We start from the raw sequence: 115,343 nt of genomic DNA, 5'->3' as shown, positions 1-115,343 counted from the left end.
ATATAGAAGCTGGTATTGTTCTTAACTTCAGCCCAGCTTATCCAATGACAGAAAACGATACACAAGCAGCATTATTAGCCGATCAATATCACAATCAGTGGTATATCAAAGCAGTTTTAGAAGGTCAGTATCCGGCGCTTTTAAATAGCCTCAGTAGTGAAGTGCAACCCCATATAGCTGCTAATGATATGGCGATAATAAGTCAAAAAATCGACTTTATTGGCGTTAATTACTATACCCGCATACACTACAAAAACACTGATGATAACTGGTTTGCCGAAGCACAAATCAACAACATAGCTGTGACTGACATGGGCTGGGAAGTCTATCCACAAGGTTTAACTGAGTTGTTAGTATCATTAAATGAGCTATACCAACTACCTAAAGTTTATGTAACTGAAAATGGTGCGGCCATGGCAGATACACTACGAGATGGCCAAGTACTCGATACAGAGCGCGTTAGTTATTATCATACCCACCTCAATGCAGTGCATGACGCAGTTGAGCAAGGGGTTGATATACAAGGCTATTTTGCATGGAGCTTAATGGATAACTTTGAATGGGCATACGGCTATGAAAAACGCTTTGGTCTCGTTTATGTTGATTATGAAAACCAGCAACGCATACTAAAAGAGAGCGCAATACAATATCGCGCATTGCTCACACAGCGCAAAAAATAATAACAACATGAGTGCCAATTATGCTAACTAGAAAAGAAAAAATAGCCTATGGCTTAGGTGATACTGCAAGTAACATCATTTTTCAAACCGTGATGCTATTTTTAACTTTTTTCTATACCGATATATTTGGTATTTCTCCGGCCATCGTTGGTACTCTGTTCCTAGTGGTGCGAGTTATTGATGCAATCACAGATCCGTTAATGGGGGCGCTCACCGATGCAACCCGAACCAAATATGGTAGTTATCGGCCTTACCTATTGTGGCTCGCGATCCCGTTTGGGCTGGTTAGTGTAATTACTTTTACCACACCAGATTTAAACGCGACAGGAAAAGTCATCTACGCGTTTGTCACCTATACGCTATTAATGCTGGTTTATACCGCAATTAATATTCCTTATTCAGCTTTGGGTGGAGTACTAAGTCGCGATCCGAGTGAACGCGTATCCATTCAATCTTATCGTTTTGTATTTGGTATGCTCGGTGGCTTACTCGTCAGTGCTTGCACATTGCCATTAGTAAGCTGGTTTGGTAAAGGCGATAATGCTCTTGGCTATCAGCTTACTATGATACTGATGAGCTGTTTCGGTGTGATATTATTTTTGACCTGCTTTCGCTTTACTAAAGAACGCGTGGTTGCACCACAGCAACAAACCCTTAGCCTCAAAGCACAAATGGCAACGTTGTGGCAAAACGGTCCTTTTAAAATACTCTGTGGTGCTGCCATTATGCTGCTCACGAGTATGGTGCTGCGTACGACTTTAGCAATTTATTACGTAAAATATGTTCTTGGTGAAGCCGACTTAGTTACGCAATTTGTTACCTTGGGAATGATCGGTAATATCCTTGGCTGCGCCTGCGCACAACCACTGAGTAAACGGGTTGATAAAAAAGCAGCATATATATATCTCCAATACATCTCTGCGGCCATAAGCTGTTTTGCATTTTTCTTATCTGACGACCAATTAGTGCTCGCGTTTGCAGTCTATTTTTTATGGTGTTTTTTCACCCAAATGGCAACTCCATTGTTATGGGCAAAAATGGCAGATGCAATTGACTACGGACAATGGCAAAATGGCCATCGGCTAACTGGCTTGGTCTATGCAAGCGTGGTGTTCTTTATTAAACTAGGCCTTGCACTGGGCGGAGCTATTGCTGGTTGGTTACTGGCTTACTATGGCTATCAGGCTAACACTGAGCTTAATGAAGCAACTAAAGCCGGTATTTTAACCTCGTTTACACTGTTTCCTGCAATTGGTAGTGTACTTGTCGCGTTGATCATGAAAAGGTATATTCTTGATAATAATACCTTAGAGAAAATAAACGCTGATTTAGCCCAAAGAAGTAGTACTTAACAAGGAATATCATGGCGACCATTTATGAGGTGTCAAAACTTGCTGGGGTCTCATTAGCGACCGTTTCAAGGGTAATGAATAATAATACTAATGTCAGTGATGCAACGCGAAAAAAGGTAACCGTTGCGATGACACAGCTTGGTTACCGGCCTAATTCCATTGCACAATCTCTCGCATCTAACTGTTCAAATAGTGTTGGTTTATTAGTTTCCGAACTACAAGGCCCTTTCTATGGCCCAATGATGAGCGGCATTGAGACCGCTTTTCGTAAACAAAGCAAGCATGTGATCATTGCTGCAGGTCACAGTGACGAAGAACGTGAACAACAAGCAATCGAGTTTTTAATTAGTCGTAATTGTGATGGCTTAATTTTGCATGTTGAAGCAATTAGTGATGACTACTTAATAGAGTTGAGCAAAGGGAAAACTCCTTTTGTACTGATCAACCGATACATTCGCGAACTAGCATCGCGCTGCATTATTTTAAATAACGTAAAAGGCGGTTATTTAGCGGCTAAACACGTATTAGAGCAAGGCCATACGAATATCGCTTATATCAGCGGCCCACTGTGGAAACAAGATGCTCAAGATCGCCTTGCAGGGCACAAACAAGCTCTAGCAGAGCACAACATTAGTTTTAATGAGCAATTACTATATCAAGGTGATTTTATGGAAGACAGCGGCACTGCAGGCTTTCAGCATTTATATAACGGTAATTCAAAATTTACAGCGCTAATTTGTGCCAATGATGAAATGGCAACCGGCGCTATGGCCAGTGCTCGTGAGTCATCATTAATCTTGCCTGAGCAACTTTCTATTATGGGCTACGATAACGTATTTTTTACCCGTCATGTGTATCCACCACTTAGTACCGTCAATTACCCAATCAACGAAATGGGCCAAATGGCTGCTAACTGGATTTTAAGTGAGGTGTATAAAAAAACCACCCCAGCTTTACAAACTCTTTTTGAACCTGAATTAGTGGTGCGTCAATCAATTATTACTAACCCTCAATAAGTTGGGTTAGTAATGCTAAATTAATCGGTTTAAGTAATACTTGCTCTATCTCAAGGAGTTCAATTTGCTTCGGATCTGGCTGTATACCACTGACGATTACTCGCTTTAGATCTGGATAATACTGCTTTGTATAACGAGCTAAATCCAAGCCACTGCCATCAGGCAAATGCATATCTAATAACACTTTATCAAATTGAGAGTCATTTTTTAGAATTGCTAAAGTATGCTCATAACTAGTTGCAACAACGGTTTCAACCCCTAAACTTTCCAGTAATAACTGGGTGATTTGCGCCGCATCTGCATCATCTTCAACCAATAAAAAACGCGCACAACTTTTTACTCGCGCTGGTTGCGCTAATTTATCAACGGGCTTATTAGCCGCCATAGAGTAATTAGTTAAGCACTGATAAAGTAAGCTTGAATCAACAGGTTTGCCTATCACATCGTTAAAACCCAGCGCCAATAACTCGCTATGTATACCTTTCATCGTGGCAGCAGTAAGCGCTATTACCGCCCCCTTAAAACCCATTTTTCTAAGTTCAATCGTGGTTTCTTTGCCCCCCATCACCGGCATATGAATATCTAAAAATATAATGTCGTACGGATCACCTTGCTGTTGTGCTTTAGTTACTTTATCAAGTGCTTGCTTACCGTGTTCAGCATAATCAACCTTTGCACCAGCAGAAGAAATCATATACCCAACTAACACCCGTAAATCTCGTAAATCATCCACCACCAATACTCGGCCACTGACTTTACAGGGGGCCATTTTTTGCTGCATATTAGGTGTCAAATCGAGCTTTAATACACTGCGCTCTACATATTGAATATTGCCCGGATACACTGAAATAGTAAATTCAGATCCATGACCGATAGCAGACTCTAATGTGATCCCGCCCTGCATACGACTCAACAATTCAGAGCAAATAGCTAAACCTAACCCCGCGCCGCCAACTGAGCGCGATTCTACATCGGCTATTTGTTCAAATGGTTTGAATATAAGTGCTTGTTTCTCAGGGGCAATACCCATTCCAGAATCTTTAATACTAAAAAACAGCATTTCACGGCCATCAATAACTTTTGTCCATGCGTGAACAATGATATCGCCTTGCTCGGTGAACTTAATCGCATTATTGATGATATTAATTAAAATTTGCCGAAACCGTGTCGCATCAATACTAATTACAAGGGGCAAAGGTTGTAATGACTCAAAACGCAGCGACAGCCCTTTATCCAGCGCAGATACTCGCATTAAGGTAAACACATCAGCCATTAAACTATCAAGGTTGACATCACTGCAGCTGAGCTCCAGTTTATCGGCAGCTATTTTTGATAAATCGAGAACATCATTTAACAAGCTAAGTAGATGCTTACCATTACGATAAATAACCCCTAACTCATTATTGGCATGATTGTTAAATTCACTTTGCATAAGCAACTCTGTATAGCCCAAGATTGACGATAACGGAGTGCGTAGCTCATGGCTTAAATGTGCTAAAAAGCGGTCTTTAGAACGATTTTCGGCTTCTGCTTTGAGTCGTTCAAGGCGTTCATCTTCAACATCGCGTCGGGCTAATGCGTAGCGAATAGAGCGGGCAAAGCGACTTGAACTCATTTCACTTTTTACGAGGTAATCAACTGCTCCGGCATCCAAAGCGGCTAAATCAAGGGCGTCGTTTGATTGCCCTGTGAGCATAATGATAGGGCCATTAAAACCATTTTCTACAGCTTGCTTTAAAACTGCTAAGCCGTCTGAAGCCCCTAAGCGGTAATCAAGCAGGCAAATATCGTGCTGATTTTTACTAAGTACCTTAACTGCCTGCTTGGGATCACTGATCCACTCTATATCAAATGTATGCGAACTCAGCTGCTCTAGATAATCACAGGTTAAAATATAATCATCTTCATCGTCTTCAACAAGTAACAGTCTGGTTGCCTTATCTAACATAGCGTCTCCAGTTTTTTATTTAGTCATTAAACGTACTAGGTAACTCTACAAACTCCACCCAGTACTTACCTAACGTTTTCATTAGTTCAACTAAGCCATCAAACGTAACTGGTTTAGTAATGTATGAAGCCGCGCCTAAATCGTAACCCTTAACCATGTCTTCCTCTTGCTTAGACGTGGTTAAAATAACTACAGGAATACCTTTTAAGTTTGAATTGCCTTTAATCGCTTGCAACGCTTCGCGTCCATCCATGCGTGGCATATTCAAATCCAATAAAATCAACCCAGGTCGTGGCGATGAGTTTTTGTCTTCAAACTTACCTTTACGCTCTAGGTACTCCAAAAGCTCCACACCATCTTCAACAAAGTATAACTCGTTTAATACACGGCTTTCAGCGAGTGCGTCTTGCGTTAATAAACGATCATCTTCATCATCATCTGCCATTAAAATGGTGATTGGCTTTACTTTAGAAAATGGCATTTAAGCCTCTCCTTGCAATGTGAAAAGCTCGCTTTCCACAGGTAGTTTTATGATGAAGGTTGCTCCCTCACCGGTTTCACTTTGTGCCGCTATCGTACCGCCGTGACGCTCTACAATACGTCGGCACACGGATAAACCAATCCCCGTGCCTTTATATTGCGAACGCCCATGCAGACGTTGAAACGGAACAAAAATTTTGTCGGTATATTCTGGCGCAAAACCAATACCGTTATCTTTCACTGTAATGATTTGCCATTCCAGCTCTGTATTATAATCATCATTAAATTCAGTCTGATGCTGATACTCAATAGTGATAATTGGTGCCACATCTGGACGTCTAAATTTCACCGCATTTGAAATCAAATTCAAAAATAGCTGCTGCATTTGGCTCAGATCTGCTTGTATTACTGGCATTTCGCCCACGTTGACCTGCGCATTTGACTCTTTAATCGCAATTTCTAAATCGCTTAGCACATCATCAAGTACTTGCTTTAAATCCGTATCGGCAAAGTCTTTACCACGTGTTGTCACTCGCGAAAACTCTAACAAGTCATTAATTAAATTAGACATTCTTTGCGCTGCATTTTTCATACGCGCGATATAATCAACACCTTTTTCACCCAATTCGTCTTTAAACATGGTTTCTAAGCGATCACTAAATGCTTGAATTTTGCGCAGTGGCTCTTGCAAATCATGACTCGCTACAAAGGCAAACTCTTCAAGCTCACGGTTACTGCGACTTAGTTCATCAGAGTACAAGGTCAGCTCTTGTGTACGCTCGGTCACTTTACTAGCCAGTGTTTCGTTTTGATATTCAAGTTCCTGCTGATATTTTGCCGCTGTATGTAAGTTAATACGCGTGAGCATAAACATACCAAGGATCAATAAAGCACTGGTTACGGCAGTAATTGCAAAAGTGAGTTTGGCTTCTTTTTTAATTTGCCCTAACTTTCGAAACTGCACAGCTTTAAAAGCAGACTCCGCATCTTGAATTTCATCAGCGAGCTCTCTAATTTGCTCGTAAAGCTTACGGCCTTGATGCGTCTCTAGTAAATAATGGGCACGGCGTTCTTTATCTGCTAACGCTAAATCAACGGTTCTGGTTAATACCGCAACTTTATCATCAACCAGAAATAGTAAACGTGCTACTTTATCTGCTTGGCCTGCAATTTCAGTACGTAAATTTTTAACCAGTGTAGCTTGTGAGTTGAGCTGCATAATAGCGTCGTTGTAGGGTGCTAAATAATCTTTATCGCCCGTTAATAAGTAACCACGTTGTCCTGATTCTGCCTGCACAATTGAAAGATGAAGCTTCTCAATTGCGGTGTTTAACATATTAGTATCATCTAAACGCTGTTGGGTTTGAGTCAGGCTTTGAATGGTATTCATTGCCAAAATCGCATTCCCCACCACAATACACAGCAGCACCGCGATAAAACTGGCCCAGGTTACCTTGACCTTACCTTGTTGCTTTTGCAGCTTCATTTATAATCCTTTTATATTATCTTATTCAACGACGCCGAGATTCGATATTTGTTCCAAGCTGTCACTGCATTGCTGACAATTACTTATTATTTTATCAAGTGCTGCCAATGCTTTTTCTTTTGGCATATCATTTTCTAGCACTAATTTGATCAATTCTGCATTCATCGATATACGATTCAGTGGTCCGCGTGCATCATGAATCAACTTATTGATTTTATCGTTATTAGCCATGCTACCCCTTTGTTGATTACTTGAGTTTAATTTAGCTATATTCGCCAATGCCACCATAGGCATTTAGACGGTTGTATAAAGTTTTAGTACTTATACCTAGCATTTGTGCTGCAAGCGTTTTATTGCCTTGTACTTTATCCAACGTAGCGTGGATCAGCTCTTTTTCAACTTCTTCAATAGTTTGCCCTGCAGTCACTTGATTTGCTTGAGTTTGCTTATTCACTCGTGAAAATGGTGACTCTAAGTTATCTGGCAAAGTAATCGCTTTACCTTTTGGATCACTCATAATAAAAGCACGGTGAATACCGTGGCGCAGTTCTCGAACATTACCTGGCCAATCATAGCTTTCAAGTAACTTTAATTGTGCCGTCTGCCATTGAAAGTCGGTATTATTTTCTTCATTTAATTGATTTAAAAAAGCATTGGCTAATAAGGCAATATCTTCTTTTCTTTCACGCAGTGGTGGAATATCAATAGGAAATACCGCTAACCGAAAGTAGATATCTTCACGAATAACATTATTTTGCGCTAAATCTTCTAATGAGCGGTTAGTCGCAGAAATAACTCGGCAATCTACCGCACTTTCTTTACTGCCACCTACTCGGGTTACTTTTTTAGTTTCTAACACTCGCAATAGATTAGGCTGCATATCTATTGGCATTTCAGTCACTTCGTCTAGAAATAATGTTCCGCCGGTTGCTTGTTCAAACACCCCATCTTTACGGGCAATAGCGCCAGTAAAAGCCCCTTTCTCATGGCCAAATAATTCGCTACCAATAAGTTCTTTCGATAACGCACCGCAGTTAGTAGCCACCAAAGGTCCTGTACATGCGCTAGCATTATGAATCGCTTGTGCGACAACTTCTTTACCAGCACCACTTTCACCCATTAACATTACGTTGGCGTTGGTGTTAGCAACGCGCTCAATCATGGTATACAAATGCTGCATTTGCGGCGATTCACCTATTAAGGTGCCAAAATGCTTTTTAATACTTGGCTCGGCTTTTTTCTTAGCCGTGGTTTTTTTAGGGTTGAGAAGGCGCTCAATATCTTCGCGCTGCAAGGGCTTAACTAGATGACCAACGTTAGGCTCACACATTTCAGCCAACTTACCTTTGACTGAAGGATGACCTGAAATAAGGGTTATTTTTGGTTTTTGACCAATACTTTTAAGGTGCTCAACCAAGTGTAAACCACTTCCATCAGGCAGCATAAAGTCTAACAATACATGGTCAAAGGTATTATTTACAAACCACTGCTCAGCCTCTGCTAAATTAGCAGCAGTATTAATGTTATGTCCTAAAAACTCTACGATATGACAAACGACATCACTAAACTCGCTATCATCATCAACTAACAGTATGTTTAACATGATAAATCCCTATGCTTGTTATCATTGCCCAGCCTAACATCTTAACTGCCTTATTCTACAAAATCGATGCTTAACTGAAAATTTACGCTGTCTAAATAGATTTAGATCTTTTTTGAGATATAATTTTTAAATTAAATTTTAAGGAACATTCTGATGCGCTTACTTAAAAGCACCGTTCATCCCAGTGTGAGTGCCAGCGAACCACGTCAATTTACTCGCCTAACGAGCCGTGCTATTGCCTTAAAAGGCACTGATATTTTATTAATGTACACTGCCCGCTATGAAGATTTCAGCTTGCCTGGCGGCGGCATTGATGAAGGTGAAAGCATAGAGCAAGGATTAATCCGCGAGCTACAAGAAGAAACTGGCGCACAAAACATCAAAGTACTCGGTGAGTTTGGCCTTTATGAAGAATACCGCCCTTGGTATAAAGATGATTATGCAGTGATCCATATAAAGTCTTACTGCTATTTTTGTAGTATCGATGAGCAATTAGGGCAAGCCCAACTAGAACATTATGAGCAACAAAATGGCATGGTTGCTAAATGGGTTAATATTTATGATGCCATTGCTCATAATGAGCGAACGCTGACAACCAGTGAAAAACAAGGGCTATCAATCATTCGCGAAACCTATTTACTAAAAGAGATTGCCAAACATATTACTAATTATTGATAACTATCACGCAGTAATAAGTTAGGGCTTTGATTCAATTTAAACCAATCACTTTTTCATAAGTAAATAGGTGATATCTTCTGCCGACATACCTACACGAGGGACATGCTTTTGGCCACACCAAAGTGGTGAAAAATCATCGTGCCCTGCTTTTTCAGCGCTTGCTCTAAGTGCCGTTATCGCGGTACTGGCATGAGGGAATTCAGGCACACCTATAGCCAAAGCGCCTAACTCATCCATTACACGATTTTGAATGCCTCGTGCCGCCCGACCAGAAAATAACGTAGTAAGCGCAGTATTATCCGTTTTCTGATTTAAAATTGCTTGCTTATGAAGCGCTGAAGTTTGTGCCTCGCAACATAATAAGTAAGCACTCCCGACTTGCACAGCGGCTGCACCTAAAGCTTGCATTTGCTCTACATCATCAGCGGTTGCAATACCGCCTGCGGCAACAATAGGTAAAGAAAGACGTGCCACACAGTTTTGAACTAATTGCACAGTTGATTGCTGCAGACTTAAATCCATTGATAAAAAATGCCCTCGATGGCCTCCTGCTTCTAAACCCTGCGCAATAATAGCATCAGCGCCATTTTCACTCAGCCAAATAGCTTCATCTAAAGTGGTAGCGGTTGAAATCACTTTAGTGCCCCAGCTTTTGATTTGCGCCATAATCGTTTGCTCAGGTAAACCAAAGTGAAAACTTACCACCGCGGGTTTATAAGGGGCAATAATATCAACAACCGATTGACTAATAGGTTGACGAGAAGCCCCTGCAGGTAAACTTTCAGCATCAATACCATACTCATCAAAATAAGGCGCTAGCAAATTATGCCATTGCTGCTTTTGTTGGCTGGTGTAATCACCGACCGTATGACAAAAAAAGTTAAGGTTATAGGGATTACTGGTCGCTTGAGTCAGTTTATCAAGCTCGCTCACTAACTGTTGTTTTGAGAGCATTGCACAGGGTAATGATCCTAAACCACCTGCGTTACTCACCGCAGCAGCTAAACGAAAATCTTGCACACCCGCCATCGGCGCTTGAATAAGCGCTAAATGCGTATTAAAAAAAGATAACGCCACAACATACTCCTTGTAACTTTTTCAGCCACCAGAACTTTTTACCGATACAAAAATAATAGCTGAGTAAAAATAATAATGAAAAAATTAAAAGCTGTTTTATAGCAACAACTTAAAATAATTAAATAGTTTAGCGCAGAGTTGGCGTTAGCTTTGCACTCCTTTACTCAATATTATTTGTAAGGAGATGAAAATGACTAACACAGTAACGACAATTAATCCTGCCACTGAACAAACTATTGCAGACTATACATTGCTTAACCTAGAGCAAGCAAAAAATGAGATAGATAAAAGTCATGAGGCTTTCTTAGAGTGGCGCCATATTTCATTGACCGATCGTGCTAAGTATTTAAACAAACTTGCACATGTATTCGAGCAACAAAAAGAGTCACTAGCAACATTGATGACTCAAGAAATGGGCAAATTATACAATCAAGGTCTACAAGAAGTAGAGCTTTGTGCAGCTATATGTCGTTACAGCGCCGAACATGGCCAAACGATATTAGCGGATGAAGAACGCCCTATGGAAAACGGTCGCGCTATAATTACATATCAACCGACAGGTGTGTTACTAGGCATACAACCTTGGAACTTTCCTCTCTACCAAGTAATTCGTTATGCCGTGACTAACATTATGGCTGGTAATACGGCAGTACTTAAACATGCTAGTAACGTGTTTGGTATGGCTGAAAAAATTGAAGAAATGTTCTCCGATGCAGGTTTCCCTAGTCATGTATTTAAAAATTTACTGATTGACGGTAAAACAGCCAGCGAGCTTATTAGCCATAAAGCAATCCGTGGTGTTACCTTTACTGGCAGTGATGGCACTGGTAAAAAAGTGGCTGAGCAAGCAGGTAAACACGTGAAGAAGACTGTCCTAGAGCTTGGTAGTAACGACGCTTACTTAGTACTTGATGATGCAGATTTAGAGCTGGCAATTAAAACCTGCCTGCAAGGACGGATGATCAATAATGGTCAGACTTGTGTATCTGCAAAACGTTTTGTGGTTGTTGAAGCCTTATACGATGAGTTTAAAAAAGGCATAACAGAGCAATTTAACGCCTTAATAGTTGGCGATCCTATGGATGAAAACACCGATCTTGGCCCAATGGCACGCGAGGATTTAAGAGACAAAATTCATAAACAAGTAATGCAATCAGTTGAGGCTGGTGCGTCTATTGTGACTGGTGGCGAAATACCTAAGCAAACGGGTTATTTCTATCCAGCCACATTACTTGAGAATCTCTCTCCCGGCATGCCGGCCTATGACGATGAATTATTTGGCCCAGTCGCTTCACTTATCAAAGCCAAAGATAACGAAGATGCGATGCGCATTGCCAACGACTCTCGCTATGGTCTAGGTGGCGGCATACTTTGTAAAGATGAAAAGAAAGCCATTGAGCTTGCTAAAAAGCATTTTGATACCGGTATGGTTAACATAAATGGTTATGGGCTGGCCCAGCCAAACTTACCATTTGGTGGTGTTAAAGACAGTGGTTATGGTCGTGAGCACGGCGGTTTTGGTATGAGAGAGTTTGTTAATATTAAAGCGATTATGATTAATAGCTAACTACTCCTAATAAAAAATACTCTAAAGGGCCTTAATTGGCCCTTTTTTTATGACTAAATAAGTTAAGTGTACAATAACGGTTATTAGCTATATTTTACTTACTTCATCATTAAAGGTAGGCACTTCTCGGCTAGAAGTATTCTCCATTTGCAATTCATTAACCGCCTTTTGAATATCCATGTCGTCATCTAGTTGCTGGTTACTATTATCAGGCTTATGCACTAACTCAGTTAAAAGAGCAAAATGATCCGAGCCATATTTTTCTAGCCTTTTTATACGTTTAACAGTAAAGCCATGGCTATGGAATAAGTGGTCAAGCGGCCAGCGCATAAAGAAATACCCAGCATGAAAGGTATTAAAAAAACCTCGGCCTTTGCGTGGGTCTAAAAAGTCACTGATTTCCATAAATAAACGGGTACTTCTTGACCAAGCAACGTCATTTAAATCGCCAGCAACAATTGTTGGACGTTTGTTGTTCTTTAAAGCCTTAGCAAGCAAAATAAGTTCGGTATCTCGTGGCCTAGAGGTATCTTCTTCAGTAGGACTTGGAGGAGCAGGATGAATAAAATGACCTTGTACTTCAAGACCTTCTACAGTCTCAAATAGAACGTGAATTGAGGGAATATCGTTTTCTACAAGCTCACATACTTGTTGTTTTTTTATCTTATATTTACTGTATAAATGCATGCCGTAGCGATTATCTTTCGGGCAAAATATTTTGTATGGATAATCTTCTTCAATGGCTGCAAGTTGCTGTTGCCATTTAGTATCTGACTCAAGCGTAATAAGTAAATCTGGCTGGTGTTCATGGACTAAATCTATTAAGTCTTGGTAGCGAGTGTTCGACATCAACACATTAGCCGACATAATACGAATACTATGCCCACTGCCTGCGGGACTTTGCGCCACTTCTTTTTTAGCAAGCCAAGTATAAGGATATATCCATTTACCTTGAATAAGCAAAATTACAGTTGCCATGATTAGCGACGATACAACCAAAGGCGATAGTCCACTTAATGCAAAATAAACACCTAAAAGCAACCCAGCCAATGCAAGATAAAAAACCTGTAAACGAACAAAGTCGCAACTACGAATTAAATAATGCTGGCTGAAAGACATAGGTAAAAGTGTCACAACTAATAACACACTTAATATACTTACCAGCACAATTAGCATTCAATAATCCTTTATTAATAACGACTTAAAATTGACAAAATTTCGCGAGTATCATGCACCATATGAATGATGGTATCGTCTATTTCAATCGTAATACGACCATCACGGTCTATCGGTTTTACTACTCGACCATGGCGATAGATATCGTAATCTAATCTGTCACCTTTGTGGTACTTTTTTTGCCAACCAGGAGGCAATTGACCACCATTATCAACTTTTTTTTGTAATCCTGGCGGTAAACTCCCTTTACCTTTATTTTTGTCTTTGTCATGGTTATCATTTTTTGCAAAAGCTGCGCCGCTGCAAAGTACTAAGCCAAGCAAAGCAGTAGATAGAAGTGCTTTCATATTTTACTCCCTATTTAGTTCATTTAAAGAATAGCAATAATTCATGAACTCGTTATGAAGTAAATTAAATAACCCTACATCAAGTTGTGACTTGGTAAAAATTTAGTGACGAGTAACAATAGAGAGAATCTCTCGAGTGTCATGCACTAAATGAATTAGCTGATCATCAACTTCCAGTAAAATTATCCCCTTTCGGTCATGACGCTCAACAACTCGACCACGGCGGTAAATATCTCTATCAAGGCGATCGCCGCGATGATATTTTTTATACCAACCCGGCGGTAAGCCATGCCCGTAGCCTACTTTCTTGTATAAACCCGGCGGCAACTTTTTATAATCTGCTGACTTATGGTGTTTTTTATAATATTTTTTATGGTACTTTTTACTGTGCTTTTTATGCTCATGGCGATGTTCATAACGATCATGTTCGCGCTCGTGCTTAGCATTTGCTGCAAACGGTAATAGGCTCAAACCAAGTACAGCCAAAGACAGGGGGATTAATTTATTCATAGCTACTTCCTAGCATAATCTGTGTGAATAATTAAAGCCTAACAAGTCAGCCTGAATGAAAGATGAAATGAATTGTAAACTTTGTAAAGGTAGTGAGTGCTTACAGTTTTGTGTTTTAACAAACAATTAGTTAGCTATATTAAAGAGAATAAATAATAAAAACTGGCTGACAGCTCACAACATATTCGTATATTATTAACTCACTTACCTTACTGGAGTTTGCGCATTAATGAATAACTAACACCTGTTGAAATTCGTTTTATTTTTTGAATTTACAGGGTTAGTGGGCGCAAAATTCGTCATATATCTTGCTATCGACTTAACGATACCTAGTTAATTTTAATTGCTTTGCGCGCCATGCCCTGAACACTCCAGAGGCATTATGCATACATTACACATCCACAATTTAAGCTATCAACACCCTGATGGCCAAACTCAATTTAAACAACTTAGTTTTTCAATAAATGAAAAGCTCACCGCGATCATTGGTGCTAATGGCAGCGGTAAATCAATATTGTTGAGTATATTGGCAAACCAACAACAACCTAGTACGGGACATGTTGAATTTAGTGGTACTCGCGTGCTTATTTCACAACAACAATTAAGTGAGCAGCACCTTCAAACATCGTCATCCACAATTGCACAACTATTAGGAGTTGATAAAAAGTTAGCCGCCCTTAATCGTATTGAACAAGGAAGCTGCCATGAAGCTGACTTTAACCTAATCAATGATGATTGGTTATGCGAGCAATATTACAAACAACAACTTTTAGCCCTTGCTATTGATACCTCATTAAACCAGCCAATTAAGCATTTAAGCGGCGGTCAACAGCGGCGTTTAATGCTATTTTGCGCGTTGCAAACAAAGCCTGATTTACTGATTTTAGATGAGCCAAGTAACCATTTAGACCAATCAGCAAAGCAATGGCTAATTGACCAATTACATGCGTTTAAAGGGCAAGTAATTGTAGTAAGTCATGACCGCCAATTACTTAATCAATGCGATGCTATTATTGAGCTCAGCAGCCAAGGTGTTCATTATGAAACGGGTAACTATCAGCATTTTAGCCAACAGAAATCGCTGCAACAAACTGCGCTTACAAAGCAAATTAATAATCTTGACAAGGAGCGACAAAAACACCTTCAGCAAACCCAGCTTAATCGTGAAAAAGCCCAACAAAGAGCAGCACAAGGTAATAAAAAACGTAACACCACCAGCCAACCAAAAGTGATGTTAGACTTTAAGAAAAACAGTGCCCAAGCAAGTAAAGGCGCTTCTGAGCGGCTAGCCTCAGCCAAACGCAAAGCCCTAACCGAAAAACGCCAAACACTTCAACAGCAGTTACCAAATAGTAAAGCTAAAACAGTAAAGTTTACGCAACCGACTAGCAATAAACGCCTACTATTTATTGAAAAACTTACTTTGCCATTTTCAAGCGCTAATAAAGCAATCACCCTGCAAATTTTTAGTGGTGATAAGTTACACCTAAAAGGAGCCAATGGCAGCGGTAAGTCAACATTACTCCGGATGATTAATGACTCGGCAAATTCACCAGTATCAACAGCGCTTCAATTAAATAGTAAAGTGCTTTATATCGATCAACACAGCTCTTTTTTAGGAGCAACAGACACTTTATGTAATGCATTAGAAAAACACTGTCAGCTAAAACAACAAACAGTACGCCATTTGCTTGCGAATATTGGCTTTAAGGGAGAGAATATTTATCGGCCAATTAGTCAATTAAGCGGCGGCGAGAAAATGCAATTAGCCATGCTTATAGCGGCGCAAAATGCGCAGCACTATTTATTGTTACTCGATGAACCCGATAACCACTTAGACTTGGCTAACAAGCAATATCTTGCGCAAAATCTGGCTGATTTTACTGGCAGCTTTATATTGGTGAGCCACGATGAGGAGTTTATTAAGCAATCTAATGTACTAACTAACATTATCTTAAAATAGCACAGTGAGAACTTTTTCATCGTTCAAGGTTCAAACTCATCGGATCACTTAATTATAAAAAGGAATAATATGAAAACTCTAAAATTGGTTTTGGTGATTGTAATTACTTCGTTAGCTGGCTGCAGCACTATGCTCAGCCAAAATGCGAATCAAAAAACGCGCTCAAGTAGCTTGGTGGATTTTCTATACCCTGATGAACAAAGTCGCCAAGCCCATCAACCAAGCGTGCCAACACTCAACTTACCTGCCACTGTAGGTATTGCATTTATTCCTAACCAATATGACTCTGGCATTCGCAGTAACGACGAAATCGCCTTGCTTGAGAAAGTAAAAAAACAGTTTATGCAATATGACTACATTGACCGTATTGAAGTTATTCCTAGTAGTTATTTAAAAGGAGGTCAAGGATTTACCACTCTTGAGCAAGTATCTAGATTATATGACGTTGATATTATTGCGCTGGTATCATATGACCAAGTATCACAAACTCTCGAAAATAATGCTGCATTCTTATATTTAACAATTGTGGGGTTATACGTTATTCCTGGCAACGAAAACACCGTACAAACTTTTGTTGATACAGCTGTTTTCGATGTGAAAAGTAGAAAAATGCTGTTTCGAGCTCCGGGAATTAACAAAGTAGAGCAACGCAGTACAGCCATCGGTATTGATGAAACCTTAAACGAGCAGTCGCAAGGCAGCTTTAGCTTAGCTGTTGATGACATGATCACAAACTTAGATGCTGAACTTGGTTCATTTAAAACCCGTGTCAAAGAAGACAAAATAGCCAATGTTAATCATAAAGACGGCAGCAGTGGTGGCAGTTTATATTTCTTATTAATGTTACTAACTGCTATGTTAATTTTAAAACAACACGAGCAAATAACTAAACAGCTCTACATTAAACTAACAAGCGTTTATCGCTAAAGCTTTAGAATTCCTAAAAAAGGTTATATCCTGCCCTTTTGAAATATCTTAGATAAAGGGCTTTCATGCTTTCTCGATTATTATCTCTGGCGCTGATCACACCTACAGCCTTTAATTCTTTCGCCGCGCAAAACGACATTGAACGCATTACCACTACAGCATCTCGTGCTGAGGTACGCGCCGATCCTCTTCCTTTAGTAATAAGCAGCATCACTAAAGCACAGTTAGATTTAATCGCACCGACCCATATCGAGCAAGTGTTAAAGCAAGTTGCAGGTGCCAATGTGCAACATGGTAACGGTCAAGAATATTTGCCCGCACTGCGCTCTCCGGTGCTTTCTGGCGCTGGCGCCTGTGGCGGTATTTTAACAGCCGAAGATGGCATCCCCCTGCGTGCGGCAGGCTTTTGCAATATTAACGAATTGTTTGAAGCGCACACCGAAATGGCGCAGCGTATTGAAGTTTTAAAAGGCCCAGGCTCTGCCCTTTACGGCTCAAATGCTGTGCATGGCGTAATTAATGTGATCACCCCTGATACCACTTCTGATGAACATTTGCTCGGCGTTGATTTAGGCTCTTACGGTTACAACCGATTCAAACTGCGCAGCGGAAAAGATTTAGGCAATCAAGGATTTGGTATCAATGCCAGTATCACTCGCGATACCGGATACCGTGATGATGAAAGCGTAGACCAAGAAAAGCTCAATCTGCGCCATCGCTATACAAGTGATGATCTATCCGTCACAACAGGATTGAGCTATACCCACTTAGATCAAAAAACTGCCGGATTTATTGAAGGCTTTGAAAGCTATAAAAACGATGAAATAGCCCAGCAAAACTTTGATCCTGATGCATTTAGAAAAGCCCGCTCATTTCGGCTTTGGTCAAAAACACAATGGCAAACAGCAAAAGATACGCTAACCATTACCCCGTATGTGCGCAATCAAAGTATGACCTTCTTTAAGCATTTTTTACCGGGCACACCGCTTGAAGAAAACAGCCAAAATGGCGTTGGCGTGCAATCACTTTGGCAGCATGCGTATTCAAACGAATTAACTGTTAATTTAGGGCTAGACAGCGAATACACCCGTGCAGATTTTTTGCAATATCAAGACGAGCCAACTCAAGGTTCAGCATTTTTAGTAGCAACTGTGCCACAAGGTAAGCATTACGATTACGATGTAAATAGTACGCTTATCGCGCCTTTTATTAGCCTTGATTGGCAATGGCAGCAACTCGCTATCAGTTTAGGCGCACGCTTTGAGCAGCTTGATTACCACTACACCAATAATATGCTGGCTGGTCGCACTGACGAGAATGGCAGCGAATGTGGATTTGGCGGTTGTCGTTACTCGCGCCCGCCAAGTAGTAAGAATACCTTTACCAATACATCACCTAAACTTGGCCTGAGTTATCAATTAAGTGCTGATAATTATTTATATGCAAACCTATCTCGCGGTTACCGTGCGCCGCAAGCGGCTGAACTTTATCAGCTACAGCGCGAACAACAAGTGGCTGATCTCGAATCTGAAACAGCAGACAATCTAGAAGTGGGCCTCAAAGGGCAATACCAACAACTGCACTATGTGGTCTCTGCGTATGCGATGAATAAACAAAACGTGATCTTTCGCGACAGTGACTTTTTTACCATTAATGATGGCCAAACTCAGCACCGAGGTATTGAACTTGAGCTTGATTATCAACTTACTCAGTCGATTCAACTTGCCCTAGCAGCAAGCCATGCGGTGCACACCTACGACTATAACCAAGTTTTATCTGGAGTAAACATTAACGGTAACGACATAGACACAGCACCGCGTAATATCGCCAACCTACAAGCTAACTGGCAAGTCACCAATAACACCTTAATTGCTATTGAGTGGCATCATGTCAGTGACTATTTCACCGATCCTGAAAACCAACACAGTTACGCAGGCCATGACTTACTAAATTTACGCGCTGCATGGCAACTGACTAAACAATTGAAACTAACCGCGCGCATTAACAATCTATTTGATACCGCCTATGCAGAGCGTGCCGACTACACCAGCTTTACTGGCGACCGTTATTTTCCTGGGCGAGGGCGTAATATAATGTTCTCAGCAAGTTATTCTTGGTAAATATTGAATTAAGTGATTTCTGCTATTACTCAAACTTTTTCTTTTTATCATGGCGATATGATTTTGAGTTGTAAGTTGCAGTCATCACTTTATCAACTCCAGCTAAAATCGACTCTTTTAAACCACTTAAGAGCAAGACTTCTTGTGACCTTGAAACATACTCTATAACCCCTTGAGCTAACGATTCAACAATCTCTTGCGCATTCCTAATTACGATATGACCTTGATTAGCCAGCTTAATTAAGTGCTCACAGTCTGGAAACTCTTTGCTCTTACAAATATTAAGTGCCATTTTATTATTGATGGTTGGATAAATTAATGTATGAGTAATATCAAAAGGTGGAGAAACAATAATATTGCTCATATCTGGTGTGTACTGCAGCGCAAAATTTTTAAGATGGGCGTCACCGTTACCAATTAAACAACTGAAAACGATGTACTTATACATTTTTTCAACTTCGAGCATATTATTCGTGTACAAATAGGTTGCTTTCAGTAAGGTTTCGTAACTTCCTCGATATTTTTCATCGGGATCTGAAGAGCGCTTCATCAAAGTTGTAAAGTCTTCATAACCTAGCAACTGAGTGCCACTTTCACCACGATCAAAGCGTTCAATCACAAATGTTTCAAGGTTATCAGATAAATACGTATTTGGCGGTGCTAGACCGCAATATTTAGCTGCTTGCATGCACACATATTCATTAACAGTAAGCAGCTCAAACTCTTCATCAAATGATTTTACGATCAGATCTTTTTGATGAACTGTTCGCTCAACACTTGGAATACTTACTTTGGGTTGCATTCCTGACAAGGTATTCCTGAGATAGTATTTTTCTAATAACTGCGGAAATAAAGGCTGTGCATGCGAGTACGTAAGAATATCGTTAAGTGACACGCTATCAACTTGCGGTAATTTAAAGTCACCTTGGTAAGATAACATGCCAATACCATCACTTCCTTGCAAAGCTAATAAGTACATGTCGTTAACTTTGGCGTAACGAGCAAGCCTTTGTGCAATGTATCTACGGTTATGCCCTTCAGGCAAATTTTGCGCAAAAATAGGGTGTAATGCGCCAGAACGGTAACTATCATCCATGCCTTTTTCAGTCATAGTTAATGATAGATTAAACTCATTTTGCGTTTGCTTATAATCGTGTATTGCATCATGAGTTAGCACGCCCAGCTCTTTGTCATCTATGCACACTGTTAACTTTTGTACTTTTTCAGGTAGGTTAAAAGCCATCACTAGCTATCCTCACTAAAAAGCTCGTTTACTTCATCCCAACGAGGTAACCGTGATTTAGACGAAGCCCTAGGTACTACTGCTAACTCATAATCTAAATAATGAGCATAACGCTCAAGGATATCCAATGATCCTGTAAATTTACCGTTTTCAATTTCAGATAGTGTGCTTTTATTAATGTTCGTCAATTTTTGCACTTCTCGTTGTGTTAGTTGTTTTTCTTTTCGCGCCTGAGCAAGCGCTTTTCCTATTTCTATTCTATTCATCGCAGCCACCAAAAATCGCCATATAGCGAACATGGTAGTATAAAACAAAAAATATAGCTATATAGCGAACATAACTAGATTACCTTTTACTGTAATAACTGTTTATATTGCTCAGTTAAGTGCACCTTGAGTTCTGGGTGCGCTACTAATAACTCAGCCAGCTGAGCTTTAGCGGCGATTGTTTCGCCATCAGTAAGTAGTTTATCTATATGCTTAAATTTATTAGCTACCTCTGCGGTGATCACTTCAAGCTCTAATAAGACTTCGCTTTTAGCGGTCATGATTTGCGGCTCAAATTGCCGTCCTGCCATGTAAGATTGTGTACTGCGTTGAAGCCTTTGAGTTTGCTTTAATTGCTCTAGCTGCTTTTGTTTTAGCACTTCGTTTTGCATCATTTCAGGCGAGGCTGCAGGTGCTAAAGCAGTCTGTTCATCGGCTAAAATTTGTAGCTCATTCATTGCCTCTGACGGCTTAAGATACTGAGTAGTATTTTGCATATATAAAACCGCGACTAACACCAGTGATGCCGCAGTCGATAATTGTCCATACCAAGTTTGATAAAAGCGCTTAGGTTTGTGAATCGGGGTTACGTTATTATCTGCAACCTCATCAGCTGCATGTTGTAATATTTGCTCATCAAGTTGTAAGCTTGGTTGCTCCGTTGCACCACGTTTATAAAGTGAAGCAATATCATGATCGGTTAACTTATCGCTCATTGTTAGTCTCCATTTTATACTTGATACATTGCTTTAGCTTGGCTTGCGCGTAACGAATGCGGCTTTTGATATTTTCAGTTGTTTCCACCACTAATTCGGCAATTTCTTTGAGGGTAAAATCAGCTTCGTGTTTAAGTACAAACGCCTCTTTTTGCTCACGTGGCAATTGCGCTAGGCACACTTTTAACTGCGCTGCTTGCTGAGCCTGCTCGAGCTTTTCAGCATCTGGTCGACTGTTATGATCAGCAAATTCGGCAATTTCAATGTCTTGATTATCACCGTCTAGCCATTTGTTTTGCGTACCAGTGCGGCGGTAATGATCAATCAATTCATTGTGCGCAATACGATACAACCAAGTGGTAAACTTAGCGCTCACTTGATACTGTGAGCGCGCTTTTATCAGCTTATTCCAGACTTCTTGATAAAGCTCTTCAGCCACTTGCGGGTTTGCGCACTGGCGTAAAAAATAACGATATAAGCTATTTTTATGGCGTAGGTACAGCTGGGTAAAAGCCTGTACATCACCTTGTCCATAACTCAACATTAATTGCTCATCAGCTAGTTCTGTCATAACATCCTTTACTTAAATCATACCAATCGTGTTAAGTTATTAGTCATTTATAGCGACATATAAATAGAGTGATAACAAGGCATAAACTTTGACATATAGTTGTTCTATTTGAGAAATTTATAACACAGTTAGCGCTTTATTTAGCGCGCTAGAATGACTAAATATTTAAGTTGATTGGTATCACAGTGCCGCAGCATTATTAACGAGTTGCACAAACTCACTACGATAGCCAAATGTGTCTATGCCTTTGTTAGCGGTTGCCAATTTAGCGCAATCTTCATACTGCCAGTCTCCGATATATTTTGCACCTTTTAATAACTGCGCAAAACCAGCCACTGCGGCGGCAAATTTAAAGTCTTGGCTGGCTTGCGATAAAGGCAGCTCACCTTTAGGTGTTGCAACAGCTTGAGTGATCAACTTACTTTGCTCAGCGTCAGGCTGTTTATAACGCACTTTTACAAAGGCGAGTTCATTGCTGGTAGCCAGTTTTTTGTCTTCTTTAGATTGGTAACGCAGCTCATCAATTTGTTTACGATCTGAGTTGGCTAAGGTTATTTCATACAGCGCAGTCACGCTATGCCCTACCCCTAACTCTGCGGCATCGACCTTATCGTTATTAAAATCTTCATTAGCGAGTACGCGATTTTGATAACCAATTAAACGATATTCAGCCACCTGCTGTGGATTGAATTCCACTTGAACTTTTACGTCTTTGGCAATAATTTGCATGGTACTGCTGAGTTCATCGACCAGTACTTTGCGTGCTTCGTTTATGTTATCTATGTAAGCATGCTGGCCGTTACCTATATTCGCCAGTTGCTCCATTAGGCCATCATTATAATTACCTTGGCCAAATCCCAAAGTAGTTAAGGCAATCCCCGTCTTGCGCTTAGATGCCACCAGCTCTGTGAGTTTATCGATTGATTGGGTGCCCACATTAAAGTCGCCATCAGTGGCTAGAATCACCCGATTAATACCTCCTTTTTTAAAATTTTCGGCCGCAATTTGATAAGCCAGTTCAATACCTTGCTCGCCATTAGTTGAGCCGCCTGCTGCCAGTTTATCTAACGCGGCGCTGATAGTTTGTTGATCATTGCCTTTCGTTGCTGGCAAAACCACGCCTGCGGCACCGGCATACACGACAATGGCAACTGAATCATTTTCATCTAATTGTTTAGTTAACATGGTTAAACTGGTTTTTAATAAGGGTAACTTATTTGGTGCATTCATAGAGCCAGATACATCCAGTAAAAACACTAAATTCGCTGCCTTTAAATCGGCTTTTTCAATCTCAAAACCTTTAATGCCAATTTTTAACAGTTGCCGATGCTCATTCCAAGGAGCTGTTGCCATCTCGGTATGAACATTAAAAGGTGTAGCTATGCTATTGGGTGCACTGTAATCGTAGTCAAAATAATTAATAAAAGCTTCTTCACGCACTGCGTCATTAGGTGGTAATTTCCCCATATTGAGCATACGCCGAGTATTGCTGTAACTGCCCGTATCAACATCAATTGAAAAGGTTGAAACCGGTTCAGTACCAACTTGTTTTACTGGGTTTTGCTGGGATTTTAAATAATTTTCACGATCTTGCTCTGACACTACGACTACATCATCAATTGGAGTCCGTGGCATCGGCTGTAGCTGTAATTCAGAGCGCGGCATAGCAACGCTTTCATGCATCATTCCTTGTGGCATTGCCGTATATCTTACGGCATGTTGCATCTGTATTTTTTGAGCTTGCAGCTCCAATTGCTGCTCATCGGTTTGATTAATTGGCGCCGCGTTGTTTACTTGGCTTTGTTGTTTATCAACCTCATGTGGCGCACTTTGCTCACAGCCAGTTAAGCTAACTATCACCGCAAGGCTCAACATAGTTAAACGTAAATTAACCTGCTGGGCATTAGTAATCTTGTTATTCATAAAGTCACCTTGTTATCTATTAAATTCGTAATTAGTAAGGTTATTAACGGATGACTATAAAAAGTGGGGTTAATTATTTTTAAAATACCCTGCTGAACAAGGAATTGTTAAGAATAAGTTATTCAAATTTAAAGAGTAATCAGCTGGCAATTTAATATCAACGTCAGTTGCGTTGGGGTATAATTACGCTACCTGCCATCTACTTGGTGACTTTAGTTTTGTATTCAACTCCAATTAAACGGACTTTATTTTCCACTGCGATTTTAATTTTAGGCATTATTTTTATTGCCGCTAACTTACGCGCCCCCGTTACAGGGCTTGCTCCTGTGCTTGAGCAAATAATTTTGACCTTTAACTTAAGCCCTTCGCAAGCCGGTATGCTCACAACACTGCCGTTAATTGCCTTTGCTTTAGCCAGCCCGATGGCGGCAAGTCTTGCTAAAAAACAAGGCTTAGAAATATCACTGTTTATTGCGCTTATTCTGATTGGTTTGGGCTTGGCTTCGCGGCTAATTGACTCTATGCCAATGCTTTACTTAGGTACAGCAGTCATTGGCATCGGTATCGCAATTGGTAACGTACTGTTACCGAGCTTAATTAAACGCGACTTCCCACATAAAGTGGCAGTGATGACCTCTACTTACGTACTAGCAATGGGAATTTTTGGTGGTAGTTATGCCGCGCTTATTATTCCGCTGGCTGAATATAAAAGTATCGGCTGGCAATTAGCCCTTGCTTGTTATGGCTTACTTACCCTAGTGAGTATTGTTATTTGGCTACCACAGTTAAAACTTCATACTAAGCCAACAAAAGATCTACTGGCGAGTGTCAACACCAACAAAGTATGGCACGAGGCGCTTGCGTGGCAGATTACCTTACTGCTGGGATTAAATTCATTTTTTACCTATATTATGATTAGTTGGTTGCCGAGCATTTTGCTTGAAGGTGGCCATACAGCTCAGCATGCGGGTGCGCTACAAGGTGCCTTTCAAGTAGCGTCTGCAGTGCCTGGCATTATCTTAATACCACTGCTGGCAAAGCTTAAAGATCAACGTATTTTAACCAGCTTGTTAGCACTAATAGCCGCAACATGCTCACTTGGGCTGCTCTATTTACCTGAGTTTGCCTCTTTGTGGGCAGTCACCTTAGGATTTTGCTCAGGCGCCTGCTTTATTTTAGGTTTATCGTTTATTAGCTTACGTACTCATGACACCCGTCAGGCTACATCACTTTCAGGCATGGCACAGTGCTTGGGCTATTTACTTGCCGCCTCTGGGCCGATTATCGCAGGCTCATTACATAGCTACTTTGGCAATTGGACAACCACCTTATGGTTATGTGCTTTTGCGAGTGCATTGTGCGCCGTATTTGGTTATTTAGGTGGACGTAATATCACCATGAGAAGTGACAGCAATACCTAACTACATGCCTAAATAAATGCATTGCTTAAACGCAATGCATTTATATCTTTAAGAGGAGGACGACCGAAAAATCGGGTGTACTCTCGGCTAAATTGTGAGGCGCTTTCATAGCCCACTTGCAAAGCAGCCGTATTCGCATCAAGGCGCTGATTCAGCATTAATTGCCTCGCCTCTTGTAAACGTAAATTCTTGATATATTGCAAAGGGCTGAGTTTAGTCACTTCTCGAAAGTGCTGGCGAAACGTTGATTCACTCATATGCGCCTCAGCAGCTAAGTCAACTATCGAAAAATCATCTTTATAATTTTGTTTTAACCAATATAAAATTTTAGCTATTTTTTGACTAGCGGATCCTGCGGTTACTATTTGCCTTAATTGATAACTATGTGGGCTTTGTAATAACCGAAAAACAATCTCCTCTTGGATTAAAGGGGCTAGTTGCAAAAGCAGCTTAGGCTCGTTTAATAATTTAATCAGCCTATTTATAGCATCTAAAAGGCCCTCATCAGCATCGACTACCGACATAGCGCATTGACGAGCTACACAATCTTGAGATGAAAAATCCATATTAGCAACTGCTTGACCTAAAACTTTACTGTCGATACATAAGTGCAACCCTAAAAAAGGGCGTTGTATAGACGCTGAAGTAATATGGCTTACAACTGGCACATCAACAGAGGCAACTAATGTTTGTCCTTCTGCATAATCATAAATATCTTCGCCCAAGGTAACACGCTTGCCACCTTGCACAGTTATGCCTAAACCAAGCCCATAAACACATGGCATAGGCTCAGACACATTGCTGCGACGTACTAATTTAAGCGCATCTATCTGAGTGTTAAAAATACCATCGTGTGTAGCAATTGCTAACACGGATTCGGTTAAGGTCTGTTTACTAGTCATCGCGTTTTAATTTGATCTCATCATACTTTAATCAAAGCTTAGCACTAAGCACACTCATAAATATTAAAAACAATCACTATCTGTTGTTTTAGGCAAAAAACACATTGGTTTTAACAAACACATTTAGCCATTATCAGTAATAATAAATATTCGCTCAGGCATATTAATGCGCTGACAGGTTATCACTATAAAAACCCAAATAATTCACTTCTCTACGCACTATTTTAAACAGCAAATTAAGCAGCCTAAGGTAAAGCTTACCTACTGCGATATTTTTGCTTTTTAACAATTTAATTTTTAAAGAGACATTATGCTTAAAGTAAATAACCACACAAAATACCCGTTTGTTGCAGCTATTGCCGCACTTGCAGCAATGGGGGAGTTATATCGTCTAAAAAACTTGTTGAACGAAGCCTTAGATAAAGGACATACCATTGATGAGCTTAATAGTGCATTTTCTTATATGGTTACCTACATTGGTGCCCCTCGGGCGTTAAATAGCCTAAACGTGCTAAAACAAATATGTTTGCAAAGACAGCCAAATCGTACAGCATTGGTTGAGCAAGAAATTGAACACCTATCCACGACTAAAATAAACAGCGCCCAAAGCAGGCTTTCTCATCACTGTTACTTGGCAATAAAGCTGGGGGCATTGGCAGTGGAAGATAATTTTCAAGCTCTGCTTCAAGCCCATTTAGTTACATGTCTTGATTCGCAATTTGAAGCAGCACACATAAATGCCGTGATCAATTCACTGGCTATTAAAGCAGATATAAACGTAGCAATGCGCGCTAATTTATCTTTTGCAAAATTGTTAGAGCGCGCATAGTAGTAATATACATTACGAAATTAGACGCTTAAGGCACAGTATCAAAGCCAGTTATAGTGTTTAGCTCTTTTAACCAAGATGGGCTTGAACGACACCAAATTTGTGCTTTAGGAATAAGTTGCTCACGCTGCTCAATAGCCCCAATACGTAGGCCATAAATTTTATCGCCATCACCGACTGACGTTGCATACAAAGAGGTGCCGCAATTGCCACAAAATCCCTGTGCACGCTTATTACCACTTTCGGCTGTTTTTATATATTCTTTCGGCGCAGCTGCAGTAAACGTAACCGCGTTAGGATGTGATATAACCACAGTTCGAAATGGGGAACTTGCGATAATTTGGCAATCAGTACAATGACAATTTATTACTTTATTTTCATCAACTTCAGCATGGTAAGTAACCTCACCACAATGACAACGTCCGGTAATTTGCATTTAAGATCCCTACATAGAATTTTAACTAACTAAAGTGGTATCACTTTACGCCAACTTCCCTTGTATTTTCAACAAACGTTTAGGTCATTAACGGTTTTTATACTGGGTTTTACAGTGGCTGCGCATAATAGCGGGATTGCGTAATTTTAAATGTTTTGTTGTACGGCCAGCATGGCGCTTGCGCCAGACTTTAAACGAACCCGATGAGATATTGTCGCGCATAAAACTAACTAACTGGGAATGATTTAAACCATAAAGGTTTTCAATGGCTTCAAATGGCGTGCGATCTTCCCATGCCATCTCGATAATTCTAGACACTTGGCTACTATCAAACATAACAGACTCTTTTACAAAATATCTTTATACCCGACATAGCAAGAATACGATCAATCTGTAATTTCAACTCGCCATGGTGGATTCAGCCGATTACACCCCGCCCAATAAAGTTTAATTTTATTGTCTGATGGGTCTTTTAACACAGCTTCTCGCCATAAATAACGCTGCTCGGTGATCACTGATTCAAACTCAAAGCCCTTAGCTTTTAAGGAGGCGACCCACTTTTCTAGTTCTGCGCTTTCAAAATATATAACCGCGCCATTACTAAACACATCATCGGTTAATAATAAAGAAAATGTAGCTTTATTAGGGCACTCAAAGCGTGAATAATGATCCATTTTTACAATTTGTGTAAAGCCCATGGCCAGGTAAAATTGATTTGCTTTTTCGATGTCACAGACGGGTAAAGTGATTTGATTAAGGTTCATAGTCGTTACCTAAATATTGAGTTAGATAACGACTTTAAAACCTTAACTTAACTTGAGGTCAATTAGTAATTGGTATCTTGATATTAAGAAGCTTGATAGCGATTTGCTTGTTTGATACTAGCAAAATCGTTAAAGCGAACACCGTGTTTTTTCATTACCTCAAGCACTTTCTTGCTGATCATTTGGCGTAAATAAAACGGTTGATTCGGCACAAAGTGATGAATTGTATGGGTATGGCCAAAGTTAAAACAAAACAAGTTAAACGGTGCAAACAAGCGACTCGTTATAACATGCGTTTGCTCCAGCATGTTATTAACGCCGCCATAGTAATGCATTGATGAAGTCACAAAATTTAATGAGCTTGAACGTACAATATTAGGCACAATCAACACCACCATTAAAAACTCAAACACCGCCATAGTGTCCAGCAACAACGCCGGCGAATTAGCCGCAAGTGGGGTAAATAAATCAACTAAATGGAACACAATTACGCTGTATAAAATAGCAAAGTACGCTGTGGTAACCGGAAACCCTGCGTTAAATACCTTAAAAAAGCTAAACCCTTTGATTTCTTTACTAAAACGTTTAGCGTTAATTAACAAGCCGAGTAAGCCATCAACAATTACCAACGCCCGTAACAATGGCTTTTTAATGCCATTACCCACTAAGCGCTCTTCTAAGTCTTGCTCAGTACCCGACACTTTATGATGATGTAAATGCATTTTACGGCGATACCATGGGCTAATAGTATTTGGGCGCATTAGCCACACTGTTAGCATCATAAAGTTATGTAGAAAAGGCTGGTTACTAAAGTACTGTTTATGGATCAGGTCGTGTTCAAGCTCGTGGGAAATTGACGCTGCAATGGCTGCTAAAATAATACACAGCCACGCAGGGATAATAGCGAAGTAATAAAGTGCACCAACCCCAATTAACGCACTGAGTGATAATAATAAAATAGCCATCCCGATAGTATTCTGATGGGCTAATAACGGGTGCTTTTGACGAAGCTTAGCTTCTTCAGCTTTAATCGCCTTAACAATGGCTTGAATATTTTCCTTGGCACTTAACGTGGTCATAAATAGCAACTGATAATCAAAGTTGCGCAAATGATACCCGAATAAATAAAAAGCTGCTAGAGCAACGAGCAACGAGCAACGAGCAACGAAAAAATAAAAGTGCCGTTAATTTAAGTCAAGCATGTTTTTTTAATATAACTACAATTGGTTAAGTTAGCCGTAGCTAAATCGACTTAAATTAAAATAGCAGTCTTTTGACCTGTAAGAATTATTATGGCGACAGAGTGTCATGAACGGACGTTGCCGATCCTAATTGCTTGTTATTAGCATTTTAATTCTGGGATCCTGTTATATAAAGCTTCTCTTACTCTATCTTCTAGTTCAAACGCTTCAGCTTCCCACGGTTGATATTTAGAGCATGAGTAATTTGAATCACTAGCTGACAAGTTGGGATAGCTTTTGCCTTTTCAGAGACTATAACCTTCGCATGGTTCCGTCGGCAGGTCTTTCTTTTTGACTTTTATAATAAAATGCAAGATGTAAGACCTGATGCTGTTTTTCTTCGATATGGCGCGCGGGTTTGCAGTCTCAGCCCAAATTGTTGGGCGAACATAATCGACTTGTTAGAGTTTTTTTGCCAACTTATTATGAATTGCACTGTATGACGTCTCTAGTCTTTTTAAATGCTTACTGACATTTTTCCATTCCCAAACTAAAAAAGACCCAAACTCTGGATAAGTATCCTGCCACTCTTTTGCTTCCTTTTTATCTCTTGCATGAAGCGAAAACAACACGAAGTAATCTCCTTCAATAAAAATATTGAAATTGATTGTGCCCCAGCCATCTGCTGTATATCTATAGGTAGCACCATCACACTTATCTGGAACCAAATCATGTTTCTCAATGTAAACCTCCCCACCAGTGTCAGAGTAGTGGAGAGTCAAGTTGATATCTTTACACCTAAAGTCATTCTCAGATAGTTTGAAATTAGCATATTCATTCAAATCCTTCCGATTAGAAAAAATTTGTATTTCTTTATCGAAATCTGAATAAGCTTCGTAAATAAGAACATCATCTTCAAAGATAAGATTAAGAACCTTTAGTAGTTCTGAAATTGGAATTCCGTTTACAAGAGACATACAGAAAACTCTAACGAGGCTGTAGAATAACTCGTTTTTAATTTATTTTTATTGATGCATTAACCATAGCCCAGTTGCTATTTTGATTCAATCGACAACTGGCTTTCACGTAAAATATAAAAGACGATTTGCTGCTGTTTTAATTGGCGTTTTGGAAGGTCTGACAAGTGTTTGAGTGTCTTATTTTAGGCGGTAAGTGCCTAGCCTTATCAGTACATCTTGATTACAGGATATGAACCGCCCACTGCACTTACTGTAAATAATAAGCGCATATGGGTGATGTTGAAAGAGCTCAGGCTACCCGATTAGTGTAAGCTACATTTGCAACAAGAACTTACGTAAATCACGCTCTTGTCTCATTATGTGTAAAATAAAAATCTTATCATTGTCTATTTTGTAAAATATACGACAAGGATTAACTATCACTTCACGGTAATTCAGATTTGATAGTTCAATCGGTGTTTTCCCTGATTCAGGGAACTCTTCAAGGCGTTCAACTTTAGCAAAAATTTTCGCCACCAACTTTTTAGCTGACAGCAAGTTACTCAATGCAATATATTCAGCGATATCGTTTAGATCTTCCAGAGCAGGATTTGTCCAGATTATTTCAGCCATTTATTCATTTTCTCTTTAGCTTCAATATTAGACATAGTTTCTCCTCTACTTATTGCCTGCTCGCCTTTAGCTAACGCCTCAAGGATTTGCATACGTTTTTGCATGAATTCGAAGTCATCAACATCAACAAGATACGCTGACGGTTGCCCATGTTCGGTGATTAATACGGGCTCTTTAGTTAAATGCAGTTCAGATAATATTTTCGTCGCTTGGCGTTTCAATGTTGTTACTAACTCTACTCTCATAATAACCTCCACAAAAATGTATCACTATAGTAGCACTGAGTAAGCAATTTAGGAAACACGCCTAACGAGCATGTAGATTAAAATTAAACTAAACTAGACTGACATATTCGATTGAGGAAACCAGCCCTCTTGAGTAGTGCCATGATGAAGTTAACCGATGAATGTCTCGGCTCTGGCATACTGCTTCGCTCTACCTTCTAAATCCATTTGGTCGTAGTGCCCCAGCGACCCCAAAAGGATATGGGAAAAACCTGGCTGCGATGAGATCGCAATAATCTATTACTGCGTAACACGCCTATATGTGTTTGCCGTAAGCAACTTGCTTAACAGCCATATCGACAGACGAAGTAAACGAATTTGTTTATTGATTTAAAATTGACCGTCCATTTATAAAAACGGTCAGAAAGAATACTAGTGCCTATTGACAGAGTTAAGGCTCATATGTGTTATATGCTCTATCTGGAAAAGAAAACATATTCACCTGACTCTATTGGTGGCCCTTGCCAACCCCAATCAACTTTTATTTTATCGTTGATAATACTTGGATTGTCTCTTTCAAATTTTAAACGACAAAGATACTTAAACCATACAGATTGAATTGAACCACCCTTATCACGATTGCTAAAATAAGAAAGCATTTCCTTCAAATTAAGTGCTCTGAAGCGCTGACACTCTTCTACAAATAGCTTTTGACCTTTGGTTTCAGGATTAATCTGATTTGACGCAAGAGCGCTTAACCATGCTCCATATTTATTAATAATTTCAAGCTCGGCAAGTGTAAACACCTCTGTTTTACATTGCATGCTATACGGCTTATTAATTAATGCACGATGCTCCTTTGAATATGAGACCTTCTCATATTTTTTCGGAGAACGAGTTTCACTTGATTCACAATTGCTAGCCTGTAGCTGATCAGGTTTGTTTTCTTTCCTCTGAATAAGAAAAAAGAAAGCAATAACGACTACAAGTCCAATTATCAATGTGACTTCTATATTCATATCGAAACTCTAAGGCTATCGTGCCAACGTCCGCATAGTGGGCTAAAAATTGTTGGCTATAATTAGCGACGAAGGAGCAAAAAACCAACAATTTTTTGTCCCTGTTAATGCGTTTGTTAGGGCTTCACTACTCGTTATAGGCATTGAAAGTCTCGATGAGCTTACTTGAAAGAAGGTATTTTTCATGCATGATTAGCTTAATAGCAAGCTCATTACCTTCTAGCCTCATTTTATTTTGAAGGTTTTCAAGTTTAACGAAACGACTCACTGTTTCATTTTCCACGAGCGCAAATACTTTCGCCGGAAGCCTCGACTCATTAACCGAAGTAATAATGGAGTTGTCGGGGTAAAAGTAAATTTCAGAAACTTCATGTTCAGAAGGAGTAACACACTTGAATGAGCCATCAGGAAGCTTTATGACAACATGACCCGTAAGTTTAAGGACTATCTTCCCAAGTTGAGAAAATGACCAACCAAATTGGATATCACCGCTGTTTGTCTCTAAGAATTTTAGAACGTTGTTGTAGCACTCAACCTTCTTACTACCACTGAACGGCTCAATAGAAACTCGCTCAACCGTTGATATACCAAGTGAATTCAAGAATTCATAAGGCAAATCTTTTGGTATCAAATAATCCACAAAACCCTCCTTGCAGCCCTAACAATTTTATAGTGCGCGAAGGGCGGATCTTTCTACTCCGACCACACTCACATTAATACATTACACAGTTTTAACAAATTAGCTAAGGTATTACTATCACTAAGTTTTCTATTATCTTTAAGCAAAGCTAAATGAAACAATATACGCGCGCCGCTCATATCCTTGAATATGTGCGCAAACAACAGTTTGAGCACTTAATTAGCTATTATATTTAGTCAATTTCAATGTCTGGCTATCACTCTTAGCCGAACTTCGTCAAAGTGGCAATAGCGTTAAGTCAAACAGAAAGTAGCAAAATTAAAAAAGGGAGACTGAATCTCCCTTTTTTAAATTTTTATTCGCTGTTATTTTTTCGGCAAACGCATTCTTGCAACCGTATTATCAGATAAAACATAATGGTGGAATAAGGCGGCGGCTGCATGTAATCCAATCAAGTAATAACCAACTTCCCCTGCGGTTTCATGCAGCTCTTTGATGGTTTTAGCCAAGTCTAAATCTTTACTGGCCAATGGCGGCAGCTCTAGACCAAAAAACGGAATTGGTTTGCCTGCCGTGCTCAAAATTAACCATCCAGCAATAGGCATAGCAAACATGAAACCATACAAAATAACATGCACTAGTTTGGCGAGGTTATTTTGCCACTTAGCTGGTTCTGGTTTTATATCAGGAGCCGAGCCACCCACTACGCGAGCAATTAGCCTAACGCTTACTAAAGCTAAAACCGATAAACCAAGCATAAAATGCCACATTTTAAAGGCATCTCGGGTTGTAGTCCCTTTGTCGAATAATTCGCGCAGTTCAATGCTTGCGTAAACAGCTACAATCAATATGAACATAAGCCAATGCAAAGCAATGGAGAGCGTATTGTAATGAGTTGTCGTGTTTTTTAAATTCATAATGCCTCTCGAAAAATGAAATTATACCAATCGTGTTAAGTTACTGACCATTTATAGCGACAGATAAATACAGTAATAACAAGGCATAAATTTTGACATGTAGTTGTTCTACTTGAAAAATTATAACGCAGTTAGCGCTTTATTTAGCTCGCTAGAATGGTTAAATATTTAAGTCGATCGGTGTTACATGGCTACTCATCAACCTACCTCTTATGTTTTGAGAGCTTGAAGAGGTAACCTCTACCCTTGTACGTATTAAATACTCCACATACAGTAACCTATCGTTACTAAGTATTTAGTGATCTAAAACATAAAATTTGTATTTCAAAAATCATGTTTAAATATGTTTGGTTAAGCGTAAACAGTAAAACTTAAAATAAACTTAAGTGATTGGCATAACAAAATAACAACCGTTGGTTACCTTTCGATAAGTATTTGCTAGTTAAACTAATAATTGAAAAGAAATTGAATTTACAACGTTTTTTACACTGTGGCTTTTGAATCAAACAATGCCAGTTCGAATCATGGCCAGCTTTTCAATACCGTGATCGGGCGTCCATCTTTTAAACTCAACAAAGTCATGCTTTTTATATAACTTAATAGCGGGCTCGTTAACTACTGCGGTTTCAACTATCGCTGTTGATGCTGTTTCAATAAAGTTAGTTAACGCATAGCGGATTAACTTATCGGCGATGCCTTTTCTAAAATGCTTTGGGTCAACCGTTAAGCTATTAATTTCTAATCGCTCATTGATAATTACCAGTTCAATAACCCCTGCAAGCTGAGTATCGTCATAAAATCCATAAAAAAGCGTTTGCGAATTGTGTATATCATTAACAGTGCGCGATAAAGGCGGAAAATTCTGCGTACCTATTAATTCAGCTTCTATTTTATAAGAGCGTTGAAAGGTGGTGTAAATTTGCTTTGCGACTGCCTCATTTGCATTATCTAACTTTGCAATCATTGACTGAAATCCCTGTTGTAGCATTTTTAGTTGTATAGATTGCAGATAATAACATTCAGTCCGTACCATATTTATAATTATTATTAACTTTTCAACGTGCCAAATTTTATAAAGTGTTTTTAAAAGAGCTAGTTGAAGGAGCTGATTTAAGCCTTTTACTCAATCAGTCCCTCCTAAACTACACACTTTACTGTTGTGATCCTTGTACACCGTAAATTGCAGGGCGCTTTAGCTGGGCACTTAAAGGTAAATAACACGCCAGTGCGCCAAGGCTAATTACAAACAATAAAGTCATGAATAACATACCAAGCTGCATAATTTGCGGTACTCCATCCGCAATCAGTTGTAGTGGTTGTTGTAAAGCCAGCAATAACGCAATACTGAGTATTATACCCGTTACGATTGCGCTGCCATTTTGCTTAAATACTAACAAAAACAATGCCAGTGGCTTTGCGCCAACACACAAATGAATACCAATTTCAGCACGCCTTAATAACACTGAGTAGCGCATAATACCTATCAAACCAATACTGGTTAAGGCAATAGTGGCAGCAATGATCATCAGCGTTGTCGCCGATACTACATATTGACGAAACAGTGCTGTATCGCGCTGTGCATTTAATGGCGCTAATTGATGAACTGATAAGCCTGAATCAATAGATTGTAATAAGGTGTTAAGCGTATTTTTTGTTAAGTGCTGAGCATTTTTAAACTCGATAATAAATGAATTATAACCAGCACGAGTCAAATAAGCTTTAGGCTCAAGCGACGTTTTCCCCGGTATAAGCATTGTTTTAACTATGCCTATTATTACTAAATCATTTTCGCGCCCTGAAGTTATATCAAAACTCAAATGCATGCCCAATGCATTACCATCATTTGATAATTTTTCTGCTAGTACATCATTAATAATAATAACATTCGCATTACTTTTAGTATCCTCGTTTGTAAAACCACGTCCTTGTAATACGGGTTGTTTAAGTAATGAAAAATACTGCTCATCAACTGATTTACCATAAGGTAATACGTTTTGATTGCTTGCTACCTCAACCAATGACCAAGTAATTAAATTATCGTTTATAGGTGATGATGAACGACTTACTTGCCTAACCTCTGGCAGTAAAGCAAGCTCGTTAGCTACTTGCTCTAATAGCTGATTTGCTTTGTCTCTATCAGCCGCTACATGGCTTGCTACATTAACCTTTAAACTCGTTAATTGCTCAAGTGGCAGTGTGAAAGCCTCGTCAATATTACTTTTATTAACGCTAAAAACTAAAAAGTTAATAAACAATAATGTACACGCTACAGCTACTTGAAAAGCGACCAAGCCTTGCCATACGCGCTTGCCCACCTGCACTGTCGTCCCTTTACCTGCTGACTTTAAACTACTTATCAGTTGTTGGTAATTTACTATTCGCGTACATAAAAAAGCGAACAGCGTCGTTAATATTAAGCCGCTAACCAGTGTGATAAGGAATGATACTGCATTAATAGAAAGCTCATTGGCGCGCGGTAATATTGCCATGGCAAAATCGCTTAAGGTTGCTAAAAAAATCGCCGCTAACGCAAGGCCTATTATACTTGCTAAGGCTATTAACAAGGCAATCTCCAGCCAAAACTGTTTAAACAAAGTAAACCGTGTTGCGCCCAGCGCCGCACTCAGTGCTAATGTGTGTTTACGCGCTGCAGTTCTTACAATAAACACGTTACTAATGTTTACACAGGCAATAATAACCAACCCCGTTACAGCTAAAATGAGCCAATAAATATTCTGCGGTGTCTCTTTTAATATTACTGTTTGCAAGGTGTTTAGCTCAAGTTCGATATGCCAACCTGCAAAGAATGCTTCGGTCGTAATATGCTGTTGCCATACATCATCCACATACTGCGATAACCTTTTACTCGCCTGCTCAATGCTTACATCGCTTGGTAATTTAGCCACAAAATGGCTGCGCGAGTAACGGTTCCACCAAAATGGTTTAGCCTCTGCAGAGGTTAAATTATAATCCCACGGCAACCATACGTCAGTGACCTGCCCTGTTTTGATAAGTGCAGGCGATTTAAAGTTGGCTGCAGCCACACCTATAATTTTGAATTGCTGAGCGCCCACACTAAGTGTTTGACCTATTATGTTTTCTTTACTGGCAAAGTCATTTTGCCATGTTCGATAACTTATAACGGCAACGGGGTTAAAACTATCAAGAGCTTCGGTTTGCGTAAAACCTCGTCCTAAATGTAGCTTAATTGCAAACATTTCAAACCACTGAGGGGTAACAAATGAGGTGTTTACTATGGGTAAGCCCGCTACATCATCAAGGCGTTGTTCACCGTAATACACCAACGCAGCTTGCTCAAATAATTTATGATTTTTATATAAATCAATCAGTGCAGGGTAATTAAAAGCGCGGGTATTAAGCGCCCCGGTTTGGTCTATTTGAGCATATTCAGCTTTTACTAACCGCATTTGCTCAGGGTATGGCAATGGTTTTAACAGCATAATATAGGCAAGTGTTAATACAGTAATTAATGCAGCTAAAACAATACTTAACGTCGCTACAACACTTAAACTGTAAACTTTATGATTAGTTATATTAAGTAATGCATTTTTTAAATTATAAGTCATTATGGCACTCCGTTAAGTTATCCCTTAATAGCCATTGACGTTTTATTATTTTTGGATATTCCATTTTACTCTCACTAAACAGGTTATTTAAGCACTTAGCTGATCTTTTATACCCACAGCCCCTAGCATCTCACCATCCAATAGCTTTAGTTGCCTTGTAGCCATATCACAGTAACGCGGGTCATGTGTCACCATGCAAATAGTGGTGCCGGCTGCATGTAGCTCACTTAATACATGCATAACTTGATCTCCCGATTTTGAGTCTAAATTACCCGTTGGCTCATCAACTAATAATATTGCCGGTTCAGTCACCAGCGCTCGGGCTATCGCCACGCGTTGCTGCTGTCCACCAGATAATTGGTTAGGTTTATGACTCATACGATGCCCAAGCCCTACTTTTTCAAGGCACGCTTTTACTTTTTCAGCAATTATTTGCTTGTTTGGTTTACAGTGGTGATAACGCAGTGGTAATGCCACGTTGTCGAACACACTTAACTCATCAATTAAATTAAATGATTGAAAAATAAATCCTATTTTTGCATTGCGAATTTCAGCAGCCTGATTCAGCGAAAGTGCAGAGACGTCTTTACCGTCAATTAAATATTCACCGCTGGTTGGCATATCAAGTAAACCCAATAATGAAAGTAATGTTGATTTACCACAGCCAGATGGCCCCGATATCGACAAGTATTCACCGCGATAAATACACAAATCAATACTACGCAGTGCATAGGTTTGTAACTCTTGGGTTTCAAATACCTTACTAATTCCTTTCATTGCTAATACGACATCGGCTTGGGTGTTCGTTATTTTTTGCTCTGTCATTATTTTTATCCTGTTCATTAGTTAATTAGAATTTCGCTATTGCTGCGAGTAAGGTTGGTTAAATCTGAAATAATCAATTGCTGATCTAACTGTGCGCCGCTTAGTATTTCGATAAAGCGCCCAGCCTCGCGACCAAATTTGATATCAACCAAGTGTGCGCTTTGCTGCTGTGAGTTTACCTGATACAGATCTCTTACACTGTGCGGTTTTACGTTTGCTGGGCGCTCGATATAAGTAACATCTTTTAGCTGTGCGACCTTAATATTGGCATCGACGGTTAATTGCGGCCGAACATTTTCAGGGAGCTCTTTAGGCAACGATAACTCTACCTCTACTGTATTATTACTCACCACAGGGCTGATGCGTGACACCTTTGCCATAACAACACCGCGGCGTGTATCTACTTCTGCGAGCTGCCCTAACCGAATATCATCTACTTGATTTTGTGGTACTTGAATAATTGCAATTAACGAATCAACCGAGCCGATAAGCGCAATTTCTTGCCCTGCATTTACGCTTTGCCCAAGCTCAATCGGTAAACGCTGTAATACCCCATCCATTCCCGCTACTACAGATAGATTGGCCAATTGTGTTTGTGCCATAACTACTAACCCTTGTTGCTGTTTAATTTGCTCAAGCTGAATGTTTTCAGATTCTATGTGCACGGCTTTTAGTTGCTCTGAACGTTGCTTAGCTATTGCTAATTGCTGGCGAAGTTGTTGCTCGTCTAACACGCTACGCTGATAATTAAGCGTTGAGACTATGCCCTGTTCAACCAAACTGGTTTCAGCTTTTAATTTTAGTTTGGCATTTTCGTAAGCGGCATGGCTTTGCGCCACATGAGAGCGCTCGTTTAATAACTCGCGAGTATTGTTTAATCTTAACTGGCGTAAGTTAGCATTGAGTTTATTAAGTTCTTGCTGCGCATTTTCGAGCTGTTGCTCAAGCGCTGGATTGGCTAACTGCACAATCACTGAGTCACTGGTCACTATTGCGCCTGGTTTTAATAAAATAGCCTGCACAGTGGCCAACGTTTTTGCCGTAAGCAATTGCTGCTGCGCAGATTTAAGTTCACCATAACCTGTAACCGTAATCGCAAGCGCGCCTTGGCGTACATCACTAATAATAATATTACTGCGCGATACTGACACACCTACTTGACTGCTGCGCTGATAAATCACTGCCACAATTAAAATAACAGCCAGTAATAAAATTAGCTTATGCCAAAGCGATAACTGCTTGACTACTTTTGTTTTTACTATGTCCATATTGCACCGCATTATGCTTTGTATATCTAAGCTATAGCGAAACACGTGCCAACATTAAAAATCAATAAATACAAACAATTACAAGTATGTACTATTTAAAAATTCTTATTGAGCGGCGATACCGGACTCCTCAGTATCAATTTGAGACTGGCCCTAGTTAAAGGCTTTCACTTCGACAGACACGCTAACCCAAAATCGGACGCAAGCAGTCCGTAATCGGACTGGAACACCTACTGAAATCACCTTTAAATAGCTAACAAGCTGAAATACAAAAATAAAATCACTGGCATAGAAATCGCTATACGCTACAATCAACCTGTGCTTATTCACCTATTTGGAAGTTTATGCCTGCCACTATTTTGATCATTGAAGATAGCCCCGAAATCCGCCTAAGCGCGCGCTTTATTTTAGAAGATAACGGCTACCAAGTGCTCGAATGCGACTCACCTTTTAGCGCGCAAGCAGTAGTTAAAGATAGCCAAGCGATTGACCTTATTTTGCTCGATATGAATTTTACCCGCGACACCACATCAGGTGACGAAGGTTTGGCGTTTTTACAGCACTTACATAAACAACAGTTAGATATCCCTGTCATCGCAATGACTGCGTGGTCGAGCGTAGATCTAGCGGTTCGCGCTATGCAACACGGTGCGTGTGACTTTATTGAAAAGCCATGGCAAAACCAGCGCTTATTAAAATTGCTCGATCAGCAACTCACACTTAAAAAGTTAAACAAACAAAATCAAAAGTTGCTGCAACAGCTTAACGATCATGCCTCGCCTGCATTTGTGTATCAGTCACACGCTATGCAACAACTGATAAGTCAGTTAGCTAAGGTAGCTAAAACCGATGCCAACATTTTACTAACCGGTGAAAATGGTACGGGTAAGAGCCAATTAGCACAATGGCTTCATCAGCAGTCTACGCGCCATACACAACCGTTTATTGCAGTGAATATGGGGGCTATTGTTGAATCGTTATTTGAAAGCGAAATGTTTGGTCATAAAAAAGGCGCGTTTACTGATGCTAAAAATGAGCGCATTGGCCGCTTTGAACTGGCCGATAACGGCAGTTTATTTTTAGACGAAATAGCCAATATACCACTACCACAACAAGCAAAATTATTACGGGTACTCGAAAGTCAAGAGTTTGAGATGGTTGGCGCGAGTCACACTAAAAAAACCAATGTACGCTTGATCAGTGCCACCAATGGCGATATTGCCACACTGATAAAACAAGGCCAGTTTAGAGAAGATTTATACTATCGGATAAACACTTTGGAGTTTGTAATACCGCCACTACGCGAACGCATTGAAGATATAGTGCCTTTGTGTGAGCACTTTATAAATTTACATGCTAAAAAATACTCAAGCACCATACTTACATTGAGTGAATGCGCTAAACATGAATTAAACCACTATACTTGGCCGGGCAATGTACGCGAGCTAAGCCATGTGATTGAACGGGCAATATTGTTAGCAACAACCGACACATTGACCGCCGATGACTTAAACCTGCACAGCAGTCAAATCAATAACACATTACCACTAATGACACTAGAGCACGCAGAGCGCCAATTAATTGATTTAGCCCTCAAGCAGACCCAAGGCCATATTCCTAACGCCGCTAAATTATTAGGTTTAGGTAAATCTTCTATGTATCGTCGCCTTGAAAAATACGGGATTACCGTATGAAAAGCAGTATGACACTTAGTTGTCTTTATCACTCATCGCTGGAACGCAGTTTAATTGGCTTTGCATTTTTTAGTAGCACTTTAGCAGCGTTGGGGTGCTATTTTATTGGCCAATATTTTGCTTTATCTGTTGTTACTTCTGCCGTTATCTCAATCCTATTTTTAGCTATTTATCTTAAGCTGTTTATTCGTACCTATAAAAAAGTGATCAACAGCTTTAACCGCAATTACGCCCACCTAGATGCCATTTTAAACGAAGATTATAACCAGCTCGTTAAGCCCAGCTATCAGGCGGGGAGTATTCACCAATTACAACAAAGCTTGATTGAGTTAAGTGAAGAGTTATTTAAAAAGAAGTCGCGATACGATCAGCATATTTTTTTGGTGTACCAATTAATTGAGCATTTTAATGTGCCGATCATGGTGCTCGATCAATATAATAAGCTCAGTTATGCCAATAATGCGTTTAGCGAATTTAAACAGACTCAATGGCAAACCTTACGCTATGCAAGCGCTGAACAATTAGGGCTTACAAAGCAAGACGCACATTGGCAATTTAGCGATGTTATTACAGCCCAGCAATGGCAAATACGCCACAGTGAATTTATAGAGCAAGGCAGCTGTCATCAACTTATTGTTATGATCGACATCACCTCAGCCCTTCGCGAAAGCCAACTGCAAGCATGGCAGCAAATTATTCGCGTACTCGGTCACGAAATTCGCAACTCACTCACACCAGTTACTGCAATGGCTGAAAATCTCGCCGTGAAGCTCACCGAACCACGACAAATACAAGCACTTAATGTTATAAGTGAGCGCTGTAATTATCTTAATGAATTTGTCACGCGCTATAGCGATATAAATAAACCACTGGCACTTAATATAGTAGCAATAGACACCGACACATTTTTAAAACAAGTGTGCGCAATATACCCTGACGTTGCATTTAGCTGCGTAACAGACGCCGCAACTTTTAAGGCCGACCGCACGTTTATTCATCAAGTCATGATCAATCTAATAAAAAATGCCATCGAAGCAAGCACCCCGCCCGTTAAAATAACATTAGGTGTGCATAAGCAAGGAAAAGTAAGCTGCATCACCATTGATGATAACGGCCAAGGCCTTGCCAACCCCGATAACATATTCGTGCCGTTTTACACCACTAAACAACAAGGTCAAGGGATTGGTCTAAGCTTTTGTCGCAACGTGATAGAGCAGCATCATGGTAGTTTGAGCTTAGCGAATAAAGAAAAACACCAAGGTGCAGTCGCAACAATACTATTGCCAGTGTAGCTAGCTTCGAAAAGAAATACTAAAAAGAACATTTAGTTTAATCAGCGAATACTTTGTAAAAGCAGCCCCTATTCTAAAAAACAACGATAAAAAAACCTGTACGCCCTCAAACTCAACTTCATGTAATACGCTGTAATATGTCTTTTGTGGTGGTCATTCTACACTTTCACTCGGTTACTGAGTAACTATATAACAGTGTGAATGCAATCTACAAAAGGAACAAGAAAATGTCTGATGAAAGCTTATATCTCGTTAAATTACAATTTCAATCTGGTGTTGTTGGTGGTGGCTCTATGGAAATTCAGTTTGCTGTAGATCCAAAAACAGGTTCATTAAATGGTCGAGCGAATGGCAGCATCCAAGAAGGAACGCAGCATTCACCTCATTTCACCGCTAGCGCATCGGGCCATATGCATGCAACTGGCTATAATGATGTAACTAAAGTTGGCGCGCTAACAGGTCAAGCAGTGGTGTCTTTTCCACCACCTGCAATTGGTAGTTACCAGTCACCTTTTACGACAAGCTTTGGCGTTGATAACCAATGGAATGGCAAAGGCAGTTTTTCAGTGGGTGATAATACCTACCAATGCAAAGTGACTCTAATTGACTAAATAGAACATAGTTTGCTCTACTAGATTAAATTAAGCGGCGTATAGTAACTTTGAACGTCGCTTAGCTCTCACCTGTTTAGGTTTTCTTGGCTCACGTTTTAACTAAAGCTGAAGGTAAACAAGTCCGCACGACTACAACTATATTTAAAGTATCTGTTGATTTAATACTGAGCAACTTGCTTCTATTTGATAAGTGCGCTGAAGAACAGTGTGAATTTGCTTTACGACTGTCCTTGTATGCATTACCTAGATTTTTAATCAATAAGTTAAGTTCTCTGCCAACTTGTTTTATGGCTCAACTTATCATGTATCGCGTTTTTAAAAGGCTTATTACCGTAACTCATAAACACTAGATAAATTTACACTTATATAATATAGAGCTTATTAACCATGCACTTCTGTGATGCAAGTAAATGCTGCGATGCTCTAAACATAGAACAACACAGCTTACTGGTTAAATGCTATTGTACTAATCCGCCATCAGCAATATTCCATTCATGTATGTTAGTGAGAATATCGCGTCCAGTTTTTCCAGCTTCAGAATACTGGCTATTACCAGCATGAAAACCAATTTTTAGCGGTGGAGTCGATAACTTACTCCAGCCATTGAGTAGAGCATCGTAGTTTTCAACCGACAATGCAATCCCTTCAAACATGCTACGCATATCACTGAGGTTAGAAATATCCCAATCACTTAAGTTCTGATCAAATGAAACCGCATTGCGAAACATACTGTTCATATAGGCAACGTCGGACACATTCCAGCGGCCAATGTCTTGATTAAATGCTGATGCACCATCAAACATATTGCCCATATAAAATACAAACCCAACTTTCCAACCACCTAAGTCTTGATTAAATGACACTGCATTAGCAAATAGTCCTGTCATCCTATAAACACCGCCAACTGTCCATCTGCCTATTGGTTGGTTGAATTGACTGGCATTATTAAACATGCGTATCATGTCTTTTAAGCTCGCTGTATCCCAATTGCTAATATCTTGATTAAAGTTCGTTGCACCATCAAACATATGCCCCATTCTTACGACACGAGACACATCCCAGCTTTCAAGAGCTTGATCAAATAAAATAGCACCTTGAAACATACCGGTCATATCAGTAATAGTAGAAACATCCCAATCGTTTATGTCTTGATTGAACGATTGCGCATACGAAAACATGTAAGAGAGATTCGTGACGTTTGATAAGTCAGGTGTATCTAAGGCATTAATAACAAGGTTAGAACAATTTATAAATGCGCGTTCCATAGATGTCCAACGAATATCACCCCACTGCTCTATGGTTATTAATTTGTTCCAATCAGCTTGCATTTCATCAAAGTAAAAACGTGGGAAGTCACCACTTATTTTAATAGTATAGGTTCCGCTGGTGTCGTATGTGTGGGTAATTGTATTAACAACATTACGGTCGATAGTGCCATCCCCCCACTCTATCTGGAAGTTATAACCTTCACCTTTCGTTGCAATTTTAATTGTATTAGCATCTGTTGAGAGCAGTTGTGTATTATCCGTTTTCCAGGTTGTGATAAATTCACGAGGTATAACCACCTCAACAGTGCGCTCAATACTTGCCGTGTTTCCTGCTTTATCTGTTGCAGTATAGGTAACTATGTATACACCTACGTTATTAACGTCAACCTCACCAAATACTGTCGCACTGATTGCACCATCAAAGTCATCAAGTGCCGACGCCCCTTGCTCTGAGTACTCTTCATTTAAGAATAACTTAATATACTCTTTACCAATGAGAGTAAGCAGCGGTGGCGAGATGTCTTTAGCCTCAAGTACTGTCACTTTTCGGGTAATTGAACCCGTATTACCAGCGGAATCGACTGCAGTATATGTAATTGTGTAGTCGCCGGGCGTACTTTCGTCCACTGAGCCTGAAATAGCGACACTGACTGTTCCATCCACATTGTCTTGTGCTTGCGCCCCTAGTTCTTGGTATGATTCGCCCAGCTCAAGAGAAATAGACTTTTCACCATTCAACGTTATAGTTGGCGCTTGTGTATCGTCGGGTGCAACCACTGTAATTGTTCTAATTACACTTGAAGAGTTTCCCGCGCTGTCAGTAGCAGTGTATATAAACGTATATACACCAGCTTGATTAAGGTTCAAAGAGCCTGACACGCTAACACTTACGCTACCGTCTTTATCGTCTGAAGCAGATGCACCTAACTCTTGGTAGCTATTGCCTATATTGAGCGTAATAGCTTGCGAACCGTTTAAAGTAATAACAGGCGCTGTTATATCTAGGTTTGAATTAGTTCCTGTGTCAGATTTTTCTGCACTACCAGAGCCACCGCCACAAGCAGATAATGTAAACAGAATGCACAAAATAAAAATATGCTTAAAGATAAATAAGCGATTAGTCGTCATTTTTTTTCCTTTAAAATGCCTCAATGTACGAACTTTGAATAAGGGTAAGTAATAAAGTAAAAATATATTTAGGGCGCGCATTCTACTATACCCACAATAGGTAATCTGTATTTATTTACCAATAGACTATTGTTGATAAGTTTTTTAATCAGCATGAGGGAAAGTTAAAACGATACGGATTGGCTAAAAAAGCTATGGTTCATCGTCAAATATTGGTTTGAGTGGCGCTCGAGTCCGCATTTCACTTTTCTATAGGCATAAAAAAACCCTTGCTAAAAAGCAAGGGCTATCAAAAGTGGTACCAGCGGCCGGACTTGAACCGGCACGCCTTGCGGCAGGGGATTTTGAATCCCCCATGTATACCAATTTCATCACGCTGGCATCATTTTTCTTTAACCTTCTAACATGAGAAGATAAAGAAAAACCACTTTAGAGCTAGGACTTATCAAGCTGTCTTTGTCTCTATGCCATGCATTATACAAACAATAAGAGGAGCAGCAAGCGTTTTTTACAAAACCACGATCAACCGCTTAACAATTGAGCAACCATTAACATTCACTCATAAAAGCGACTAGCTAGTATTTGTCTCGCTATTTGCTAAACTAGCGCACATATTAACTTTGTGAGTTTATTTATGTCTGCTGAATTTCCGCGTGCGAGCTTTTGGCGTCGCTTTGCGTCGTTAGTTTACGATACGTTAGCTATTATTGCATTTGCTATGCTAAGCGTTGTTTTGTATTTGTTTGCCGTACAAGGGCTTATTTCACTTGAGGTTATTAGTTTAAATGGTGCTGAGGATGTGTCTGCGCTAATTCAAAATTCACTATTGTTATCAGGTCTTCGCAGTACACTTTTAGTCGTTGTAGCGTTAGTGTTTTTTGGCTATTTTTGGACTAAGAGTGGCCAAACGATTGGTATGCGCGCATGGCGTTTAAAAGTACAAACTCGCGATGGTAAGCTAATTAGTTGGTCACAAGCCGTTATTCGTAGCGTAACCGCATTACTTGGCTTGGGTAATTTAGTGGTATTAGTTGATTTTAAAAACAAACGAGCGCTGCAAGATTACCTGTCTAAAACCGAGGTTGTTGCGCTAACAAAAGAAGAAAACAAACGAATTTATCGTTCTTTAGATTAGCAATAAGGAGCTAGGCTGCTAGCTCCCCATTATCAATTTCGCTTATTAAGCAAGTAAGTCGCAAAACCTATAAATATTATGCTTGGTAAAGTCGCCCCGATTATCGCAGGGATTTGATACACCATCACTACAGGACCAAATATTTCATTGGTTAGGTGAAATGCAATACCGGTTACTACGCCCATTACAATCCGCGCGCCCATCGTCACTGTACGCAGTGGGCCAAATATAAACGACAGCGCCACTAATAACATCACCGCTATCGATACTGGCTGCATAATTTTACGCCATAAAGCCAGCTCATAGGTGCTGGTATCTTGCTCATTTTGTTTTAAATAACCTAAATACGACCAAAGTCCTGTGAAAGAAAGCGCCTCTGGTTTTACCGATACTACACCCAGCTTTTCAGCTGTAAGTTGTGATTCGTAAAACTCTTCATCTTGTTGCTGTGTACTGATCAACTCTTCACTGAGTTGCAGTTTACTTACATCACGAAGTAACCAACCATCTTTACGGCCTACTGCTTCGCGAGCTTTAGTAATTTGTGTAAGTTGTAGTGATTTATCAAAATGATACATGTTCACACCGTGTAATACGCCGTTTTGGTCAACATCTTCTATATTAATAAAGTTATTACCATCTTTAGCCCATACACCTTGCTGAGCGTTAAATACATCGCCACCGTGTATAGCTTGATTACGCATTTCTTTCGCTTTGAGCTGTGCGGCCGGTGCGCCCCACTCGCCTAATACCATCATACAAAGCGCCATAAATATTGCAGTTTTCATCACTGAGACAATAATTTGCAAACGCGACATACCAGCAGCTTGCATAACCACCAGCTCACTATTTGACGCAAGTGCTCCAAGACCTGTTAAGCCACCAATTAAAGCGGCCATTGGGAAGAACACCACAAGATCGCCAGGCATGCTATATAATGTATATAACAATGCAGTTGCAATATCATAGCTACCGCGACCGACTGATTTAAGCTGCTCAATAAATTTAATCAGGGTACTGATCCCCACCAAGACCATCAAAGCAAAACCAGTGGTTTGCAAGATGCTACGGCCTAAGTACCAATCAAGCATTTTCATCATGCGCCATACTCCCGCTTAGTCAACACAGCTTTTAGCCAAGCACCGAGTGGCCGCCCTTTAATGATCAAAAAGCCGCCGATAAATAACGCCGTAAAGTGGATCCACCATAGGCCAATTGAAGGCGGAATTTTACCATCCTCAACTGCAAATTTTGCTGCATTCAATAAGATGAAATAACCTAAATACAAGCTTATGGCAGGTACTAACTTGGCAAACTTACCTTGGCGCGGATTAACGACACTCAGCGGTACTGCTAATAAAGTAAGTAGCGGAATAGAAAGCGGAATAGCAAGACGCCACTGCCACTGAGCAATCGCATCAGTCGTTTTCATCGCAAACAAATCAATGGTCGGCACAGCTTCAAGTTTGCGGCGTTGATGTTCTATCTCTTGCTCACGGATTTGTACACTATAGCCATCAAATTCGGTTAAATTGAGCGCTGGCGTTTCGCCGTCAGTTTCGTAACGCTTACCGTCACTGAGCACCAATTCCTGCTCACCGCTTTCTTGCTCGACCACCACACCCCGCTGCGCATATACTAACCGTGCGAGATTGTCTTTTTCACTATCGGGTAGTTGTGCTACAAATACTTTGTGTAATTCTTTGCCGCCGTTTTCGATATTGTGAATAAACACCACCGCTTTTTCGTTCCCTGTTTGTTGAAAGCGCCCAGCACGCAGCGCTGATAACCCGGCATCCGCTTTGGCTTGTTCTTTCAATTGATATTCTTGTTCACTCGCCCATGGGGCTATATATAAAGTCAGTACTCCCGCCAATAGCGCTAGTACCACACTAGAAACTAAGGTTACACGCACTACGTACCATTCACTAACGCCACAGGCTTTGAGAACAGTCATTTCACTGTCGGCATAAATGCGACTGTAGGCGAGAATAATCCCTAAAAAGATACTTAGCGGTAGTATTAATGATGCCAATTGCGGTAACTTTAGTGCAATCATCGACAGTACTAACTTAGCAGGAATACCGCCTTCAGAGGCGTCGCTTAGAATAACAACAAACTTTTGCGACAAAAAAATTGTCATCAAAGTTAAAAATACGGCGACCTGAGACTTTAAAACTTCAGTGGTCAAATAACGGAAAATTAGCAATGATCGCCCCTGTTAAACATGATGTTTTACTTCAAGAGTAAGAAAATTTGAGTAAACTTAGGGTTTTATTATATGTCATCAACATTAAATATCATACCTAGCAACTCGATATATTGTCGCATTAGTGGTATTGATGGCTACAAAAGTATAAAGTTCAAATACACATAATGAGTCAGCGTTTATAAGCTAATATTAAGCTAGTATCTGGATTTTTATTTTATTACCCTTATTTAAGGGTTAAATGACTCAAAATTAGGAGTAACAATGGAATTTAGCGTAAAAAGTGGTAGTCCTGAAAAGCAACGTAGCGCATGTATTGTAGTTGGCGTTTATGAGCCACGTCGTTTATCCCCCATTGGTGAACAACTCGATAAAATCAGTGATGGTTATATCTCTAATTTATTGCGTCGCGGCGACCTTGAAGGCAAGCCGGGACAAGTGCTGTTATTGCATCATGTACCCAATGTGTTAAGTGAACGCATACTATTGGTCGGCTGTGGTAAAGAACGCGAGCTAGACGACAAACAATACAAACAAATTATTTCAAAAACTATCAATACCCTAAATGAAACTGGGTCGATGGAAGCGGTATGCTTTTTAACTGAGCAACATGTTAAAAGTCGCGACACCTACTGGAAAGTCCGCCAAGCGGTCGAAACCACCCAAGACTGCTTGTACACATTTAACCAATTAAAAAGCAAAAAAAGTGACCCGCGTCGCCCGCTGCGTAAAATTGTGTTTAACGTGCCAACTCGCCGCGAACTTACCATTGGTGAAAGTGCCATTGAACATGGTCTAGCGATCGCTGCAGGTAGTAAGTTATGTAAAGACGTAGCGAACATGCCGCCAAACATCTGTAATCCTGCATATTTAGGTGAACAAGCGCAAGAACTTGCAGCTAACTTTGACAACGTTACAGTTGATATAATTGGCGAAGATAAAATGGCAGAGTTAGGTATGAATTCATACTTAGCAGTTGGTCGTGGTAGTGATAACGAATCTATTATGTCGGTAATTAACTACCAAGGCGGCGCGAAAGATCAAGCCCCAATCGTGCTAGTTGGTAAAGGTTTAACCTTTGACTCAGGTGGTATTTCACTCAAACCAGGCGAAGCCATGGATGAAATGAAATACGACATGGGCGGTGCAGCTGGTGTTATTGGCGCAATGCGTGCTTTGGTGCAAATGCAATTACCGATTAACGTAATTGGTGTACTCGCAGGTTGTGAAAACATGCCAAGCTCGAATGCTTATCGTCCGGGTGATATTTTGACCACTATGTCAGGGCAAACAGTTGAAGTACTAAATACCGACGCTGAAGGCCGCTTAGTATTATGTGATGCACTCACTTATGTTGAGCGCTTTGAACCTGAAACCGTGATTGATGTCGCTACTTTAACTGGCGCTTGTATTGTTGCCCTTGGCGCTCATGCAACGGGGTTATTATCTAACCACAACCCACTGGCACATGACTTGTTAAAAGCATCTGAGCAAAGTGGCGACCGTGCGTGGCAGTTGCCACTGTGGGATGATTATCAAGATCAACTAGAAAGCCCATTTGCTGATTTTACTAACTTAGGCGGCCGCTCTGCGGGAACGATAACAGCAGCATGCTTCTTATCTAAGTTTACTAAAAAGTATAACTGGGCCCATTTAGATATCGCAGGCACTGCTTGGCGCAGTGGTAAAAACAAAGGCGCAACAGGTCGACCGGTGCCAATGCTTACGCAATATTTACTCAACCGTGCCGGTGTAAGCGAAACCAGCCAAGATTAAACCCCGCGTTTAACAATACATTGTAAATTTAAATAAGGCGCTTTTTAGCGCCTTATTTATTCCCCACTTATTAACGTATAAATTAGCGTATTAATTGAAGCAAAACGCGTTATATGGCAAAATCCCTGCTTTGATTTAAGTATTATTTTCAATACTGTGGGAAGCCCCGATACAATGAGCATGAACGCCCAGTTTTTCGTTCTAAAGCAACAAGATGAGTCATTAGCCAAGGCTGATGATCACTTTAGCTTAGCGGCTGATATTGCTGCTGAACAGTATCGTCTTGGTCATCGTATCTTTATTTACGTTGATGATCTTGAAATTGCCCATGCCATTGATGAAACTATTTGGTCATTCGACCCCGACAGTTTTGTGCCTCACAATCTCCAAGGTGAAGGTCCAAAAGGTGGTGCGCCCGTTGAAATAGGTACTACCCCGCCAGTCGGTAATCGTAAAGTTTTAATTAACTTGGCTGCACAATTGCCGGACTTTATTCGTCGGTTTAACCAAGTTTTTGATTTTGTGCCCGTTGAAGCCACTGCTAAACAAGCTGCCCGTGAGCGCTTTAAAAAGCTACGCCAACTCGGTGCTAATATCACCACGCAAGATATTAATAGCTAACATACCTTTTGTATAAATAGCTAACTAACTCATTTAAGTACTTATTTAAGGTTCTGTGTAATGGATAAAACCTACAATCCGCAAGATATTGAACAGTCGTTATACCAAGACTGGGAACAAAAAGGCTACTTCAAACCATCAGGTAAAGGCGATGCATATTCAATTATGATCCCGCCACCCAATGTCACTGGTAGCTTACACATGGGCCACGCTTTCCAAGACACCATTATGGATACCTTAACGCGTTTTAAACGTATGCAAGGTAATAACACATTATGGCAAGTAGGTACTGACCACGCAGGTATTGCTACGCAAATGCTGGTTGAACGTAAACTCTCTGCTGAAGAAGGTAAAACACGCCACGACTTAGGCCGTGAAGCTTTCATCGACAAAATTTGGCAGTGGAAAGAACAATCTGGCGGGACTATCACAAAACAACTTCGTCGCCTTGGCGCATCGGTTGATTGGGATCGTGAACGTTTCACAATGGATGAAGGCTTATCAGAAGCAGTTAAAGAAGTGTTTGTACGCTTACACAAAGAAGATTTAATTTATCGTGGTAAGCGCCTAGTAAACTGGGATCCAAAGCTACACACGGCTATCTCTGATCTTGAAGTTGAAAACAAAGACAAACAAGGCCACATGTGGCACCTACGTTACCCATTGGCTGATGGTGTTACAACCCAAGACGGTAAAAACTACATTGTAGTGGCAACGACTCGCCCAGAGACCATGCTTGGTGACTCAGGTGTTGCAGTAAACCCAGATGACGAACGCTATCAAGACTTGATCGGTAAAGAGATTTTACTGCCGATTGTTAATCGTCGAATTAAAATTGTTGCTGATGAACATGCCGATAAAGACAAAGGCACTGGTTGTGTAAAAATCACGCCAGCACACGACTTTAACGATAACGAAGTTGGTAAGCGTCATCAAATGCCGTTGATCAATATCTTCGATAAAGATGCCGCAATTCTAAGCCAAGGCGAAACCTACACCTTTGATGGTAAAGAGCTTGAGTTTGATGCACCAATTCCTGAGCGCCTGCATGGTCTTGACCGCTTCGATGCACGTAAAGCAATTGTGGCTGAATTTGAACAATTAGGCTTACTTGAAAAAATTGAAGATCACGCTCTAACCGTACCTTACGGCGACCGCTCTGGTGTGGTTATTGAACCGCTACTTACTGACCAATGGTATGTACGTGTTGCACCACTGGCTGAGCCTGCAAAAGACGCAGTAAAAAATGGCGATATTCAATTTGTACCTAAGCAATACGAGAACATGTATTTCTCGTGGATGAACGACGTACAAGATTGGTGTATTTCGCGCCAGTTGTGGTGGGGTCACCGCATTCCAGCTTGGTACGACAGCGAAGGCAACGTTTTTGTTGGCCGTGATGAAGCAGAAGTACGTCGTGAAAACAACATTACTGATAGCGTAACACTTAGCCAAGACGAAGATGTACTCGATACCTGGTTCTCATCAGCACTTTGGACTTTTTCAACCCAAGGCTGGCCTGCGAACACAGATGATTTGAAAACTTTCCACCCGTCTGACGTATTGGTAACTGGTTTTGATATTATCTTCTTCTGGGTAGCGCGCATGATCATGATGACCATGCATTTCATCAAAGATGATAACGGCAAGCCACAAGTGCCCTTTAAAACGGTTTACGTTACGGGTCTTATTCGCGATGAAAATGGCGATAAAATGTCAAAATCTAAAGGTAACGTACTTGATCCAATCGATATGATTGACGGTATCGACCTTGAAAGCTTAGTAACAAAACGCACCAGTAACCTGATGCAAGAAAAAGTCGCTAAGAAAATCGAAAAAGATACTCGTAAAACCTTTGATAACGGCATTGAAGCCCACGGTACAGATGCACTGCGCTTTACTTTAGCGGCAATGGCATCGACTGGTCGTGACATCAACTGGGATATGAACCGCCTTGAAGGTTACCGCAACTTCTGTAATAAGTTGTGGAACGCCAGCCGTTATGTACTAATGAACACCGAAGAGCAAGATTGTGGCTTTACAAATGATGCAGTTAAAGAGTATTCACTTGCTGATCGTTGGATCTTAGGCCAATTTGAAGCAACTGTTAAAACCTATACTGAGCACTTAGATAACTACCGTTTTGACCTTGCAGCAAATACGCTTTATGAGTTCACTTGGAACCAATTTTGCGATTGGTACTTAGAGCTGACAAAGCCTGTATTATTCAAAGGCAATGAAGCACAACAACGTGGTACGCGTCATACACTGATCACTGTGCTTGAAAGCCTACTGCGCTTAATGCACCCAATGATGCCATACATTACCGAAACGATTTGGCAACGTGTTGCGCCACTGGCAGGTCTTGAAACAGCGAACACTAGTATCATGGTACAAGCCTTCCCTGTTTACAATGAAGCTAACGTTGATGCAAAAGCAATGGATGATTTAGAGTGGGTTAAGCAATTCATTTTAGCCATTCGTAACATTCGTGGTGAAATGGATATTAGCCCAAGCAAGCCGTTATCAGTATTACTAGCAAATGCATCTGCGGATGATGTACGTCGTATTGAAGAAAATAAATCTTTCTTAGCATCACTTGCTAAAATTGAAGAATTTACGCTGCTTGATAACAAAGATGACGCACCTGCATGTGCAACATCTTATGTTGGTAACCTTGAGATCATGATCCCAATGGCAGGTCTAATCGATGTTGACGCCGAACTTGCACGTATTGCTAAGCAGCTTGAAAAAGCCGAAAAAGGCCTAGCTCAAGTGCAAAATAAACTAGCAAACGAAAAGTTTGTTAACAATGCACCTGAAGCAGTCCTTGCTAAAGAAAATGAGAAACTTGCAGAGTTCTCAGATGCGAAAGCAAAACTACTTGAGCAAAAAGCCAAGATCGAAAGCTTGTAACTAGATGCGGGGAACCCCGCACAGCTAGACACAAAAAAAGCCGCGTTAATAAATAACGCGGCTTTTTATTTGCGCGGGATAAACCCGCGCCTACAAATTAAAACGTGTAGTTATACTGCGCACCAAATAAGTATGCATGGCCTTTTGATTCAAAGCCCCACTGCTGACCTAAGCCATCAGATTCAGTAAAGTTTTGTGTTTTACCACGGAGAATACTCATACCAATATCTAGGTTTGCTTGTTCGCTCATGGTGTAGTTAACGCCAAACGAGTACCAAAAACGGTCAGTATCAGGGATAGAAATCGACAGGTGTTTTTGATCGGCTGGTGATTCATCATAAGCAATACCAGCACGTAATAGTACAGCATCGTTAAACTGATAATCGCCACCGATTGAGTAACGCATTGAGTTTGAGAAGTGCTCATCTTTAGAGAATACAGGTGTATCTTTGCCTGGAACATAAGCTTCTAGCTTTTGGAAGCTATCCCAACCAGTCCATAATACACTGTAGTGTAAGCCTGTTTTCTCATCTAACTGGTGTGTACCAGAGAACTCAGCAATCGCAGGGAGAGTGATTTCAACACTTCCAGGTACACTTACGCCAGCTAGGCCACCGATTTGTGCAGGTAATTGGTTAGAAAACTCGCCATCAAATGTGATATCTGTCTCGCTACGATAGTTAAAACCAAAGCGACTATTTTCATCAATCTGATAGCTAGCTCCTAAGTTCCAACCAAAGCCAGTATCATCGCCTTCTAAATGTACTGCTTGAGTTTGTGCTGGTAAACCTAATGGATTGGCACCAAAGTTACGAATGATTTTCGCATCTGCATAAACATAGTTTAAGCCAAGGCCAACACTAAATTGCTCATTGATTTTGTATGAACCACTTACGTTCATATTTACAGTAACAATCTCTGTTTCACCAGCAAGCTGGCCTGCAGGGTAATCTGCTTCAAATTCAGTTGATAAACCAAAATTTGAAAACGCACCAAAACCAACAGCAAACTTGTCATCGATAGGCATTACAAAATAACCTGCAGGAACAAAAGCGGCTGGCGCAATACTGCTGTCGTTTAGTTGACCAGGGTTAACTGATTGATTACTAGCTTCAGTGCCACGAAGGCTGACATCTGGAATGACAGCAATACCTGCAATACTTAGCTGCTGCTCTTTAAATACAGACATAAGAGCTGGATTACGCGCAACTACAGAGGCATCATCAGCCACTGCTGCTTCACCAGCATATGCACGCCCTAAGCCAGAGGCATTTTGCTCTGCAAGCTGGAAAGCCGCTGCAAACGTATCTGCAGACATAACAGCAAGTGATGCTGCAATTAAAGTTTTTGTAAATTTCATTGTGTTTCCTTAACCAAACAAAATGCTTGGGTTCCCATGTGTTGTCTCTAATTATTAGGAGTAAGTTACTTCAAAACCTTTGCACAGTACCTTACTTTTAAATAAAAAACTGTAACAAAGCGTTAAAAAACCCCATAAAAACCATTTTTTAACAGCAAAGTAACAGTTTTTTAAAACTCATCGGATAAGCTGCTGCGAAAAACTCATTTGCAATTAATTATCATTTAGATTGACTTGTTTGATAAGCACTATTAGACTGCCAAACAGGACTAGCAAAGGAGATGAAGCGGTGGAGATAGGATTAATTATTGCTGCGTTGGCTTTTTGTGGGGTAAGTGTATATTGCTTTTGCAAAGCTAATTTTTGTGCCTGCACTAGAGATGGTGAATGCGATAACCCTGTTAACCATTATTGGTTAGGTGCTATTGTTTGTGCTTTAGTCGCACTAGTGTGCTGTTGCAGTGCGTTACATTCAGAGAATGGGACTTTATTGTGGCTATTATTAATGGTGAGTTGCTTCAGTGGTGCGCTATTATCGGCTAAGCAATCAACTAAAAAACACTGTAACAAAGCAATAACCAAAAAACCGCTTAAACCAACAGATGCTCTTTTAACAAACGAGCCAAATTAAGCTGATAATCTAATGGTTTGATACTCGCTAAAATCTTTAAGTCATGATCTGGTGAAGTTAAATCAACATCTTTTGCCGTAATATGATGACTATGCTTAGCATTATAGAAAACTTTAACTTTAGGTTGAATGGGGTTCTGATGATTACCTTCAGTTACTAATGCCAATCGTTCATTGGTTAATTTAACAATCGTACCGACCGGATGTACACCTAAACACTTAATAAACCGCTGTACTAACTCACCATCAAACATGTGTTTATTAGCTAATAAATAGCGCAATGCGTTGATCGGTTCATCACCAATTTGATGGGGTCTATCTGCGGTCATTGCATCATAAACGTCAACTATCGCCATAATTCGCGCTGGTCGACTAAGTTTTTCGCCCTGCAGACCTCGAGGATAACCACTGCCATCTAAGCGCTCATGGTGATTAACTATCATATCAAGCATTAATGGGGTAATGCCTTTTTCGCCTTTTACCAAGCCTAAACTTTGCGCTACATGCTTTTTAATCGCCTGCATCTCAAGCTTATTTACTTTCTCAGGTTTAGAAAAAATCCCTTGTGGTAATTTAGCTTGGCCTAAGTCATGTAGCAAGGCCCCCATGGCCAGCTCTTGTACAACACTTTCTTTGTAACCTAAGTACTTGGCAAATACAGTGACAAAAATGGCGCAGTTAGTCATATGTCGCCAGTTGTACATATGCTTATCTTTAATGCGGGTTAAAATAGTCATTGCATTATGATTACGAAATACCGATGCCACAATATCTTTAGCTATACCATCAAGCAGTACGATATTCATCTTTAAGCCTGAGGTAACGTCGCCATATAAACTTTGTAAATTACGATTATGTTGCTCATAGCTCACACTCGCTTTAGCAAACTCTTGCTCAACTGAAATAACCTTTTTTATCTTTAATTTATTAGGGTTATTGGCCGTTGCAGCAGCGACTTCAGGTTTGAGCTGATATTTGGCAGGAACACTCACATCACTTTGCGTAAAATCTATCAGCAGCTCTTGCACTCCTTCTGATACCAAGCGCTTAATGATCGATTTATCGCGAACTAGGCCGCGAGTTTTGATTTTTATACTATCAACCCCCTCAAACTGCTTGCTAACACTGTCAACAAACATTCCTGGTACGAGTTCAGAAATTGGAAGGGTAATAAGCATATAAAGTGATTAATTCATTTCAAAAAATAATAATTACTGATTATCAACGATCCACTACAAATGTCTATAACAAAAGTAACGAATACGAAATAAGCACTAGGAAATGATGAATTGCTAAGTTGGCGAGTTGGCGAGTTGGCGAGTTGGCGAGTCAATAATAGTTATGGATTACACTAGGTCCTAGTGATTAGGACCTAGTGGCTAACACATTACTCTTGGAAGTAAGTGCCCCAGCCGTCGTATTCTACGTCGGTGTCGATCGCAAGTTGTGCTAGTTTATCAACATCTTCCATTATTACGTCAACATCTAACTCAGCTTCAACAACGATGTCAAAGCCCCAAATCTTACTGCCGTCTTCAAGCTCAAGCTCTGCAGGCTCTTCAACGTCATAGCCTAGTTTAAACGCAGCGAGTGCAGCTTGCTCAAGCTTGACAAAGTCTTCGCAAACAAAGTGATGTTCTACTTCGTATAAGATCTCAGGATCAGAACCATCTTCTAATAACGAAGTTACAATGTCTTCACTAATTTCACGCCAATTTTCCATTACTTTTCTCTCACTTGAGCATCTAATTCAGTTATTCTAGCAGCCATTTTGCTATGAATACGCTTTGCGTGTTCACGTGCTCCAATCGTTTTATCAAGTGGCTCTGGCGCTAACATGTCTATGTAGATTATACCATTGTCCCAGCGATTTAGCTTAATGGTTTTATATGTTGTGCTCATACATACAGGTACTACAGGTACATCCGCATTTAAAGCCGTGTGAAATGCACCTGTTTTAAATGGTAATAAGCCACGTCCGTAACTGCGGGTTCCCTCTGGGAAAATCCACACTGATAAGCCTTTTTGTTTGATTTTATCGGCCGATTTAGTGATCGTGCTAGCCGCTTTAGAACGATTTCCCCGATCAATTAAAATATTGCCCGAAAGCCAATATAGCTGTCCAAAAAATGGGATCCACTTAAGACTTTTTTTACCTAAACTGACACAGTTTTTTGGTACCGCCGCCGGTAAAGTGAAAATATCGTAATTATTTTGATGGTTTGCAACATACACTGCAGGGCCACAATTTTGCGCGTCAGGATGGCGTGTAATAACCACGTTTACACCAAGCATTTTAGCCACTGTGCCAAACCAACTTGAAATAATATGTACATTATTTATATGAAAAGGTTTTACTAAACAAAGGAGTAAACCAAATACACAGCTTAATAAAATAAACAATGCCATAATAACAATACGAATAATAGCTAACAAAGAAAACGCTCCAAAAATAATAACGCCAGCATTATAGCGTTATTTTTGCCGCTAAACGAGTGTTTAGCGAACACATGTAAGCTTAAAATAATTTTCTGCTTTAAAAACAAACGACCTGCAATAACAGGCCGTTTTATTCATAGATATAAAAAAATACTTACTCGGTTTCTGTCGGCTCAATATCATCATCAATCGCCGTCAGCTCTACAACCGCTTCATCGACACGCTGTAAACCACGCGGTAGTTTGTTACCTCGACGGCCACGCTCGCCATGATAGTGCTCCAAATCAGTAGGTTTAAGAGTCAGTTTACGCTTACCTGCATGCAAGGTAACACTGGTACCTTCAGGCACCACTGCCAGCACTTTAACAAACTCTTCACGCGCTTGTACTTTGGCACTTGGGATAGAGATTATCTTGTTACCCTTACCTTTACCTAGTTTTGGTAAATCACGTAATGGGAATAACAACATCCGGCCCTCATTAGATATCGCCATACAGTAATCGTTAGCAACATCATTAACCCGAATTGGCGCTAATAATTGCCCACCTTTAGGCACACTGACCAGGGCTTTACCGTTTTTGTTTTTACTTACTAGCTCTACAAAATCAGTAATAAAACCATAACCTGCATCTGATGCCATTAACAACACTTGTTTGTCTTCGCCCATCACTACATGCTCAAAATTAGCACCTGCAGTAAGGTTAAACCGACCTGTCATTGGTTCACCTTGGCTTCGTGCCGACGGTAACCCATGCGCATCAGTGGCAAATGCACGCCCAGCAGAATCTAAGAACACCGCAGGTTGGTTACTCTTACCACGCGCAGAGGCTTTATATGCATCGCCAGCCCGGTAACTGAGCCCTTCAACATCTAAATCATGGCCTTTACCAACACGCGCCCAACCTTTTTCAGACAACACAACGGTTACTGATTCTGATGGGATTAAATCTTTTTCGCTTAATGCTTTAGCTTCAAGACGTTCGACAATCGGTGAACGGCGCTCATCACCATACAGCTCTGCTGCTTCTTGAATCTCTTTTTTTAGTAACGTCGACATACGACGTTCAGAGCCTAAAGTCAGCTGTAATTTATCGCGTTCTTTGGCAAGCTCATCTTGCTCACCTCGAATTTTAAACTCTTCAAGTTTCGCTAAATGACGTAGTTTTAATTCAAGGATTGCTTCGGCTTGGATGTCTGTAATACCAAAGCGTTCCATTAACACAGGCTTTGGCTTGTCTTCGCTACGAATAATCTCAATAACTTCATCAATATTTAAAAAGGCTGCAAGTAAACCTTCTAAAATATGTAAACGAGCCAATACTTTATCTAAACGATATTGCAGGCGACGGCGCACTGTTTCACGACGGAACACCAGCCACTCAGTTAAAATGGTTCGTAAATCTTTTACCTGCGGACGGCCATCAAGGCCAAGCATATTGATATTAACGCGGTAATTTTTTTCCAAGTCCGTAGTGGCAAATAAATGAGCCATTAACGGCTCCACTTTAATGCGATTAGAACGCGGAATGATGACAATCCGGGTTGGATTTTCATGATCTGATTCGTCACGTAAATCAGCGACCATAGGCAGCTTTTTGGCATTCATTTGCGCTGCGATTTGCTCAAGTACTTTACCACCAGAACATTGATGTGGCAGTGCAGTAATGACAATATCGCCGTGCTCCTCTGTATAAATAGCGCGCATTTTTATCGAACCACGGCCGGTTTGATAAATTTTACGAATATCCGCTTTTGAAGTGATTATTTCAGCTTCAGTTGGGTAATCGGGAGCTTGTACATGCTCAAGCAATTGATCTAACTCAGCTTTAGGGTTATCCAACAGCAAACAACAGGCACTGGCTACTTCGCGCACGTTGTGTGGCGGAATGTCAGTTGCCATACCGACTGCAATACCCGTAATACCATTGAGTAAAATATGTGGTAAGCGTGATGGTAATACTTGTGGTTCATCCATTGTGCCATCAAAGTTTGGCGTCCAATCAACAGTTCCTTGGCCAAGTTCTTTTAACAGTACTTCTGAGAACTTAGATAAACGCGCTTCGGTATAACGCATTGCCGCAAATGACTTTGGATCATCTGCAGCCCCCCAGTTCCCTTGCCCATCAACTAATGGGTAACGATAAGAAAATGGTTGTGCCATTAACACCATCGCTTCATAACAGGCGCTATCACCATGAGGATGATACTTACCGAGTACATCACCAACGGTACGGGCTGACTTTTTATACTTAGCCGTTGCCGATAAACCCAGTTCACTCATGGCGTAAATAATACGACGTTGTACTGGTTTTAGACCATCGCCAATATGTGGCAATGCCCTATCCATGATCACATACATGGAATAATTCAAATAGGCGTCTTCAGTAAAACGCCCCATTGTTTGTTGCTCAATTCCTTGCAATAGCAAGGTATCTGTATCACTCATCAAAGCCTACCTAATTTTTTTATAGCTTACACGGTAGATCACATTGGCATAATCATCGGAGATCAATAAGCTGCCATCGGCAAGTTCTGCAAAAGCAACCGGACGACCCAATGTTTCTTCGTTTTTCATAAAGCCCGTAATAAACGGCGTGTATTTTATCACACGTCCTTGCTCAATAGTGGCAACTGCCACTTTATATCCAGATTTTTTACTGCGGTTCCACGAGCCATGTTCAGCAACAAATAATTGCTGCTTATAAGTAGCAGGAAATTGTTTACCTTGATAAAAATGAATCCCTAATGGAGCAACATGCGCACCCAAAGCTAAAGCTGGGGCACTGTAATCGGCAATATTTTTACCTTTACCAAATTCAGGATCTAAGATGGCACCTGCATGCACATAGGGAAAACCAAAATGTTCACCTTCGGTTGTTAAGCGGTTTAGTTCATCCGGTGGAAGATCATCCCCCATCATATCTCGGCCATTATCACTAAACCACATAGCCTGGGTGCTAGGATGAAAGTCAAAACCAACAGAGTTACGCACACCTTGTGCTAACGTGGTCATTTGTTTGGTGTTTACATCCAATGAAAATATTCGCCCATAGCGCTCATCTTCGCCGCAAATATTACAAGGTACACCCACAGGAATGATTAACTCGCCAGTTGGTGAAAAGCGTAAGAACTTCCAACCGTGGTGACTTTCTGTCGGTAATGCGTCGTATACCACTTCATATTTAGGTGCTTTTAATTGTGTATCAATATTCTTGAAGCGGATAATACGTTGTACTTCAGCAACATACAGGTCGCCATCTTTGATTGCTAAACCCGATGGCATAGTTAAACCACTGGCCACCAGTATTTGTTTATCAGCAACCCCATCACTATTGTGATCAATCAGTGCATATACGTTTCCCGCTCTGCGCGAGCCAACATAGACAATACCTTTTTTAGATACTGCTAATTGCCGTGCATTTTCCACATCACTGGCAAATATGCTTACAGTAAAACCATTAGGAACACTGAGTTCTTTAAGGATTTCTTTTGCTGCTAAGGACGGGCTTAGCAAGCCTAAAGTTAGTAGAGAAACTAGTAATTTATTCATCGATTTTACCCTATTTGGCCATGCTGCTTCGCTGCATATAACGCTTAATCTGCTTTCTATTAAAAATCTTTGAGCGACGTTTTTTCACCACAGCAAACTTGCCATGACTTAGAACTCACCGCGAACACTGATTATACGAGCTTTAATTAAGTAATCAGGACTTTGATTACATAGTCGTTTGTCAGCAAATACCAATTGCATTAAATTAGTGAGTTATTTTACCTTAGGGGGATATAACTCACTAAATAATCATGTTTTTAATAAATTGGTATAAATCGAGTTACAGCTTTATACGATACAAGTACAAACAACTTTAAAAATCACACTTGAGCACGATTACCATGATCTTCTAACCATTGACGACGATCTGATGAGCGCTTTTTCGCCAGCAACATATCCATCATTTCCATGGTTTCCACTTCATCCTCTAAGGTTAGCTGGACTAAGCGGCGAGTATTAGGATCCATGGTCGTTTCGCGTAGTTGCAGTGGGTTCATTTCACCCAAGCCTTTGAAACGCTGTACGTTTACTTTACCGCGTTTTTTCTCTGCTTCAATACGCGCTAGGATGCCGGATTTTTCATCTTCATCAAGGGCATAATAAACATCTTTACCAATGTCGATTCTAAACAACGGTGGCATAGCTACATATACGTGACCCGTTTTCACCAACGTTGGGAAATGACGAACAAATAGTGCACACAACAAAGTCGCAATATGCAGTCCATCGGAGTCAGCATCCGCTAAGATACAAATTTTATTATAGCGTAACGAAGAGATATCAGTTGAGTCAGGGTCGATACCCAGCGCCACAGAAATATCGTGCACCTCTTGTGACGCTAAAATTTGCCCTGATTCAACTTCCCACGTATTCAAAATTTTACCACGTAGTGGCATTATTGCCTGAAACTCACGATCACGTGCTTGTTTAGCTGAGCCACCAGCTGAGTCACCTTCTACTAAAAACAGCTCAGTACGGTCGTTATCTGCAGCGCTACAGTCGGTTAATTTGCCCGGTAATGCGGGGCCTGCGGTAACACGCTTACGCACCACTTTTTTGGCTGCGCGAAGACGTTTTTGTGCATTAGAAATACATAACTCTGACAGTAACTCAGCAGTATCGGTGTGCTCATTTAACCATAAACTGAATGCATCTTTTACCACCCCAGATACAAATGCCGAGCACGAACGAGAAGATAATTTCTCTTTGGTTTGACCAGCAAATTGTGGATCTTGCATTTTCACTGATAAAACGTAGCTACACCGTTCCCAAATGTCATCAGGGGTGAGCTTAACGCCACGCGGCAGTAAGTTTCTAAATTCACAAAACTCACGCATAGCCTCAAGTAAACCTTGTCGCAAACCATTTACGTGAGTACCGCCTTGCGCAGTTGGTATTAAGTTAACGTAACTTTCAGCTATCGATTCACCGCCTTCAGGTAACCAAACAACCGCCCAATCAGCACCTTCCGTTGAACTTGAAAACTCACCGGTAAATGGGTCTTTTGGCAGTACTTCGTAACCTTTAACAGCTTCGTTTAAGTAGTCTTTAAGGCCTGTTTCGTAATACCACTCTTGGGTTTCTTTGGTTTGTTTATTAACAAACTTAATACGTAAGCCTGGGCAAAGTACGGCTTTAGCTTTTAATAAATGATGTAATTTAGTCAACGAGAAATTAGCTGAGTCAAAGTAGCTTACATCAGGCCAAAAACGTACAGTTGTACCTGTATTACGTTTACCTACGGTGCCTATAACATGAAGATCTTCAACTTTATCACCGCTTTCAAACGCCATCATGTATTGTTGTGCATCGCGGCGCACAACCACTTCAACGCGCGTTGATAATGCATTAACCACGGAGATCCCTACCCCGTGCAAACCACCTGAAAATTGGTAGTTTTTATTAGAGAACTTGCCACCAGCATGCAGCTTGGTAAAAATCAATTCGACCCCTGGAATACCTTCTTCTGGGTGAATATCGATAGGCATACCACGGCCATCATCGCTAACTTCTAGCGAATTATCTTCATGCAAAATGACATCAATTCTAGTGGCATGTCCGGCCATGGCTTCATCGACACTGTTATCAATAACCTCTTGTCCTAAGTGATTAGGACGGGTGGTGTCGGTGTACATACCAGGACGGCGTTTAACAGGTTCTAACCCATTTAATACTTCAATGGCTTCGGCGTTATAATTTTGCTGACTCATAGTTTTTATCTTTTATGCGCTTAGCTATGTTTTACGTGATTTTAAGAAAATCTACAATACTAGCAATGGAGTCTTCAAAGCCAAGAAAGCTATGATCACCACCAAATTCTATCTGTTGCTTGCATTGTGAATAATATTTAACGGCCTGCTGATAATCCAGTACTTCATCACCCGTTTGCTGTAATAAATACAGTAATGATGGGCGCTCTAAGCTAGGTATCGACAGTGATTTTAACGCGTTAATATGACTATTGTTGAGCTCGTAATGGCTATCCTGATAGGGATTATAGTTCGGCCCTAACAAAGAACTCAATAATAAATAAGGCTTAACCGCAGGGTTTATAACCACTGCTGGTAACTGATATTTTTGCGATAAATAAGTGGCGTAAAAACCACCTAAAGAACTACCAAGTAATACAGTATTTGGCGTTAATAATTGTTCAATTTGAATTATCGCATGAAACGGTTCATGGCTTAGCCGTGGCACACAATAATCAACGTCATAGTGTGCCATATACTCACCAAAGCGGACAGCTTTAAATGAATGTTCGCTGCTATTAAAACCATGAATATAAATTACTCGTTGGGCCACATCAGTTCCGAGTTAATTAATAGTTTTGCACTGTTTGTTGGCTTTGATATTGTCAACAATCGATAACCAGGCCCCGCATTATGTTGCTGCCAGTCATCGGTGTATTTAGTAAACTGCACTGAGCTTGCTGGCGTAGCAAAAATCTCAATACTTCTGAATTTAAATTGATAGTCATTATGAACATGACCATGAAATAACTGCCTTACTAGCGCGCTATTATGCAATAAATTAAGTAATTGCGGGCCATTTTCGAGCATATGCTTGTCTAGGTAACCATTAATAGGTAATGGATTATGGTGGCAAAAAGCCACGCTTGGCGACTGTGAAGTCGCTAATAAATCAGCGAGTTCATTTAAATCGGCTTCGCTTACCCAACCTGCTGGTGTTGGCCCTTTAGAGCTAATTAATAACACTTCAAACCCATCGGCAATTAACCGTTTTGCGCTATTGATTTGACCACCAGAAATACGCTGCATCGCACTGATATCATCATGATTACCTGGCAGCCAAAAGACTGGGCAAGTAAGCGCTGAATCGGCAATCAACTGAGCAAACAACAAATATGATGCAAAACTGTGATCTTGGGTTAAATCGCCACCAAAGATCACGGCGTCTAGTGACTGTTTTGCCATATCTGCAAGCGCGCGAGAAAAGTGCTCAGCGGTATTGACCGCAAAATACTCCCCTTGTGGGTCTGCAAATAAGTGACAATCGGTAATATGTGCTAAGCGCAGCTGAGTATTATTGAACTGCGCCGACTCATCAAACCAGGCCATCATTTATATCCCAGTTAAGTACTGCTCGACCACTTTCAACACACGCCACTAACCAATCATACAAAAACGCATTGAGTTGATATTTTTCATCTTTTTGATGCATTTGCGGATTAGGGTAACCATATGAAGGTTTGATCCTTTGATGGTAATCATGGTGAATTATTTCAGCAACTTTTGCATCGTGATATAAACGCACAGTTAAAAACAGCGGATTAAACCCTTTTAACATACCGGTTAATTGCGTTATTGAAATATCCATCGTGTATTTAGCACAGCCATCAACCTTAATTACAAACTGGTTATTACCCAGTTGTACATGACGTGTATTGCCTTCTTTGCGCTCATTGGGCAACAATTTTAAAGCACGTAGGTAGTTATGCTCACATAACGTCAAGTATTTAGGAAGACTCTGAATATATCGTTGTTTCACTGCAAGTGCTGTCACATTACCGCCATAAAGTTAGAGGTTAAGGGTAGTCTATTACTATTTTAGCTGCGCTGATTATTAATTATACGTTCGCGATTAAGCGCTAACCACTGCAATGAAATTACCGAGGCAGCATTATCTATCTCACCGGTTGCTAAACGCGCCATTGCATCATCAAAACTGAGAATATGCGTTTTAATATCTTCACCTTCAGCTGCAAGTCCATACACGCCACTTTGCAGCTGGCTTAAATCAGTCTTTGCAAGGTAAAGATGTAACCGCTCAGTAGTCCCACCAGGGCTTGACAGATACGATAGCATAAATTCTAATTCACTCAGTACTAAGCCCGCTTCTTCAAATGCTTCGCGCCTAACGACATCTTCATAATTAGTGCTGCCATCGGTCATGCCTGCTATACATTCTAATAACCAAGGTGACTGTTTACTTTTTATCGCGCCAATACGTATTTGTTCGATCAGCAAAATACAGTCTGTTACGGGATCATACGGTAAAACCGCAACAGCGTCACCGCGTTCAAGTATTTCACGGCGGATCGTCGCTGATTGGCCCCCCGCAAATAATGCATGTTCAAACTGATATAAGTTAATCTTAAAAAAACCGTTATAAAGTACCTTTATAGGAGCTATTATAACGTCTTGCTTGGTAAATTTTGTGAGTATTTCATCAGCCATGAAGTTTCCTATTACACATATTATTACTTGAGTTTCAACCTAGATACTTACTATCATGTCCGGGATATTATATTCTGTTACACTTGTTTACGCTGTTTTACGCAAATTTTTTTTTGTTCTTATGTAAAACAGGTTACCATGCTTTTAGAACGTAAATTGTCTAAGGACTGAACGAATAATGAAAAAGAACATTCTTGCTGCGCTGATTGGTATATCTTGCGCATTAACAGCTACAGCGTCAAATGCTGAAGACTTATTACAAGTTTATGAAATTGCCACTGCTAACGATCCTACAGTTTTAAAAGCAAAAGCCCAAGCAAATGCACAAGCTTATAACAGTGACCGTGCGATGAGCGCATTATTGCCACAAATCGGTTTTTCTATGGGGTATGAGAAAACCGATAGCACATCATTTAACGGAACTGATGCGGCAGGATATACCAAGATCGATAGCGATTCAGATACTTTCAGCCGTGGTCTTAGACTAAGCCAAACTCTGTTTGATTTAGGTGCATGGAATTCATTAGGCATTGCAGACAAACAAGCGTTGCAAGCAGCTGCTCAATATGATTTTGCCAAGCAAGACCTAATTGTTCGTGTTGCAGATGGCTATTTCAACGTATTAAGTTCGATTGATAACTTAGAATTTGTACAATCTGAAAAACGCGCTATTGAACGTCAACTTGAGCAAACCAAACAGCGTTATGCTGTAGGCTTGACGGCAATTACCGATGTGCATGAAGCGCAAGCACAATTTGATAACTCGGTTGCCCGCGAAATCGTTGCCAGAAACGGCGTTGAAACTGCCCGTGAGCAGCTTCGTGAAATTACCGGTAAATATCATGCTAAGCTTGATGTATTAAATACCGAAACATTCTCTACGGTACAACCGACAAAAAAATCACCCGATTACATTAAGCTTGCAGAACAAAATAATTTAAACCTGCAGGTCTCCAAGGTAACGGTTGATATCGCTAAAGATCAAATTGATTTAGCACAAGCAGGCCATTATCCTAAGCTGACTTTAGATGCCAGCTACGGTGATACACTAACTGATAGCAATAGCAACACTGCCCGCCCACGTGGTGATAGTACAAATATTGGCATTAACTTTAGTGTGCCAATATATTCAGGCGGTGCTACTACTGCAGCGACTGAGCAGGCACGTGCTTTTTATGTTGCTGCAAGTGAAGATCTAGAAGCTAGTCTGCGTGGCGTAACCCGCTCGGTGATCACCTCTTATAATCAAGTAGTATCAGATATTGCGACCTTTAAAGCGCTTGAACAAGCCGTAGTTTCTGCTGAAAGTGCATTAAAAGCCACTGAAGCTGGTTTTGAAGTGGGTACTCGTACTATTGTTGACGTACTGGTCAGTACACAAAACTTATTTAACGCCAAACGTAACCTCGCTGATGTACGTTATCGCTACGTTGTATCAACGCTACGCTTAAAACAAGCAGCGGGCACGTTAACAAGTAATGATTTACAAGCCATCAACCAAGGTTTAAAAGAAATCCAATAAAGATAAGCTTAACATTACTCATTTAAAAGCCAGCAACTTGCTGGCTTTTTTGTATTTTTTTATTCATCCAGTTAAACTAGCTACTTTTCGTATGTGAGATATTTCCGTGGTCAACTCTTCTGAATTTAAATGGTCCTTTCTGGGGCCTCGCTATTGGCTTACTTGGCTTGGTGTGTTTATTTTATATACAATATCTTGGTTACCTTCGAAACTACAACTTTGGCTAGGAAGGCAACTTGGCCGTTTGGTGTATCGCACTATGAAAAAACGCCGCCATATTGCCGAAGTAAATATTAAATTGTGCTTTCCTGAAATGCCCGCTGAGCAGCAACGCGCACTGGTCAAACAGAATATGGAAAACACCGGTATTGCGACTCTTGAAACCGGAATGGCATGGTGGTGGCCAAACTGGCGGATAAAACGCGTTTATGGCTCAGTGAAAGGACTTGAGCACTTTGACAGGATCCAACAATCAGGTAAAGGTGTACTGTTACTCGTGCCACACATTCTTCATCTTGAAATGACAAGCCGCATTATGGGGCTCAATCACCAAGGTATTGGCTTCTATCGTCCACATAACAACCCGCTAATGGAATTTTTTATGACTCGTGGCCGCTTACGTTCCAATGAGTATTTAATTGGCAAGCGCGATGTCAAAGGGTTACTAAAAGCACTTAAGGCTAAAAAGGTTTGTTACTATTTACCAGATCAGGACTACGGTCGTAAACGTTGTGAATTTGCACCATTTTTTGCAGTCAAAGATACAGCAAGTACCACTGGTACATTACTTTTTGCAGCCAGCAAAAATTGCGAAACAGTTAGTTTAACCAGCCGTCGCGATGAACATGGCAAGTATCATTTAGAAATACTGCCAACACTAGATAATTTTCCAAGTGGTGATGATCATGCTGATGTAACACGCGTCAACCAACGTATCGAGCAAGCTGTAAACGTTGCACCAACGCAATATATGTGGCTTCATAGACGTTTTAAAACACGCCCTGATATTGATGCACCTTCTTATTACAAGTGACAACAGCATTGTAATATGCTTTTATTAGTAAATACAAATACAAGAGTATGAGCCATGTGGTTTTGGGTTAAGCATTTATCATTAGCTGCTATTTTAATTGCCGCAGCAATTTATTTTTTATTAGGCCATGGTCCAGTTATGGACATGAAAGATACCAAAAATGCGGCTGCGCAAGGTTTATCACGTTTTTATTCATCATTACGCAACCAAGTAAATAAAAGCAATGAACGCGATAAATACGTACTTAAATTAGCTAATCCGGATATAAATATAGATGCGGCGCTGACCGAGCGCGCTAAAGTTGTTGAACCATCCTCACCAAATTGGACTGGTGAATTAATGCCGAGACGCTTTGAAAATGGCTCGACTTTAAAAAAAGTGTTAACTGATTACGCACGCGATGAAGATATCGTTCTGTATTGGTATTTAAGTAAAGACTATGTGATCAAAGAACACTTTAGAGTGGATAGCAATTTTAATTCAACACTTTATCAAGTTGGCCGGGCGATCAATGATGACTTTGAAAACGAAGTTTATACCTTCTTTTGTTTTAAACAGCGAGCAGCCGTGATAACCGAGCTGCCCTCTGAATATGTGCGCGAAAACTGTAAGCGCCTAAGAAGTTAAGCGCTTAACTCAAATATCTGCTGCCATGCTTGTGTAACAAATGCGATGTCTTTCGCAAATTCAGCTTTTGTTACACAACGTCCCTGCTGATCTAGGCTCAACACATGATAACGCGAGCGATAATCAATATAGGCTGTAATAAGCCCTTGCTTGATCTCATCACTAATACAACCAAGCCTTGCTGCATCGGTTAAAATCCTTACGTTGTCTGAGTAAGTAGTTAGTTGCTCCAAGCTATAAGCGTTATCAAGCACTAAATATTGAGTCAGAAACTCAATATCAGCAATGCCGCCAGTATCTTGTTTTAAATCAAACTCAATATCGTTGCCTTTCGCTAAATGTGTGCGCATTTTTTCACGCATGATGATCACATCTTCTTTAAGCTTTTGCGGGTCGCGCTGCTGGCACAAAATGCCTAAGCGAATTTGCGCAAAGCGCTGCTGTAATTCGGGTTGCCCAAAAATCATCCGAGAACGCACTAGCGCTTGATGTTCCCATGTCCAAGCTTGCGTTTGCTGATAGTGGTTAAAGCTCTCAAGATTGATTGCCATTAACCCTGAGGCACCTTCTGGGCGTAACCGCGTATCTAGTTCATATAAAATGCCCGACGCCGTACGAGTATTAAATAAATGCATTAGTCGCTGTGCTAATTTTAAATAAAACTGCCGTGAATCAATCGCTTTAGTGCCATTAGTTTGCTCTGAGCCATCACTATTATGTACAAAGACTAAATCGAGATCAGAATCATAACCCACTTCAAAACCACCGGTTTTACCATAAGCTATTACGGCAAAGCCCTTGTGCTCTTCATCAGTATTGGGCGGAATACCAAAACGCTGCGCCATTTGCTGCCAAGCAAGGTTCACCGCTTGCTCAACTATCGCTTCGGCTAATGCTGTTAAATGATCGCTTACTTTCATTACATCTAACACACCGGTTGCATCAGCGGCAGCAATACGTAGTTGATGGGTTTGTTTAAACTGACGCAGTGCTTCCATTTGCTGTTCTAAGTCTGCGCTATCAATTCGTAAAAAATACTGTCGTATTTCGTCTTTATATGCAGTCAGTGGTGTAGGCTTATACAGCACCGCAGGATCGATAAGCTCATCAAGTAAAATCGGGTAACGCGAAATATGCTCACCAATCCATTTACTATGGCAACACAACGAAACAAGCTGTTTTAACGCGCCTTGGTTTTCAAACAGCAACTCTAAATAGGCTGTTCGTGAAATAACCTTGCTTAATACTTGGCAGATCATACTAAATACGTCACCACTTGCTTGACTGTCTGATAGTTGCTTTAGCATTAATGGCATGAGTTTATCGAGAATATCACGGCCACGATGACCAATTTTAGTTTTCGTTAAGCGGGCTTTAAAATCTTCTAATGGTATTTGCCATGCATCATTTGGGTCGGTTAAAACACTAATATCGGTGTGTTCCCAAGCACTTATAAAAGCACTTTCGCAAGGATCAACAGGCTCACTTTCATAACCAATAACTTGTTCAAATTCACTGTGTATGCCAGCCATAATATCATTTATTTGCGCTAAAGATGCGCTGAAGTCACTCTGCTCTAACAGGTAATTTAATCGTTGTTGGCTCAAGGCATCATCTGGCAATGTTTGCGTTTGTTGATCTGCAAAAATCTGTAAATATTGCTCAACTCGCCTTAAAAACAAATAATTGTGGCGTAATAATTTTGCTTCATCTGCGCCAATAACTTGAATATTTACTAATTCAGCTAACGCTTTTTGTAATGATTGTGTTTGTAAATTGGCTTCACGCCCACCTCGTACCATTTGCAATGCTTGCACCACAAACTCGACCTCACGAATTCCACCAGCGCCTAGTTTTATATTGTTGGTTAAGCGCTTACGGCGTACTTCTTGAGCTATCATTTGCTTCATTTTACGCAGCGATTCAATCACTGAAAAATCGATATAGCGACGATACACAAAAGGCTTTAATAACTGATAAAATTCATCACAATAGCCCGTTTGAGGGCCAATTAAACGTCCTTTGAGCATGGCATAGCGTTCCCACTCACGGCCTTGATCTTGGTAGTAATCTTCCATGGCATTAAAACTCATCACCAAGGGGCCACTTTCACCAAAAGGTCGCAGCCGCATATCGACCCTAAATACTTGTCCATCAACCGTTGTTTGATTAAGTGCGGCAATCAGCTTTTGTGCCACTTTAGTGTAAAACACTTGCGCTTCTAAAGAGCGCCGCCCACCTTGAGTTTTTACACTACGTGGATAAGAAAAAATTAAATCGATATCTGACGAATAGTTAAGTTCTTGGCCACCTAACTTACCCATTCCTAATACCAACATCGCCAGAGGCTGTTGTTGCTCATCGAATGGTTGCCCATTAATCTGAGCAACCTGAGCAAATGCCCAGTTATTGGCACTATCAATTAGCTGATCGGCTAAAGCCGAGATATAGCCAATACTATCGGCTATATCATTGCTGTAACATAAATCTAAACACGCTACTTTTAGCCAATAGCGTTCCCGGTAACGGCGTAAAATTTTATGGCACTGCGCTTCATCAACCTCGGTAAGATTTAAGTCTTGAAATGGGTTAGGACTATCTCGCAAACTCATTTGAGTATCACTGAGCAACATCTCAATTAACTGCGGCTGAGATTGCAGGCAACGCCAGGCGAAGTCACTCAAACCTAACAAATTAATAATTAATTCATTAGCAGGAAGCTCTGGATATAGCTGAAAAAAACGTTCGCTGCCTAAGCCATGCAGTGCTGTTGGGAGTTGTTCGCCTGGTGTCATCAAATACTCTCTTTTATATCAGTCGTAACCGTACTAGAATAGTTAACATAATAATAACCACCCTAGGTTCTCAATGTCATATTTATCTTTATCTAACACTAGTTTACTCGCGATTGCTATCTGTTTTATGGTTATTTGTTTAGCTGTTATTTGTTTGCGGGTAGTGAGTCAACTCAAGGCTAAACAAGCATTAAAAGAAGAACTTGCTCAACATGACAATTTTGCTCTAGGAATTAGTTTTGCGTCAGAAATTAGTGTAGTGATCGCGACTGTAGCATTTTTATTTGATGAAATTAGTATCAGTGCAGCCCAATCAAACCCGCTTAAGATGATTGTACTGATAGTTCTGTTGTTTACTTTTATTAAAGTAGGCCACTTGATCCACCGCAAGTGGATCTTGCACCGCTTTAATGAAGAAGCCGCCATACTAAAACAAAATGTCTGTGCCGCTTTGGTAGATTCAGGCATGTTGATCGCTAACTGTATTATTACATTAGGGCTATACAGCTGGTCTCATACCCAAGGGTTTAGCAGCTTACTAATTGCCTTTGTCAGCTTCTTTTTACTGCAAACTATTTTTGCCTTAGACAGTAAATTCCGTGAATATCGCTTTGCTCGCGCCAATCAAGGGGCGTCATTACAAAGTAACTTTAATTTAGAAAACACCTCTATTGGCATTCGTTATGCCGGTAAATCCATTGGCCTTGCATTAGCTATCTATGCGGGTCTTGCCAGTGCCACTTTTCACAGTGGTAAAATGGTTGAGAATTTATTCACATTAGCTTTACATTGCGGAACTATGTGGTTATTACTGTATCTATTAACGACTATAATCAAGTTCATCTCTCTGCCAAACATTGATACTGAGCTTGAAATTGATCATCAGGATAATATTGGAATAGCTTGCATTGAATTTGCTGTTTTCAGCGCTATAGGCTATTTACTAATAAGTATGTTTTCAATTTAATATTGAAAATGACGTAATACGTGGGGCCTTATGCCGTTTGAAGTAAATAACTATCTACTGATCGATAACGACAGTGAATTCAGCCGGCAATTCACTGAACATTATTTTGCTCAGCCACACGGCACCAGTCCAAGTACCCTTGTTGTTGCTGGTGCAAATACCCGTCACTTGGTTAAATTAATGTTTGACCAGTTGATCAAAGATTATTGCTACTGCGACTTTAGTAATGAAATTAGCGTGTCAGAACTGGCGAGTTATTTACATGAACACCATGATATTGCCGGTGTACTATACAATCAAACGGATTATTTATTAGCTGATGATAAACAACGATTTATATTCAATTCTTTACATTCTGTACGGTTTTTAATTAAAGAGATTGATGATGGATACCTGTTTGAACCAGTCACAGACTTAGCACAAAACAATCACTTATCATGTCAAACCGAAATAGCCGAAACACCGCAAAATTTAGACGCATTATGTGAAAAGCTTAATAATTAGTTAAAATAAAACTTAACTAATTATCACTGACTCACAATAAGTATTTGCACCGAAGAGATGACTTACATACCATAACGATATTAGCTATTTTTGTTGAAGGTCATCATGAGAGTTCCTCATATTTATCAAGCAAGTCCTATTGTAATTGCCACTGCACTTCAGTTAGAAGATGATGCAGCAGGCCACATAGGTCGCGTATTACGGATGAAAGTCGGTGAGCATATCTCGTTGTTTAATGGCCAAGGCGGCGAATATCTTTGCGAACTCATTGAAGTAGGAAAAAAATCAGTCGTTGCAATGCCGCTTGAATTTAATGAAAAAGATGTTGAATCACCGCTGAGCATTCACCTAGGCCAAGGGATTTCTCGCGGTGACAAAATGGACTTTACCATTCAAAAGTCTGTTGAATTAGGGATCACTGAAATCACCCCTATTTTCAGTCAACGCTGTGGCGTTAAATTAAGCGCCGAGCGACTTGCAAAAAAACACCAGCAATGGCAAAAAATAGCGATTGCTGCAGCAGAGCAATCTGGTCGTAACCGAATCACCACGATTCATCCACCGATAGACATCAGCCAATGGCTTGCACAAAGCAGTGATGAAATTAAGCTTACCCTACACCCTCGTGCAGAGCACAGTATTAAAACAATCGAAGTACCTAGCGCTGGCGTGCGGTTTTTAGTTGGTCCTGAAGGTGGCTTCACTGATGATGAAATTGCCCAGACCAAACAACAAAATTTTGTTGATATCCGTATCGGTCCACGCGTGCTGCGCACTGAAACTGCCGCTTTGACAGTCTTAAGTGCACTACAGCTACAATTTGGCGATTTAGCTAATTGAAATTAGTAAAACCACCCTCATATCAATAGCAACAGATTCAGTAAGGCAACGAACATGGCAATTAAGTTAGGTATAATTTCAGATCCGATCAGCGGATTCAACATCAAAAAAGACACCGGTTTTGCAATGATGATGCAAGCCCAAAGCCGTGGCTATGAAATTTACTACATGGAAATGAATGATCTTTCATTGCGTAAAGGCAAAGCGTATGCCACAGCCGCAAAAGCAACCGTGTTCGACGATACAAACCATTGGTATGAGCTGGAAGAAAAAGCCAGTATCGCACTTGCTGATTTAGATGTTATTTTAATGCGTAAAGATCCACCGTTTGATACTGAGTACATTTACGCAACCTATATTTTAGAACGCGCCGAACTTGAAGGCACGCTTATTATTAATAAGCCACAAAGCCTGCGTGATGCGAACGAAAAGTTATTCACCGCATGGTTTAGTGAGCATACACCTGACACTTTAGTAACCCGTTGTAAGCACCAGATCCGCGCATTTTTGGCTGAACATAAAGACATCATTCTAAAACCTTTAGATGGTATGGGTGGCGCCTCTATTTTCCGTGTGACTGAAAATGATGCCAACATTGGGGTTATTTGCGAAACACTCACCGAACACGGTAGCCGTTTTGCCATGGCACAAAACTATATCCCAGAGATCAAACAAGGTGATAAACGCGTATTGGTGGTCGATGGCGAAGTGATCCCATATTGCCTAGCCCGCATTCCACAAAATGGTGAAACACGTGGTAATTTAGCTGTTGGCGGTCGTGGTGAAGCACGCCCAATCAGTGATTCAGATCGTAGAATTGCCGAAGCCGTTGCACCAACATTAAAAGCTAAAGGGCTTATTTTTGTAGGTCTTGATATCATTGGTGATAAGCTAACAGAAATTAATGTTACAGCACCTACTTGCGTAAAAGAAATCGAAGCTGCCTATGATATTTCAATTACTGGGCGCTTATTTGATGCCATAGAAAGAAAACTGAGCCATACTTAAATTTACTAACAATAAAGGGGTATCGTTATGCAATCATTAGAAAATCATTTTTTAATCGCAATGCCATCAATGCAAGACCCTTTTTTTAAACGTGCTGTCGCGTATATTTGTGAGCACAATGAAGACGGGGCTATGGGGCTGGTGATCAACCAGCCGATCAATATTACAGTCGGCGACTTGCTCGACAAAATAGAGATTGATAACGACAAATCCACCCACGCAGCAAGTGTTGCAGTATTTGCTGGAGGACCTGTAAAAACCGATCGTGGTTTTGTACTGCATTCTCCAAAAGCAGGTTATAGCGCAAGCCAAGAACTTAGCAGCGAAATAATGATAACCACATCCAAAGATGTGTTGGCAAGTTTAACCACAGCCCAAGCACCAGAACAGTTTATTATTACACTGGGCTATGCGGGTTGGGAGCAAGGCCAGCTCGAACAAGAGCTACTCGAAAATTCATGGCTAATTATAAAAGCCGATCCTGAGATTATTTTTAACACACCGATAGAGCAACGCTGGGAAAAAGCAGTCGCGACGCTCGGTTTTGATATTAGCCAATTAAGTTCGGAAGCTGGCCACGCATAAGCGTGGTCAACCACAATTTTAAAGCACAGAGATAGCATGACTAAAAAACAACTAAAGCCCAAAGGTGAACGCACCGTGATGGGCTTTGATTTTGGCACCACCAGCATTGGTGTTGCTATCGGCCAAGAACTAACAGGAACCGCATCGAGCCTAAGCGCTATCAAAGCCAAAGATGGTATTCCAAATTGGGATTTTATTAAAAAGCATGTCGATGAGTGGCAACCTGATTTACTGGTGGTTGGATTACCGCTTAATATGGATGGCACAAATCAAGAAGTCACCTTTAAAGCTAAAAAGTTTGCCAACCGCTTACATAATCACTATGGACTGCCTGTAGAGACCCAAGACGAACGTTTAACCACAGCAGATGCAAAAGCACGATTATTTGAGCAAGGCGGTTACCGTAGCTTAGGTAAAGGAAATGTGGATAATATGTCGGCTGTTATTATTTTGGAAAGCTTCTTTGAACAAGCTTACGGGTAAGCGGTAGGTTTATAATAAGCTGCTCACTCAGTTCAGGAATAAATCCAGCTTGGCGATAGGCTTTTTCTATCGCACCTTGTTCTCGTAATATCTTTAAGCCTTTTTGCAACGCTTTAAAAGCCTGAGCGCCATCAGGATGGCGTTTTGATATAACAAAATGACGACTATCATCTAATAATATCAGCACATTAGGTACCGCTTGCAAAACAATATCTTCAAGTACATATTGGTTACCCATCTGTGGCATCAGTGGCATTAACATAAAATCAATCCATTGCATCGATACCATACGCACTTGACTGAGCCATTCATCCTCTGCAACTAGATCTTTTAATGGTAATTGCGATAAAGTTTTCCAATCTGTACGCCAACGCGGCGTAGACACACTAGTTAGTTGATTAAAATCTGACAGGTGCTGCAGCTGAAATACTTTTTTATTGTTTGGAGAAGTAAAAATCCCCGCAAAATACTCGCCTTTACGGATCAGCTCATCGCTGATATACACTTTATCTGCTAGTGATTTGGCATCTTCATACCAATAACTATCAAAGCTGATCAGTAGCTCACCTTTTTCTAAAAGTTTGGTATTACGAAAATTAATTTTACCAATTTGATAACTGAAAGTTTTATTAAAGCCCCCCAAGTACAAGGCTTGTTGGGCAATGATCATATCAACTACATCGCGACGTATAAATCGACCACTAAAATCAGTAATATCCTGCGGTGCTCTACCGGCTAAAAAATGTGTGTAATCATAATGCACGTCATCTCGGATAAAAATAGCAATCGATTGTTCTGTCGCCATCGCAAAAAATGAGTTACTAACAACATAAAAACTAACTGTTACAAGTAACCATTTTATGCGTTTTTTCATACTACTGACCTTTAGGTTCTAACCCGTCAATTGTTACTCCCTGTAAAAAACCAGCCCCTTGCTGTTCATTATTTCGAAGCTTAATCATCAAACGTAAATCGTTAGGTGAGTCAGCGTGATGCAAAGCATCTGCATAGTTGATACGTTGCTGTTTATAGAGCTCAAATAACGCTTGATCAAAGGTTTGCATACCCATATCTTTCGCTTTAGCCATGGCTTCTTTAATGCCGCCAATGTCGCCTTTTTTGATAAGCTCGCCGATAATCGGGGTATTCAATAAAATTTCGATAGCAGCTACTCGACCATTGCCATCGGCTGTAGGCACTAGTTGTTGTGCTATGATAGCTCGTAAGTTTAAGGATAGATCATATTTTAGCTTATCGTGCTTTTCTTTAGGCACTAAATGCATAATACGGTCAATTGCTTGGTTAGCGTTATTGGCATGTAATGTAGCAACACATAAATGACCGGTTTCAGCAAAACTAAGTGCGTATTCCATGGTCTCTTGCGAACGTATTTCACCAATTAAAATGACATCGGGGGCTTGGCGTAATGAGCTTTTTAACGCCGCCTCAAAACTTTCCGTATCTAAGCCAACTTCACGCTGAGTAATAATACTTTTGCGATGTTCATGGACAAACTCAATCGGGTCTTCAATGGTCAAGATATGCCCACGTTGATTACGATTACGGTAACCTAATAATGCAGCCAACGACGTTGATTTACCGGTGCCAGTACCACCAACAAACAGCACTAAACCACGTTTAGCCATGATCACATCAGTCAATGTCGACGGTAGACCAAGCTCAGCAACATCAGGAATTTGCGTAACAATACGGCGAATAACCATACCCGCGCAATCTCGTTGCCAAAATGCCGAGATCCTAAAGCGCCCTTCATCGGTAGCTATGGCAAAGTTGCACTCTTTAGTATTATGAAACTCTGCTTTTTGTTTTTCACTCATCGCTGATTCAACTAATTGCAGCGACTCTTCGTCTGATATTTTTTCGTCGCCAAGTGCAATTAGCTCGCCATTAATCTTTGCGCTGACTGGCAATTGGCTCGATACGAATAAATCCGAACCTTGCTTTTCAATCATCAAATGTAAAAAGTAATCAAGAGAATGTGTCATTACTGCTCCTTACTCGGGCCTAGCCGCCGAAATTATTTTTATCTTGTGCTTTAGCACGCGCTTCAGCATTGGTAACAACACCGTGATTCACTAAATTGATTAAACACTGATCCATGGTTTGCATACCATGCGATGCGCCAGTTTGAATGGACGAATACATTTGCGCAATTTTATCTTCGCGGATAAGGTTACGGATCGCAGGCACTGCAATCATGATTTCATGTGCTGCGACTCGCCCGCCACCAATTTTTTTCAACAGGGTTTGTGAAATAACTGCGCGTAATGACTCTGAAAGCATTGAGCGGATCATACTTTTTTCTTCACCAGGAAACACATCGATAATACGGTCAATGGTTTTCGGGGCTGACGTAGTATGCAATGTACCAAATACTAAATGGCCGGTTTCAGCAGCAGTCATGGCAAGGCGAATAGTTTCTAAATCACGTAGCTCACCAACCAAAATTACGTCTGGATCTTCACGTAAAGCACTGCGCAATGCATTAGAAAAACTATGCGTATCGCGATGCACTTCACGTTGATTAATCAACGACAGTTTATTGTCGTGCACAAACTCGATGGGATCTTCGATGGTTAAAATATGATGATGCTTGTGTTGATTTATATGATCCACCATCGCAGCCAAGGTGGTCGATTTACCAGAGCCTGTAGGTCCTGTTACCAACACTAAACCACGCGGCGTATCTGAGATTGTTTTAAATATATCTGGCGCACCTAAATCATCAAGCGTCAGCACTTCACTGGGAATGGTACGAAATACAGCTGCGGGGCCTCGATTTGAGTTGAAGGCATTAACACGAAAACGTGCTAAGTTTGGCACTTCAAACGAAAAATCCACTTCAAGGTTTTGTTCATAGTCCTTGCGTTGATTATCGTTCATAATATCGTAAACTAGGCTGTTAACATCTTTGTTTTCCAGCGCTGGTATATTAATACGTCGCACATCACCATCAACACGGATCATTGGCGCAACCCCTGATGATAAGTGTAAATCTGATGCTTTGTGCTGCACACTAAAGGCCAACAATTCGGTAATATCCATTTATGACTCCACAACTAACTGATAATTATATGGTTACAATAGCAGAACGACTTAAGTCCGCCTATGCTAGAATTGCCTTAGCGGCAAAAAAATATCATCGTAATGAGCACGATGTCTGCTTGTTGGCAGTATCAAAAACCAAACCTGCTGATTTCATTCTAGCGGCTTATCAACAAGGTCACCGAGAATTTGGTGAATCATACGTTCAAGAAGCTGTTGATAAAATAACCCAATTAGCAAATTATAGCGATATTGTTTGGCATTTCATTGGCCCTATTCAATCAAATAAAACCGCCCTTGTTGCCAGCCACTTTGATTGGGTGCAAAGTATTGAACGTGAAAAAATAGCGCAACGTTTAAACGATCAAAGGCCCGCAGATAAAGCCCCTTTAAAAGTACTGATCCAAGTAAATATCAGCTTAGAGGACTCAAAATCAGGCTGCCACCCCGATAAACTTGCAAGCCTCGCTGAATTTATTCACCATTGCCCGCATTTAGAATTGCGTGGTGTCATGGCAATCCCAGCAAAAACTGACGATCCACAGCAACAAATACAATATTTTGAGCAATTACGTGCTTGCTTTGATAGACTTAAAGCCCAATATCCTCAAATAGACACCCTGTCGATGGGGATGAGTGGTGATGTCGAAGCTGCGATTGCAGCAGGCTCAACCATGGTACGCATCGGCACGGATATTTTTGGCCAACGAAGCTAAGGTGATAACTAAGATATGTCAGATAAAACAATTGCATTCATAGGCACAGGTAATATGAGCTACGCCATTATTGGCGGCATGGTAAAAAAAGGATTTGCTGCATCGAGTATTATTGCAACAAATCGTAACCAAGAAAAACTCGCTAAGGTAGCAGCGGATTTCGGGGTTAAAACCACCGCAGATAATAACCAAGCACTGCGCGATGCCGATGTTATTGTGTTGTCTGTAAAGCCGCAAATGATGGGTGATTTATGTCAATCATTTCAAGATTCGGGTATCGACTTTAGCGATAAGCTATTTATTTCTGTCGCCGCAGGCTTAACGGTTAAGCGGTTACGTGAAATGCTCGGACAAGACGTTAAGATGGTACGTTGTATGCCAAATACCCCGTCTTTATTAGGGCGCGGTGTATCAGGTTTATTTGGTGCTGGCGAAACCGAGCAAGAACACACTTTTGTGCAACAAGTATTTGAATGTACAGGTATTGCGGTATGGGTTGAGCAAGAGTCACAAATTAACGATGTTATTGCTGTTACGGGGTCATCACCGGCTTACTTTTTCTTATTTATGGAAGCCATAGAAGAAAAAGCCAAAGCACTTGGCTTTAGCGGTGAAGACGCACGTCGCTTAGTACAGCAAACAGCATTAGGTGCAGCTGAAATGGCACTATCTCAGCCTGAGATTAGTATTTCACAATTGCGTGCTAATGTGACATCAAAAGGTGGCACCACGCATGCAGCCGTTGAACATTTAAAAGCACACGGTCTGACTAACACTGTCGCCGATGCAATGGATGCCTGTATTGCTCGCGCAGAGCAAATGGAACAAGAACTTTAAAAGCACTTTGCTGCTTTTAGCCCTATTTATGTTTAAGGTTTTTAATTAAGGTACGTTATGAACGCCATGCAATTTTTAATAAGCACACTATTCGATCTATTTTTAATGGTCGTATTAATGCGCTTTTGGCTACAAGCCGCCAAGGCTGATTTTTACAATCCGTTGAGTCAGTTTGTGGTCAAAGCTACTTCATTTGCTGTTAATCCACTGCGTAAAATTATTCCAGGGTTAGGTGGTCTAGACTTAGCTTCGTTATTACTGGCGTTCATTGTCGCTGCTGCAAAAACTACTGCGCTGATATTTTTAGTAGGCGCGACATGGGAAGTTGGATTTGTACTGTTAGATGCGCTAGAAACGGTGATTAAAGAAGGCTTAAACTTGTTGTTTTGGGTATTAGTTATTCGCGCGTTATTAAGCTGGGTAAGCCAAGGCAACAATCCAGTAGAAGCGGTATTTCAGCAGCTAACTGAACCAATGTTAAGACCTATTCGTAAAGTGTTACCGCCACTGGGCGGCTTAGATCTATCAATTTTAGTGTTGATTATCGCGCTGCAATTTGCCCAGTTTCTGTTTATGGATTTAGTCGGCTAACCTTATCATTAACACAGAGGCCTACTAGGCCTCTTTTTTTAAGAGTCATTTATGAAAAAGCTCGCAAGTATTTTATTTTTTGCACTGGCAGGCATTACCTTTAGTGCTCACAGTGAACAAATGCAAGGCGCACAATACAAAGAACTCGGTCCATGGCAAGTACATTACATTGCATTTCCGTCAACCTTTATTCAACCACGAATAGCTAAAACCTATGGCCTAGAACGTAGTGGTTATAAGGGCATTGTAAATATTTCAATCCTTAAAAAAGATACCGATGCCACAGCGCAAACCGCCATTCTTAAAGGCACTGCTAAAAACCTACTTGGTAATAAGCAAACCTTAGATTTCAAAGAAGTCATCGAAGGCGATGCAATTTATTACCTCGCGCAAGTTGATTTTACTAACGAAGAAATTCTGCGCTTTGAAATTGAAATACAACAAGGTAATCAATTTCAAAAGCTGCAGTTCCAGCAAAAATTTTACGTAGATTAATTCATGAAAAAAACTTTAGTGTTAGCCACTGGCAATCCGGGTAAGGTCAACGAATTGGCGCAAATGCTAAACCCGCTTGAAATAAACGTTGTGCCACAAAGCGATTTTAATGTGCCAGAAGTAGCAGAAACAGGCACCACCTTTGTTGAAAACGCTATTATCAAAGCTCGCCATGCTGCAAAAATAACTGGGCTACCAGCTATTGCTGACGACTCAGGATTGGAGGTTGATGGCCTTAACGGCGCCCCTGGCGTTTACTCAGCTCGCTATGCCGGTGAAGGCGCTAGCGATCAAGATAATATTGATAAATTATTAAGCGAACTTGCTGACAACCCAAACCGCAGTGCGCGCTTTTGGTGTGTGCTGGTATTAATGCGTCATGCTGATGACCCTACCCCACTGATTTGCAGTGCGAGCTGGGAAGGTCAAATTACCTTAGCCCAAAACGGCCAAGGTGGTTTTGGTTACGACCCTATTTTTTATGTGCCAGAACTTGAATGCACCAGTGCGCAACTGACTAAACAGCAAAAAAATGCAGTTAGCCATCGTGGTCAGGCGTTACAACGTTTATTGTCTGAGCTTAAGCTCAAAGGCGGCCTGTGAATTTACCACCATTAAGTTTATATGTGCACGTCCCTTGGTGTGTGCAAAAGTGCCCGTATTGTGATTTTAATAGTCACGGTCAAAAAGGTGAGCTCCCTGAAAAGGAATATGTGCAGCATTTAATTGATGATTTAAAAACCGATCTGCACTTAGTGCAAGGACGTAAAATTCATTCAATCTTTATCGGTGGTGGCACGCCTAGCTTATTAACCGGTGAGGCCTACGTTAATTTATTAACGGCGGTGGATTCATTAATTGGCCTAAGTGAAAACTGCGAGATCACCTTAGAAGCCAACCCCGGTACGGTTGAAACAGGCCGCTTTAAAGACTATGTGGCAGCTGGCATTAATCGTATTTCGATTGGTGTGCAAAGCATGCAAGACGACAAGCTCAAAGCGTTGGGGCGTATTCACGGTGCCGATGAAGCCATATATGCCGCAGAGCAAGCTCATGAAGCAGGTTTAAATAGCTTTAATCTTGATTTAATGCATGGCTTACCGGGGCAATCTGTTGCTGATGCGCTGAGCGACTTGAAAAAAGTCATCGCCCTTAATCCGCCACATATTTCGTGGTATCAGTTAACGATTGAGGCCAATACCCAATTTGCATCTAAACCGCCAACGTTACCGGCCGATGACACCTTATGGGATATTCAAGAGCAAGGCCAAGCCTTACTTACTGAGGCAGGTTATCAGCAATATGAAATTTCCGGCTATGCAAAACCTGGCTACCAATGTCAACACAACCTAAATTATTGGCGCTTTGGCGATTATTTAGGCATTGGTTGTGGTGCCCATGGTAAGGTAACCGATGCTAAAACAGGCATCATTACCCGCACTGAGAAAGTAAAACATCCTCGCGGTTATATGGATTTAGCTAAGCCCTATTTATTTAAACAGTGGCCAGTTGAACAGCACGACTTACCGTTTGAATTCTTTATGAATCGCTTACGGTTATTTGAAGCCTGCCCAATTAGTGACTTTACAGCCTTAACTCAGTTACCGCTGCAAAGCCAAGCTGATGCGCTGCAACAAGCCATTGCCAAGGGTTTGCTTAAGCAAACGGATAGTCACTGGCAGGTAAGCCAAAAAGGTCATCGTTTTTTAAATGACCTGCTAGAATTGTTTGTGTAATAACGACCCAAACTTTACTAACAAATACACACTAATAATAATTAATAACCTTCAATGGTTTCTAACAACAAAAGGGAAAACATGCGTAAACTAACCTTTATCGCCGCCGCAGTGAGTATTGCACTGCTAGGTGGTTGCCAGCAAACACCAGAGCAACAAAGCACGCCAACTGTACAAGCACAACCTGTACAAAGCGAAATAGACAAAGCGAATGCGTTCTTCGAAGATACTTTTAACCGTGATGTGATGAGCAGCCCTGTTTATCAAACATACATGGGTATCAAACAAGACTACGACAAATGGGATGACGGTAGCGAAGCGCGCGTACTGAAAGATCATCAACAAACAAAAGATGATTTAGTGGCATTAAACGCTATTAACCGCGAACTCCTAGATGACACCACAAAAGTTAGTTATGACCTTAAAAAGCAAGACCTTGAAAACAGCATTGCTGATTTTAAATGGCGCTATCATAACTACCCAGTGAACCAAATGTTTGGTACTCACTCGATGATCCCGGCCTTTTTAATCAACCAACACCAGATTTCTGATGTTACCGATGCCAAAGCCTATATCTCGCGTTTAAATGGCGTAACCACGGTTATTGATCAACTGATCACCGATTTAGAAGTACGTGCTGATAAAGGCATTATCGCTCCTAAATTTGTATTCCCACATGTGATTGATTCAAGCAAAAATATCATTCACGGTGCGCCATTTGAACAAGGTGATGATTCCACCTTACTTGCCGACTTTAAACGTAAAGTTGCGAAGCTTGAAATTGCTCAAGCTGATAAAGACGCGTTAATCAGCGATGCTGAGAAAGCCCTTAAAGCGGCTGTAAAACCTTCTTACTCTAAGTTAATTAATTATTTAGCACAGCTTGAAAAACGTGCTGATGATCGTGATGGTGCTTGGAAATTTCCTGATGGCGAAGCGTTTTACAACAACGCATTAGCGCGCACTACTACTACTGATTTAACGGCTAAAGAAATCCACACCATCGGTTTAGCTGAAGTATCTCGTATTCATGAAGAAATGCGCCAAATCAAAGAAAAAGTTGGCTTTAAAGGCGATTTAAAAGCCTTTATGCAGTTTATGAAAACCGATAAGCAATTTTACTTACCTAATACTGAAGCAGGTAAGCAGCAATACCTTGACGAAGCCACGGCACTTATTAACACCATGAAATCACGCTTAGATGAGCTATTCATTGTTAAGCCTAAAGCCGACATGATTGTTAAGCGTGTTGAAGCATTCCGTGAAAAAGCGGCTGGTAAAGCATTCTACCAACAGCCTGCACCAGATGGTTCACGCCCGGGTGTTTACTACGCTAACCTTTACGACATGGAAGCAATGCCAACGTATCAAATGGAAGCGCTGGCTTATCACGAGGGTATTCCAGGTCACCACATGCAAATTGCAATTTCGCAAGAGCTTGAAGGCGTGCCTAAGTTCCGTAAATTCGGTGGCTACACAGCCTATATCGAAGGTTGGGGCTTGTACTCAGAGTTATTACCAAAAGAAATGGGCATGTATGCAGACCCTTATTCTGACTTTGGCCGTCTATCGATGGAACTATGGCGTGCATGTCGCTTAGTGGTTGATACTGGTATCCACGAAATGAAGTGGACTCGCCAACAGGGTATTGATTACTACGTAAATAACACGCCAAACGCGACGTCTGACGGCGTTAAAATGGTTGAACGTCACATTGTAATGCCTTCGCAAGCAACTGCTTACAAAGTAGGTATGCTGAAGATTTTAGAACTTCGTGAAGCTGCCAAGGTTAAACTAGGCGATAAGTTTGATATTCGCCAATTCCACGATGTAGTACTTAAAAATGGCGCAGTGCCACTAAACGTACTTGAAAACTTTGTTGATGAATGGGTTGCAAGCAAACTAGCAGCTTAAGCATCCTTACTTTATAACATATACAAAGGCCGTATCTACGGCCTTTTTTATTGCCTGAAAGATAGATAAACACTTGACCAACAAGTGCTTTACGCTAGGATAAAGCAATTGATATACACGTAACGTATAGGATTAATAATGGATACATGTATCAGTCAACTAAATCAACAGATGCAGCAGCATCAGTTGCAAGCCATTGTTGATAGCTTTGCCAGTTTATCTGCAATACAACAAGCCATGCAGTTACAGCACTTATATAGCAGTGCGCAACGCATGAGTGTAAAATATACTTATCTGCAAAATATCGCCACACGCATATTAACTCAACACTCTCTACCAACAGCCATCATCAGTCAGCTAAATAATACCGAACAATTAAGTTTTTTTACCCCTGGTCTCAAGTTCAATCATGGTTTTACACAACAAAACCAACAGCAGCAAAATGTATTGCACCGCTTATTTAGCGAGTGTAGTGAGGCTAATTTACCGTTTAATTATGTACGTTCACTGATGCTATTTGAAAGTAACGAAAACTTGCTGCAAGCATTAGCGCAAGTTAATGATATCGGGCTGACCCCAGTTGCTAGTTACATTGCAAACAACCCAGCTCAACACAGCTTACCAAAGCATGAATTTTCGGCCTTGCTGGCATTAATGGAAGTTGAGTTTAAACAAAATCAGGGCAATATAAACACTACCGCATTCTTAAAAGCCTTACTCACGTTATCTCAAACAAGCCCAGAAAAGCCACTCAGTGACTATAAAATACTGCTCAGTGGCGCTTACTTACGCTGTAAAACAGAACAAGTTGAGCGCTACCTTGTACAACATAAATAAAATTAATCAGATAAATAATATTCAACGCTGGTTACAACTCGCACTTTTTTTATCTGCGGAGTGTTTGAATCTCGGTCGATTATACTAAACTGCCCTTGTCTTGCGGTGCGAATTTTACCTAGTTTTGACTGTGAGTCCTTGGCAAATTTTAATGCCACTTCGCGAGCTTTTTCGGTTGCTTCTTGCACCATTGCTGGTTTTATATCGTTTAGCCCAGAGAACAAATATTCAATGCGGGTTTCATAGTTATCTTGCACAATCGCAATACCTTGTTTGGCTAGCTGGCCCACCTTAGTTAAGGCGTTTTGCACTTTATCAGGCTGCTGCGAATACACGGTAATATTTGCGCGGGCAATATAGCGAAACTGTTGATTATCAGCGCCATATTCGCGCGCTTGTTTATCAACAATTGATTGCCTACCTTGGCTGATCTCTTGTTCATCAAAGCCATGCAGTTTTAAAAAAGCGATCACTGCGGCATTTTTCTGCTCAACTCGTTCAACTAACTTTTCGAGGTTATTGTCCGCATCACTAAATTGTACCGGCCAGATCACTGTATCAGCAGTTACTTCACGCTCTGCTAATCCTTTAACCTCAACCGTGCGTTCCATATTTTTTACATCAAGCGCTGCTGATTTTAAAATCCATCCGCAGCCAAGTATAGCGACACTCAATACAGCTGCGCCAAGCAACTGGTAATATCCATTTGGCTTATTCATTTAGGTTCCTTTGATAATTATCAATGTTAAGTTGGTTTGATGCTCGAAAAATCAACTTAAACAGGTTACATTGAGCATATACCCAAACCACCTCAAGATGCGAGCGTCGTTAGCAAAAAGATTCTATTGCATCGTCGTGCTAAAAAACAAATAACCCGCAAGGAAAGACCATGAGTGTAAAACGCATTAGTCAGTTTTTCAATCCGACTTCGGTTGCCGTGATTGGTGCATCGAATAACGTTTCCCGAGCAGGATTTGTAGTAATGCGCAACTTATTACAAGGCGGATTTAACGGCCCTATCATGCCAGTAAGCCCGACTAATAGCGCCGTACATGGCGTGTTGGCCTACCCGTCTATTGCGGCGCTACCGAAAATACCGGACCTTGCAGTTATTTGTACGAACAAACACACTCTACTTAATATCATTGCAGAGCTGGGAGAGTTTGGCTGTAAAAATGCGATTGTGATCGCAGCCGGACTCAATCATGAACAAAAAACAGCACTGCAAGAAGCCGCTAAACATGCCAAAGTATCGTTACTTGGCCCTAATTGTTTGGGTTTATTGATCCCCCATATTGGCCTCAATGCGAGTTTTTCTCACACTATCGCAAGCCCTGGTAAATTAGCGTTTATTTCACAGTCAGCTGCTGTGTGCTCCACTATTTTAGATTGGGCAAAACATAAAGAAATTGGCTTTTCATACTTTGTCTCTGTGGGAGATTGTTTAGATATCGACTTTGCTGAACTACTCGACTTTTTAGGTCGCGATGCAAAAACGAAGGCTATTTTGCTGTACATCGATAACATTGAGAATATCCGCAGCTTTATTTCAGCTGCTCGTGCCGCTGCGTTTAGTAAACCGGTGATCGCCATTAAAACAGGTAAAACAGCGGCTGGAGCACTTGCTGCCGAAATTCACACTGGCGGCAAGCAAAGTTCAGATGCGGTGTATGACGCCCTCTTCCAACGCGCAGGTATGTTACGGGTAAATGATTTAACTGAACTGTTTGCTGCTACACAAACACTGGCCATGCATCCTAAATTATTAAAGGTGGAACAACTCACCATTTTAACCAATGGCGGCGGCCCCGGCGTAATGGCCGTTGATAGCTTATTACAAAGTTCTGGTAAGCTGACACAATTAAGTGAAGAAACCCGTGCGGCGCTCAATAAAGTGATCCCACAATCGGATATGACCTCTAATCCGGTGGACATTTTTGGTGACTCAGTTCCGGCACGCTACCAACAAGCACTGGAAATTTTATTGCATGCTAAGGAAGTAAAAAATCTACTGATCATTCACACGCCATCGGCCCTTGCGCCAAGTGAAGACTATGCATTAATTATCGCTGAAACGTTGAATAAACTACCGAAAATGGCGCGTCCTTATGTGATCACAAATTTTATGGGCGAAGATGCCGCCTATGCCGCCCGTCGCGTATGTAGCAACTACGGCATTCCTACTTATCGCACCCCTGAGGGCGCAGTACGTGCCTTTATGCACTTAGTAAGTTATCGCCGTAATCAAAAACATTTAACCCAAACTCCAGAGTCAAACACAGATGACGCTAAAATCAATAAACACGCAGCAAAAGCGCTCGTGAATGAGTTTTTAGCAGAGCAGCAAAGCTATCTATCCACCCATCAAGCCAGCCAAATACTCGCTCACTATGGCGTTGAATGTATTCAAACCGAGGTCGCATACACGCCGACAGAAGCAAAAGAGCAAGCCATAGAGCTAGGCTTTCCTGTGGCACTGAAACTGATCAGCCCTAGCATTCCATCTAAATCAGAAGTCGGTGGTGTAGTACTTAATCTCAATGACGCACAAGAAGTTGAGCAAACCGCTTTTGCAATGTTATTAAGAATAAGAAACACCTACCCTGATGCGATTATTGAAGGTTTTTCGCTACAAAAAATGGCTCCCAGAGCGGGGGCCAATGAACTACGCATTGCCGTAAAAACTGAGTCTAATTTTGGTCCTGTAATACTTCTAGGAGAAGCCGGCACAGGTCTAGAGTTTGCTCAAGCAGCGGTTGCTTTACCACCTTTGAATATGAACTTAGCAAAATATTTAATTGCTGCGGCGCATGATAAAGGCGTGCTTAAAGATCGCATTTTGCCTGAGAAAGTTGATAAGTATCGCCTGTGTGCATTGCTTACGCGAATTTCACAACTGGTAATTGATCAACCCGATATAACTTCGCTTGAGTTAAATCCTATTTTAGCCAGTAATGGCCAGTTTTTGGTGCTTGATGCCACCATGACCCTGAGTCACTACCAAGTACAATCACATCGTAAACGCTTATCTATTCGCCCTTACCCAATTGAGCTGGTTAAACAAGTGACGCTTAAAAATAATACCCTTGCGACACTCAGACCAATAAAGCCAGAAGATGAACAGGCGCACCAAGAGTTTGATCAATCTCTCAGCAAAGAAGATCGCTACAAGCGCTTTTTTGGTGAGCTGCCGCAATTTAACCACGATCAACTCGCTAAAATGACGCAAATTGACTACGATCGTGAAATGGCGTTTATTATCACTCAAGACAACGCCACGCTTGGCGTCTCTCGGGTGTTAATGGACCCAGATAAAGTGCATGCCGAATTTGCTATAGTAGTACGCTCAAACTGCCAAGGCCTTGGCTTAGGTGGCTTATTAATGCGCGCCGCTATTGAGTATTGTCAAAGCCAAGGCGTACAATTTATTGAGGGTATCACCCTGCCGGAAAATACCGGAATGATTGAATTAGCCCGAAAACTAGGCTTTAAGATCAGCCGCGACTTTGAAGAAGGCAGTATAAACATGGTACTGAAGTTATAAGGGACTATAGTTGAAAGTAACGAGCTGGAAACACTGGCCTAATATCGACTTAGATGCTGACTTACTAGCAAAGTCAGTTATTAGATACCAAGATATTCATGATCATTGCTTTATAAAACTGAGCTGTAATAGTAATAGTGTATGTAGCGCATTTGGCATTAAACGGCACTTCAAACATAACCCATTAGGAACAGTTGAAAAAAACAGCTACCCCCATAGTTTATCAGCTTTGTTAGATGATAAAAAAAGCCCTAAAGAATTAAACGATTGTCCGCAACTACTCATAAATATTGAAGCACATAAACGTGTTAGCGAGCACTTTAGCAATGAGAATAAACTGTGTTTTGCAACGGTTTACTCTCCGCTTTATCATTTAAATTCAATGCTTGCGGGTACATTAACTGCAGCCGAGTTAGAGCGCGCACCTTACAAAAAGATGTTATCTTTATTAAGTGATATAACAGCACAATATATTGAAGCTTTACTATTAATTAAAAATGTTAGAATTTACTACTGCAGCTTTCATGCTTGTGGTGCATTTTGCAGTTATCAGCAATTTAAAACACTTGTAGCGCCTTATGATGAACAATGCATAGCGCAGTTAACACATCAAAACCACCTTCTTCACTATCATTGCAGTTCTTCCATTTATTTTGATTACCTAGATAGTAACAGGTTCTCTTTACTATCAATTGATGACTGCCACGATGTGGTATCTATAAAAGCTTTGCTCACTAGCTTCCCTGATATTACATTTGTAGGGCTATTGGATAAATTATTATTACCGCGCCCACTTAAAACGGAAGAAATTGAACAATTTTTATTATACTGCCGCCGCAACTTAGACCTTAATAGAGTCATTATTGCCCCAAGCTGCACTCTACCTGTAAGCATTAAAAACAATACATTATTAAGAACATGTTCTATTGTGAAAGAACTGTGATTTTTATTTATATCTACGGAAAATAATCAATTGAGCATAATACATACAGAGTTAATAAAAGGCATTGAGTTATACCAAAAAAACCAATACCAATTAGCGCAGGCAAAATTTAAATATGTACTGAGCAAAGACCACTCATCTTTGATTGCACATCGTTATTTGACCGAAATAGCACTGATAGAGGGCACAGCAAAAAATCACATAGCGCCATTAATAGCTTACATGGCAGCACACCCAGCTTCAAGTGAGCTTAGTTATACCTTAGGTATGTGCTACCAACAAGCACGTGAGCTTCCCTTAGCGGTTGCACAATATCGCCATGCATTAGAGATGTTTTTAGACACTCCACCCATCCATAGCTACAAACAACAACCAAAAGTTGAATTCGATACCAAAATACATGAGGCCTTGCTATGGAAAACCCTTGCCCTTTTACGCCAAGAAAACATTAAATCCTTTGCCACAGCAGGTAGCTTATTGGGCATCATACGCGAAGGTGCAATTCTCCCTTTTGATAAAGATATTGATATTGGAGTTGATTGGGGGCAAATGGAGCAGGCTATTACACTTTTAAAAAGCCAAGGCTGGCATGAACATATGCGCTCTTATGACTTAATTAACCCACGATGCTTTGCTCACCCAGATGGAGTGACCTTGGACATTTGTGGCTTTGGTGTTGATACCGCCAACCAACAAACTATTTGTGGGCTTTGGATGAGTGATATTCCCTTTGAGTGGAATAGAATTACACAATATCCAACCTTAAATTTAGTAGAAAAAACAACTCCCTTTGGCAACGTATGGCATCTAGCACAACCTGAACTGATATTAAGTGCGCTTTATGGAGATTGGCAAACACCCGACCCTCTTTTTGATACTATTTTATGCGCAAAAAATATTCGCTCATTCTCGTTATTAACACAGTGCTTTGTGTATTCAAGGCTTTATAAGTTATGCTTAATGAGTGAATGGGGGAAATTAAAACACATATTAAACCAACTTACTTTTTTTGATAATAACGACGAATTAATAAAAAAATTAACCGATAAAGCCGAAAGTATGCCTACATGACTCTAAACTCACAAATACATAGCTTAAATTCAGATAATAAAAGCAGTCATAATACGCGCTGTTTGGCTCTTGGTGTATTTGACTTATTTCATATTGGTCATTTAAATTATTTAAAATTTGCTAAAGCACAAGGAAGCGAACTGTTTGTTGCGGTTGCGTCAGATGACTTATGCTTTGAAAATAAAAATACGTTTCCGATCATTAATCAGCATGAAAGAATGGCGATTATAAGCGCACTGGCGATCGTGGATCACGTTGCCTTAGTGCCAAGTCCAATAGTAAAGACTCAGAGCACTTGTAAATGGATACAAGCATGGGGAGTAAATAAGGTGGTTGTTGGCGGGCAATGGCAAAATAGTGAGCGCTGGAATGAAGCCGCTGATGCATTACAAGCGTACGATATTGATGTCATGTTTGCACCACAAACACCTAATATTTCGAGCTCGGGTATTAAGAAAAAAATAATCACATCTTATTCCGATAGTTTGTAATGCACGTTTTAATTCTACATTACAAGTTTTTACCGCTTATATGCACACTCAATACGACAATGTACAATCTGACATAACCATATTTATAGCCTTTGAATAGTCGCTATAAGCTAAACTCTAAACTCTAAACTCTAAACCAGTATTATTTTTAAAAGAACACGGATTTAATTTGAATAATTTACGTAAACGCACAGCGCTATTTTTTGAAGGTAATGGAGAGTACCGTAAGACTGGTCATTACATCGATATATTTCTAATATCGCTGATAATGATTAATGTGATTGCAATTGTGCTTGAATCCGTGGTCAGTTTGGCTCAGCAATATAAGTATGAATTTTTAATACTTGAGCTTGTCTCGGTTAGTATTTTTGCCATCGAGTATTTACTTCGCCTTTGGTCATGCGTAGAACGTGCCGAGTACAAAAGTCTAGACTGTGGTAATTTTCAACGCCGTTTAAAATATTTACTCTCTCCTTTAGCCTTAATTGATCTCATGGCAATCCTGCCCACGCTCTTAATGATGTTTATCACCTTTGATTTACGTTTTTTAAGAGTGCTCAGACTCCTACGTGTTTTTAAGCTCACTCGTTACTCACGAGCAATGCAGCTACTTTTACAATCATTTCGTGATGAAAGCAGTTCGCTTTTGGCCGCATTCTTTATAATGGCAGTGGTGCTAATTTTAGCTTCCTGCGGAATTTATTTAATTGAACACGATATACAACCGGATAAATTTGGCTCCATTCCTGCGGCAATGTGGTGGGCAATGGCAACGCTGACCACTGTAGGTTATGGTGACGTTGTGCCAGTAACACCGCTAGGGCGTTTTTTTGGCGGCGTGATCACGTTACTGAGTATGGGAATGGTAGCAATACCCACCGGCTTATTAGCTTCGAGTTTCTCTGAACAGCTACGTAAGCGTAGGATCATGTTTAGTGATGCGGTGCATGAATGTCTGCATGATGGCGAGCTAGATGGCAAACTAGATGATGCGCAACTGGAGCATCTAGAGAATTTGCGCTGTAAGCTTGGTTTAAGTAAGCAAGAAGCAAACAAAGCAATTAAGTCTCAACTTAGTGCACGCACTAAAAACCTTTATTGTCGTCACTGCGGTGAACGCCAAGACTAGATATAGCTTCTAGTTAAAATTTCAACTGTTTAGGGCATCAACACCGCAATTGGTTTAATTGTAGTGTTGAGTCTCAAAAACGTTATGACTCAGCAAATAAAACCCAAGCTATAAAAAAGAAGAAAGCAAAGAAGACCATACCTTTTATATAGCCAGTATTTCGAACTTTAAGCCAAAATTCTCTTTGAGTTTTTTGCTCCGTATGACTGAGCAAATAATCACAATGCGGGCACCTGTTTCCTAAGTACATAATCAAATTACAATTAGGACATCTCGCTGATGGCTTAAATTCGGACATATCCATAATAGTAGGCTTCTCAGGCTTCATAACTTCCTTGATTCATAATAGTTATTTTTTTGCTAAAACAAGTTAAGCTTAAAAATTCAAAAAAGTAACCATTTATAAACTCGGCACTGATATTTTCACCATTTAATAAAACTCTAGCTAGCATTAGTCTTCATTCAACAACGACTGCCAGTCTTTATTTAATAATGCGCTTACATCATCACCTGGGATTGGTTTACTGAATAAATAGCCCTGAAATAAATTACAGCCTAAGTTGCGCAAAAAGGTAAGCTGCTGCTTAGTTTCAACGCCTTCTGCGACGCATTCTTTACCTAAGCTTTTCGCCAATGCAAGCGTTGACTGAATAATCGCTTCATCGTCACTATCTATACCAATATCAGTTACAAAACTGCGATCAATTTTCAGTACATCGATCGGAAAGCGCTTTAAATAAGTGAGTGAAGCATAACCTGTACCAAAGTCATCCATATATAAGCGACAACCTAGTTGCTTCAACTTTGACATGCTATTTAACGCTTGCGGTGAATCATGCATCAGCACTGATTCTGTAATTTCAAACACCACAGAGCTGGCTGATACATCAGCATTAATTAGAGCACTGCGAATTTCATCAACTAAATTTTTATACTCAAAATCCAGTGCAGACAGGTTAATAGACACATACAAGTCAGGCTTTTGTAACTGCCACTGTTTAAGTTCAATCAACGCTCTAGCTAAGGTTTGCAACATAATTTTTGTGATCAAACCGATACTCTCAGCAGCAAGCGCAAACTCTTGCGTTTCATAGCTGTTATTTTCTGGCCAACGCAGCAATACTTCCAGCCCTTCGGCCTGATGAGTTTTAGCATTAACAATCACTTGGTAATGATTACAAAACGCATGATTTTGGTAGGCTTGAGTTAATTGTGATTCTAAATGCAGAGAGCGTTGTACATGCTGATTCATTTCTTGTTTATAAAATTGATAACAACCTTCCAAGCTCTTTTTCGAATGATACAGTGCAATATCAGCCGCTTTAATTAAACTTTTAGCACTGAGTGCATCATCAGGCGAAATCGCCACGCCAATACTTAAACTGACACTAATCGCTTGGTTGTTAATAATGATGTTGTCATTCAAGCTGGCCATCAACTTAACGCACAGTAAAACAACCTCTTCGATTTGTTGAATGCCCTCGACTAACAACATAAATTCATCACCGCTAAAACGGGCTACACTATCTTTGGCCTGTACACGCGATTTGATCCGCAGTGCCACCGCCTTTATTATCTCATCGGCAGCTTCATGCCCTAGCGAGTCATTAAAATACTTAAAACGTTTGATATTAATATTGAGTAACGCTACTTTTGAATTTTGGCCTTTTGCCTGTTCAAGTGCGTGTTCAACTCGGTCATTAAATAAAGTACGATTTGGTAACCCCGTTAAACTGTCGTAATTTGCTAATAAAAACAATTCATTTTCAGCTAACTTTTGCGCATTAATATCAGTGAGGATGACCACATAGCTTTCTAAGCGTTGTTCAGTATCTGCCACAGCACTGACTTTAATTAATACATGGCGAGATTCACCATTAGCTAAGTAAACGGTATCTTCTGCAGAAAAATGTTCACCAGCTTGCAATTCCTTCATTACACGTAAATAGTTAACCCTTACAACACGACTTAACCCTAAGTGTAATGAGCAGCTAGAACGATAATCAACAGGAAAGTTAAATGCGCTCTGCAGTGCTTTGTTGGTAGCTAAAATACGTAAACTTTTATCCAGAATAAAGACCCAATCGCGGGTTTGCTCAAATGCTGCGCCAAATAAACGGGCATGTTCTTCAAACACTAATTCACGAGTCATATTAGTGTAAGTGCCGGCCACTTTCTCGGGTGTACTTCCTTGCCAAGCAACCACTTTGCCAAAGTCTTTATACCAGCGCCAATAGCCTAATTTATGGCGTAAACGATAGGTGCAGTTAAAATAGCCTTTCTCGGTGGATAAAAATTCTAACCATTCGATACGAAAATGTTGTTTATCTTTAGGATGTATTTTTGCTAAATAATCATCCAAATTAACCGATTCAACATCATAACCCAGCTCATTTTTAAGTCGTGGTTGATAAATGATTGGACTTGAAGATTGCCAATCCCACACCCCTGAACGACTGCCCTCTAATGCTAACTTTAAGCGCGCTTCACTTTCTTGGCTTTCTCTATGGGCTGCTAATAATAATTGCTGAATTCGATTACGACGCATAATCCAAGCCGCAACTAATCCAAAAAACACCAGTGCGTAAAGCACTATAAACTGAGGCGCGCGCCATAGCGGGTATTTTACCACAATGTCCAATACTGCCGGTTGTGTGTAGTCGCCAGTAAGCGGATCTTTAGCCCAAATTTTTAGTTGGTATTTGCCGGGGTTAAGTTTTGGAAATAGCACTCGGTTATTATTACGGGTATAAGACTTTTGCCCATCAGAGAGTTGATACTCATAAATAATACGTTCTTGGTAGTTAAATGCCATTGCCGAAAAAGCCACTTCAAGACCTATATCGTCGTGCTCTAAGGTGATTGTTTTTATTGGTTGCTTAAGATCCGTAGATAATTCACGAGACATCAAATCAATGCTGGTTATATTTACATGATCAATTAAACCATGCCTAGGTTGATTATCATTTGGGTAAAAATAGCTAAATCCCTTTAACGTACCATAGACTATTTGGCCGGTTTTTAAACGCGTAAATGCACCACTATTAAACTCGGTAGAGACCAGTCCTTCTGATGTCGTAAATTGCTGAAAATGTTTGTTTTCTGGATTTAATCGCCAGATCCCTTTATGACTACTCATCCAGATCATTCCAGCATCATCTAACACCATATCGTACAATAAGGTGCCGAGCTTATTTTTATCTAAATCTATGGTATACAACAGCTTGTAATTCGATGCATCAAGACCAATTAAGCCAAAATTCGATAACGTGATCCACAGCACATTATTATTATCAACAATATAAGACATTACATTAACGGCTACATTTTCGTGTTGCTGTGGCACGGTATAGATTTTTGTTAAAGCAAATGAGTTTGGATCAACCTGATAAAGCACCCCTGCATTATAAAATAACGGGGAGTCAGGTTTGGTAGATAAAGGCGGTAAGAAACCATAAGCTAAAAACGGTTCAAACTTTTCAAATTCACCACCTAAAGGAGTGATCTTTTGGCTGTCGATATTATAAACAAACATGCCATGATCAGAATGAACATAAAATAATTCACCATTTGGCATCAATACTGAGCCATGTATCCACCCTGTGATCAGGTGTTGCTGGCTTGGGTCGGCTGTTGTTGCAGGAAAAATTTCATAGCTATGCGGATCAAAACTAAAAATCCCGCGATTAGTACGCAGCCACAATTTATCTTTATAAGGAGAAATAGCGTAGATATTAAATTCAGTGGTAAACAAATCAGCTTGATAATCTTTTAAAAACACTTGCCCTTGATTAGTTTTTAAATCAACCGCAGTTAAACCATTATGAGTTGCTAGCCAGAGTTTATCTTCATACTCGGTTATGCCCCAAATAGAAGGGTGCGATAAACCATCACCGGAGAGCATGCTGGCATTAACATTTTCAAAATGATAATTATCATAAGGTAAATAAAATGCCCCATCACTTTTAGTAGCTGTCCACATAGCGCCGTTACTATCTTTGACAATATCGATAACACTTGGATCTGCCAGTGAGTATTTACTTTCTTTTACTCTATTATTTTTAGTCAGCTCACCGCTATTCAAATCGAGACTAAATAAACCTTTATCGGTGCCTAAATCAAGCACCCCATGGTCATTTATTATTTTCCAAATATTAAGATCGTTCAATATGGTTTTATTTTTAAAAGGCACATCTGGGCGCTCAAACATACTCGGTAAATCACTAATATCAACTTGATATAAACCACGTACGGCCCCCACTAACAGTTGCTCATTTTCGCCTATTGCAAACGACTTTATATAATTTTGATACACATGGTCTGGCTCGGTGCTTAAATGCTCTAATTTTCGGTATTGCCCAGTTGCTATATGATAGACATATGCGCCAGTACTGGCGGCAATGAAGATATAACCTTTGTAATGTAATAAATCGCGGATCACGGTATTACGAGTGCGCTCTGGTAATTCAAAAATAGTCTCAATTTGGCCCGTCGCTAAATCAAGGCGAGCAAAGTCCCAACCACGGCCAATCCATAATGACTTATTATCGGTGGCAACCATACTAAATACAGACTGACTTAAGACTTGTTCTTCACTGGTGGGTTTTGATAAAAATTGTTGATAACTATCGGTACTTGGATCATAGCGAAACAGCCCTGCAACTAACGATGCAATCCAAATATAACCATCCGGGTCTTGATATATAAGGTCAATAATTGCTTCATCTAATTCCCCGTTTGGCCCTGCAATATGTACTACCTGATAGCCATCGTAACGATTTAAGCCTCCTTCAGTCGCCAACCAAAGATAGCCGCTTTTATCTATCAACATGGTATTGACATAGCTTTGTGATAAACCTTCACTTGGCGATAAGCGTTTTACCTGCGCCATAGTAGCTTGGCTAGCAACAACAAAGGCGGCTAACAAAAAGAACACACTAGCCTTAAACCATTGACCCATCTAAATTTCCACGTGGTTGTTTTAACAAATTATTTTTACTAGCACTGCATAGCTACGATATTTCGTTGCTGATAGACAGTAAAGAGTGTATCTAAAGGTGGTGGCAATGTTAACACAAAGTTAAAGCCAATTGATTGATAAAAATCAGCTAAATAGTTATAAGCAAATGTATAAACGAGTGAATTTTGATTAGACAAGGTATGAATTAGTAGTTTTTTTGCAATTCCTTGACCGCGCCAAGCAGGTGCAACCAGCAAGGTAGACAAAAACAAATAATCACTGCGATTTTGAATTCTGCATGCCGCGACAATAACTAAGTCATTATAAACAACCCACACTTGATCTTGTCTGGTTGCCCGACCTCGGGCTTTATATTGATCGTAAAACTTATTCACTAAAGGGGTTTTAATTGGCTCTAGGCATTCAAAACGCAATGCCGTCATTAACTTTGCATCGTCGCTAAATATTGTTCAAATTGCTGCTTCAAAAACATCTGCTCTGCCACTGGCCGACTATGAATTGTATTGTATATTTGCTCACGAGTACTCTTACCACGCTTTATTTGATAAGCCCAAAACGATGCCTCGTAATCCAATTGAATTTGATATTTTTGTTCACGAGGTAGTAAGCATAAGTTAAACGACATAAATTACCAGTTATTACTAATCATATTAATGCCCAGAGTATAACAAACATTTGCCTAAAAGAGTCACGGCTAAACTTGCGCTTTTTAGCTTTTAAACGTAGATTGGTGGCGTTTTTAGTCCTAATATGGAAACGCTGTGATTAAGTGCTTTTTTTATCTCATATTGCTCTGTTATTCACTAACGCCACTGAGCACTATAGCGAACATGCAACATATGCTGTTTAATCGCCCAGCCGATACCCCACAGGCTCGCTATGTGATTGAGCTGATGACCCTTGCATATAAGGAACTTGGCTATGATGTACATATTATTGACTTTAATCACCAAAGCGCTTTATCTGCAGCGAACAATGGCACGCTTGATGGCCAATTAGGGCGAGTGGCCAGTATCAGTCAACAATATCAAAACTTGCATCCGGTTAACTTTGCGCTATTTGAGTTTAACCTTGTGCTATTAAAAAACTGCCAACAATGTACATTTGAGCAGCTAGACAATATCGCCATTCAAGTTGGTTATCCTGCAGCGCAGAGTTACCTTAACGAACACCCTTTTATTGGTGACATTATTAAGGTGAAAAGCGTCACTGCTCAACTTAATTTACTCACTCAAGGTAAAGTACAAGGTGTGATTTTACTCGACTTTTTATTGTCTACTAAACACCCTCAGTTTAATGTTAAGCAATTTCAAACTGAAATACTGGCACCAATAAAAAGCTATCACTTTTTGCATTCACGCCATAGCGCATTAATTCCTAAGCTTGAAAAAGAACTGCATAAACTCAATGAAAATGGCACAGTTCGTTTACTCAGGGCTAAACATAATCTTGATTAAAAACCAAAATCCCCCTGCTCCGATGGTGCTGACTTAGCGATAAGTGCTTGGCGCTTTTGCAAGTAACGTTTATAACGCTGTTGACACAAACTAATGACTTGCTTTTTTTCTACGTTTGAAAATGAATTCCAACCAAAGCGTTCCTCCCGACTTCGATAGCAGCCTTTGCAATAGCCTCGGTTATTTACCTCGCAAATGCCTTTGCAAGGACTTGGAATTTCAAAAATTTCAATTTGTTGCATAACAAACATCGGCCAATAAACACAACTTTAGTATAGCCCGTTTTTTAAACGAAAAAAAACCGTAACTTAATTACGGTTTTTTTGAAGATGTTTTACATTAGTTATTGGCCGCTTTCGCTACTATTAAACTCAACCTTACGATGAAATGGCTTAGCGTACATAGCTAACACCAGAGGTTTTAATTCATCTGGAACACGCGCCATACGCATCTCAAATGCCTGAGCATCGGCTTTATTAATCACCGCCTGTTTACAGCCACCAGCGATATAATTTCCTGGGTGTAAAAAGAACGAATCAATAATTTGCTCATCGATGGTTTTTGCCAGCTGCTCTGGTGATTCACACCCGTCTTCAATTGGTTGCCCAAATGCTAAATGAACATGCCCTTTGGCGGTACTAAAACCTTCAACAATACTGGCAATATCTTCACCCGCTGACTTTACATATTTACCATGATGCTGCTTATGATAAAGCTCTCTGGCTTTGGCTGTTGCACAAGGTTCATATTGATATGAAATTGATACTGGTACAATTTTTAGCTCACGTACATACTCAGCAAACTCTTTCTTTTGCTTACGACCATTAAGCTGCAACATTTTAAGTAGCGCAGGATCTGTTTGATCAAAGCCATCTTTAGCGCGGCCTTCTTTTTGTGCAATCCAAATTGAATCACCACCAGCAAGCGAATCGTAAATATAAGCTGAAAGCTGCGATAGTGCTCTAAGCATTTCTTTTGGCGCTTTAACTGAGCGCTTAACAATAAAGCTTTTATTTAAACGCATCAGCTCGGTGATATAAGGGATTTGCAGTAAGTTATCACCGATGGCGATACGGACTGTCTTCATTTTGTGACTGAATAAGCCCCAATTAATTAAAGCAGGATCAAGTACGATATCGCGATGATTTGAGATAAACAAATACGCTTGCTTTGGATCGAGTTGATCCAAACCAGAAAAGGTCACCTCAGTTGTGGTGCGTTTTACCAGCTGTGCTAAATACTTAGCAACGATTTGTTGAACTTGCTCAACACTGTTGATAGCGCCCCACTTTTTACGTAACTGATACTTTACCAATGTTCTAGATAAAAAGGGTACAGCTGATAAAAAACGCGGTAAGTTATATTTTGCAACTACATCAATAAACGCATTATCATCAATCAAGCGTGCAACCGAAGCGGCTACTTCATCATCATTGTAAGGTCTTATATCTGCGTACTTGTCCACTGGTTCACTCATTACTGCATCTTTAAAGTTAAAAAAACGGTGCGCTCGTGCGCACCGTTTATATTCTATAGGCGATTATAACTCAGACAACCTAAAATGCGAACTAAGTCATTAATTTGGTCCATTGTTTATATTTTATAACAGCTAAAAATCTTTTTAATAACATTCAATTATGCAATGCTCTTACCAGTGCTGCGGTATTTACTAAACGCTCCTTTAAGAACTAAACGCGCCATTAACAGTGCTAAAATAGTACCACAGAGAAGGGTTAACCAATGTGGTAGCACTTGATGTTCATCACCTAATAATGGTGTAACAACAAAGCCAAATTCAGCCACTAAATAATCGGTTAAAAAACCAAATATCAAAGCGACACCTATTACACCAACTAAATAAGCAACCACTGCACGCTTACCAAGCTCATTGGCAACCACGCCAAGCGTCGCGACATTAGTGGCAGGACCTGCCAACATAAAGACTAAAACAGCGCCAGGTGCTACGCCACTTAATAACAAACCAGCTGCAATCGGCGTTGATGCGGTCGCACAAATATACATGGGAATACTAATCACGATCACCACCAGCATAGCCAAAATACCACTGCCCCATTGGGTTAAAAATGATTCTGGTACATAAGTTTGCACTAAGGCTGCAAAGAACAAACCAATCATTAACCACTTCATAGTATCTGATAGCAATTTGTTACAGCTAAAACTCACTGCCTGTTTCATCTTTTGCCATTGGCTGGCTGGTGCTGCACTTGATGTATCGCAACAACTTGCCTTCTCTTCAACCGCTGCTGGTTTCGTTGAACAGCAACTAACCGTCTCTTCGACCACAGCTGATTTCGTTGAGCAACAACTTATCTTCTCTTCAACTGCTGCTAATTTAGTTGAACAACAACTTATCTTCTCTTCAACCGATGCTGGTTTAGTTGAACAACAACTAACCTTCTCTTCGACCGCTGCTGGTTTCGTTGAACAGCAACTAACCTTCTCTTCGACCACTGCTGATTTCGTTGAGCAACAACTTATTGTCGTTGCTCGCTTTTGCTCATTATTAACTTCACTGATGTGATCTGTAGTTTGCGTTTTTTCAGCATCACGCCCCACTAAGACACCAGCGACAATAGCACTGCAAATCGCCGCTATTGGACGAATTATAGCCATAAAAGGACCTAGTAACACATACGATACCGACACCGAATCAACCCCTGTTTCTGGCGTCGATACTAAAAACGCAGTGGTAGCACTTTTTGAAGCGCCTGCACGTCTTAAACCAATTGCAGCAGGTATTACACCGCACGAACATAATGGCATTGGTGCGCCAATTAAAGCAGCTTTAACAGTCGTCCAAAAACCTTCTTTTCCCAAGTGTTTATTTAAGAAATCAGCCGGTAAGTACACATTTAATAACCCAGCTATTAATAAACCGAGCATTAACCAAGGTGCAGATAATAAAAATAACTGCCAAAAATTATTGATTAAGTCCATCAATGTCCTCCAAAGTGGTTAATATCGAACAGTTATCTGCGGGCTCTTTGCCTCCGCAGCACTTATCAGCTAACACAGATAATGATTGATGAAAACGTGTTAATTCAGCAATACGCTCTGCGACTAAGTCACGCTTTTGTATTGTTAAGTTTTTAACTTCATGGCAAGAATGCTGATGTTTTTTAAATTTAATTTGTAATAGTTCTTTGATCTCAGCCAAGCTAAAGCCAACATTTTTAGCGCGCAAAATAAACATCATTTGCTTAAGATCGGTTTGGCTATAATCTCGATAACCTGCTTGCGTTCGCGCTGAAGGCGTTAACAAAGCATGCTTTTCATAGTACCTTAGGGTATCTGTAGAGACACCTAATTGACTGGCAAATTCGCCTATTTTCATCACCGTCTCCAATTAACATATTATCAACTGATGCTGAGTATAAACCTTAGAGTACACACCAAGGTCAAGCATTTATAAATTTTTATTATAAGGAAAGCTCATGAATATTACTCTTCTCGATACTGCTACGCTTGCAGGCACATCCCTTGAACCTTTTCAAAAACTTGGCAACTTCACTAGTTATTCACTAACCAGTCCAGCACAAGTATTAGCGCATAGTGCAGGCGCTGATGTCTTGATCACCAATAAAGTGGTACTTAATCGCGAAACACTGGCAAAACTCCCTGAATTAAAGCTCATATGTGTAGCCGCAACTGGCACTAACAATGTTGATTTAGTCGCCGCTAAAGAGTTTGGCATTGCCGTTACCAATGTGGCCGGGTATTCAACACCTTCGGTTGTACAACATACCTTTGCACTGATCACAAATTTACTGGGTAATACTCACCGCTACATTGCTGATTGCCAACAAGGGTTATGGCAACAAAGCGAGATGTTCTGCCGCCTTGATTACCGTTTTAATGATATAGGAGGTAAAACTCTGGCAATTATCGGTTATGGTTCGCTTGGTAAAGCTGTTGCGGATGTTGCACGTGCTTTTGGTGCCAATGTAATTATCAGTGAGCGTAAAAACCAAGTAACTAGAGAGGGCCGAACAGAATTTTACCAAGCAATAAAAACAGCTGATATTATTAGTGTACACTGCCCTTTAACCGATGAAAGTCGTGATCTGATTGGTGCTGCTGAACTTGCTATGATGAAACCCAATGCCATTTTAATTAACACCGCGCGCGGTGGTATCGTTGATGAAGCTGATTTAGCCAACGCACTGAGCAATAACCAAATTGCAGGAGCGGGATTTGACGTATTAAGTAAAGAACCAGCTGCGAAGGATAATCCATTGGCCGCTTATCGTGGTGATAATTTAATACTGACTCCACATATTGCATGGGCCAGTGAAGAGTCAATCATTCGCTTAGTAAAGCAAGTCAGCTTAAATATTAGCGCATTTAGCCAAGGTGAAAGTTTAAATAGACTGGTCTAATCAACTAACTTTTAGTTAGTCACGCTATAAAAGGTGGTTAAATATAATGCACCACCTTACAAAAAAAATATAATTCATTGATTTTAAATAACATAAAATATTGGCTAGTTCTTTGCTAGCTAATAGATAAATTAAAATCAATATTTAGTATCCAGGATAAAATAATGAAAAAAGTACTTTTAATTGCCGCGCTTGCAGCCCCTCTTCTTACTGGTTGTGTAATTGCAGTATCCGATGGTGAAGCACAAACACACTGGGCTGGTAATAGTTCAAGCTGGGAAGAACATCATCAATTTAATCGTGAAAGCATCTCAGGGCTCACTTTAGATACCAGCTATCAAAATGTATTAAATAAATTAAAAACTCCCGACTTTACAGAATTATTAAAAAAAGACGGTGATGTATACCAAGTACTATTTTATGCCACCCACAGTATTCACTCTGACGGAAAAATGACAAAAGATGAATGTACTCCACTGGTCTTTAAAAACGAGAAACTGATTGGTGTGGGTGATAGTATTTATAATTCACTTAGCGCCATTTAGACACAAAACTAAAGCAGTAAAGAGTGGAGCATATTCACTCTTTATTTGCTGTAGTAACTGACTTTACTAACTTGCGTCAATAACTCGAGCGATAATTTTATCGCGGCCACTATCTTTAGCTTGATATAAACCTAAATCGGCTTCTTCAAGTAATATATGCTCAGAATAAACTTGACCAAACTCAGTTGTAGCAACCCCAATACTTATCGTAATGTGAGCGGCATTGAGTGATGCTTTATGCGGGATAGCTAGCGTATTAACAGCATCTCTGAGTTTATTAGCAAATTTTAATGCCTCGTGTTGGTTGGTATCGGGTAACACTGCGGCAAATTCTTCTCCACCGTAGCGCGCAACAAAGTCAGTGCCACGCTCACACGCTGCAACTAATGCATGTGCAACACGTTTAAGGCAGTCATCCCCGGCACGGTGACCGTAACAATCGTTATAACGCTTAAAATGGTCTATATCTATTAATAGCACCGATAACGGTGTACCAGCTCGACGGCTGCGACGCCATTCTCGCGATAAGCTTTCATCTAAATAACGCCGATTGGGTATTTCTGTCAGCCCATCAATGGAGGCGAGCATTTCTAACAAATCATTTTTTTGCTTAATCAATAATTGATTTCGCACTCGTGCACGTACTATTGCGGGACTAAATGGCTTAGCAATATAGTCCATTGCGCCTAATTCAAACCCTTTTGCTTCATCATCATGGCTTGTATTAGCTGAAATAAAGATAACTGGAATAGAGTGCGTAGTTGAATTTTCTTTTAACTGAATTAATACCTCATAGCCATTAATGCCAGGCATTACAATATCGAGTATAATTAAGTCAACCGCAGTTGATCTAACAAATGTCAGGGCTTTTTCACCACTTTCAACTAAAAATATTTCGTGATCATTCGCTAATGTTTTTTCCAACACCAATCGATTTAATGGGTCATCATCAACGATCAGTATTTTGGCTTTCTTCAACATTTACTGAGCCTTGTATTTGAATGTATCTATTTACTTGTACTAATTCGAACTCTAACTGACTCAGGGATATTTGCCCTACGTCTGGTGTCTTACGTAGTCTACTTTCTAATTGCTGAGCGGTAGCACTTAGGCGATTAAAGCCAAGGTTTCCTGACACACCTTTAATACTATGCACTAATCGTTCCAACGCTTTTGTTTGCATCGGCACTTTTAATTGCTGCAGATGGCTTACACACAACTTAGCAAGTTTACCCAACATAACCTGTAGTAAATCATTATGGCCCGAGAATTGTTCTAATGCAAAAGAATGATTATAAAAAACAGCGCCGGTAATTTTCAGCTCATTTATCGCCGCTAATAACGTCGCTGCAACTACTGGTTTTGTTAAATGTTTATTCATACCCACTGCAAGTGAGCGTTGCTCGTCAGCTGCTTCACAATGCGCAGTTAGCGCAAAAATAGGTAATTGCTGTTGATCATAACGTTGTCGCAATAAAGCGGTTGCTTGCAACCCATCGACTTCTGGCATTTGAATATCCATTAAGATCAGATCAGGCATGACTTGTGTAACCAAATCTATCCCTGCCATCGCCGAATTTGCTGTCATGACATTAATATGTGCTTGACTTAAGATATTACTAATAATATCTAAATTAAGCTGATTATCATCAATAACTAACACTAGTAAGCCCGCAACGTTGAGTTTGCTCTCTGCCGTTGTCAGATTTACATCAGGGCGTTTAGATATCGGCTCAACTTGCTGTATTCGTTGTACTAATGCAGAACTTTTCACGCTGCACATTTGCATACCTTTAAGAGTAGGCAGCGGAGTATTTGGATCATTTTTAACAACATAAAGCTGCGTGTTATTACTCATCAATGCTGTTTTTATATTGTCTCGCGTTATTACTCTCGGTAGATCAACGTCATTAATGATGATCCGCTGATAATCTGCTAATACAGCGTGGTCTGTTAATTCAGCTAACTCAGAAAATTCTAGCGGTTTTAATGGCGCTAATGCGGCAGGTAAATTAATTCCCCGCTCAGAATGAATCACTAAAGTATTGTGCCAGGCGATAGGGTCGATTTGAGCGGCAACATTAAAGGTTATGGTAAAGAAAAACTCACTACCTTGGCCTTTATTACTGACAACTTTAATTTCAGCTCCCATTAATGCCACTTCGTGTTTGACTATAGCGAGCCCTAAACCAACGCCTTGATGGGTGCGAGTGAGTGATTCGTCGCCTTGCGTAAATGCGTCAAATAATCGACTCTGATCAGCTTTATCAATACCGATCCCGGTATCAATCACTTTAAAACACAGAGTTTGTTGTGTTGGCGTCAATTCAACGGCTGTTATTTTCAAAGTGATACTGCCATGTTCAGTAAATTTCACGGCATTGGTGAGTAAATTACCGAGCACTTGCTGTAAGCGAATATAATCGCCGACTAACTGCGGAGCAATTAGCGGATCAATATCGATATTAAAAGCCAACTCTTTTTGCTGGCAGAGCCCTATTAATACACTCTCGCAGCTGTCAACAAGTGCAACTACAGCAAAATCAACTAAATCTAATTGCACTTGGTTATTTTCGATTCGCGCAAAATCAAGCATTCGATTAAGCATGGTTAATAAACTTTGCGCAGCATTTTTTGCTTGAACTGCATGCTGTTGCTGCTGCGCTGTTAAGCCTTGCTGAGTTACCATATCAATAAGGCCTGTCACAGCATGCAGTGGCGTGCGTATTTCATGGCTTAAGTTAGCAATAAATCGGCTTTTGGCCTCGGTTGCCCGCTCGGCATCTTGTTTGGCCTGAGTCAATGCACTGACATCTTGAATATGAATAACATAATAGTAAGGTGCTTGTTGCTCATCCCATACTAAAGAGACACTCAGCTGCCACCAGCAATTTAGCTCTTCTTGTCCTAAAGTAAGATGGTAAACTTTCTTTTTCTCACTCAGCAATAAAGCTAAAAGCGTTGCTATTTCTTGCCACTGTTGCCGTGGAAATAAATCCACTAATAATAAATCCTGCTCAGTTTTATCAATCTTAAAAATCTTTCGCGCAGTTCGATTAAGTTGTAATACGGTCTGTTCAAGTGAAAGTAAAATCACCCCATTAGCTGCATACTCTATGGCGCTGCGAAACTTAGACTCTGACGCTTTTAATGCCAAAAGAGCTTGTTGTTGGGCGGTTATATCCCGGCCAATTCCCATTGAACCTAGTAACTGATTTTGATCGTTATAAAATGGCGCGATGGTTAATTGAAAGGTTTGTAGCTGGGTTTCAAGTCGTTGCTCAGCTTTCATTTTGGTTGTTAAAACTTGTTGCTCTAATTCGCTGATCTGGCCATTATCATCACTAATATCACATAACTGCTGACCAACTAACTGCCCTTGCTCAATACCTATGTATTGTTCATAAGCACGATTACATCCTAAGAATGAGCCATCAATGTTTTTAAAATAAATAAGATCTGGCACACTATTGAGCATAGTATTCAATAATGCTAAATGGCGTTCTTTAGCCTCATAACTGCGTGCGAGTTCACGGGTCTTTATTTTTACTTGATCATCAAGTTCACTATTTGCCTGCTGCAATGAGTTTACCAACTGCTGATTTTTGTTAAGTACCCACTTGATTCGGCTAAACCACGGCTGCCAGTTTGCTGGTATATGATAATTTGAATAATCTTTATAGTGCTCCTCATTTTGTTCAAGATACGCCATTAAATATGTCATGGGTTTTACAAAAATACGCTGGCTTAACCATAACAAGGTACTGAACATCATCACTAAAAACATACTCAAAAAAGTAAGTTCAATTAATACATCAGTTACAATCGGTGAGGCTAATTCATCATGTGATGCAAAATAACCCGCATAAATTGGTAGCTGCTTTTGCGCTTGTAAAAGAGTGAGATTACCCTGATTATCTAATTCTGCTAATGGCGCTTTAGCTGAAGGCCAATACTCCGCTAATGGCGTGTCTTCTTCAATATCGTAAAGTGAGCTGATAATGACGTGCTGCGCACTATTTAAAAATATATATTCGCCACTGCGCGGCGATATTTTTTTTAGCCATTGCGATACTGCCGATAAGTCATAAATCAAAATAATATAATCTTCACTGCCCTGCTCACGCGCACGCCCTATTGATAAGTAGTTTTTACCAGCCACCTCTACTATCGCACTTGATGTCAGTGAGTTGTCAGCCAGTGCTGGGCGCAACTGGCCATCCAATACTTGAGTTAACATTAGGCTATCTTCGTCACGACGACGTTTTATATAAACAAAGCCTTGCTCATTAACATAAGCAACTGCCGATAAGGATTGAATTAACGATAATGCGGTATTAAAAGCAGGTCCCAAGGCGATCACTTGCTGCCATTGAGCTATCGCATTAGGAGTGGTCGAAAACTTACCTTGCCCGACAATTTCACCGCCTCCATCAGGGATTTTTCGGTAATAATAATTCTCTTGCTGATTAATATCTTCAAGCCATTGCGGCTCAAATTGATACGACAAAGGTTGCTCGTATAAAGAGAACAGTGTGTTGATCAAGCCATCAGCACCATTCATAGCATGCTCAACTTGCGCTGCTATATTGGCAAAATCCGCTTCACGTTTAGCAACGGCGCGATCTAATTTAATATTATATAAGTGTAAACATAATAGAAAAGCCACCAGCAGCGGCACAATAAGTGCCACAGCCAGTGAACGATAGTAATGTTTTAAAGGTAGAAAATTCAATCTACAATCCGATGCTTGGCGCTAAATTTGTCAACAAGGTTAGCGAGCCAAGTGGGACTGCGCAAGTTATAAATTTTCTTCCGCAAACGATGCTAAACGGCTTCTCACCACACCATTTAAGTTAACCGTGGCGCTGCCTTCAAAATCTTTGAAGCGCTCCACAATATAAGTTAAACCAGAAGTAACTGGAGTTAAGTAATTACTATCTATTTGCGCAAGGTTACCAGAGCAAATTAACTTAGTACCTTCACCACAACGGGTAATAATAGTTTTCAGCTGTGAGGCGGTAAGGTTTTGGCTTTCATCTAAAATGACCACGGCATTTTGAATGCTGCGACCACGCATAAAGTTAACTGATTTAAACTGTATGTTTGCCTTTTCCATAATATAGTTACGGCTTGAAATAGGGTTTTCGTCACCTTTGTGTAATACCTCTAAGGTATCGGTGATCGCAGCTAACCATGGTGCCATTTTTTCCTCTTCGGTACCTGGTAAGAAACCGATCGACTCAGCAATTTCAGGAGTATTTCGGGTGACAATTACCTTATCGTAAATACCTTTTTCAACCACCATTTCCAAAGCACAGGCAAGCGCTAGTAATGTTTTCCCACAGCCTGCAGGACCTGTTAAAATAACTAATTCAATACCGGTATCGAGTAACGCATCCATTGCCATGCCTTGATAAATATTTTTTGGCTTTACTCCCCATGCCGACTGATGCATTAAACGCTCAACACCGATATCTTTGAGCATAATATGCTGCTCATCATAAGATTTAACTCGTGCGGCAAACTGACCGCTGTCATCAAGTAAATATTCATTGCAAAACACATCGGGGATCAAACTTTTTGCCACTTTATGAAACGCATCACGACCATGTTGCTCGGTTTCACATTCGCCCACATGCTGCCAAAAATCGCCAGCAATTTTTTTATAACCACTGGAGAGCAAAGCAATATCATCAATCAGCTGATCGGTACGATAATCTTCAACAAATTTAAGCCCTGCGCCTTTGGCCTTTAAACGCATATTAATATCTTTGGTAACTAACACCACTTTGCTATTAGGATGTTGTTTTTGTAGGTGCACGGCACAATTGATAATACGGTGGTCATTTTCGTTGCCAGGTAAACCTGAGATAGAATCGGAAAATAAATGATCATTAACAATAATAAGTGTGCCAGCCGAAGATGCTTTGGCCTTTTTATTACTAGGTAGAGCGACACCTTTGAGCATTTGTTCTGGTGTGGCATCTTTGAGTACTTCATCCAAACCACGAATGGCCACACGGGCATCACGGCTGACATCATGCTTACGATCTTTTATATGATCCAGTTCCTCTAAAACTGTCATGGGAATTACAACATCGTGTTCTTGGAATGATAAATACGCGAGGGGTTCGTGAAGCAATACATTGGTATCTAGCACATACATTTTACTATCAAGGTTCGAAGCTTTTTCCATAGCACTTTCCTTACGTTTTATGATTTTTATGCTATACACAACTAATCAAGTAAAACGGGTGAACGCTCACCCTGAAAAACTTAATTGCTAGGTATATTCTAAGTTTAGCTTAGATGTCATAAAAGTCTGTTTTATGACAAACCTTTTTTTGTTTTGAATTAATCCTTATTGCAGCAGCTTTAATAGGAATAATTCACAGTTATTAAATTAATTAAAAGTCAGCTGGTTCGTGCCTTGCAGTGGTGTTAGGTAACAGGTAACATAGCCGCCTTTTTCTTCATAGACGAGACATACATGAATTTTTCCTTAGGTCAGCGTTGGATCAGTGATACAGAGTCAGATTTAGGATTAGGCACAGTGGTTGCCCTTGAGGGCCGTCAGGTCAGCATTTTATTTCCCGCCAGTGGCGAAAACCGTGTTTACTCAATGCTAGAAGCACCGGTTACCCGTGTGGCATTTAATCCTGGTGATGTGATCAAAAGCGTTGAAGAATGGGAACTTGAAGTCGAGTCAATTGAACCTATCGGTGATTTACTTTGTTATCACGGCACTCGTATTGATAACGGTGAAAAAGCACAATTAAAAGAAACGTTTTTAGATCACTTCATCAAATTTAATAAACCACAAGACCGCTTATTTGCCGGTCAAGTTGACCGTTTTGATCGCTATACATTGCGCTATCAAACATGGCAACACCAGTTTGAACGCCAACAATCACCTATTAAGGGTTTGATTGGCCAGCGCGCAAGCTTAATTCCGCATCAGCTTTATATTGCACAAGAGGTCGGTAAACGGTTTGCTCCTCGAGTATTATTGTCTGATGAAGTAGGCCTTGGTAAAACCATTGAAGCAGGGATGATTTTACATCAACAAATTATCAGTGGTCGCGCAAGCCGAGTGCTCATCGTAGTGCCGGAGAACTTGCAGCATCAGTGGTTAGTTGAAATGCTGCGTCGCTTTAATTTACACTTTTCAATTTTTGATGAAGAGCGTTGCGATGAAGCATTTGCCGACTCACCAAATGTATTCGACACTGAACAGTTAGTACTAACTAGCCTTGAGTTTTTAACCAAGAAAAAACGCTGGTTTGAACAAGCAACAATGGCTGATTGGGATTTACTGATTGTTGATGAAGCGCATCATTTAAGTATTACCAACGGTAAACCAAGCACTGAATATCAACGTATGGCTGAGCTTAGCCAAGATATTCCAGGGCTGATACTATTAACAGCAACACCGGATCAACTTGGTCACCGCAGCCACTTTGCGCGCCTACAGTTACTCGATCCTGATCGCTTTTATGACTACGATGCCTTTGTTGCTGAAGAAAGTAACTATAAGCATGTGGCAGAGGCTGCTAATCAATTATTACAACAGCAAGCCCTTGATGACAACGCCAAAGCCACGCTAATTGAGCTGTTAAAAGAAACCGACATCAGTAAGGTGCTTGAACAAGCGCAAAATGGCGATGCAGGGGCCCGTAAAGAGATTTTGGCTATGTTATTAGATCGCCATGGCACAGGCCGTATTTTGTTTAGAAATAGCCGTAGCGGCATTGACGGCTACCCTAGTCGCAAACTACACGCCTACCCGATGGCGATGCCGAAACAATATAAAACGGCAATTTCAGTATTGGGCAATATGAGCGGCATTAAAAATGCAGAGCTTAGCGCGCAACGCGCCCTATTCCCTGAAAAAATATTCCAAGAGTTTGAAGGCGAAAGCGCTAGCTGGGGACAATTTGATCCTCGAGTAGAATGGTTGATCGACACCCTAAAAACCCTTAAACGGGAAAAAGTCCTGCTTATTTGTGCTAAAGCCGAAACCGCTATCAGCCTTGAGCAAATCCTGCGTGAACGCGAAGCGATTAAAGCCTCAGTGTTCCATGAAGGCATGACAATTATTGAGCGAGATCGCGCCGCCGCATTCTTTGCTGATGAATACGACAATGCACAAATATTATTGTGCTCTGAAATTGGTTCAGAAGGTCGTAACTTCCAATTTGCTCATCACTTAGTGTTATTTGATTTACCACTGAACCCAGATTTACTTGAGCAACGTATTGGTCGCCTTGACCGTATTGGCCAAACTCAAGATATCAACATCCATGTACCGTACTTTGAAAACAGCGCACAAGAAGTATTACTGCGTTGGTATAACGAAGGCTTAGATGCCTTTGAAACCACCTCAAGCACCGGACAACTTTTGTATAAAGAGTTTAAAGATGAGCTACTTGAGTTTATTGCCGCCCATAACTGTGATGAAGACGAGCTAGAGCCATTACTAGAGCAAGTAGCCGGTCAAAACGCAGTCCTGCGTAAACAAATGGAAAGCGGGCGTGACCGTTTGCTTGAGTTACACTCATCAGGCCAAGGTGCAGCAGACTCGCTGGTTGTTGATATTGAAAAACTAGACAACCAGTTTGAACTACCAAGTTATATGATCAACGTGTTTGATACCTTTGGCGTTAGCCAAGAAGACAAAGGTGAAAATACTATTATCTTAAAGCCAACTGAGCATATGCTAAATCCGTCATTCCCAAGTTTAAAAGATGACGGCATGACAGTCACATTTGACCGTGACACAGCACTGGCACAAGAAGATGTGCATTTCATCAGCTGGGATCACCCTATGGTGCAAGGCACCTTAGACATGATCTGTGATGATGACTTTGGTACTGCGTCAGTCGCATTACTTAAAAACAAAAAATTACCACCAGGCACCTTTTTTGTTGAGCTAATTTACGTAGCAGCAGCCATGGCACCAAAAGCGCTGCAAGTTGGCCGCTTTTTACCGCCGACGCCGATTCGTATTTTGCTCGACAAAGCCAGTAATAACCTAGGCGATAATGTAGGTTTTGATGGCTTTAATCAGCAGCTTTCTGCGGTAGGCCGTCAAACAGCCAGTAAACTTGCTGGAGCACTACAAAGTGCGATTCACCCAATGCTTAAAACAGCACAAGAAATGGCGCAAACTAAGTTAGAAGTCATTCGCACTGCGGCGCTTGAGCAAATGCAACAATCGCTCAGTGAAGAGCAGGCGCGTTTAGCTGCTTTAAAACAGATAAACCCAAATATTCGTGAAGAAGAGCTTACCTTCTACGACAAGCAACGCATTGAACTAACAACTTATATTGGCAAAGCCCAGCTGCAACTAGATGCCATTCGCTTAATTGTGGTATCACATTGATTTGAGAGCTGAGCTTTAAGTTATAAGCTGTAAGTTTTAAGTTTAAAAAAGCGCGGTGTATTAAGTTACAGCGCGCTTTTTTATTACATGTTACGCTGAAAACCCACGCCAACAAGATATTGCCTATTCGTAGCAGATGTATGGACTCCTCCCCATTAACGGGAGAGTACGGTATAAAGAAACTGCAGAGAATCTTTTACCAAATTAGGAGTCCATACATGGCACATTGTAATTTAGTTGCTATTGATTTAGCAA

At 40.5% G+C, this 115,343-nt stretch carries 102 protein-coding genes and 1 tRNA gene (1 of these 103 running past the window's edge); 44 read left to right on the top strand and 59 right to left on the bottom strand.

All coding sequences use genetic code 11. The features are described from left to right. The 3 genes in view from H5180_RS09745 to H5180_RS09735 are tightly spaced (at most 20 nt apart) and all read left to right on the top strand, a layout consistent with a single transcriptional unit that may run on beyond the window. A protein-coding gene (locus H5180_RS09745) for a GH1 family beta-glucosidase (protein WP_145241184.1) crosses the window boundary here: on the top strand, positions 1-680 show its 3' portion. The gene continues 655 nt to the left of window position 1, outside the view; only the last 680 of its 1,335 coding nucleotides appear in the window; its start codon lies off the left edge, out of view; it ends in the stop codon at positions 678-680. Between the two features lie 20 nt (positions 681-700). Beyond that, positions 701-2,032 carry a glycoside-pentoside-hexuronide (GPH):cation symporter gene (locus tag H5180_RS09740; RefSeq protein ID WP_182731822.1) on the top strand — a complete coding sequence of 444 codons (1,332 nt, stop codon included), beginning with the start codon at positions 701-703 and terminating at the stop codon, positions 2,030-2,032. An 11-nt stretch (positions 2,033-2,043) separates the two neighbouring features. Further along, on the top strand, positions 2,044-3,048 hold the full coding sequence (locus tag H5180_RS09735) for a LacI family DNA-binding transcriptional regulator (RefSeq protein WP_149981218.1): 1,005 nt from the start codon (positions 2,044-2,046) through the stop codon (positions 3,046-3,048). On the opposite strand, the gene H5180_RS09730 is transcribed toward H5180_RS09735, so the two are convergent. The 5 genes from H5180_RS09730 to H5180_RS09710 are packed head-to-tail and all read right to left on the bottom strand — an operon-like array spanning position 3,035 to position 8,565. After that, positions 3,035-4,996, bottom strand: a complete 1,962-nt coding sequence (locus H5180_RS09730; RefSeq protein WP_182758154.1) for a hybrid sensor histidine kinase/response regulator — start codon at positions 4,994-4,996, stop codon at positions 3,035-3,037. The two genes, H5180_RS09735 and H5180_RS09730, sit on opposite strands and share 14 nt — an antisense overlap. Positions 4,997-5,015: 19 nt before the next feature. Beyond that, on the bottom strand, positions 5,016-5,477 hold the full coding sequence (locus H5180_RS09725; protein ID WP_145241192.1) for a response regulator: 462 nt from the start codon (positions 5,475-5,477) through the stop codon (positions 5,016-5,018). Further along, positions 5,478-6,962, bottom strand: coding sequence for an ATP-binding protein (locus tag H5180_RS09720; protein ID WP_182758153.1), 1,485 nt, complete (start codon positions 6,960-6,962; stop codon positions 5,478-5,480). Positions 6,963-6,983: 21 nt separating this feature from the next. Then, complete coding sequence (locus tag H5180_RS09715) at positions 6,984-7,193, bottom strand: histidine kinase (protein WP_145241196.1); 210 nt, start codon at positions 7,191-7,193, stop codon at positions 6,984-6,986. 31 nt (positions 7,194-7,224) lie between these two features. Then, positions 7,225-8,565, bottom strand: a complete 1,341-nt coding sequence (locus H5180_RS09710) for a sigma-54 dependent transcriptional regulator (protein ID WP_145241198.1) — start codon at positions 8,563-8,565, stop codon at positions 7,225-7,227. A gap of 153 nt (positions 8,566-8,718) precedes the next feature. Between H5180_RS09710 and H5180_RS09705 the strand changes: the two genes are divergently transcribed. Next, positions 8,719-9,240, top strand: coding sequence for an NUDIX hydrolase (locus tag H5180_RS09705; RefSeq protein ID WP_182758152.1), 522 nt, complete (start codon positions 8,719-8,721; stop codon positions 9,238-9,240). Between the two features lie 48 nt (positions 9,241-9,288). On the opposite strand, the gene H5180_RS09700 is transcribed toward H5180_RS09705, so the two are convergent. Continuing rightward, positions 9,289-10,320, bottom strand: coding sequence for a nitronate monooxygenase family protein (locus tag H5180_RS09700; protein WP_182731819.1), 1,032 nt, complete (start codon positions 10,318-10,320; stop codon positions 9,289-9,291). Positions 10,321-10,510: 190 nt separating this feature from the next. Between H5180_RS09700 and H5180_RS09695 the strand changes: the two genes are divergently transcribed. Beyond that, positions 10,511-11,887, top strand: a complete 1,377-nt coding sequence (locus tag H5180_RS09695; protein WP_145241204.1) for an NAD-dependent succinate-semialdehyde dehydrogenase — start codon at positions 10,511-10,513, stop codon at positions 11,885-11,887. Positions 11,888-11,974: 87 nt separating this feature from the next. Here the strand turns inward: H5180_RS09695 and H5180_RS09690 are convergent, their stop codons facing one another. The 3 genes from H5180_RS09690 to H5180_RS09680 all read right to left on the bottom strand — a co-directional run bounded on the left by H5180_RS09690 (position 11,975) and on the right by H5180_RS09680 (position 13,920). Beyond that, a complete protein-coding gene (locus H5180_RS09690) occupies positions 11,975-13,063 on the bottom strand; it encodes an endonuclease/exonuclease/phosphatase family protein (RefSeq protein ID WP_145241206.1) in 1,089 nt (362 codons plus the stop codon). Positions 13,064-13,077: 14 nt separating this feature from the next. Then, the gene (locus tag H5180_RS09685; protein ID WP_145241208.1) at positions 13,078-13,410 is read right to left on the bottom strand and encodes a hypothetical protein; all 333 of its coding nucleotides are present in this window, start codon (positions 13,408-13,410) and stop codon (positions 13,078-13,080) included. Positions 13,411-13,512: 102 nt separating this feature from the next. After that, positions 13,513-13,920 carry a hypothetical protein gene (locus H5180_RS09680; RefSeq protein ID WP_182758151.1) on the bottom strand — a complete coding sequence of 136 codons (408 nt, stop codon included), beginning with the start codon at positions 13,918-13,920 and terminating at the stop codon, positions 13,513-13,515. Between the two features lie 382 nt (positions 13,921-14,302). On the opposite strand from H5180_RS09680, the gene H5180_RS09675 reads away from it, so the two are divergent. From H5180_RS09675 to H5180_RS09665, 3 genes are all read left to right on the top strand, one after another. Next, positions 14,303-15,883: an ATP-binding cassette domain-containing protein gene (locus H5180_RS09675; RefSeq protein ID WP_182758150.1), complete on the top strand. Its 1,581-nt coding sequence runs from the start codon at positions 14,303-14,305 to the stop codon at positions 15,881-15,883. 69 nt (positions 15,884-15,952) lie between these two features. After that, a complete protein-coding gene (gene rhlP / locus H5180_RS09670; protein ID WP_182758149.1) occupies positions 15,953-16,810 on the top strand; it encodes a rhombotarget lipoprotein in 858 nt (285 codons plus the stop codon). 65 nt (positions 16,811-16,875) lie between these two features. Further along, positions 16,876-18,930: a TonB-dependent receptor gene (locus H5180_RS09665; RefSeq protein ID WP_182758148.1), complete on the top strand. Its 2,055-nt coding sequence runs from the start codon at positions 16,876-16,878 to the stop codon at positions 18,928-18,930. 25 nt (positions 18,931-18,955) lie between these two features. On the opposite strand, the gene H5180_RS09660 is transcribed toward H5180_RS09665, so the two are convergent. The 5 genes from H5180_RS09660 to H5180_RS09640 form a co-directional block, all read right to left on the bottom strand. Further along, positions 18,956-20,173 (bottom strand): type II toxin-antitoxin system HipA family toxin, encoded by a 1,218-nt coding sequence (locus H5180_RS09660; RefSeq protein ID WP_182758147.1) that lies wholly within the window; start codon positions 20,171-20,173, stop codon positions 18,956-18,958. Between the two features lie 2 nt (positions 20,174-20,175). Continuing rightward, positions 20,176-20,439 carry a helix-turn-helix domain-containing protein gene (locus tag H5180_RS09655; protein WP_182758146.1) on the bottom strand — a complete coding sequence of 88 codons (264 nt, stop codon included), beginning with the start codon at positions 20,437-20,439 and terminating at the stop codon, positions 20,176-20,178. A gap of 86 nt (positions 20,440-20,525) precedes the next feature. Then, positions 20,526-21,155, bottom strand: a complete 630-nt coding sequence (locus tag H5180_RS09650; protein WP_182758145.1) for a hypothetical protein — start codon at positions 21,153-21,155, stop codon at positions 20,526-20,528. Next, the gene (locus H5180_RS09645) at positions 21,145-21,726 is read right to left on the bottom strand and encodes a sigma-70 family RNA polymerase sigma factor (RefSeq protein WP_182758144.1); all 582 of its coding nucleotides are present in this window, start codon (positions 21,724-21,726) and stop codon (positions 21,145-21,147) included. The genes H5180_RS09650 and H5180_RS09645 overlap by 11 nt, the downstream gene beginning before the upstream one ends. Before the next feature lie 180 nt (positions 21,727-21,906). After that, the gene (locus tag H5180_RS09640; protein WP_259399561.1) at positions 21,907-23,649 is read right to left on the bottom strand and encodes a VWA domain-containing protein; all 1,743 of its coding nucleotides are present in this window, start codon (positions 23,647-23,649) and stop codon (positions 21,907-21,909) included. 218 nt (positions 23,650-23,867) lie between these two features. Between H5180_RS09640 and H5180_RS09635 the strand changes: the two genes are divergently transcribed. After that, positions 23,868-25,070, top strand: coding sequence for an MFS transporter (locus H5180_RS09635; RefSeq protein WP_259399560.1), 1,203 nt, complete (start codon positions 23,868-23,870; stop codon positions 25,068-25,070). An 8-nt stretch (positions 25,071-25,078) separates the two neighbouring features. Here H5180_RS09635 and H5180_RS09630 read toward each other — a convergent pair whose 3' ends face one another. Next, positions 25,079-25,972 carry an AraC family transcriptional regulator gene (locus H5180_RS09630; protein ID WP_145241227.1) on the bottom strand — a complete coding sequence of 298 codons (894 nt, stop codon included), beginning with the start codon at positions 25,970-25,972 and terminating at the stop codon, positions 25,079-25,081. A 310-nt stretch (positions 25,973-26,282) separates the two neighbouring features. Between H5180_RS09630 and H5180_RS09625 the strand changes: the two genes are divergently transcribed. Continuing rightward, positions 26,283-26,801, top strand: coding sequence for a carboxymuconolactone decarboxylase family protein (locus H5180_RS09625; protein WP_182758143.1), 519 nt, complete (start codon positions 26,283-26,285; stop codon positions 26,799-26,801). A 28-nt stretch (positions 26,802-26,829) separates the two neighbouring features. On the opposite strand, the gene H5180_RS09620 is transcribed toward H5180_RS09625, so the two are convergent. The 14 genes from H5180_RS09620 to H5180_RS09555 all read right to left on the bottom strand — a co-directional run bounded on the left by H5180_RS09620 (position 26,830) and on the right by H5180_RS09555 (position 39,254). Further along, positions 26,830-27,237, bottom strand: coding sequence for a GFA family protein (locus H5180_RS09620; RefSeq protein ID WP_182718283.1), 408 nt, complete (start codon positions 27,235-27,237; stop codon positions 26,830-26,832). Between the two features lie 87 nt (positions 27,238-27,324). Continuing rightward, positions 27,325-27,573: a TIGR03643 family protein gene (locus H5180_RS09615; RefSeq protein WP_145241233.1), complete on the bottom strand. Its 249-nt coding sequence runs from the start codon at positions 27,571-27,573 to the stop codon at positions 27,325-27,327. 50 nt (positions 27,574-27,623) lie between these two features. After that, positions 27,624-28,001 carry a VOC family protein gene (locus H5180_RS09610; RefSeq protein ID WP_182758142.1) on the bottom strand — a complete coding sequence of 126 codons (378 nt, stop codon included), beginning with the start codon at positions 27,999-28,001 and terminating at the stop codon, positions 27,624-27,626. Positions 28,002-28,084: 83 nt separating this feature from the next. Further along, positions 28,085-29,080: a fatty acid desaturase gene (locus H5180_RS09605; protein WP_145241236.1), complete on the bottom strand. Its 996-nt coding sequence runs from the start codon at positions 29,078-29,080 to the stop codon at positions 28,085-28,087. Between the two features lie 563 nt (positions 29,081-29,643). After that, positions 29,644-30,159 (bottom strand): hypothetical protein, encoded by a 516-nt coding sequence (locus H5180_RS09600; RefSeq protein ID WP_182758141.1) that lies wholly within the window; start codon positions 30,157-30,159, stop codon positions 29,644-29,646. A 315-nt stretch (positions 30,160-30,474) separates the two neighbouring features. Beyond that, positions 30,475-30,774 carry a type II toxin-antitoxin system RelE/ParE family toxin gene (locus H5180_RS09595; RefSeq protein ID WP_182739801.1) on the bottom strand — a complete coding sequence of 100 codons (300 nt, stop codon included), beginning with the start codon at positions 30,772-30,774 and terminating at the stop codon, positions 30,475-30,477. After that, positions 30,762-31,019: a type II toxin-antitoxin system Phd/YefM family antitoxin gene (locus H5180_RS09590; RefSeq protein ID WP_145241243.1), complete on the bottom strand. Its 258-nt coding sequence runs from the start codon at positions 31,017-31,019 to the stop codon at positions 30,762-30,764. Before H5180_RS09590 ends, H5180_RS09595 begins: the two co-directional genes overlap by 13 nt. Positions 31,020-31,474: 455 nt before the next feature. After that, positions 31,475-32,017 carry a hypothetical protein gene (locus H5180_RS09585; RefSeq protein ID WP_182758140.1) on the bottom strand — a complete coding sequence of 181 codons (543 nt, stop codon included), beginning with the start codon at positions 32,015-32,017 and terminating at the stop codon, positions 31,475-31,477. Between the two features lie 127 nt (positions 32,018-32,144). Continuing rightward, positions 32,145-32,657 (bottom strand): hypothetical protein, encoded by a 513-nt coding sequence (locus H5180_RS09580; RefSeq protein WP_182758139.1) that lies wholly within the window; start codon positions 32,655-32,657, stop codon positions 32,145-32,147. Positions 32,658-33,022: 365 nt separating this feature from the next. Beyond that, positions 33,023-33,574: a cytochrome b gene (locus H5180_RS09575; RefSeq protein WP_145235009.1), complete on the bottom strand. Its 552-nt coding sequence runs from the start codon at positions 33,572-33,574 to the stop codon at positions 33,023-33,025. Between the two features lie 502 nt (positions 33,575-34,076). Beyond that, complete coding sequence (locus H5180_RS09570) at positions 34,077-34,538, bottom strand: GNAT family N-acetyltransferase (protein WP_145235007.1); 462 nt, start codon at positions 34,536-34,538, stop codon at positions 34,077-34,079. A gap of 187 nt (positions 34,539-34,725) precedes the next feature. Beyond that, positions 34,726-37,161, bottom strand: coding sequence for an ABC transporter permease (locus H5180_RS09565; RefSeq protein WP_182758138.1), 2,436 nt, complete (start codon positions 37,159-37,161; stop codon positions 34,726-34,728). Positions 37,162-37,248: 87 nt separating this feature from the next. Beyond that, the gene (locus tag H5180_RS09560) at positions 37,249-37,986 is read right to left on the bottom strand and encodes an ABC transporter ATP-binding protein (RefSeq protein ID WP_182734586.1); all 738 of its coding nucleotides are present in this window, start codon (positions 37,984-37,986) and stop codon (positions 37,249-37,251) included. 17 nt (positions 37,987-38,003) lie between these two features. Beyond that, positions 38,004-39,254 (bottom strand): HlyD family secretion protein, encoded by a 1,251-nt coding sequence (locus H5180_RS09555; protein ID WP_145235000.1) that lies wholly within the window; start codon positions 39,252-39,254, stop codon positions 38,004-38,006. Between the two features lie 344 nt (positions 39,255-39,598). Between H5180_RS09555 and H5180_RS09550 the strand changes: the two genes are divergently transcribed. The 3 genes from H5180_RS09550 (at position 39,599) to H5180_RS09540 (ending at position 42,851) form a co-directional block, all read left to right on the top strand. Beyond that, positions 39,599-40,948: a sigma-54 dependent transcriptional regulator gene (locus tag H5180_RS09550; RefSeq protein WP_182758137.1), complete on the top strand. Its 1,350-nt coding sequence runs from the start codon at positions 39,599-39,601 to the stop codon at positions 40,946-40,948. Beyond that, entirely contained in the window at positions 40,945-42,240 is a 1,296-nt protein-coding gene (locus H5180_RS09545) for a PAS domain-containing sensor histidine kinase (protein ID WP_259399559.1), read from the top strand. Before H5180_RS09550 ends, H5180_RS09545 begins: the two co-directional genes overlap by 4 nt. Before the next feature lie 227 nt (positions 42,241-42,467). Further along, entirely contained in the window at positions 42,468-42,851 is a 384-nt protein-coding gene (locus H5180_RS09540) for a DUF1842 domain-containing protein (RefSeq protein ID WP_182758136.1), read from the top strand. A gap of 461 nt (positions 42,852-43,312) precedes the next feature. Here H5180_RS09540 and H5180_RS09535 read toward each other — a convergent pair whose 3' ends face one another. Next, positions 43,313-45,250, bottom strand: a complete 1,938-nt coding sequence (locus H5180_RS09535; RefSeq protein ID WP_182758135.1) for a BspA family leucine-rich repeat surface protein — start codon at positions 45,248-45,250, stop codon at positions 43,313-43,315. Positions 45,251-45,546: 296 nt separating this feature from the next. Then, a tRNA-Leu gene (locus H5180_RS09530) sits at positions 45,547-45,631 on the bottom strand. Between the two features lie 253 nt (positions 45,632-45,884). Here H5180_RS09530 and H5180_RS09525 point away from each other — a divergent pair. Then, the gene (locus H5180_RS09525; protein ID WP_145234991.1) at positions 45,885-46,385 is read left to right on the top strand and encodes an RDD family protein; all 501 of its coding nucleotides are present in this window, start codon (positions 45,885-45,887) and stop codon (positions 46,383-46,385) included. Positions 46,386-46,417: 32 nt separating this feature from the next. Here the strand turns inward: H5180_RS09525 and lptG are convergent, their stop codons facing one another. After that, positions 46,418-47,485 carry an LPS export ABC transporter permease LptG gene (gene lptG, locus H5180_RS09520; protein WP_145234989.1) on the bottom strand — a complete coding sequence of 356 codons (1,068 nt, stop codon included), beginning with the start codon at positions 47,483-47,485 and terminating at the stop codon, positions 46,418-46,420. Further along, positions 47,482-48,594, bottom strand: coding sequence for an LPS export ABC transporter permease LptF (lptF, locus tag H5180_RS09515; RefSeq protein WP_145234987.1), 1,113 nt, complete (start codon positions 48,592-48,594; stop codon positions 47,482-47,484). The genes lptG and lptF overlap by 4 nt, the downstream gene beginning before the upstream one ends. Before the next feature lie 264 nt (positions 48,595-48,858). On the opposite strand from lptF, the gene pepA reads away from it, so the two are divergent. From pepA to H5180_RS09500, 3 genes are all read left to right on the top strand, one after another. After that, a complete protein-coding gene (gene pepA, locus H5180_RS09510; RefSeq protein WP_145234985.1) occupies positions 48,859-50,370 on the top strand; it encodes a leucyl aminopeptidase in 1,512 nt (503 codons plus the stop codon). Positions 50,371-50,544: 174 nt separating this feature from the next. After that, positions 50,545-50,991: a DNA polymerase III subunit chi gene (locus H5180_RS09505; RefSeq protein WP_145234983.1), complete on the top strand. Its 447-nt coding sequence runs from the start codon at positions 50,545-50,547 to the stop codon at positions 50,989-50,991. 60 nt (positions 50,992-51,051) lie between these two features. Next, complete coding sequence (locus tag H5180_RS09500) at positions 51,052-53,907, top strand: valine--tRNA ligase (protein WP_182758134.1); 2,856 nt, start codon at positions 51,052-51,054, stop codon at positions 53,905-53,907. Between the two features lie 97 nt (positions 53,908-54,004). Here the strand turns inward: H5180_RS09500 and H5180_RS09495 are convergent, their stop codons facing one another. After that, positions 54,005-55,267, bottom strand: coding sequence for an outer membrane protein transport protein (locus H5180_RS09495; protein WP_145234979.1), 1,263 nt, complete (start codon positions 55,265-55,267; stop codon positions 54,005-54,007). Between the two features lie 289 nt (positions 55,268-55,556). Between H5180_RS09495 and H5180_RS23575 the strand changes: the two genes are divergently transcribed. Next, positions 55,557-55,898: a hypothetical protein gene (locus H5180_RS23575; protein ID WP_145234977.1), complete on the top strand. Its 342-nt coding sequence runs from the start codon at positions 55,557-55,559 to the stop codon at positions 55,896-55,898. On the opposite strand, the gene H5180_RS09485 is transcribed toward H5180_RS23575, so the two are convergent. The 10 genes from H5180_RS09485 to H5180_RS09440 all read right to left on the bottom strand — a co-directional run bounded on the left by H5180_RS09485 (position 55,858) and on the right by H5180_RS09440 (position 66,583). Further along, positions 55,858-57,075 carry an HD-GYP domain-containing protein gene (locus H5180_RS09485; protein ID WP_182758132.1) on the bottom strand — a complete coding sequence of 406 codons (1,218 nt, stop codon included), beginning with the start codon at positions 57,073-57,075 and terminating at the stop codon, positions 55,858-55,860. The genes H5180_RS23575 and H5180_RS09485 overlap by 41 nt on opposite strands. 209 nt (positions 57,076-57,284) lie before the next feature. Beyond that, positions 57,285-57,620 carry a ribonuclease E inhibitor RraB gene (gene rraB, locus H5180_RS09480; RefSeq protein WP_064667208.1) on the bottom strand — a complete coding sequence of 112 codons (336 nt, stop codon included), beginning with the start codon at positions 57,618-57,620 and terminating at the stop codon, positions 57,285-57,287. Then, positions 57,620-58,333: a 1-acylglycerol-3-phosphate O-acyltransferase gene (locus H5180_RS09475; protein ID WP_145234973.1), complete on the bottom strand. Its 714-nt coding sequence runs from the start codon at positions 58,331-58,333 to the stop codon at positions 57,620-57,622. The genes rraB and H5180_RS09475 overlap by 1 nt, the downstream gene beginning before the upstream one ends. 157 nt (positions 58,334-58,490) lie before the next feature. Continuing rightward, positions 58,491-60,782 (bottom strand): DNA topoisomerase IV subunit A, encoded by a 2,292-nt coding sequence (gene parC, locus H5180_RS09470; protein ID WP_182758131.1) that lies wholly within the window; start codon positions 60,780-60,782, stop codon positions 58,491-58,493. Between the two features lie 6 nt (positions 60,783-60,788). Then, positions 60,789-61,886, bottom strand: coding sequence for a sorbosone dehydrogenase family protein (locus tag H5180_RS09465; RefSeq protein WP_182758130.1), 1,098 nt, complete (start codon positions 61,884-61,886; stop codon positions 60,789-60,791). 320 nt (positions 61,887-62,206) lie between these two features. Beyond that, the gene (gene parE / locus H5180_RS09460; RefSeq protein WP_145234966.1) at positions 62,207-64,096 is read right to left on the bottom strand and encodes a DNA topoisomerase IV subunit B; all 1,890 of its coding nucleotides are present in this window, start codon (positions 64,094-64,096) and stop codon (positions 62,207-62,209) included. Between the two features lie 31 nt (positions 64,097-64,127). Next, on the bottom strand, positions 64,128-64,688 hold the full coding sequence (locus tag H5180_RS09455; protein ID WP_182758129.1) for a YqiA/YcfP family alpha/beta fold hydrolase: 561 nt from the start codon (positions 64,686-64,688) through the stop codon (positions 64,128-64,130). Next, positions 64,673-65,464 carry a metallophosphoesterase gene (locus H5180_RS09450; protein ID WP_145235024.1) on the bottom strand — a complete coding sequence of 264 codons (792 nt, stop codon included), beginning with the start codon at positions 65,462-65,464 and terminating at the stop codon, positions 64,673-64,675. The genes H5180_RS09455 and H5180_RS09450 overlap by 16 nt, the downstream gene beginning before the upstream one ends. Next, positions 65,451-65,909, bottom strand: coding sequence for a DUF1249 domain-containing protein (locus H5180_RS09445; protein WP_182731347.1), 459 nt, complete (start codon positions 65,907-65,909; stop codon positions 65,451-65,453). The genes H5180_RS09450 and H5180_RS09445 overlap by 14 nt, the downstream gene beginning before the upstream one ends. Before the next feature lie 44 nt (positions 65,910-65,953). Beyond that, positions 65,954-66,583: an NUDIX domain-containing protein gene (locus tag H5180_RS09440; protein WP_182758128.1), complete on the bottom strand. Its 630-nt coding sequence runs from the start codon at positions 66,581-66,583 to the stop codon at positions 65,954-65,956. A gap of 178 nt (positions 66,584-66,761) precedes the next feature. On the opposite strand from H5180_RS09440, the gene tolC reads away from it, so the two are divergent. The 3 genes from tolC to H5180_RS09425 all read left to right on the top strand — a co-directional run bounded on the left by tolC (position 66,762) and on the right by H5180_RS09425 (position 69,765). Continuing rightward, entirely contained in the window at positions 66,762-68,105 is a 1,344-nt protein-coding gene (tolC, locus tag H5180_RS09435) for an outer membrane channel protein TolC (RefSeq protein WP_182758127.1), read from the top strand. A 106-nt stretch (positions 68,106-68,211) separates the two neighbouring features. Then, a complete protein-coding gene (lpxL, locus tag H5180_RS09430; protein ID WP_145234954.1) occupies positions 68,212-69,138 on the top strand; it encodes an LpxL/LpxP family Kdo(2)-lipid IV(A) lauroyl/palmitoleoyl acyltransferase in 927 nt (308 codons plus the stop codon). A gap of 54 nt (positions 69,139-69,192) precedes the next feature. Continuing rightward, complete coding sequence (locus tag H5180_RS09425; RefSeq protein WP_145234952.1) at positions 69,193-69,765, top strand: TcpQ domain-containing protein; 573 nt, start codon at positions 69,193-69,195, stop codon at positions 69,763-69,765. Here the strand turns inward: H5180_RS09425 and glnE are convergent. Further along, the gene (gene glnE / locus H5180_RS09420; RefSeq protein WP_145234950.1) at positions 69,762-72,560 is read right to left on the bottom strand and encodes a bifunctional [glutamate--ammonia ligase]-adenylyl-L-tyrosine phosphorylase/[glutamate--ammonia-ligase] adenylyltransferase; all 2,799 of its coding nucleotides are present in this window, start codon (positions 72,558-72,560) and stop codon (positions 69,762-69,764) included. The two genes, H5180_RS09425 and glnE, sit on opposite strands and share 4 nt — an antisense overlap. A 73-nt stretch (positions 72,561-72,633) precedes the next feature. On the opposite strand from glnE, the gene H5180_RS09415 reads away from it, so the two are divergent. The 6 genes from H5180_RS09415 (at position 72,634) to ruvX (ending at position 76,947) form a co-directional block, all read left to right on the top strand. Then, positions 72,634-73,527 carry a hypothetical protein gene (locus tag H5180_RS09415; protein ID WP_145234948.1) on the top strand — a complete coding sequence of 298 codons (894 nt, stop codon included), beginning with the start codon at positions 72,634-72,636 and terminating at the stop codon, positions 73,525-73,527. A gap of 30 nt (positions 73,528-73,557) precedes the next feature. Beyond that, positions 73,558-74,031, top strand: coding sequence for a hypothetical protein (locus H5180_RS09410; RefSeq protein WP_145234946.1), 474 nt, complete (start codon positions 73,558-73,560; stop codon positions 74,029-74,031). A gap of 105 nt (positions 74,032-74,136) precedes the next feature. After that, entirely contained in the window at positions 74,137-74,871 is a 735-nt protein-coding gene (rsmE, locus tag H5180_RS09405; RefSeq protein WP_145234944.1) for a 16S rRNA (uracil(1498)-N(3))-methyltransferase, read from the top strand. Positions 74,872-74,925: 54 nt separating this feature from the next. Further along, positions 74,926-75,879 (top strand): glutathione synthase, encoded by a 954-nt coding sequence (gshB, locus tag H5180_RS09400; protein WP_145234942.1) that lies wholly within the window; start codon positions 74,926-74,928, stop codon positions 75,877-75,879. Positions 75,880-75,906: 27 nt separating this feature from the next. Beyond that, entirely contained in the window at positions 75,907-76,464 is a 558-nt protein-coding gene (locus tag H5180_RS09395) for a YqgE/AlgH family protein (RefSeq protein WP_145234940.1), read from the top strand. A 36-nt stretch (positions 76,465-76,500) separates the two neighbouring features. Next, positions 76,501-76,947, top strand: coding sequence for a Holliday junction resolvase RuvX (gene ruvX, locus H5180_RS09390; RefSeq protein WP_145234938.1), 447 nt, complete (start codon positions 76,501-76,503; stop codon positions 76,945-76,947). Here the strand turns inward: ruvX and H5180_RS09385 are convergent. From H5180_RS09385 to H5180_RS09375, 3 genes are read right to left on the bottom strand one after another with little or no spacing between them, the layout of a single operon-like run. Beyond that, complete coding sequence (locus H5180_RS09385) at positions 76,910-77,821, bottom strand: hypothetical protein (RefSeq protein ID WP_182758126.1); 912 nt, start codon at positions 77,819-77,821, stop codon at positions 76,910-76,912. The genes ruvX and H5180_RS09385 overlap by 38 nt on opposite strands. Before the next feature lies 1 nt (position 77,822). Continuing rightward, positions 77,823-78,953: a PilT/PilU family type 4a pilus ATPase gene (locus H5180_RS09380; protein WP_145234933.1), complete on the bottom strand. Its 1,131-nt coding sequence runs from the start codon at positions 78,951-78,953 to the stop codon at positions 77,823-77,825. Between the two features lie 19 nt (positions 78,954-78,972). Continuing rightward, complete coding sequence (locus H5180_RS09375; RefSeq protein ID WP_145234931.1) at positions 78,973-80,013, bottom strand: type IV pilus twitching motility protein PilT; 1,041 nt, start codon at positions 80,011-80,013, stop codon at positions 78,973-78,975. A 2-nt stretch (positions 80,014-80,015) separates the two neighbouring features. Here H5180_RS09375 and H5180_RS09370 point away from each other — a divergent pair, with 2 nt between their 5' ends. The 8 genes from H5180_RS09370 to H5180_RS09335 all read left to right on the top strand — a co-directional run bounded on the left by H5180_RS09370 (position 80,016) and on the right by H5180_RS09335 (position 87,139). Continuing rightward, entirely contained in the window at positions 80,016-80,729 is a 714-nt protein-coding gene (locus tag H5180_RS09370; RefSeq protein ID WP_145234929.1) for a YggS family pyridoxal phosphate-dependent enzyme, read from the top strand. Positions 80,730-80,744: 15 nt separating this feature from the next. Beyond that, the gene (gene proC, locus H5180_RS09365) at positions 80,745-81,566 is read left to right on the top strand and encodes a pyrroline-5-carboxylate reductase (RefSeq protein ID WP_182731342.1); all 822 of its coding nucleotides are present in this window, start codon (positions 80,745-80,747) and stop codon (positions 81,564-81,566) included. Positions 81,567-81,623: 57 nt separating this feature from the next. Continuing rightward, positions 81,624-82,157, top strand: a complete 534-nt coding sequence (locus tag H5180_RS09360; protein ID WP_145234925.1) for a YggT family protein — start codon at positions 81,624-81,626, stop codon at positions 82,155-82,157. Between the two features lie 51 nt (positions 82,158-82,208). Further along, positions 82,209-82,652: a DUF4426 domain-containing protein gene (locus tag H5180_RS09355; protein ID WP_182758125.1), complete on the top strand. Its 444-nt coding sequence runs from the start codon at positions 82,209-82,211 to the stop codon at positions 82,650-82,652. Between the two features lie 3 nt (positions 82,653-82,655). Continuing rightward, a complete protein-coding gene (locus H5180_RS09350) occupies positions 82,656-83,255 on the top strand; it encodes an XTP/dITP diphosphatase (protein ID WP_145234920.1) in 600 nt (199 codons plus the stop codon). After that, positions 83,252-84,388, top strand: coding sequence for a radical SAM family heme chaperone HemW (gene hemW / locus H5180_RS09345; protein ID WP_182731341.1), 1,137 nt, complete (start codon positions 83,252-83,254; stop codon positions 84,386-84,388). Before H5180_RS09350 ends, hemW begins: the two co-directional genes overlap by 4 nt. A gap of 81 nt (positions 84,389-84,469) precedes the next feature. After that, a complete protein-coding gene (locus tag H5180_RS09340; RefSeq protein WP_145234916.1) occupies positions 84,470-86,302 on the top strand; it encodes a DUF885 family protein in 1,833 nt (610 codons plus the stop codon). 138 nt (positions 86,303-86,440) lie between these two features. Further along, complete coding sequence (locus H5180_RS09335; RefSeq protein WP_182734559.1) at positions 86,441-87,139, top strand: hypothetical protein; 699 nt, start codon at positions 86,441-86,443, stop codon at positions 87,137-87,139. 2 nt (positions 87,140-87,141) lie between these two features. Here H5180_RS09335 and H5180_RS09330 read toward each other — a convergent pair whose 3' ends face one another. Beyond that, complete coding sequence (locus tag H5180_RS09330) at positions 87,142-87,858, bottom strand: SIMPL domain-containing protein (RefSeq protein WP_182731338.1); 717 nt, start codon at positions 87,856-87,858, stop codon at positions 87,142-87,144. A 170-nt stretch (positions 87,859-88,028) separates the two neighbouring features. Between H5180_RS09330 and H5180_RS09325 the strand changes: the two genes are divergently transcribed. The 5 genes from H5180_RS09325 (at position 88,029) to H5180_RS09305 (ending at position 94,317) form a co-directional block, all read left to right on the top strand. Further along, positions 88,029-90,683, top strand: a complete 2,655-nt coding sequence (locus tag H5180_RS09325) for a bifunctional acetate--CoA ligase family protein/GNAT family N-acetyltransferase (protein ID WP_182731337.1) — start codon at positions 88,029-88,031, stop codon at positions 90,681-90,683. 10 nt (positions 90,684-90,693) lie between these two features. Beyond that, on the top strand, positions 90,694-91,626 hold the full coding sequence (locus H5180_RS09320) for a uroporphyrinogen decarboxylase family protein (protein ID WP_182758124.1): 933 nt from the start codon (positions 90,694-90,696) through the stop codon (positions 91,624-91,626). 30 nt (positions 91,627-91,656) lie between these two features. After that, the gene (locus H5180_RS09315; RefSeq protein ID WP_182758123.1) at positions 91,657-92,697 is read left to right on the top strand and encodes a M48 family metallopeptidase; all 1,041 of its coding nucleotides are present in this window, start codon (positions 91,657-91,659) and stop codon (positions 92,695-92,697) included. Beyond that, the gene (locus H5180_RS09310; RefSeq protein WP_182734555.1) at positions 92,694-93,188 is read left to right on the top strand and encodes an adenylyltransferase/cytidyltransferase family protein; all 495 of its coding nucleotides are present in this window, start codon (positions 92,694-92,696) and stop codon (positions 93,186-93,188) included. The genes H5180_RS09315 and H5180_RS09310 overlap by 4 nt, the downstream gene beginning before the upstream one ends. Before the next feature lie 169 nt (positions 93,189-93,357). Then, complete coding sequence (locus H5180_RS09305; protein WP_145234904.1) at positions 93,358-94,317, top strand: ion transporter; 960 nt, start codon at positions 93,358-93,360, stop codon at positions 94,315-94,317. Positions 94,318-94,768: 451 nt separating this feature from the next. On the opposite strand, the gene H5180_RS09300 is transcribed toward H5180_RS09305, so the two are convergent. The 3 genes from H5180_RS09300 to H5180_RS09290 are packed head-to-tail and all read right to left on the bottom strand — an operon-like array spanning position 94,769 to position 99,923. Continuing rightward, the gene (locus H5180_RS09300; RefSeq protein WP_145234903.1) at positions 94,769-99,277 is read right to left on the bottom strand and encodes an EAL domain-containing protein; all 4,509 of its coding nucleotides are present in this window, start codon (positions 99,275-99,277) and stop codon (positions 94,769-94,771) included. 38 nt (positions 99,278-99,315) lie between these two features. Continuing rightward, entirely contained in the window at positions 99,316-99,720 is a 405-nt protein-coding gene (locus H5180_RS09295; protein WP_182731333.1) for a GNAT family N-acetyltransferase, read from the bottom strand. After that, entirely contained in the window at positions 99,720-99,923 is a 204-nt protein-coding gene (locus H5180_RS09290; RefSeq protein WP_064667173.1) for a DUF3283 family protein, read from the bottom strand. The genes H5180_RS09295 and H5180_RS09290 overlap by 1 nt, the downstream gene beginning before the upstream one ends. Before the next feature lie 205 nt (positions 99,924-100,128). Here H5180_RS09290 and H5180_RS09285 point away from each other — a divergent pair, with 205 nt between their 5' ends. Continuing rightward, positions 100,129-100,755, top strand: coding sequence for a transporter substrate-binding domain-containing protein (locus H5180_RS09285; protein ID WP_182758122.1), 627 nt, complete (start codon positions 100,129-100,131; stop codon positions 100,753-100,755). Here the strand turns inward: H5180_RS09285 and H5180_RS09280 are convergent. From H5180_RS09280 to zntR, 4 genes are all read right to left on the bottom strand, one after another. After that, positions 100,752-100,997 carry a DUF1289 domain-containing protein gene (locus H5180_RS09280; protein WP_145234900.1) on the bottom strand — a complete coding sequence of 82 codons (246 nt, stop codon included), beginning with the start codon at positions 100,995-100,997 and terminating at the stop codon, positions 100,752-100,754. The genes H5180_RS09285 and H5180_RS09280 overlap by 4 nt on opposite strands. 101 nt (positions 100,998-101,098) lie before the next feature. Then, entirely contained in the window at positions 101,099-102,232 is a 1,134-nt protein-coding gene (locus H5180_RS09275; protein ID WP_145234899.1) for a 1-acyl-sn-glycerol-3-phosphate acyltransferase, read from the bottom strand. Positions 102,233-102,390: 158 nt separating this feature from the next. Then, entirely contained in the window at positions 102,391-103,713 is a 1,323-nt protein-coding gene (locus H5180_RS09270; RefSeq protein WP_182758121.1) for an SO_0444 family Cu/Zn efflux transporter, read from the bottom strand. After that, complete coding sequence (gene zntR, locus H5180_RS09265; protein ID WP_145234897.1) at positions 103,697-104,110, bottom strand: Zn(2+)-responsive transcriptional regulator; 414 nt, start codon at positions 104,108-104,110, stop codon at positions 103,697-103,699. Before zntR ends, H5180_RS09270 begins: the two co-directional genes overlap by 17 nt. A gap of 100 nt (positions 104,111-104,210) precedes the next feature. Here zntR and H5180_RS09260 point away from each other — a divergent pair, with 100 nt between their 5' ends. Both H5180_RS09260 and H5180_RS09255 read left to right on the top strand, forming a co-directional pair. Next, positions 104,211-105,155, top strand: coding sequence for a D-2-hydroxyacid dehydrogenase (locus H5180_RS09260; RefSeq protein WP_182758120.1), 945 nt, complete (start codon positions 104,211-104,213; stop codon positions 105,153-105,155). A gap of 164 nt (positions 105,156-105,319) precedes the next feature. Beyond that, the gene (locus H5180_RS09255) at positions 105,320-105,700 is read left to right on the top strand and encodes a DUF3192 domain-containing protein (RefSeq protein ID WP_145234895.1); all 381 of its coding nucleotides are present in this window, start codon (positions 105,320-105,322) and stop codon (positions 105,698-105,700) included. Positions 105,701-105,766: 66 nt separating this feature from the next. Here the strand turns inward: H5180_RS09255 and H5180_RS09250 are convergent, their stop codons facing one another. The 3 genes from H5180_RS09250 to H5180_RS09240 all read right to left on the bottom strand — a co-directional run bounded on the left by H5180_RS09250 (position 105,767) and on the right by H5180_RS09240 (position 111,899). Next, positions 105,767-106,681: a diguanylate cyclase gene (locus tag H5180_RS09250; RefSeq protein ID WP_182758119.1), complete on the bottom strand. Its 915-nt coding sequence runs from the start codon at positions 106,679-106,681 to the stop codon at positions 105,767-105,769. After that, the gene (locus tag H5180_RS09245) at positions 106,650-110,435 is read right to left on the bottom strand and encodes a PAS domain-containing hybrid sensor histidine kinase/response regulator (RefSeq protein ID WP_182758118.1); all 3,786 of its coding nucleotides are present in this window, start codon (positions 110,433-110,435) and stop codon (positions 106,650-106,652) included. Before H5180_RS09245 ends, H5180_RS09250 begins: the two co-directional genes overlap by 32 nt. 66 nt (positions 110,436-110,501) lie before the next feature. Then, on the bottom strand, positions 110,502-111,899 hold the full coding sequence (locus tag H5180_RS09240; protein WP_182758117.1) for a PhoH family protein: 1,398 nt from the start codon (positions 111,897-111,899) through the stop codon (positions 110,502-110,504). 294 nt (positions 111,900-112,193) lie between these two features. On the opposite strand from H5180_RS09240, the gene rapA reads away from it, so the two are divergent. Then, entirely contained in the window at positions 112,194-115,088 is a 2,895-nt protein-coding gene (gene rapA / locus H5180_RS09235; RefSeq protein WP_145234827.1) for an RNA polymerase-associated protein RapA, read from the top strand. The last annotated feature ends 255 nt before the right edge of the window (positions 115,089-115,343 follow it).

The organism is Pseudoalteromonas sp. SR41-4 (genome assembly GCF_014163985.1).
Classification (GTDB): Bacteria; Pseudomonadota; Gammaproteobacteria; order Enterobacterales; family Alteromonadaceae; genus Pseudoalteromonas; species Pseudoalteromonas rhizosphaerae.
This window is presented reverse-complemented; position numbering and strand designations above follow the sequence as displayed.

Excerpts from the sequence above, each read along its gene's own strand:
- H5180_RS09720 (WP_182758153.1), bottom strand. The coding sequence starts at position 6,962 with ATGAAGCTGCAAAAGCAACAAGGTAAGGTCAAGGTAACCTGGGCCAGT.
- zntR (WP_145234897.1), bottom strand. The coding sequence starts at position 104,110 with ATGAAAATAGGCGAATTTGCCAGTCAATTAGGTGTCTCTACAGATACC.
- proC (WP_182731342.1), top strand. The coding sequence starts at position 80,745 with ATGTCAGATAAAACAATTGCATTCATAGGCACAGGTAATATGAGCTAC.
- rhlP (WP_182758149.1), top strand. The coding sequence starts at position 15,953 with ATGAAAACTCTAAAATTGGTTTTGGTGATTGTAATTACTTCGTTAGCT.
- H5180_RS09380 (WP_145234933.1), bottom strand. The coding sequence starts at position 78,953 with ATGACACATTCTCTTGATTACTTTTTACATTTGATGATTGAAAAGCAA.
- rapA (WP_145234827.1), top strand. The coding sequence starts at position 112,194 with ATGAATTTTTCCTTAGGTCAGCGTTGGATCAGTGATACAGAGTCAGAT.
- H5180_RS09500 (WP_182758134.1), top strand. The coding sequence starts at position 51,052 with ATGGATAAAACCTACAATCCGCAAGATATTGAACAGTCGTTATACCAA.
- H5180_RS09465 (WP_182758130.1), bottom strand. The coding sequence starts at position 61,886 with ATGAATAAATTACTAGTTTCTCTACTAACTTTAGGCTTGCTAAGCCCG.
- H5180_RS09660 (WP_182758147.1), bottom strand. The coding sequence starts at position 20,173 with ATGGCTTTTAACCTACCTGAAAAAGTACAAAAGTTAACAGTGTGCATA.
- H5180_RS09630 (WP_145241227.1), bottom strand. The coding sequence starts at position 25,972 with ATGACTAGTAAACAGACCTTAACCGAATCCGTGTTAGCAATTGCTACA.
- H5180_RS09585 (WP_182758140.1), bottom strand. The coding sequence starts at position 32,017 with ATGAATATAGAAGTCACATTGATAATTGGACTTGTAGTCGTTATTGCT.
- H5180_RS09735 (WP_149981218.1), top strand. The coding sequence starts at position 2,044 with ATGGCGACCATTTATGAGGTGTCAAAACTTGCTGGGGTCTCATTAGCG.
- H5180_RS09505 (WP_145234983.1), top strand. The coding sequence starts at position 50,545 with ATGAGCATGAACGCCCAGTTTTTCGTTCTAAAGCAACAAGATGAGTCA.
- H5180_RS09650 (WP_182758145.1), bottom strand. The coding sequence starts at position 21,155 with ATGAGCGATAAGTTAACCGATCATGATATTGCTTCACTTTATAAACGT.
- tolC (WP_182758127.1), top strand. The coding sequence starts at position 66,762 with ATGAAAAAGAACATTCTTGCTGCGCTGATTGGTATATCTTGCGCATTA.
- H5180_RS09675 (WP_182758150.1), top strand. The coding sequence starts at position 14,303 with ATGCATACATTACACATCCACAATTTAAGCTATCAACACCCTGATGGC.
- H5180_RS09690 (WP_145241206.1), bottom strand. The coding sequence starts at position 13,063 with ATGCTAATTGTGCTGGTAAGTATATTAAGTGTGTTATTAGTTGTGACA.
- lptG (WP_145234989.1), bottom strand. The coding sequence starts at position 47,485 with ATGATGAAAATGCTTGATTGGTACTTAGGCCGTAGCATCTTGCAAACC.
- H5180_RS09275 (WP_145234899.1), bottom strand. The coding sequence starts at position 102,232 with ATGAGTGAACCAGTGGACAAGTACGCAGATATAAGACCTTACAATGAT.
- H5180_RS09240 (WP_182758117.1), bottom strand. The coding sequence starts at position 111,899 with ATGGAAAAAGCTTCGAACCTTGATAGTAAAATGTATGTGCTAGATACC.
- H5180_RS09495 (WP_145234979.1), bottom strand. The coding sequence starts at position 55,267 with ATGAAATTTACAAAAACTTTAATTGCAGCATCACTTGCTGTTATGTCT.
- H5180_RS09410 (WP_145234946.1), top strand. The coding sequence starts at position 73,558 with ATGCCGTTTGAAGTAAATAACTATCTACTGATCGATAACGACAGTGAA.
- H5180_RS09685 (WP_145241208.1), bottom strand. The coding sequence starts at position 13,410 with ATGAAAGCACTTCTATCTACTGCTTTGCTTGGCTTAGTACTTTGCAGC.
- gshB (WP_145234942.1), top strand. The coding sequence starts at position 74,926 with ATGGCAATTAAGTTAGGTATAATTTCAGATCCGATCAGCGGATTCAAC.
- H5180_RS09625 (WP_182758143.1), top strand. The coding sequence starts at position 26,283 with ATGCTTAAAGTAAATAACCACACAAAATACCCGTTTGTTGCAGCTATT.
- H5180_RS09590 (WP_145241243.1), bottom strand. The coding sequence starts at position 31,019 with ATGAGAGTAGAGTTAGTAACAACATTGAAACGCCAAGCGACGAAAATA.
- H5180_RS09600 (WP_182758141.1), bottom strand. The coding sequence starts at position 30,159 with ATGTCTCTTGTAAACGGAATTCCAATTTCAGAACTACTAAAGGTTCTT.
- H5180_RS09565 (WP_182758138.1), bottom strand. The coding sequence starts at position 37,161 with ATGACTTATAATTTAAAAAATGCATTACTTAATATAACTAATCATAAA.
- H5180_RS09330 (WP_182731338.1), bottom strand. The coding sequence starts at position 87,858 with ATGAATAAGCCAAATGGATATTACCAGTTGCTTGGCGCAGCTGTATTG.
- glnE (WP_145234950.1), bottom strand. The coding sequence starts at position 72,560 with ATGACACCAGGCGAACAACTCCCAACAGCACTGCATGGCTTAGGCAGC.
- H5180_RS09370 (WP_145234929.1), top strand. The coding sequence starts at position 80,016 with ATGACTCCACAACTAACTGATAATTATATGGTTACAATAGCAGAACGA.
- H5180_RS09620 (WP_182718283.1), bottom strand. The coding sequence starts at position 27,237 with ATGCAAATTACCGGACGTTGTCATTGTGGTGAGGTTACTTACCATGCT.
- H5180_RS09695 (WP_145241204.1), top strand. The coding sequence starts at position 10,511 with ATGACTAACACAGTAACGACAATTAATCCTGCCACTGAACAAACTATT.
- H5180_RS09545 (WP_259399559.1), top strand. The coding sequence starts at position 40,945 with ATGAAAAGCAGTATGACACTTAGTTGTCTTTATCACTCATCGCTGGAA.
- H5180_RS09535 (WP_182758135.1), bottom strand. The coding sequence starts at position 45,250 with ATGACGACTAATCGCTTATTTATCTTTAAGCATATTTTTATTTTGTGC.
- H5180_RS09725 (WP_145241192.1), bottom strand. The coding sequence starts at position 5,477 with ATGCCATTTTCTAAAGTAAAGCCAATCACCATTTTAATGGCAGATGAT.
- H5180_RS09350 (WP_145234920.1), top strand. The coding sequence starts at position 82,656 with ATGAAAAAAACTTTAGTGTTAGCCACTGGCAATCCGGGTAAGGTCAAC.
- H5180_RS09325 (WP_182731337.1), top strand. The coding sequence starts at position 88,029 with ATGAGTGTAAAACGCATTAGTCAGTTTTTCAATCCGACTTCGGTTGCC.
- H5180_RS09360 (WP_145234925.1), top strand. The coding sequence starts at position 81,624 with ATGAACGCCATGCAATTTTTAATAAGCACACTATTCGATCTATTTTTA.
- H5180_RS09485 (WP_182758132.1), bottom strand. The coding sequence starts at position 57,075 with ATGCTTATTACCCTTCCAATTTCTGAACTCGTACCAGGAATGTTTGTT.
- rraB (WP_064667208.1), bottom strand. The coding sequence starts at position 57,620 with ATGGAAAATTGGCGTGAAATTAGTGAAGACATTGTAACTTCGTTATTA.
- H5180_RS09355 (WP_182758125.1), top strand. The coding sequence starts at position 82,209 with ATGAAAAAGCTCGCAAGTATTTTATTTTTTGCACTGGCAGGCATTACC.
- H5180_RS09570 (WP_145235007.1), bottom strand. The coding sequence starts at position 34,538 with ATGATTGCAAAGTTAGATAATGCAAATGAGGCAGTCGCAAAGCAAATT.
- H5180_RS09595 (WP_182739801.1), bottom strand. The coding sequence starts at position 30,774 with ATGGCTGAAATAATCTGGACAAATCCTGCTCTGGAAGATCTAAACGAT.
- H5180_RS09415 (WP_145234948.1), top strand. The coding sequence starts at position 72,634 with ATGTCATATTTATCTTTATCTAACACTAGTTTACTCGCGATTGCTATC.
- H5180_RS09270 (WP_182758121.1), bottom strand. The coding sequence starts at position 103,713 with ATGGACTTAATCAATAATTTTTGGCAGTTATTTTTATTATCTGCACCT.
- rsmE (WP_145234944.1), top strand. The coding sequence starts at position 74,137 with ATGAGAGTTCCTCATATTTATCAAGCAAGTCCTATTGTAATTGCCACT.
- H5180_RS09385 (WP_182758126.1), bottom strand. The coding sequence starts at position 77,821 with ATGAAAAAACGCATAAAATGGTTACTTGTAACAGTTAGTTTTTATGTT.
- ruvX (WP_145234938.1), top strand. The coding sequence starts at position 76,501 with ATGACTAAAAAACAACTAAAGCCCAAAGGTGAACGCACCGTGATGGGC.
- H5180_RS09335 (WP_182734559.1), top strand. The coding sequence starts at position 86,441 with ATGGATACATGTATCAGTCAACTAAATCAACAGATGCAGCAGCATCAG.
- H5180_RS09715 (WP_145241196.1), bottom strand. The coding sequence starts at position 7,193 with ATGGCTAATAACGATAAAATCAATAAGTTGATTCATGATGCACGCGGA.
- H5180_RS09425 (WP_145234952.1), top strand. The coding sequence starts at position 69,193 with ATGTGGTTTTGGGTTAAGCATTTATCATTAGCTGCTATTTTAATTGCC.
- H5180_RS09655 (WP_182758146.1), bottom strand. The coding sequence starts at position 20,439 with ATGAATAGAATAGAAATAGGAAAAGCGCTTGCTCAGGCGCGAAAAGAA.
- H5180_RS09730 (WP_182758154.1), bottom strand. The coding sequence starts at position 4,996 with ATGTTAGATAAGGCAACCAGACTGTTACTTGTTGAAGACGATGAAGAT.
- H5180_RS09450 (WP_145235024.1), bottom strand. The coding sequence starts at position 65,464 with ATGGCCTGGTTTGATGAGTCGGCGCAGTTCAATAATACTCAGCTGCGC.
- H5180_RS09550 (WP_182758137.1), top strand. The coding sequence starts at position 39,599 with ATGCCTGCCACTATTTTGATCATTGAAGATAGCCCCGAAATCCGCCTA.
- parC (WP_182758131.1), bottom strand. The coding sequence starts at position 60,782 with ATGAGTGATACAGATACCTTGCTATTGCAAGGAATTGAGCAACAAACA.
- H5180_RS09310 (WP_182734555.1), top strand. The coding sequence starts at position 92,694 with ATGACTCTAAACTCACAAATACATAGCTTAAATTCAGATAATAAAAGC.
- H5180_RS09710 (WP_145241198.1), bottom strand. The coding sequence starts at position 8,565 with ATGTTAAACATACTGTTAGTTGATGATGATAGCGAGTTTAGTGATGTC.
- H5180_RS09645 (WP_182758144.1), bottom strand. The coding sequence starts at position 21,726 with ATGACAGAACTAGCTGATGAGCAATTAATGTTGAGTTATGGACAAGGT.
- H5180_RS09300 (WP_145234903.1), bottom strand. The coding sequence starts at position 99,277 with ATGGGTCAATGGTTTAAGGCTAGTGTGTTCTTTTTGTTAGCCGCCTTT.
- H5180_RS09260 (WP_182758120.1), top strand. The coding sequence starts at position 104,211 with ATGAATATTACTCTTCTCGATACTGCTACGCTTGCAGGCACATCCCTT.
- H5180_RS09295 (WP_182731333.1), bottom strand. The coding sequence starts at position 99,720 with ATGACGGCATTGCGTTTTGAATGCCTAGAGCCAATTAAAACCCCTTTA.
- H5180_RS09375 (WP_145234931.1), bottom strand. The coding sequence starts at position 80,013 with ATGGATATTACCGAATTGTTGGCCTTTAGTGTGCAGCACAAAGCATCA.
- H5180_RS09340 (WP_145234916.1), top strand. The coding sequence starts at position 84,470 with ATGCGTAAACTAACCTTTATCGCCGCCGCAGTGAGTATTGCACTGCTA.
- pepA (WP_145234985.1), top strand. The coding sequence starts at position 48,859 with ATGGAATTTAGCGTAAAAAGTGGTAGTCCTGAAAAGCAACGTAGCGCA.
- H5180_RS09610 (WP_182758142.1), bottom strand. The coding sequence starts at position 28,001 with ATGAACCTTAATCAAATCACTTTACCCGTCTGTGACATCGAAAAAGCA.
- H5180_RS09615 (WP_145241233.1), bottom strand. The coding sequence starts at position 27,573 with ATGTTTGATAGTAGCCAAGTGTCTAGAATTATCGAGATGGCATGGGAA.
- H5180_RS09285 (WP_182758122.1), top strand. The coding sequence starts at position 100,129 with ATGCAACATATGCTGTTTAATCGCCCAGCCGATACCCCACAGGCTCGC.
- H5180_RS09280 (WP_145234900.1), bottom strand. The coding sequence starts at position 100,997 with ATGCAACAAATTGAAATTTTTGAAATTCCAAGTCCTTGCAAAGGCATT.
- H5180_RS09540 (WP_182758136.1), top strand. The coding sequence starts at position 42,468 with ATGTCTGATGAAAGCTTATATCTCGTTAAATTACAATTTCAATCTGGT.
- H5180_RS09605 (WP_145241236.1), bottom strand. The coding sequence starts at position 29,080 with ATGACCACGTTAAGTGCCAAGGAAAATATTCAAGCCATTGTTAAGGCG.
- H5180_RS09440 (WP_182758128.1), bottom strand. The coding sequence starts at position 66,583 with ATGGCTGATGAAATACTCACAAAATTTACCAAGCAAGACGTTATAATA.
- H5180_RS09555 (WP_145235000.1), bottom strand. The coding sequence starts at position 39,254 with ATGGACATAGTAAAAACAAAAGTAGTCAAGCAGTTATCGCTTTGGCAT.
- H5180_RS09680 (WP_182758151.1), bottom strand. The coding sequence starts at position 13,920 with ATGAATAAATTAATCCCCCTGTCTTTGGCTGTACTTGGTTTGAGCCTA.
- parE (WP_145234966.1), bottom strand. The coding sequence starts at position 64,096 with ATGAGTCAGCAAAATTATAACGCCGAAGCCATTGAAGTATTAAATGGG.
- H5180_RS09250 (WP_182758119.1), bottom strand. The coding sequence starts at position 106,681 with ATGTTGAAGAAAGCCAAAATACTGATCGTTGATGATGACCCATTAAAT.
- H5180_RS09290 (WP_064667173.1), bottom strand. The coding sequence starts at position 99,923 with ATGTCGTTTAACTTATGCTTACTACCTCGTGAACAAAAATATCAAATT.
- H5180_RS09705 (WP_182758152.1), top strand. The coding sequence starts at position 8,719 with ATGCGCTTACTTAAAAGCACCGTTCATCCCAGTGTGAGTGCCAGCGAA.
- H5180_RS09255 (WP_145234895.1), top strand. The coding sequence starts at position 105,320 with ATGAAAAAAGTACTTTTAATTGCCGCGCTTGCAGCCCCTCTTCTTACT.
- H5180_RS09395 (WP_145234940.1), top strand. The coding sequence starts at position 75,907 with ATGCAATCATTAGAAAATCATTTTTTAATCGCAATGCCATCAATGCAA.
- H5180_RS09575 (WP_145235009.1), bottom strand. The coding sequence starts at position 33,574 with ATGAATTTAAAAAACACGACAACTCATTACAATACGCTCTCCATTGCT.
- H5180_RS09640 (WP_259399561.1), bottom strand. The coding sequence starts at position 23,649 with ATGAATAACAAGATTACTAATGCCCAGCAGGTTAATTTACGTTTAACT.
- H5180_RS09665 (WP_182758148.1), top strand. The coding sequence starts at position 16,876 with ATGCTTTCTCGATTATTATCTCTGGCGCTGATCACACCTACAGCCTTT.
- H5180_RS09560 (WP_182734586.1), bottom strand. The coding sequence starts at position 37,986 with ATGACAGAGCAAAAAATAACGAACACCCAAGCCGATGTCGTATTAGCA.
- H5180_RS09525 (WP_145234991.1), top strand. The coding sequence starts at position 45,885 with ATGTCTGCTGAATTTCCGCGTGCGAGCTTTTGGCGTCGCTTTGCGTCG.
- H5180_RS09740 (WP_182731822.1), top strand. The coding sequence starts at position 701 with ATGCTAACTAGAAAAGAAAAAATAGCCTATGGCTTAGGTGATACTGCA.